Here is a 115,343-nt window from a genome sequence, read left to right as displayed (position 1 = left end):
AAGCTAGTTGGTTATACCGGCGGGTTGGATATCAAAGGATGGCTGCTGGAACACGAAAAAGGTAGAAAGGCGAAAAGTAAACAAAGCTGAAATAAGACGCTAATTTATTTGTGAAATCACTATTGGCGTATAAAATCAGTCAATGTAACTAAACGAAAAGTACGTTTTTTTGCATTTTGTATATATTTCGTGATCTATGTTACAGACAATAGACTATATTATTTGTTGTACTGTACGTGACGCTATGTTTGTGTCTTTTTTTATTAAAGGTAAGTTTGATGTCAAAAATTAAAGGTAACGTTAAGTGGTTTAATGAATCCAAAGGGTTCGGTTTTATCACTCCAGAAGATGGTAGCAAAGATGTTTTTGTACACTTTTCCGCCATTCAGTCTAACGGATTCAAAACTCTGACCGAAGGTCAACAAGTAGAGTTTGATATTACTGAGGGTGAAAAAGGTCCATCTGCTGCAAACGTTGTCGCAATCTAATTTCAACCCCCGTATTCTTAAAACCCGTTCTTAGCAACGGGTTTTTTATCTTTTGTCAGAGTTGAATTTTAGCAGGGCATTAAAGTTTGTTCATAACTGCAAAAGCAAGCCCTGTCATTAGTAACGAACCTATCACATTTGCCAGCACAGCAAGCAGTGCCCAGCTTATCTTTCCTGCCTGTAACAGATAAACCACTTCAACGGAGAAGGTAGAGAAGGTCGTCAGGCCGCCACAGAAGCCCGTGGTTAGCATTAATTTCCAAACAGGATCAAGGTGCGTCGCTTTATTGAAATAAGCCAATCCTAATCCAATGATAAATGCGCCGATGCAATTAGCCGTCAGCGTACCAACGGCAATTGGGGAAGAAGGAGTGTTTAGGCGGAGGCTGATGAGCCAGCGTAACACGCTACCCAAGCCACCACCGAGAAATACAGCAAATACAATATTTATCATTGGTGATGGCAATAGATTATTTGACTTCCATACCTTTGGCCTGCAAATCGGCATGGTAAGAAGAACGAACAAATGGGCCACAAGCTGCATGGGTAAAGCCCATTTCTAATGCGGCTTCTTTCATTTCTTCAAATTCAGCCGGACTTACATAACGCTGGACGGGTAGGTGATGGCGGCTTGGCTGTAAATATTGCCCCAAAGTCAGCATGGTGACACCATGACGACGCAAATCACGCATAACTTCTAAAATTTCTTCATTGGTTTCGCCCAATCCCACCATCAGACCTGATTTAGTCGGGATATCAGGGTGAGCTTCCTTGAATCTTTCCAGTAGCTTCAATGACCACTCATAGTTAGCGCCCGGACGAACCTGACGATAAACCCGTGGTACGTTTTCCAGATTATGGTTGAATACATCAGGTGGCGTTGCGGTCAGTATTTCCAGTGCACGATCCATGCGGCCACGGAAATCGGGTACCAAAGTTTCGATTTTAATCGAAGGATTTTTTTCGCGAATAGCCGCGATACAGTCAGCAAAATGTTGTGCACCGCCATCACGCAGATCATCACGATCAACAGAAGTGATAACCACATAACGTAATCCCATATCTTGAATGGTTTGCGCGAGTTTGATAGGTTCATCTGCATCAGGTGTATTCGGGCGACCATGTGCTACGTCACAGAATGGGCAACGACGGGTACAGATGGCACCAAGGATCATAAAGGTGGCGGTTCCGTGGTTAAAACACTCAGCAAGGTTAGGGCAGGAGGCTTCTTCACAGACGGAATGCAATCCATTTTTGCGCATTGCAGCTTTGATACCCTGAATGCGGCTGGAATCCGCAGGAAGTTTGATTTTCATCCACTCAGGTTTGCGCAAGAGTGCTTCACGTTCTGTGGCAACTGTCTTCACAGGGATCAAAGCCATCTTGTCTGCGTCGCGGTATTTGACACCGCGTTCCATCTGAATTGGTTTACTCATAATCGTGCCGGTTCCAGTTATATTCTTCAGATTTTGACTTACTGCCTGATGTGTATGACAAGACGATCGAGGCAATAAATCCATTCAAATTTTTTTGAAAAATGTTAAAAAATTATATCATCTTTCATCGACGAGTTGAAATCCCAAGATCTGACAGAATTTTTCCACCAGAACGGGTTGTACATCCTCAATGGTCACTCCTGTGACAAAATCATTGAGTTGGATCATTTGCATGCCAGCATAGCCGCACGGATTAATGCGGAAAAACGGCTGTAAGTCCATTGCAATATTCAGTGCCAGACCGTGGAAAGAGCATCCTTTACGGATACGCAGCCCAAGGGAACATATTTTGTTGCCTGAAACATAAACTCCGGGGGCATCCGGGCGGGCGTATGCTTCTACACCAAAATGCGCCAGAGTTTCGATCACTGTATTTTCAATTGAAGTTACCAATTGGCGAACTCCAATTTTTGAGCGTTTCAAATCAATTAAGACATACATAACCTGTTGACCTGGGCCATGATAGGTGACTTGACCACCTCTATCCGATTGGATAACAGGGATATCTCCTGGCGCAAGTACATGCTCAGCTTTACCGGCTTGGCCTTGTGTAAATACTTTCTCATGTTGGACAAGCCAAATTTCGTCAGGTGTTTCCGCAGTTCGCTGCTCAGTGAACTGGTGCATGGCATCAGAAACCGGCTCGTAAGGCTGAATACCTAACTGGCGTAAAATAACGGTGTTATGTTGCAATGGGACGTCATCATTCGTTAACAAAAAGTGCCCGCCAGTATAACGCCCTAAGATGATTCCCACCAGTTTGAGAATGCCTTAAAGCAATAATATTGTTAATTAGACGAATATATTTTTATTTTGTATTATCATGGTTATATATTTTGATGATTTTCCCTTTAATCTCTGTTTGAGCTAACAGATGGTCAAAAAAAACCAACTTTTAATTGTTGGGCATCTTTGTAGTTTCCTGGTGCTCCTTTACAGTCTCTCGATGCTACTGCCTATTTTCGTGGCTCTGTTTTATAAGGAAAAAAGTGTTTTTGCTTTTTTTGAAACATTTGTCATTGGATTAACTGTCGGGGGAGCTGGTTGGTATTTCACTCGTAAAACCAAAGCGCAACCTAGCACGCAAGATGGGTTTCTTATCATTGTGCTATTTTGGTTGCTGTTTTCGTTACTTAGCGCCTTGCCTTTTATGCTCGACAAGAGCCTGAATATTAACCTTGTGGACGCGATGTTTGAAGGTATATCAGGTATTACGACGACAGGGGCAACGGTGCTGAATGATGTGTCTGCACTGCCTAATTCGGTACTCTATTATCGCGCCCAGCTCAATTTTATCGGTGGACTGGGCGTTATTGTCCTTGCTGTTGCCATCTTGCCATTATTAGGAATTGGTGGCGCAAAACTCTATCAATCAGAAATGCCGGGTCCTTTCAAAGAAGAACGATTGACCCCGCGTCTTGCAGACAGTGCCAAAAGCTTATGGGTTGTTTACCTGTTGCTGGGGGGATTATGTTCGGTAAGTTTCTGGGCTGCGGGTATGGCATGGTTTGATGCTATTTGTCATGGTATCTCAACCGTTTCTTTGGGGGGATTTTCAACCCGCAACGAAAGCCTTGGTTATTATGACAGCGCAGCCATTGAAATGGTGGGGGGGATTTTCTCAGTATTGTCGGCAGTCAATTTTACGCTTTATTTTGTTGCCTTGACACGCAGGAGCCTGAGACCACTGTTAAAAAACGCTGAACTGCAATTCTTTTTGTTGGTACTGGCAGGCGTGGTTTGCATTATTTGGTTGGAGCTATATCGTTCAGGTATGTATGGTGTGAAAGATGCGTTCATTCATGGCTTTTTCATGACAAGCTCCATGATGACAGATAACGGTCTGGCAACCGCTGATTATGCCCAGTGGCCCCCTCATACCATACTGATGCTACTGGCGGTCAGTTTTTTTGGCGGCTGCGTAGGTTCAACCTGTGGCGGTATCAAAGCACTTCGCTTTATGATCTTGGCAAAACAGAGTGTTAGCGAAATTAACCAACTCATTCATCCAAATGCCATTTCAACCATCAAAATTGGTAAATCAGTAGTTCAGGAACGGGTGCTGCGTTCTGTTTGGGGCTTCTTCTTTCTTTATGTCTTTTTCAGTTGCTTTTTTATCTGGGCATTGAATCTGCTCGGTTATGATTTGGTGACTTCATTTGCCACTGTTGCGGCTTGTATCAATAACATGGGAATAGGATATGGTGCCACAGCACAAGGTTTTGGTGATCTTGATGCGGCAGCAAAATGGATGATGTGTGCTGCCATGTTGTTGGGAAGGCTGGAAATTTACCCAATACTGATTTTATGTTCGAAAGCGTTTTGGCGTTTTTGAATTAAGCGTTTTTTTAAATCGGGCGTAGATAGATAGCCGAATGATTTTTCCGTATTGGGCTAAGTCTCCGCGAGATAACCACGCCTGAATCAAGTAAGAACAAAACGCTATTAATTGCAGAAAAAACGCTGACCAAGAAATCAGCGTTTTTTAAAGATGCGATTACAGCACAACGCGCACTAATTCCAGATTACCCAATTCTTCATACAGTATTTCAACTTGCTCAATATGCGTAGCGTTGATAGTAATGGAAACTGAGTGGTAATTGCCTTTGCTGCTTGGTTTTACGACTGGAGAGTAATCACCCGGCGCATGGCGCTGAACTACTTCAACAACTTGATCCACCAGCTCAGGTTGAGCTAAGCCCATCACTTTATAGGTAAATGAGCAGGGGAACTCAAGCAGTTCATTTAATTTTGTTTTCATGGGCGTTCCTCATGTATTTGCCACGGCAAAAAGGATGATTTGCCGTGGTGTGATAATTTTCTGACAATATGTAACTAATATAGGGTTAAATACCCAACTTTCAATAGATTAACCAAACCAGTGGTGGAACATCAGTCGGATATAGTCAATCATACGGCTGAAAAAGCCGCCTTCTTGCACTTCATGCATCACAACCAATGGACGCTGCTCAATGGTTTTACCATCAAGCTGGAAGTTAATAGTGCCAACAACTTGATTTTGGGCGAGTGGTGCATGCAGTTCGGTATTATCCAATATATAGCTGGCTTTCAAATCTTTCAGGCGACCGCGAGGGATCGTCAGGTAAACATCTTTATCAACGCCCAGTTGTACTTTATCAGTGTCACCAAACCAAATTGGTTCTGATGCAAATTCTTTACCGACTTGCAGTGGTGAAACTGTTTCAAAGAAGCGGAAGCCCCAAGTCAGTAATTTTTTGCTGTCAGTTTCACGCCCTTTGAACGTCGGGCTACCCATGACGGCAGAAATCAGGCGCATATTTCCTTCGGTTGCAGAAGCAACGAGGTTATAACCCGCTCCGCTAGTATGGCCTGTTTTAATGCCGTCAACATTTAAACTTTTATCCCACAACAAGCCGTTACGGTTAGGCTGGCGAATATTGTTGTAAGTAAATTCTTTTTCTTTATAGATAGCATATTCATCCGGTACATCACGGATTAAAGCTTTCCCAATCAATGCCATATCATGAGCTGAACTATATTGACCATTAGCATCCAGACCATGAACAGTCTGGAAGTGCGTGTTTTGCAGCCCTAAGCTCTGTACGTATTTATTCATCAGGCTGACAAACGCATCCTGACTGCCAGCTACGTAGTCCGCCATTGCGACACAAGCATCATTGCCGGATTGCAGGTTGATACCACGGGATAGCATGGCAACAGAGACCTGGTCACCGGGCTTTAAAAACATTAAAGAGGAACCTTTAAATACCGGATTCCCTGTTGCCCAAGCATCTTTACCTACAGTAACGGTATCATTTGGTCCGATTTTTCCTGATTTGATGGCTTGACCGATGACGTAACTGGTCATCATTTTGGTCAGGCTGGCGGGATCGCGGCGAACATCTGCATTTTTTTCAGCTAATACCTTTCCTGAATTGTAATCAATCAGAATATAGGCTTCTGAATCTAGTTCGGGAACACCGGGGATCATTGTTCTGAAATTATCATCCGTGTTGGCGAACGCAGAAACACTGGTAGCCAAGGCGATGCCTAAAGTGGCATTTTTAATAAAACGGGAAGTAACTATGTATTTCATGATTGATTAGATAACATCCGTGAGAAAGGGATTGATAATAATTGACATAATAACAAATGAAAAAAAAGCTGACATTAAACAAAATTGGGTGAATTGAAGGTTTACACTTTTTTACCCGTATTTTATTCACCGCAATTTTATCTGCCTGCTGCTAGGAATCAGATAATCCAGCCAGCAGGCAATGATGCCATTTATTTCTGTTGATATACACCCATCGTCTTTCAAATTGCCACCTTATTGGCTAGGTTCATCCTTTAATGGGTATAGCAACATTGGTATAACGGATCAGGGCGCAACAATAAAAGAGGATTGATGGATTTGATCCATTAGTTTTTTTTGTAATTCCAGGGCTTGCTGGCGGCTGTTAAGCGGCCCCAATTGAACGCGATAGACATTGCCAAATTGGGTAGTACGGCCTTGCACGTTAAAACGCTGACTCAAAGATTGTTGCCATTCTTTAGCTTTTTGCTCAGCGCTGACAGCACCTACTTGTACCATATAACTACCTGCCGATACTGAACCAGACCGGGTTTTAGGACTATTAGGACTAGAGGATTCTTTCGAATCCGATGATGTTGTCGCTGGTGGAGTAACAGGCTGGCTTTCTGTGTCACCAGAAGGTTTTTGTTCAACAGCCGATGGTTCCACAGTATTCTGTGATGTGGAGTCGCTTATCATGGGCGCTTTGATAAATGACTGAGAACCAATATTGGGTCTTTCAGGTAAGGCATAGCTCTGTTTAACAATCGTTGCCCCCTCAGTGCCTAAACCAGAGAGTGAACCATCAGGTGCAACTTGAATGCCATCCAATTTTACTTTGCTTTGCGGCATCAAGTTTAATCGCTCTGCTGCTGCACGTGATAATTCAATGATTTTTCCCGGCTTATTGTAAGGTCCCCGATCATTAATCCTGACAATCATCATGCGCCCATTGCTTAAATTGGTGACACGCACATAGCTTGGAATAGGCAACGTCGGATGGGCAGCCGTTAAAGAATAAGGGCTGGCTCGTTCACCAATTGCGGTCATCTTTCCATTGGATTCTTCACCAAACCAACTGGCATAACCTGTTTGGCTGAAATTAGCCGGATCTTGCACGATGCGATACGTTTGCCCATCCTTCTGATAATCCTGATTGGCGCTTGGATGATAAGGCTCATATTGAGGCTCAGCACCCAAAACATCACGGGTTGGGACAGGGGGAAGGGAAGATGCCCGGTTAGTGTCTGTTGTTGTACAGCCTGATATCAGTACCGCTAGGATGCTAAGTATAAGCCATTGTTGACGCATGAAACTTCTTCCTCATAAACTTTTGGACAATAATTTACGATGTGTATGTATCGACATGATAATGCCGAATCCCGCCATTAAGACAATCAATGCTGAACCTCCGTAACTAATTAGAGGCAGAGGGACGCCGACCACAGGTAGGATGCCGCTTACCATGCCAATATTAACGAAGACATAAACAAATAAAATCAATATCAATCCCCCGGCCATCACACGGCCGAAAGTATTTTGTGCTTTGGCAGCAATAAATAAGCCGCGCATAATGACCATCAGGTAGAGTCCGAGCAAAACAAGAACGCCTACCAACCCCAATTCTTCCGACAAGACGGCAAAAATAAAGTCAGTGTGTCGTTCGGGAAGAAATTCAAGTTGTGACTGTGTACCTTGCAACCAACCTTTCCCGAATAAACCGCCTGAGCCGATGGCTATCTTGGATTGGATGATGTGGTAGCCTTTTCCCAGTGGATCACTTTCAGGATCCAGCAGCATCATAACGCGGTCGCGCTGATAATCGTGCATAAGGAAGAACCACAATATTGGAATGAAACAGGCAATCAGTAAAACCGCAATGCCAATTAATTTCCAATTCATTCCTGCCAGAAACAGAATAAATATGCCAGAGGCTGCAACCAGAATGGAAGTTCCCAGATCTGGTTGTGCTGCCACCAGAAGGGTGGGCAGAAAAGTCAGGAATAGTGCGATGCCCGTGTTTTTCAGGGAAGGTGGGCAAAGGTCACGGTTCATAAAACGAGCCACCATCAGAGGAACCGCGATTTTGGCAATTTCTGATGGCTGGAAGCGCACAATGCCCAAGTCTAACCAGCGTTGTGCTCCTTTACTAATCTGCCCAAAAACATCAACTAAAATCAGCAGGATGACGCATACAATGTAGAGGTAAGGGGCCCAATTTTCATATAAGCGTGGAGGCACTTGAGCCAAGACGATCATCACGATGAACCCCATAACAACTTGCCCGACTTTGCGTTCCATCATATCAATGTCTTGTCCACTGGCACTCCACATAATAAAAAGGCTGTAGGCCAGTAATGCCAGAATGCACAGTAGCAGTGGAATATCTATATGTATTCGGGTCCAGAAAGGAACCTTGTTTTGAGATTCTGTCATGGCTTTACTCAATTAGCTTGTGTTCTGGTAGCTTGTGTACTGGTCGCTTGTATTCTGGCAGGCTGAACTCCTGTCGTCGCTGAGGCTGCGTCAGGAGAGGCAGTGTTGTTATCCTTGAGCAAGATATGATCCAGAATTTGGCGGACGATAGCGCCGACGGATGGCCCTGAACCACCATTTTCCAGAATGATGGAAATGGCAACGGTTGGGTTGTCATAAGGTGCAAAGGCAATCATCAGCTTATGATCACGTAGATGTTCAGCAAGTTTGCTTGCATTATAAGTTTCATAACTGAAAACCTGGGCTGTACCTGATTTAGCTGCGGCTTTGTATGGTGTGCCAGCAAAGACTCTGCGGGCAGTACCATTTGGAGCATTGGCAACGCCATACATGCCATCTTTGGCAATTTCCCAGTATCCAGAATGAATATCCCCAATTTGCTCGCTGGCTGGAGGTTGATAAGGTTGCATTTCTCCATTTACGCGAGTGCTTATCAAGAAATGTGGGGTCTTAACTTTTCCATCATTGATCAATATCATTAGGGCTTTTACCATCTGCATTGGCGTTGCAGTCCAGTATCCCTGACCGATGCCAACAGAAATGGTATCGCCTTGATACCACGGTTTTTTGTAGCGTTTGAGTTTCCATTCACGGGTAGGCATATTGCCTGGGTTTTCTTCTTTCAAATCAATGCCCGTAAATTGGCCATAGCCAAATTTTGTCATCCATTCAGATAACCTATCAATGCCCATATCGTAAGCAACTTGATAGAAAAAAGTATCCGCTGATTCAACAATTGATTTATGAACATTCAATTTGCCATGTCCCCAACGTTTCCAGTCACGGTAACGCTGATCTGATCCCGGCAACTGCCACCAACCCGGATCGTTTATCGTGGTGTTTTTTGTAATGACATCACTGCTAAGGGCGGCGACAGCAATAAAAGGTTTTACCGTCGATGCAGGTGGATAAGCCCCTTGCGTTGCACGGTTAATTAACGGGCGATTGGGATTGTTAAGCAAGGTTTTATACTCTTTGCCCGATATGCCATCAACAAACATATTTGGATTGTAGCTTGGGTTGGATACCATAGCTAAAACTTCCCCAGTACGAGGATCGGTAACAACAACACCTGCACGGCTGGTTGTCAGTATCTTTTCGATGTAAGTTTGCAGCTCCAAATCGATTGACAGATAAATATCCTTGCCTGCCTGTGGGGGCTGTTCGTGCAGTTGGCGAATGACTCTGCCACGATTGTTAACTTCCACTTCTTCGTAGCCGGGTTTGCCATGCAAAATAGATTCATAATAACGCTCAATACCCAGCTTGCCGATATCATGACTGGCAGCGTAGTCAGGCAAAATCCCCTCTTTATCGAGCCGCTCTACATCTTTATCATTTATTTTAGCAACATAGCCGATTACATGAGTCAGGGCAGAGTCGTAAGGATAATAACGGCGCTGGTATCCCTTGATTTCTAACCCCGTAAAACGGTATTGGTTGACAGAAAACCGCGCCACCTGAACCTGATCCAGTGGTGTTTTCAGTGGAATTGAAGTAAAGCGACGTGCGCGTTGACGTTCTTTTTTGAAGGTTTCAATATCTTCATCAGTAAGGCCAACAACAGAACGTAATTCTTCTAATGTCTTGTCAAGGTCAGTGACTTTCTGCGGCACAATCTCTAACTGGTAAATGGTCCGGTTAGTTGCTAATGGTGTGCCGTTGCGGTCATAAATGATCCCACGACTTGGAGCGATGGGAACAAGCTTAATGCGGTTCCCATTTGAGCGGGTTTGGTAATCTTCGTGGCGTGTGATCTGGAGATTATAAAGATTAGCAATCAAAATGCCGGTTAAAATAATAATACCTATAAACGCCACAAGTGCGCGGCGTATGAATAGGGCTGATTCAGCCGAATGATCACGAAAAGGAGTTCGTTTCTTCTTCATCTCATTGCCAGAATTCACAGTGATAGATTACCCAATTTATTCCCGATGATAAGGGTGGTTAGTTGTGATGCTCCATGCCCGGTAAAGGCTCTCTGCAACCAGAACCCGCACGAGGGGGTGTGGCATAGTCAGGGGAGAAAGTGACCAACTTTGTTCCGCTGCTGCTTTACAGGCCGGAGCCAAACCTTCGGGGCCACCAATCAGTAAACTGACATTCCTGCCATCCAGTTTCCAGCGATCAAGCTGTTGCGCCAATTGAGGTGTGTCCCAACGAGAGCCAGGGATATCCAGAGTTACAATGCGATTGCCTTTACCAACAGCAGCCAACATCTGTTCGCCTTCCTTTTCCAGAATACGCTTGATGTCTGCGTTTTTGCCGCGTTTTCCTGCTGGAACTTCAATCAGTTCAAAAGGCATATCCTTGGGAAAACGATTCAAGTAATCCATGAAGCCGGTCTGTACCCAGTCCGGCATCTTTGTTCCTACAGCGATCAGTTGTAACTTCAAACTCAACTCCAGAGTTTTTCCAGTTCATACATGCGACGGCTGTCTTCCTGCATAACATGAACCATAATTTCGCCGAGATCCACGACTATCCAGTCGGAAATCCCTTGCCCTTCAACACCCAGAGGCATGATGCCGGCTTCGCGGCAGTCATCAACGAGATTATCTGCCACAGACATCAGATGACGGTTTGATGTTCCGGTGCAGATAACCATGCAATCAGTAATGCTGGATTTTCCACGAACGTCTATAGAAACAATATCCTGTGCTTTGGAATCTTCAAGTTTATCAATAACAAATTGTTGTAGTTCTGTGCCTTGCAAAAGGATCACCTTTATTTTATAAAATTGGTTGAGTAACGCAGAATAATAGCATGCCAATCTCTGTAAAAGTAAGCAACTTGGCGGCAATTCGCTGTATGATTTCGCTATTGCTTATCTATTGCTTATATAGTCCCCATGAATCGATATAATTTTGTATCGATGGGGGGAGCAGGTCATCACAACTTAGACCTTGTTGGTGGCGTTGGCGAATGTCTGTCGCCGAAATGTTTAATAGCGGAGTCGCGGCTAAGTAAATATAACCGTGTGGTTTTTGACGCAATGGAAATGGAGTATCAACTTGGTGGTTTTCTAGCCATTGCTGCATTTCAGGGCTTGATAATTGCTTCTGATAACCCGGACGGGAACAGACCAACAGATGGCAGATATCGAGCAATTCTTCCCATTTATACCATGTATGAATAGTTTGTAATGAGTCCTGCCCGATAATGAATGCCAACGGGCGTTCTTCCCCCGCTTCCTGACGAAAGGATTTCAATGTTTCCACTGTGTAAGATGGTGTTTGTCGCTCCAGCTCACGAGTATCCACAGTAAACAACGGATTATCCTGTACAGCCAGACGAACCATTTCCAGCCGTTGTTGAGCACTCGCCTCTGGCTGAGGACGATGTGGTGGAACGTGATTAGGCAATAAAATCACCTGATTGAGTCCCACTAGCTGTGCCAATGCTTCCACAGGGCGCAAATGACCATAATGGATAGGATCGAAAGTGCCGCCAAACAGTGCCTGAATAATCGGGGCATCTGTATCGATTTTTGAATCAATGGTATTTATTGGAGCAGTATTTATTGGATCAATAGAATCAAGCATTCAGCAAGCTCTCTGGTAATGGTTTTCCGCATAACAGCATGGAAAGCGTTTCCAGGTCAGCCCAAATGGATTGGCTATAATCCTGTTTGACACGCAGTTCCATCTGGGTCAATAAATGTATGGCGGATTGCAGGTCTTGTTTTGACAGACGCTGTAATGCGGTGGTTAACAATGGCCGGCGATTTTGCCACACTTTGTGCTGATCAAATAATGTCTTCAAAGGAACTGTTTTACTTTGACGTTTAAGTATCAACAGCAGCATTAGTTCCCGCTGTATAGTACGAAGCAGGATGACAGCTTCGGTATCTTCTTGCCGGAGTTGTTTCAGTACATGCCATGCCCGTTTTATTTTTCCTGCCAGTAAAGCATCAACCCAATGATAGGGAGAAAAATGAGCAGCATCGTTGACCGCTTCTTCAACGCGGAACAATGTCAGCCGATTATCGGGATGGAGCAGGGAAAGGCGTTCCAATGCCTGAGCCAGTGCTAACAAGTTCCCTTCATAGCAATAGCACAATAGCTGATTAGCTTCATCTTCCAGTGATAGCCCCATGTTTTTAGCACGTTGAGCCACCCATTGAGGCAGACGATTTTGCTCTGGAGTCAGGCAACTGACGTATACACCATTTTGCCCAATTGACTTGAACCACTGGCTATTTTCCTGCGCTTTAGTGAGCTTATGGCCACGCAGTATCAGCAGGATATCTGAATGCAGTAACTCTGACAGCTTGATGAGCCGTTCTGCCATTGAGGCATTCGGGCCATTTTCCGGTAGTAACAGGATGAGTGATTGACGGCTGGTAAACAGGCTCAGTGACTGACACAGGCTGAAGATTTCATCCCAATCGGTATGGTTATCCAACGCAAAGGTGAAATGCTCCATAAAGCCATGTTGTTCAGCCATTCTGCGGATACTGTCCTGACTTTCCTGTAATAGCAATGGCTCATTGCCCCATAGCAAATAGCAGCTTTGCAGCCCTTCATTGAGCTGCGAAAGAAGTTGTTCAGGATAAAGTCGGATCATTGTTTCTGTGTAGTCGCAGCGTTCTGTTTTTCTTCAGCTTTCAGAAGTTCTGCGCTATGAACAGTTAACAGTTGGCGTATAAGCTGATGGGCAGCCTGTTCGCGCATTTCCTGTTGAACCAATTCATTTTCTGCATCTTTTGCCAGTGCTTCCAGTGGGTTATCGAAGAAAGAGCGATCAACCCTTGCTTGCAATGGATAGATGCTGCCATCTGGCATCAGAACTTGAGCATCAACATACAGAATTAACTGGCGTTCGGCTGCTTTACCATCCTGAAAGACCGAAACAGTCTCTTTGTTTTCATTAGAACCCAAAAGTTTCAGGATAGGTACTGAAGCATCGCCATATTCAATAATTTTGACATCGTTCAGGCGAAGTTGCTGGCGCACCGAGCGTGCCAGAGGCCCGTAAGGGTCCCCTGAACTTAATTGTAATGTTTGAAGCTCTTTTGGTACTTGCGTTGTGCCGCGAAGGTGAAAACCGCAGCCAGCGGTGACCAACACCGCTAACCCGAGCAACAACGTGAAAATACGATGCCGCAGATTATCTCCTACCACATTTCTTTCCACTACATTTTTTCCCACAACAGTGGTCTCCTGTTATCAACCAACGACCAGGTTCAATAATTTACCTGGCACATAGATGACCTTGCGAATACTGACGCCTTCAAGATATTTCGTCACACTGTATTCTTGCGTCGCCATTTCTTGAACATACTCTTTTGTTGCATCTGCCGGTACAGTAATGCGGCCACGAACTTTACCATTAATCTGAATGATTACCAGTTTAGTATCGTCCACCATTGCTTGCTCATCGGCTTGCGGCCATTCAGCAACATCAATGTCATTTTCATTGCCAAGTTCTTTCCACATTACGAAACAAGCATGTGGGGTAATAGGCGAAAGCATACGTACAACTGTAGCCAGTGCTTCCTGCATAAGAGCGCGATCCTGCTCAGTTTCCTGTGGAGCACGTGTCAGTTTGTTCATCAGCTCCATAATTGCAGCAACGGCGGTATTGAATGCCTGACGACGGCCAATATCATCGGTGACTTTCGCAATGGTTTTATGGAGATCACGGCGCAGATCTTTTTGCTCCGCAGTCAAGCTACTGATATCCAGCGGCTGGGTTGCCCCTTTATTACTGTGTTCATAAACCAGACGCCAAACACGTTTAAGGAAGCGGTTAGCGCCTTCTACACCAGATTCCTGCCATTCCAGAGTCAGTTCTGGTGGTGCAGCGAACATCATGAACAGGCGGACAGTATCAGCACCGTATTTATCGACCATAGTTTGTGGATCGATACCGTTGTTCTTGGATTTCGACATTTTGCTCATGCCGGTATAAACCAGTTCATGGCCGTCTTTATCCGTTGCTTTAATAATGCGCCCTTTCTCATCGCGCTCAACAATAGCGTCAGCCGGAGATACCCAGACTTTTTCGCCACTGCCGCCGGTGTAATAGAAAGCATCGGCCAGAACCATGCCTTGGCACAGCAGGCGTTTGGCGGGCTCATCAGAATTAACCAGGCCAGCATCGCGCATCAACTTGTGGAAGAAGCGGAAGTACATCAGGTGCATGATAGCGTGTTCAATACCACCGATGTATTGATCCACTGGCAACCAGTAGTTGGCCGCAGCCGGGTCTAACATGCCTTTGTCATGATCCGGGCAGGTATAACGTGCGTAATACCATGAAGATTCCATGAAGGTATCAAAGGTATCCGTCTCAAGCAGAGCAGATTGACCGTTGATGGTCGTTTTTGCCCATTCTGGATCAGCCTTGAGTGGGCTGGTGATGCCATCCATCACAACATCTTCCGGCAGGATCACTGGCAACTGATCTTCAGGAACAGGAACAACGGTTCCATCTTCCAGTGTTGCCATTGGAATTGGAGCACCCCAGTAACGCTGGCGGGAAACACCCCAGTCGCGCAGGCGGTAATTGACCTTACGCTGGCCGGCGCCCATTGCAACCAGTTTGTCTGCAATGGCATTGAAACCTGCTTCATTATTCAGCCCGCTGAATTCACCGGAATTGACCAGTGCATTTTTGTCTGTAGCGGCTGCGTCCTGAATATTGGGTTCGTTGCCGTCGTTATCCAGAATAACGACTTTCATTGGCAGGTTGTACTTAGTAGCAAACTCCCAATCACGTTGATCATGAGCAGGAACTGCCATAACAGCGCCAGTGCCGTATTCCATCAGGACAAAGTTAGCGATCCAAATAGCTATTTTTTCATTGGTCAATGGATGAACAACGAACATGCCTGTTGGCATGCCTTTTTTCTCCATGGTTGCCATATCTGCTTCGGCAACTTTGGTATTACGGCATTCGTTGATGAATTCTGTCAGTGCCGGATTATTTTCCGCCGCTTGTTTTGCCAGAGGATGACCTGCTGCGACAGCAACATAGGTTGCACCCATGAAAGTATCTGGGCGAGTAGTATAAACGGTGAGTTTTTCTTGGCTATCAGCAACATTAAAAGTGATTTCGACACCTTCAGAACGACCAATCCAGTTACGCTGCATAGTCTTGACCTGTTCAGGCCAATCTTCCAATTTATCCAGATCGTTCAGCAACTCTTCCGCATAATCAGTGATCTTAATGAACCATTGTGGGATCTCTTTGCGTTCTACTTGGGTATCACAACGCCAGCAGCAGCCATCAATAACTTGCTCATTAGCCAGAACGGTCAGGTCATGTGGACACCAGTTAACAGCGGAGGTTTTTTTGTATACCAAACCTTTTTCGTACAACTTAGTAAAGAACCACTGTTCCCAGCGATAGTATTCTGGTACACAGGTTGTTACTTCACGATCCCAGTCATAACCAAAACCCAGTGTTTTCAACTGGCTTTTCATGTATTCGATGTTGGAATAAGTCCATGGAGCAGGGGAGGTGTTATTTTTAACCGCAGCCCCTTCAGCCGGCAGGCCGAAAGCATCCCAACCGATTGGTTGCAACACATTTTTACCTAGCATGCGTTGATAGCGGGAAATAACATCACCAATGGTGTAGTTACGGACATGGCCCATGTGTAGTCGACCAGAAGGGTAAGGTAGCATAGACAGGCAATAGTATTTTTCTTTGCTGTTGTCTTCTGTCACTTTGAACGTTTGCTTCTCTTGCCAATGAAGCTGGACTTGTTGTTCTATGTCTTCTGGACGATATTGTTCTTGCATGGCACCGATAATCCTATGGTGAGTAATAAAGCTACGCCGTTAGCGTGCTTGTTGTTATGAAACATAGTTGTTTATGAAATCTAAGACGCCATAGCATAGCTGATAAGGGATAGGCGCAACAACTCTTGTTAAAGGTGGAATGTGGAAAATTACTTATTTTTGATGGAATTTAAGGCCAGCGGATAGTGTTGCCATCCGCCGGCAAAGAAAAATCAGTGTAAAATTTTTGCCAGAAAATCGCGGGCACGCTCCGATTTCGGGTTGGCAAAGAAATCTTCTTTCTTACTGTCTTCGACAATTTTGCCCTCATCCATGAAAATAACGCGGTGCGCTACTTTTTTGGCAAATCCCATCTCATGGGTTACCACCATCATAGTCATGCCCTCTTTTGCCAATTCAACCATGACATCCAGCACCTCATTTATCATTTCGGGATCGAGTGCAGAAGTTGGCTCATCAAACAGCATCGCAATAGGGTCCATGCAGAGGGCACGGGCGATGGCAACCCGCTGTTGCTGACCACCAGAAAGTTGTGCGGGGAATTTATTAGCATGACTGGCTAATCCAACTCGTTCCAGTAATTTTAATGCTTTTTCAGTCGCCGCTTTCTTATCGCGTTTTAGTACCTTAACTTGGGCCAGTGTCAGGTTTTCAATGATAGAGAGATGTGGAAACAGCTCAAAATGTTGGAATACCATTCCCACTTTGGAACGTAACTGTGCCAGATTGGTGCTCTTATCATTGACTTTTGTTTCATTTACCAGAATTTCACCCTGCTGGACTGGTTCAAGGCCATTGACCGTTTTTATCAGCGTGGATTTACCGGAACCAGAAGGCCCACAGACCACGACTACTTCGCCTTTTTTGACTTCAGTCGAGCAGTCAGTAAGAACCTGAAATTGGCCATACCACTTGGATACATTTTTCAGGGAAATCATCAAACAGTCCTTTTCTTCAAATAGTTAACCAGCATAGAAGCGGCAAAACTAATCACAAAATAAACAAAGCCGGCAAACAGAACCATTTCAATCTGAGTGCCGTCGCGCTCACCAATATTCGCTGCTGTACGGAAAAAATCAGCCAGACTCAGAACATATACCAGAGACGTATCTTGGAATAATACAATGCCTTGCGTTAGCAATAGTGGAATCATTGCCCGGAATGCTTGCGGCAGGATGATCAGACGCATGCTTTGCATGTGGGTCATACCCAGTGCCAGCGCAGCAGAGGATTGCCCACGGGAAATACTCTGAATACCTGCCCGAATGATTTCGGAATAGTAAGCGGCCTCAAATAGCGAGAAAGCTACCATTGCGGAAATTAAACGGATATCGGTTTTTGGTGATATACCTAGAACATTTTGTAATAAGTTAGGCACAATCAGATAGAACCAGAGTAATACCATCACCAGCGGAACTGAGCGAAAGAGATTAACATAAAGAGTGGCAAACCAATTCAATATCTTAATGGATGAGAGACGCATCATTGCCAAAATGGTTCCCCAGACAATTCCAATGATAATGGCTACTACGGTGATTTTGGCCGTTATCATCAATCCATTCAGGAGAAAGGGCAGGCTAGGAATAATTGAACTCCAATCGAACTGATACATTTATTTACCTTCCTCCCATATTGCCTGGCAAACGTACTTTTTTCTCAAGTATGGTCATGGCAAGCATAATCACGAGATTGATAGCCACATAAGCCAAAGTGATCGCTGTAAATGATTCATAGGCGTGTGCTGAGTAATCCAGCAATTTCCCGGCTTGTGCAGCCATATCAACCAGCCCGATAGTAGAAGCAATGGCTGAGTTCTTCACCAGATTGAGCATTTCTGAAGTCATTGGAGGAATGATCACCCGATAGGCGTTTGGCAGCAGAACATAACGATAGGTTTGTGGCAGGGTTAATCCCATTGCCAACCCTGCGGCTTTTTGCCCTCTGGGGAGTGACTCAATTGCGGCACGAACCTGTTCACATACACGGGCGGCAGTGAATAATCCCAAGCAAATGACAGAAGAAATAAAAAATTGAATATTAGGATCCAGTTCCATTTTGAACCAATCGCTTACGCTTTTGGGCAGGAATTCTGGCACTACCAAATACCACGTAAAAAACTGGACAATAAGGGGTACATTGCGAAACAGTTCAACGTAACACGCGCCAAGCCCGGAAAGAAATTTATTCGGGACAGTTCGGAGAATACCAAACAAAGACCCGACAACAAGTGCAATAAGCCAAGCGCAGATGGAAAGTGCGATGGTGACTTGAAACCCGGAAATTAGCCACCCCAAATAGGTGGTATTACCAAAAGGGGCAGCTTGTAAAAAGATGCCCCAATTCCAATCAACAGACATAACCGTTCTCCCTGAAATGGGGTTGGCAGTAATACTTAAAAACGATCTAAAAAAATGAGGTAGGGAACGACTACCTCAGACCCGTCGTGCCAATAAAATCAGGATTTTTTAGTTCCTTAATTAGTTCAACACCTTATCGTTTGGTGACTTAAACAAAGCTCTCATTTCATCTGACATGGAGAAGTTCATGTTCAGGTTTTTGGGTGGAATTGGCTCTTTGAACCAGCGATCAAACATTTTTTCTGCCTCACCGGAGGTCTGTACTTTAACAATGACGTCATCAATCAATTTCTTGAATTGAGGATCATCTTTGCGCAGCATACAGCCATAGGCTTCTTCTGATTGCGCCTTGCCAACAATGATCCATTGATCCGGTTTCTTCGCTTTTGCACGTTCGCCCGCGAGCAAAGCATCGTCCATCATAAAAGCAACGGCACGGCCTGATTCCAGAGTGCGGAATGAATCGCCATGGTCTTTGGCACTGATGATGCGCATTTTCATTTGCTTCTCATCATTGAGTTTATTCAACAAAATTTCAGAGGTTGTGCCAGAAGTCACGACAACATTTTTTCCTGCCAGATCATCAAACCCTTTGATGCCAGAATCTTTTTTAGTCAACAGGCGAGTACCGACGGCAAAGATAGTGTTGGAGAATGCTGCTTGCTTCTGTCGCTCATAATTGTTAGTTGTAGACCCACATTCAAAATCGAATGTTCCGTTTTGTAACAGGGGAATGCGGTTCTGGGAGGTAATCGGGATCAGCTTGACCTGTAGGTTAGGCATATCCAGTTTTTTCTTAACAGCATCGACGATCAAATTGGAATAATCTTGAGAATAACCAACGACGTTTTGCTGATTATCGTAGTAAGAGAATGGGACAGAAGATTCTCTGTGTCCAACCACGATAATACCATTATCTTTGATTTTTTTCAGTGTACCAGTCAATTCCTCAGCATGAGCAGCCCCAACCGCGCTAAGTAACATCATAGTTAACATCAACTTACGCATATACAGCTCCTATATCTGGCTATTTTTCGTGAAATTACACTTTCTTACAGATGATTCTGTTTTTACCTAGATGAATAAAATTGTTTGTAGAAACGATTTTCCGAATTGTTTTGTTTATATGCTGTAAAAAAATAATTCATAATGTTACTTTTTTGAAACTACAATGTTTTCATTTCGCGACCTGCCTCGCACTATAAATAAACAATTTCATTTATGCGTGGTTAGAAAGTGAATAATATCGAATACTGTTCACACTTTGAACTATTTGGCGCAATATTCTGTTTATGTGTTATAAAGCTGGTTATATATGTTGTAAATTTGCGTTACATCGGTGATAAAAGCGAGGGTTAAGAGGGGTTACTGAAGTTGTCTGTGGAGTGAGATAAAAATTATAAAATCAGGGCATATTTTATGCCCTGATTCTTAATTAATAACATCTTATCATTTATGAGAAATTACGTTTTTTCATAAAAGCAAAAATGAAAAACAGTGCACTGATTCCCCATATCGGCCAATTTCCGAAGCGAAAATAAGGCGTTACTCCTGTTGCGGGTGTAACTTTGGCCTCTAATACCTGCCGGGTAAATTGTGGGATTTCAGCTTGAATTGAGCCATTTGGGCTGATCACTGCTGTAACACCATTATTTGTTCCTCTTAACAGAGGGCGAGCCAGTTCAAGGGCGCGCATCCGAGCCATCTGGAAGTGTTGCCACGGGCCAATGGAACGCCCAAACCAGGCATCATTAGAAACGGTGAGCAAAAATTCTGTGTCAGGCTTGAAGTTATCACGTACCTGTTCACCCAAAATAATTTCATAGCAGATAGCAGCAGTAATATTGTGCCCTGCAACGGAAAGCTGTGGCTGAGTGTAATCACCACGGCTAAAAGAAGACATTGGCAAATTGAAGAAGGGGGCCAATGGGCGCAATACTGATTCCAACGGGACAAATTCACCAAATGGTACAAGGTGATGTTTGTCGTAACGAGTAGGAGCTGGGTATTGGTAAGGTGTTTTATCACCCAATACGATAATGCTGTTGTAAAATTTATAACCTTCCAGCGTGGGTCGGGCATCAACAATACCGGTAATTAAGCTGGTATTGTGTTCCCTCAGTGAGGTATCCAGTTCGGTCAGAAAATCCCTTTGGTTGTACTCAGTATCTGGGATAGCAGATTCAGGCCAAATGATGATAGGCGCCTTGCCAATGAAAGGGCGGCTATTATCCAGATAAATATCCAACGTTTTCCCAAGAGCAGCAGGATCCCACTTTATAGCTTGGGGAATATTGCCTTGAACCAATGCGATATTAGTGGCTTTTTCAGGTTGCAGGGTATACCACTGATAATGTCTCATTGGCCATGGCAGTAGCAGCAAGATAATGGCAATGATGGCCGATGATAGCTTTTTATGAACAGTAGCAAAAACCAGTAACCCGCTAATCATCATAAGCAGGAAGGTAATGCCTTCCACACCCAGAATAGGCGCAACGGCTTTCATTGGGCCATCAATTTGACTGTAGCCGAATTGTAACCAAGGAAACCCGGTTAATACCCAGCCACGTAAGAATTCTGTTAATTGCCAAAGCGCAGGGCTGGCAATAACCAGCCTGATGCCACCGGAAGTTGGAAAAAACCGGTTCAGTAAGCCGGCAAATAATGCAGGATAAAGGGCAAGATAGGCTGATAGCAGGAGTACCAAAAAAATATTGATGGCGGTTGGCATGCCTCCAAAATCGGCAATACTGACATAAACCCAATTTGCACCGCTGCCAAATAAGCCAAATCCCCAACATAAACCAATAAAGAAAGCCTGACGGCTGGTTCTGTTTAAGGTGAGAATTTGCAGGCCGAAAAGAGAAATGAGAGCAGCAGGCCAGAAATCAAAAGGTGAAAAAGCCAGTGTTCCACTGGCTCCGAAAAGAAGTGCCAGCACAGCACGTAGCCGCTGGCAGTTCATTAATGAGGCTTTGTTCATCCAGATCCTATTATTGTTTATCAAGGCTAGGAACTTCAGCATCATCCGGTATTTTTACATGAACCTGAATGATCTTACGGCTATCAGACATTGCTACTTTGAAAAGATAGCCACTAATGACAATAGATTCTCCACGGGAAGGCAGATGCCCGAATGCCTGCATAACTAGCCCGCCAATGGTATCAACCTCTTCATCGCTGAAATTGGTACCGAAAACCTCGTTAAAATCTTCAATTTGAGTCAATGCCCGAACTGAATAGGAGTGTCGGCTTAACGCACGAATATCGTTATCTTCATCATCATCGTATTCGTCTTCTATTTCACCAACAATCAGTTCAAGAATATCTTCAATTGTGACCAGACCAGAAACACCGCCAAATTCATCGATCACAATCGCCATATGATAACGTTGAGAACGGAATTCTTTCAGCAGACGGTCAACACGTTTACTTTCCGGTACAACAACAGCTTGACGAAGCACTTTATCAATGCTGAAAGGCTCTGTATTCGAACGCATGAATGGCAGTAAATCTTTCGCCATTAATATGCCTTCAATGTGATCCTTGTCTTCACTGATGACAGGAAAGCGTGAATGGGCCGAATCGATAATAACATCCAGACATTCGTCCAGAGATTGATTGCGTTTTAAGGTAACGATCTGTGAGCGTGGGATCATAATATCCCGCACACGTTGGTCAGCAATATCCATTACCCCTTCGAGCATCTCTCGGGTATCGGGATCGATCAGGTCGTTCTGCTCTGAATCACGGATCAGTTCAACCAAATCATCACGGTTTTTCGGCTCACCGTGAAAAAGCTGATTAAGAAGCGCAAAGAAGCCTTTCTTAGGGCCAGGGCTATCGTTACTTGAAGGATGGTCGTCGCTCATGGCGTTTTAATGAAAATTCCCCATTAATAAATCGTAGAATGTAATGTTTAACATAAAAATGTCGGTCATGGTTATTCTTTTTCCATGAGATAGGGATCAGGATAACCCATTTTTTCCAGAATTTCTGTTTCCAGAGATTCCATTTCCTCTGCTTCATTGTCTTCGATATGGTCATATCCCAGAAGATGAAGGCTGCCGTGAACCACCATATGTGCCCAGTGTTCCTCGACAGTTTTTTGTTGCTCTTCTGCCTCTTTTTCAACAACTTGACGGCAGATGATTAAATCACCGAGCAAGGGTAACTCAACTTCAGGTGGTGCTTCAAATGGGAAGGATAGCACATTGGTTGGTTTATCTTTCCCGCGATAAGTGAGGTTTAAATCGTGGCTTTCTGCCTCATCGACCAAACGAATGGTCACTTCACTTTCCGTTTGAAATTGTGGCAGAACACCTTCCAACCAGCGTTGGAACAGGGCTTCATCAGGAAGCCCTTCTGGATTTTCACATGCAATTTGCAAATCTAATATGACTGAACTCATTGTGCTTCCTGTTTGCGTTTTTCATTAAGCGCTTTTTTACGCTCTTGCTCTCCGGCTTCCCATGCTTCATAGGCGATAACAACTTTTGCAACTACCGGATGGCGGACAACGTCTTCACTATGTAAGAAGTTAAAGCTCAGTTCATCAACATCAGATAAAACTTCTACCGCATGGCTCAGACCTGATTTCTGCCCTCTTGGCAGGTCAATCTGAGTCACGTCACCAGTAATAACCGCCTTGGAATTAAAACCAATACGGGTTAAAAACATTTTCATCTGTTCGATGGTCGTATTCTGGCTTTCGTCGAGAATAATAAAGGCGTCATTGAGGGTACGTCCACGCATATAAGCTAGTGGAGCCACTTCAATAACGTTTCTTTCGATCAGCTTCTCAACTTTTTCAAATCCCAGCATCTCAAACAGGGCATCATAAAGCGGGCGCAGATAAGGATCGACTTTCTGGCTCAGGTCACCGGGCAGGAAACCCAATTTTTCTCCGGCTTCAACCGCAGGACGGGTCAGCAGAATACGACGGATTTCCTGACGCTCCAGTGCATCAACAGCAGCAGCGACAGCCAAATAAGTTTTCCCTGTTCCCGCCGGTCCAATCCCGAACGTGATATCGTGGTCAAGGATATTGGCAATATATTGCGCCTGATTGGGAGTACGGGGCTTTACAACACCCCGTTTGGTTTTGATATTCACGGCCTTGCCGTATTCAGGCACACTTTCTGCTACCTGTTCCAGTATACGGCTTTCGGTGATAGCCAGATGAACCTGCTCAGGCTCAAGATCCGGTATCATGCCGCGTACAGGGGCGGTTTCGACATAAAGATGACGCAGGATACCCGCTGCGGCATTCACACACAGTGGCTTACCTACCAGTTTGAAACGATTATCGCGACGGTTGATTTCGATACCCAAACGGCGCTCAAGTTGTTTCAGATTGTCATCAAGTGGTCCACACAGGCTCATTAGACGTTGATTGTCTGCGGGTTCCAGAAAAATTTCTTGTGTTGCTACTTGTGGGTTGATTTGTGTCACTGATTATCTCTATGTTAGGGCCTGTTAAGGCTGATAAAAGCCAACGCCGAGTTCATCTTCCTTGCGTGTACGGGCAATGACTGATTCAGGTGACTCATGGATACGAAGATCCATCTCATCTTCCGTGCGGATAACTTTACCTCGCAGGGAATTGGCGTATACGTCAACAATCTCGACATCAACGAATTTGCCAATCATGTCAGGCGCACCTTCAAAGTTAACCACACGGTTATTCTCAGTACGGCCGGAAAGCTCCATGATATTTTTGCGGGATGGGCCTTCAACGAGAATACGCTGTGTACTGCCAAGCATTGCACGGCTGAAGCTCATGGCTTGTTGGTTAATACGTTGTTGGAGTAAGTACAGACGCTGTTTTTTCTCTTCTTCACTTACGTCATCAGGCAGATCGGCCGCAGGGGTTCCTGGGCGTGCTGAGTAGACAAAGCTGAAACTCATGTCGAAATTAACATCGGCGATCAGTTTCATGGTTTTTTCGAAATCATCCTGTGTTTCTCCTGGGAAACCGATGATAAAGTCAGAACTAATCAGAATATCAGGACGAGCCTTACGCAGACGGCGAATAATACCTTTGTATTCCAGCGCAGTATGGGCACGTTTCATCATCGTCAGGATGCGATCAGAACCACTCTGGACTGGCAGATGCAGGAAGCTGACCAACTCTGGCGTATCCTCGTAAACTGCAATGATATCATCAGTGAATTCAATTGGATGGCTGGTGGTAAAGCGGATACGGTCGATACCATCGATAGCCGCAACCAAACGCAACAGTTCTGCAAATGTGCAGATATCTCCATCAAACGTTGCACCACGATAGGCATTGACGTTTTGACCAAGCAGGTTAACTTCACGCACGCCCTGTGCAGCAAGTTGAGCAATTTCAAACAGAATATCGTCACAAGGACGGCTGACTTCTTCTCCACGGGTGTAAGGAACGACACAGAATGTGCAGTACTTGTTACAGCCTTCCATAATGGAAACAAAAGCGGTTGGGCCTTCTGCACGAGGCTCTGGCAGACGGTCGAATTTTTCTATCTCAGGAAAACTGATATCAACGACCGGACTGCGGGTGCCTTTGACATGGTTAATCATTTCAGGCAGACGATGCAGAGTCTGCGGCCCAAAGATAATATCGACACTAGGCGCACGCTGGCGAATAAAATCTCCTTCCTGAGAGGCTACGCATCCACCCACGCCAATAATGATCTCAGGGTTTTTGTCTTTTAAGCCTTTCCAGCGACCAAGTTGGTGAAAGACTTTTTCCTGAGCTTTTTCACGGATTGAACAAGTATTCAGGAGTAAGATATCTGCTTCTTCGGCGACATCGGTTAACTGATAACCGTGAGTGGTTTCCAGCAGGTCGGCCATCTTGGATGAATCGTATTCATTCATCTGACAGCCCCAGGTTTTGATGTACAGTTTTTTTATCGTCGACATTTTGTGTATCCGGTGTTTCCAGTGGAATGATGCTTCAACACTGAAAAGCGCAATGTATTGCACATAGTGTATTTAGCATAATATTGTTGGCTATTGTAGTCATTTGAGGCACGAGTGACCAGACTGTAATACCGGATATTCACAGCCGGAAAGGGAAAATTCCGGTACACTATTTTAATCAACAAGTTAATCACGTGATAAGTATGAATAATCCACAACAAAAATTCGATATCCTTGTCGTGGGTGCTGGCATGATTGGCGCCGCGACAGCATTGGGATTGGCACAGGAAGGCTGGCGCGTTGCGCTATTGGAACACCAGCCACCAGCGCCTTACGATGCAGGCAGTGAACCTGATATTCGCGTATCTGCGATTAGCTGTGCTTCCGTGGATTTATTGAAGCAATTGGGAGCGTGGAAAAATGTATTACAGATGCGCAGTGCCCCTTATCGCAAATTGGAAACGTGGGAACAGAATGATTCCAATGTAACTTTCGATGCCAACAGCCTTGGATTGCCGGAGTTGGGCTATATGGTGGAAAACCGTATCTTGCAATTGGCTCTGTGGCAGGAATTTGAACGTTATCCAAACCTAACACTGTTTTGTCCTACGGTTCTGAAATCGATGCAGCGTCAACGTGAGGATAAAACATGGCGGGTAATGTTGGCAGAGGGGACGGAAATTGATGCACATCTGATTATTGGTGCAGATGGCGCCCGCTCTCAAGTTCGTCAATTGGCAAATATTGGCAGCAAAGGATGGCAGTATCGGCAGTCGTGTATGTTGATAACGGTTAAGACTGAGCAACCCCAACAAGATATAACATGGCAGCAGTTTTTTCCTTCTGGTCCCAGAGCTTTCTTGCCGCTGTTTGATCAGTGGGCTTCATTGGTTTGGTATGATTCCCCTGCACGTATTCGTCAATTGCAATCAACGACGATGGTACAACTTGAGCGAGAAATTGCTAAGGCATTTCCTGCCCGTTTGGGTAAAGTCGCTCCGATTGCAGCAGGCTCATTTCCTTTGGTTCGCCATCATGCCAGCCATTATGTGCAAGATGGATTGGTGTTACTGGGTGATGCAGCTCATACCATTAACCCGCTGGCAGGGCAGGGAGTGAATTTGGGATATAGAGATGTTGATGTTTTGCTCAATGTACTGACTAATGCCAAAGAATTGCTGGAAGATTGGCATTCTCAGGCAATTTTGATGCGTTATCAGCGCCGTAGGATGCCGGATAATTTAGTGATGCAAGCAGGGATGGATCTTTTCCACACTGCATTCAGCAGTGATTTGCCGGGACTGAAAACGGTGCGCAATTTGGCACTGATGGCGGCACAACGTTCAGGTGTTATGAAAAATCTCGCACTGAAATATGCTTTGGGCTTGTGAGTGGTGTTTATTTTTACAAACCATAGCAATGGTTATTGTCTCTTCTAGTTAGAAGCCACGGATGGCTTCTGTTACATACTGTTTTGTATTCCTCTTTTACTTGTTGTATATACAAAAATTGTGATTTTTGTATATCTTCTCTTCAGTGTATTTAAGTGGCTTTTTAAGTTATCATTACGTGATTCAGTATTGTCTTCTACTGTGTGAAGTCATATTTTGTATATACAAATATCAGTTGACTATCCACCTGTTAAAAGAAGGCTATTATTGGACATGAAGCTTCTTATTTCGTCTAAGGTTAGACAGAAATTATCAAACAAGACACCCCCAGTGAATGAAGAAGATATACTGCAGTGTTTCTCTAATAGGGTTGGAAGATTTCTTGAGGATACAAGGGAAGATAACAGATCCGACCCACCAACAAAGTGGTTCATATCAGAGACCGATTATGGAATGAAACTGAAAATAGTATTTGTGTTTTATCCTGATAAAGGTATTGCAATCAGAACTGCATACGCTCCCGATTATGAAGAACTTAGAATTTACAATAAATATGGTTTATAAACAGGAACTGAAAAAATGAGCAAGCAAAGTGATAAGCAAAAAAGTGACCTTATAGCTTCAACTGATGAAGCTTGGGATAGTCGCGAGCTTGGTTGCAGCGAGGCTCACGTCAAGGTATCTGAAGATATAACAGAAGAACTAATTAACGAAGAACTTGAGTTACAACCTATATCTATAAGGCTGAATAAGTCTTTGATTGAAGATTTAAAACTTATTGCTGAACTCAACGGCCTTGGTTATCAGCCATTAATTCGGCAGGTTTTAAATCGTTTTGCTGACTGTGAAAAAAAACGGATCTTAAAAGAATTTCATCGCAAAATGGTTTCAAAAAACGAAAAGAGTAAGTTGACTAAGAAGGGTAAGAAAAAAGATAAAGCAGCTTAATATTAAGCAAACATATAAACCCGCCTATGAAAAATTTGGCGTTTTTTGTGATATCAAAAGATCTTATTGTTATTGAGCTACATCTTTTATCGGAGGAATGAGGTGGAGCGGGTTATTTCACAAACATATTAACAGATATGGCTGGGGTACCTGGATTCGAACCAGGGAATGCCAGGATCAAAACCTGGTGCCTTACCGCTTGGCGATACCCCAATTGGATTTGAAAATGAATGGTGGCTACGACGGGAATCGAACCTGTGACCCCAGCATTATGAGTGCTGTGCTCTAACCAGCTGAGCTACGTAGCCGTTTACAATAATCGTAAAATTTATGGTAATTTTCAGCAACATGGCTGGGGTACCAGGATTCGAACCTGGGAATGCCGGAATCAGAATCCGGTGCCTTACCGCTTGGCGATACCCCAATTGGATTTGAAAATGAATGGTGGCTACGACGGGAATCGAACCTGTGACCCCAGCATTATGAGTGCTGTGCTCTAACCAGCTGAGCTACGTAGCCATTTACGATAATCGTAAGATTTGTGATAACGTTCAGTGAAATGGCTGGGGTACCTGGATTCGAACCAGGGTATGCCAGGATCAAAACCTGGTGCCTTACCGCTTGGCGATACCCCATCTGAGTGTTACCACTGCGACCTTTATTGTTCTCAAGCTATTTTAATTCAACGCTGCATCGTTTTAGCCATCTGCTGTTTCAGCTGTATGGCTGGGGTACCTGGATTCGAACCAGGGGATGCCAGGATCAAAACCTGGTGCCTTACCGCTTGGCGATACCCCACCTGAAACAACACACTAAAACTTAAAATCGTCAATAAAAAAATTTTAAGTACAAACCGATAAAGAAAATGGTGCGGGAGGCGAGACTTGAACTCGCACACCTTGCGGCGCCAGAACCTAAATCTGGTGCGTCTACCAATTTCGCCACTCCCGCAAAGATGGTGGCTACGACGGGAATCGAACCTGTGACCCCAGCATTATGAGTGCTGTGCTCTAACCAGCTGAGCTACGTAGCCATCTTTCGCTTTGCCTTCATCGGCGGTGCGGGGCGAATTATGCGTATATCAGAGAGATGCGTCAACTGCTTTTTTAAAGAAATATGCACAAAGGCGTTCATTTGTTTGTCTTATAATCATTTTGCTGACTTTACCGACAAGAATAGCTGATGTTATCCCCCAAGAAGATGTTGTAACAGTACACCATTAAGCATAGCGCGTTTTGTTAGCGCAAATGCGCCAATAGCAGAGCAGTGATTTAGCTCGGAAACGACAACAGGAAGATCTTCACGAAATGCTTGTAATACTTGTGTATTGATACAACTCTGTATAGCTGGAAGCAAAACTTGCTCTGCTTCGGTTATTTCTCCTGCAATAACGACTTTCTGAGGATTAAATAAGTTAATCGCGATAGAAATGGCTTTGCCAAGATAATGTCCTACTTGCCTGATAACTTCTGTAGCCAACGGGTCACCTGTATTGGCCGCGAGGCAAATGGCGTGAATGTTGCAGTTATTCAGGGTGAGCTGGCTTGGAAAGCCTTGACGCAACTGATGCTGTACTCTGGCTTCTATTGCTGAGTTAGAAGCGATAGTTTCCAGACAGCCAAAATTACCGCAATGACAGCGTTCACCCAACGGCTCGATTTGAATATGCCCTATCTCGCCCATATTGCCACGTTTATTGAGCAGGATATTGTTGTTAACGATGACACCAGCACCCGTCCCTCGATGGATGCGTACTAGAATGGAGTCCTCACAATCACGAGTTGCCCCAAAGTAATTTTCAGCTAATGCGAGGCTGCGAATATCATGCCCAATAAAACAGAAGGTATTGAAATGATCCTTTATATTTTTCACCAGAGGCCAGTTATCTACCTTAATATGCGGCATATAACGGATAACACCTTCATCCGGGTCAACCAAGCCTGGAAGAATCACCGAGATTGCGATCAACTCACGCAGCCGACGCTGATTTTTATCGATGAAATTCTCGATGGTGGAAATAATCCGCTTCTCAACGTCCTGCTGAGTATTCTCTGGTACAGGATAGCGCTCTTCTGCCAGCGTTTTACCACTCATGTCAAACAGCGCCAAAGTTGCATCATGGCGCCCAAGTCGAATTCCAATCGTATGGAAATGGCGGCTTTCGGTGATAATGGAAATTGCACGCCTTCCTCCAGTGGAGGCTTGGTGTTCGACTTCTTTTATCAAGCCGCGTTCCAATAGCTGACGAGTAATTTTTGTTACGCTGGCGGGGGCAAGTTGGCTTTCTTCTGCAATTTGAATGCGTGATATTGGCCCATGCTGATCAATTAGCCGATAGACCACAGCTCCATTTAGCTGCTTGACTAGATCAATATTGCCGATTTGCTTTTGTACGCTTTCATTACTCATCAATCTTGATACTCACGATAGTTTGACTTCATTTCCGTTAATAATGGTTTTGCTGATTTTGAAATCGTGAGTAAATGCGGTCAGATTCGCTACCTTGCCGGGTTCAATCGTGCCGAGGTATTTATCAACACCGATTGCTCGAGCTGGGTAAAGCGTTACCATCCGCAACGTTTCATCCAAAGCAATACCAACATGTTCAACACTATTTTTGACGCTATCAATCATTGTGACTGATGAGCCGCTTAGTGTTCCATTTTCATCAACACATAAGCCATTTCGATAATATATTGTTTTATTGGCAAAGGTAAATTGCTTCATATCTTCGGTAGTTAACCCGGCAGGAACGATGGCATCTGTTACCAAAATGAGTTTTTCATTTTTCAATCGCTTGGAATTGCGGATATTTGGCCATGATACATGCATTCCATCACAGATAATGCCGGCATAGACTTCTGATGAATCATAAATGGCGCTGATTAACCCCGGCTGGCGACCAGAAATGGCGGGCATAGCATTATATAAGTGAGTAGAGAAGGTAATGCCATTTTGGAAACCATGACGCGCTTCTTCATAAGTCGCATTGGAATGACCGGCAGAAATAACAATACCTGCTTCGGCTAACTGCCGAATATATTTGCTCTCCACCATTTCGGGGGCGAGGGTAATCTTAGTGATGACATCCGCGTTAAGGCATAGGTAATTGACCATTTCCGGTGTTGGCTTACGGATATAGGCGCTATTATGAGTCCCTTTTTTGATTGGGTTCAGATAAGGCCCTTCCAGATGTAGCCCCAGTGCCTGATTGGGATTTTTTTTCAGGTAGGAGCGCATCACTTCAATGGCTTTTATCATCAACTCATCGGGGCTGGTGATGAGGGTAGGGAGGAAGCTGGTACAACCGTAAAGCTGATTAGTTTTCTGCATGGTATGCAGAGTATCTTCTGAAATATTGTCCAATTGATCATTAAATTGAACGCCACCACAACCATTGACTTGTAGGTCAATAAATCCGGGGGTAAGATTCGCGCCGTGTAAGTCGTGTTTCTCAATCTCTTCTGGCAATTCATTTACCGGACAAACCTGTTTAATCAAACCGTCCGCAATGATAACCGCGTGGTTATCAAGCCTGTCATATCCGGTATAAATGATGCCGTTGATTAATGCGTACATATTGGTTTCCTACACTTTGACTAAATAAGTTTAGCTGGCAAATTCATTGATAATGTCGGTTTCCAGTTGGCGAAAATACTTCACTGTTTTCACTTTCAGTTCCATCGTTGCAGGTTCATCACAAACGATAAGAGATTTTGGATGCGTCTGGAGGCAACTGACTGTCCACATATGATTGATATTCCCTTCTATGGCAGCTTGTAGAGCTTGTGCTTTATTCATTCCGGTTGCCAGGATCATGATTTCCTCGGCATCCATTAACGTGCCAACACCAACGGTTAATGCGTATTTGGGGACTTGCTCCACATCATTGTTGAAAAAACGGGAATTGGCTGTCCGGGTTTCAATGGTCAGTGTTTTGATGCGCGTGCGTGAAGAAAGAGAAGATGCGGGTTCATTAAAAGCGATGTGCCCATCATTACCGACTCCTCCCATGAATAAGTGGATTTTTCCATAAGATTTGATCTTATTTTCGTAACGCTGGCATTCAGCATCAATATCCGGTGCATTTCCGTTTAACAAATTGATATTTTCAGTTGGGATATCAATGTGATTGAAGAAGTTTTGGTGCATAAAAGCGTGGTAGCTTTGAGGATGATTTTCAGGCAGGCCGATATACTCATCCATATTAAATGTCACAACGTGCTTAAAGCTCACCTTTTCGGCTTGATACAGGGATATCAGCTCATTGTAAGTCGTTAGTGGTGTGCTGCCTGTAGGTAATCCAAGTACGAAAGGACGTTCAGTAGTTGGATTAAACTCATTGATTTTACTAATAATATAGTGAGCAGACCATCGACCAACGTCACTTGCTGTTGTTAGGGGGATCAGCCTCATGAGTACCTCTTAAAAATCATTCGTTAATTTAATTATGTAAGTCTATGCACGTCTATGTGATATCAGCAATATCAACGTGATGCGTGATAGCGGTAGGGTAAAATTGCACATCATACCTGTTCTGTACGGGCTTTGTTCCACTTAAAACAGAAAGATATTTTCAATTTTAAAATAAGATCGTCGTTATGGCTAGTTTTTTAGCTTTTTTAGCACATTTAATGACTTTTATATGGGTTTTTAAAGTATGTTTTTTTATTATTTTAAATAAGTTTCTGTGATTATTTATGTTTTAAAACAAATAGATGGTATATATCTGCGATGATAAAAAGGAACGTAGTCACGTTCCTTTTTATCTTTATAGAGAGAAATTACTCAGTTTTATCGGCGTAACTTGGTTTCAACTGAACTTTGATTTGTTCAGCGATGTTTTCAGCTTGTGGTCCGAGGACAACTTGGATACTCTGCTTACCTATTTTTAAGACGCCTTTAGCCCCTAATTTCTTCAATTGAGCCTCATCTAATCGGGTATTGTCTTCTACCGTTAAACGGAGTCGAGTGATACAAGCATCAACGGTGCGAATATTATTAGCTCCACCGAGAGCACTGATATAATGTGTGATTGCTTCTTTATCCTGAGAGGCAGAAGTTGCTTTATCAGAATCTTCTTCTTCTCTGCCTATCGTTTTCAGGTTGAACACACGAATCATGAAGGTAAAGACAACGAAGTAGATAACAAAGAATAGGATAATGAGAGGGATCAATATCCATGGTTTTGTTGCTAATCCCCAATTCAATCCAAGGTCAATAAGGCTAGCGGAGAAACCAAAGCCGTGCAAGACGCCTAAAGAGTTTGTAATTACCATGCTAACGCCCGTAAGAATTGCATGTAAGACATATAATACGGGTGCTAAGAACAGGAATGAAAACTCTATTGGTTCAGTGATACCGGTCAGGAATGATGTTAACGCGACGGAAAATAACATCCCACCAATTTGAGGACGACGCGCTTTTGGCGCAGCCAGATACATGGCTAAGGCAGCACCAGGCAATCCACCCATAAAGATTGGGTAGGCCCATGTCATATAGACTCCCGCATTGGGATCACCCGCAAAGAAACGATTGAGATCACCACGAGAGAGGTCAGTCGCTATTTGAGTGATATTTGAACCTTCTATTCCGGGTATAGCTGCTCCAAGAGTGAGTGAGCGTGCTACATCAGGAGCCAAACAGATATTATGCATCGAGTCTGCCAAGTCATAAGTAATTTTTATACAATCACCTAAGCTGAACCAGAAAACAGAATGTAGGATATAGTGCAGGCCAAACGGAATCAGGGAGCGATTAAGAACGCCATAAGTAAACCATCCTGCCACCCCACTTTTTGATACTAACAGGCTGAAATTATCAATACCATGTTGTACATATGGCCAGATATGACCGCAAACCCATGCAAGGAAGAGGCAAATAATTCCGGTTATAATGGGGACTAAACGCTTACCCGCGAAAAACGCCAAAAACTCGGGTAATTGGGTTTCAGAAAAACGGTTATAACAGTGGCCGGCAACAATCCCTGAAATAATACCGGCAAAGAAGGACATATTGATTTTAGGATCAATAACAGCGGTTGCTTTTGTCAGAATAAAAAAGCCAACGACACCCGCGAGAGCTGCTGCTCCATTGTTATCTTTCGCCAGACCGACAGAGATCCCCAGTGCAAATAATAGGGGCAGGTTGTCAAAAATGCCGCCTCCTGCACTGGCAATAAAAGCGATATTGAATACGTCTGGTTGACCGAGCCGCAGTAGTAACGCGGCGATTGGAAGCGAAGCGATCGGGAGCATGAGTGCTTTTCCCAAACGCTGTAAGTAACTAAATATACCCATGGTGCTCACCTATTTGTAGTAAATATTATTGGAGACTTTTCATTATTGACACGACTTATTTTTAATTGAAAAATAAGAAAAAGCCACCGATAAGTAAGTAATTGTGATCGTTGTAACGATATTGATAAGAATTAAAATGAGCACATTGCTGTGCTCATTAATGTGAAACTATTTATGCGTTTTATTAAAAACAGTATTTAAATAGCGGAAGGAAGTGGTGATATGCAACTTGTTGAAATTTCGTTATAAATTCTGTTAACACTTTCTTCGAAGATATCTTTTGACAGTAAGGATCTGAGGTTTTGTTGTTGTATATCAGATATAAATAATTTTTGATCATATGTGGAAATTATTTTTTTCGTTAGTGATATTATGTCATATTTGAACTTATCTTCCGATGAGAAATAAGTTGAAGTTTCCACAGAGCTTAAATCAGGAACAATGGTATAGATGCCATTTAGTGCTGCTTCTAAAGGAGTAATCCCCAACGTTTCGTAACGTGATGTACAGACAAAAATAGCTTTTTTCTTTATTACATTAAAAATACTGAATAGTTTCGTGTGAGGTATTTTATGTGAAATTAAAAAGTATTTTCTATGTTCCTGAGGAATCATGGAATAGAATATATCTCTTCTGGCATCATAATTTTCTTCATCACCTAAGATTAATGTTTTTGTTGGAATGCCTTTTTCTAATAAGTTAATAGAGGCACTAATTAATAACTCTATATTTTTAAAGTAATCTAACCTGGCAACCGCAGTGAATAACAAGACTTCATCTTTATTCGTTTTTAGAAAATGACTTATATCAGGATCTAATGATCCGCATTCGTGATTTTCGCAAGAAAACATAGGTGGATTAACCTGTTTTATTTTTTCTCGATGGACGCCTTTACTTATTAGATAATTACCTTGTAGTTTAGAGTGTTGTATAACAAAATACTCTTTATCAATCAGTGTATTAATACCTATGGATTGTTGTTTATAAAGGTGAACTGCTTTATCTTTATTTTCAAATGCTTGATAAGCTTCTTCTTGTGAGTAATTTCTCTGGAAGTCCTCAACAAAAGGGCCATGGTGTGTGACACCGCATGGGAAGTTTGACGGATGATAGGAGAGAAGTGTATCTGTTTGATAATAAGCAAAAATATTAGAATTATGGTTATTGTTTGTAGAAAGAATTGACAGGGCCTTATCTAAGGCTTCTTTAATATCTTCTGAATTCATCGAAAAATTAAAGAAAATTTTTATATACTTTATTTCATTTGTTTCTAATTGCTCAATTTTGGGAACCAATAGTGACTCATCTCGCTTATAGAGAATGAATCCGGCAAAAACCTGCTGTTTAATAAAGTAATCAGCCATTTTTAATGTAAATGATGTCGCTCCGACCTTAAACCCATCTGTAGAGTGATTTGATATATATTTTTCATTAATGACTATTGCTATAATCATCTTTTTATTGCTTGATGATAAACTTTTCATTTTCATTCTCTGTTGATATGTACGATATCTTCTGATATTGAGGCGGTAATAATAGCAAAGGCGAAATTTCCAGTTACGCGGATGTGCTGAAAGGTATAAAAAGCACTATTCATTATGTGCCAGAGAAGGCGATATCTTTAAGGTATACGCATGTAATCATTAAAATTAAATAATTTTATATATAAAAAGTATGTTAATTTTTATAATCAACAACTAACCCTCTATACAACCTGCTACACAGAAATAATTTCTAATTAGCTTACCGCTGGTAATGAATTATCAGGAGGTGGCTGTAGATCTTTCTGGATCTGCGTGTGATCAGATCTCTTTAATCGGCTAAGATGGGAGCTATTTTCCTGCTGTTACACGCTAACTTTACCCATTTCTCCATTTCCCACTAACAAAGTATTGTTTCTCGGTTCAGCTTAATAGATTATAGAGGGTTATGTTGAAGCGCTTTTTGCATTGAGGAAAAAAACGATGAGTGAGGCAGATGCCCGCCCGACAAACTTTATTTGTCAGATTATTGACGAAGATCTGGCAACGGGGAAACATACTTCCGTACATACCCGCTTTCCGCCTGAACCTAACGGTTATCTGCATATTGGTCATGCCAAGTCGATATGCCTGAATTTCGGCATCGCTCAAGACTATCAGGGACAGTGCAACCTACGTTTTGACGATACAAATCCAGTTAAGGAAGATATCGAGTACGTTGAGTCAATCAAAACTGACGTACAATGGTTGGGTTTCCAGTGGAGTGGCAATATTCGCTATTCTTCTGACTATTTCGATACGCTTTATCAATACGCCATTGAATTAATCAACAAAGGATTGGCGTATGTGGATGAATTGAGTGCAGAAGAAATCCGTGAATATCGCGGTACTCTGAAAGAACTGGGTAAAAACAGTCCCTACCGTGATCGCAGCGTAGAAGAAAACCTCGCTTTATTTGAAAAAATGCGTGCCGGTGAATTTGCTGAAGGTAAGGCGTGTCTGCGTGCCAAAATTGATATGGCATCTCCGTTTATCGTTATGCGTGATCCGGTTATCTACCGTATTAAGTTCGCAGAACATCATCAGTCAGGCAATAAATGGTGCATCTATCCGATGTACGATTTCACACACTGCATTTCCGATGCGCTGGAAGGGATCACCCATTCCATCTGTACACTGGAATTTCAGGATAACCGTCGTTTATATGACTGGGTATTGGATAACATTACGATCGATTGCCATCCACGTCAGTACGAATTTTCTCGTCTGAATCTGGAATATACGGTGATGTCAAAGCGTAAACTGAATCAGTTGGTGGCAGAAAACATCGTTGATGGTTGGGATGATCCACGTATGCCAACTATCTCTGGTTTACGTCGTCGTGGTTATACTGCTGCTGCTATTCGTGAATTCTGCCGCCGCATTGGTGTGACTAAACAGGATAACAACGTTGAAATGGCGGCGCTGGAATCTTGCATTCGTGATGATCTGAACGAAAATGCACCGCGCGCCATGGCGGTTCTTGATCCGGTAAAACTGGTGATTGAGAACATGCCGGAAGGCGAAGTCATTCTGACCATGCCTAATCATCCAAACAAGCCAGAAATGGGTAGCCGTGAAGTGCCGTTCAGCCGTGAACTGTACATTGATCGCGCAGATTTCCGTGAAGAAGCTAACCGTCAGTATAAGCGCTTGGTTCTGGGTAAAGAAGTACGTCTGCGTAATGCGTATGTGATTAAAGCTGAACATGTTGAAAAAGACGCGGAAGGCAATATCACGACAATTTATTGCCAATACGATGAACAAACCTTGAATAAAGATCCGGCTGATGGCCGCAAAGTTAAGGGTGTTATTCATTGGGTAAGCGCTGCACACGGTGTACCAGCGGAATTTTACCTGTATGACCGTCTGTTCAGTGTAGCAAATCCTGGGGCGGAAGATGACTTCCTGTCCACTATCAACCCGGAATCATTGGTGGTTCGAAAAGGGTTTGTAGAGCCTGGGTTGGCAACTGCACTGCCAGAAAAAACATATCAGTTTGAGCGTGAAGGTTATTTCTGTGCTGATAGCCGCCTCTCAAGTGCTGAAAGTCTGGTATTTAACCGCACAGTTGGTCTGCGTGATACTTGGGCAAAAATCTCACAGGAATAATGTGAGTCAGGTTGCCTAATCCACACCTTAAAAAAGCGTGATTCTTTTCACGCTTCATAGTCCATCTGGATTGTTGCTACAACGGGGCTTATGCAAGTTTTGGAAGGAAGTCCCTTTCATTCGTTAAAAATTGCACGCTGTGGAAAAAACGACTCGGCTATTGCCGGGTCGTTGAGAGTTTTATTGGCCTATATTGGGAAGATAATAGGCAAGGTATTTTGAGAGTAGCTCTTTTCCCATAGGGGTAAAATGCAGCGGAGTTGATGCCTTAGCCAAGGCTGAATTTGTATTCGTGGTATCATAGATCGGCATATTGTCATTAGCCTCCCATCGGGTCCACTGATGGTAGACACGCTCAGAAAGCATGGGTAGCAAGGGCAACAATGCGTTGTCGTTCAAATGAGGATCGGCGGTCAGTCTGGAGAGCCATTCGTTGTAAGGGAGTGACTGCAACGGATGTCCATAACATTCTTCTAAAAGGCGGAAGAAACCATCAATGTCAACGGACTGCTCTATCTGTGGTGGAACGAGGTGGTAAACCTGACCTAGATTCTGTATGTCAGTAGCGATAGTCAAAATCGCCGCGCTGACATAATCGACCGGAACGAACTCCTTTCGCTGGCGCGGTAGTTGCGGACAAACACCAATATCAATACATCCCCTGATCAGGCGTGCGACGAAATCATTTGGATTGCCGACGCCGTGAACGCTGTCACCCATAATGAACCCCGGCCGGTAGACGGACAACGGGATGCCAAGTTCCCGGGCCTGCCGGATAAGCTGCTCTACAACCCATTTGCTCTGTGCGTAGCCGGTATCATATTTCAGGCCCTCGATATAGGGGATGAGGCTATCATTCTCATAGATACGGGTTGTGGGATTCAGCAATCCCGCCGGACCGAATGCTGCAATCGTCGATGAGTAATGCACGGCCTTGGCTTTGCCTTGAGTGGCGAAACGAAGAATGTTCAGCGTGCTGTCGATGTTGAAGACGCGCTGCATTCGGTAGGGATGGATGTAGTTGACATTTGCTGCCAAATGAAAAACGACATCGCTCGTGTTGGCCAATTCATCATGGAGTTCGTCGCTGAGCCCTAATTTGGGTTGAGACAAGTCACCAGTAACGGCCCTAATGCGCCCGGCGAACGAAGCCTCCCACAATCCGTATTTGGAAAGGGTGTCCTCAATACGTTGGTACGCCGTGGCATCGTCTTTTGCCCGAACGAGACAAACTACGTTTTTTATATTCTCTTTTATATTCCCGAGAGTAAGGAGATCACGTAAGAAGAACGCGCCCAGAAAGCCGGTCGCACCTGTCAGAAAAATGGATGCGTTGGCAAGATGCGCCCAGTCCTGCGGTTTCTCCGCTAATGGCTTGATATCGTCCGGTAGTTTCGCGTCGCACAACCATTCCTCCATTTCATCCAGCGCCTGTGGGGAATTGCCTTGTGAAACGATTTTGGCTAGTTGTCGGAGGCTTGGTACCTCGTAAATGGTCTGTACCAAGAAGTGTTGTTTAAACTGATGAGCGAGTTCAATCACAAGACGAGCCGCTTGCAGGGAACTGCCTCCCATTTGAAAGAAGTTGTCGTCAAGCGAGATCTCGCTGTTGTTCAGGATCTTGCTCCAGATGCGATACACCTCATACTCGGTATCGTTGAAGCCAGCGGGCCGCTCTTCAGACGGCGCACGCTTTGTGAACAGTGCTATAAGCTTGCGCTGATCTATCTTTCCGTGCGGTGTCATAGGAATATCCTCGACGACGAAAAGACGAGGCTGCATGTATGCAGGCAGATACTCACTCAATTCCCGTGCGAGACGATCCCGGTCGAAAGTGTCCGGCGACAGAGGAACAACGAATGCGGCAAGAAAATCGTCTTCTCCCTCGTTCTTGACAGCGCAGGCCCTAGCCAGACTAACCTCCTTGCTTTTTAGAAGCCGAACTTCGATTTCTTCCAGTTCGATACGATGACCGCGGATCTTCACCTGATTGTCGATGCGCCCTGAATACATGAAGACACCATCGTCACGCTGCCAACTGAGATCGCCCGTCTTGTAAAGCCGCATTGGTAGGGAATGTCCGGGGATAGTGACATGTACGAAACGATCAGCATTCAACTCGTTACGGTTCCAGTACCCCCGTGAAAGTCCTTTACCACCGAGATAAAGTTGTCCCAGATTCCCCGGTGCCAGCGGCTCCAGATTATCATCCAAAATAAATGCGCTGGTACGGTCGATCGGTCGTCCGATAGGCACACTGCCACCAACCAGATCGTCCAGATTGATATCGTGTGAAAGCGCAAATATGGTACTTTCCGTTGGGCCATACCCATTAATAATATGTTGTGGGGGCGCGCCTGCTTCCAGAACCAGCTTCACCGTGTGGGCATTGAGCGCTTCGGCACCTATCACAAGATAGCGAATATCACGGAATGCCCGAGGGTATGTTTTCGCGATCAGATTGAAGAGCGTTGCCGCAACAAAGACGATAGAAATTTTGCGCCTCGCCAGTTCGGCTTGAAAATGCTCTATGTTCAGCACATCCTTTTTAGGGGGCACGAAAGCCGTCGCGCCATTGAGGAGTGCGCCCCAGATTTCGAACAGTGAGATGTCGAATGTTGGATTGCAGGTGCAGGCAATGCGATCTTCAGGCGTGAGATGTATATATGTCGTATCGACGACGACCCGCATGATGCTTTTTTCCTCGATCTGCACACCTTTCGGCTTACCGGTCGTGCCGGAGGTAAAGAGAACATGGGTTCGATGATGTGGAGCCAGGCAAGCAATCCCGCTATCGGTTTCGGTTAAGTCTTCCCCTTCAAGAAGATCGGGAAATGAAACGAGTGTGGTGTGTAATTGTGGGAAGCTGTCTGGCGAATCGGTAATGGTCCATCTCACATCCAGATCGTCTAACATGTCGTTTAGGCGCGCTGGAGGTACATTCGGGTCGAGAGGCACGCAACTTCCGCCAGCCATAAGAATGGCAAGCTGGCTCGTGATTTGTTCAATGCCTGATGGCAGCAGGATCGCAATAGGCTCTTCATGCCTAATTCCAAACGACCGCAGCGAACCGGCAACGGTCGCTGCTTGCATTTTAAGGGTATGATAATTAATCGATTTTTCAGGTGTGAGGACTGCGACTTTGTCGGGATAACTATGAACCTGCTTCAGGAAATGAGGCAACATTCAAACCTCCTATAGGACATAAGGATAAGACATAAAGAATAATTATATCCAATGGAATTATTTATTATGAAATAATAACCAAAGGTTATTATTAAATCATGGACGCAGTCAGTTCCGAATACAAGTCTCTTGTATGCTTTGTAATTTATTTTTTTGAGATGTATCTCAAAGACTTTTCTTTTTGATAGTTCAAACCAGAAAAAATATGTTGTTGCGTCTACTTCTACAGAGAAAAAAGATTTCGAGTTAAAACTTGAAAGTGATTATCGTGATATCCGCTGCTGTGGGGTTCGTTGGAAGTACAGATAAAAGCATTGTAATGAAAATTGATTCCTTCAAATTTGATTAAAAAATTGCCTTATAGTCCCATATTGTATAGGGTTATTGGCTAGCAAAATCTGTACGTTATTTACCCAGAGAAAAGAATAAGAAATTCGGACGAGGTCATTTATGAAAACCATAAAATTACGTACCTTGGCAGCATTCATCACGGCAGTTGGATTTATAGGTAACGCCCATGCGGAAATGACATCACAACAGATCGTAGATTCATTGAGCCAGCTAAAAGTCAATTTCAAAGTCATTGATAATCAGGCTGGTTCGCATGGTACAAACTGCGCCATTATAGGAGCAGATTCGGCTGCCTGTAATCGAGTTAATATCACCTTGAGCAATGGCAATCAGGTAATAGAATCATCTGATTGGGCGATCTATTTTCATAGTATTCGCCAGGTTCTGAAACTGGATAATGATCAATACAAAATCACCCATATAACGGGTGACTTGTATAAATTGGAGCCAAGCGAGAAATTTACAGGTATCAAGGCCAATGAAAAGATAGTATTGCCGATTATTGGGGAATACTGGCAGATCTACAGCACGGATTTTATGCCGCGTTGGTATGCAACCTCCGGCGATGCTACGCCTAAGGTATTGGTGAATACCGATACTGAAAACATCAGTGAGTTTTTATCTGATCTGGAAGGCGAACAATGGAAGCGCACCGTAACAGATAACAATATCCTGATGACACCGGAGAATCGCTTCACAAAAAATCAGCAGGTAGCAAAAATCAGTGAGGATAAACTGCGCGGGCAGATAATTCCGACACCGAAGGAGCTTTCCATTCATTCACAGGATGTTGATTTATCCCGTGGAGTGAAATTAGAGCTGGGAGGGTTGAGCGGCGAGTCTATTAAAGTCATCAGAGAGCGTTTTAAAGCACAGGACATTGACTTAACAGATAGCGGCTATCGGATAGCGACGCAAATCAATGCGAACCAATTTACAGGGCCATGGCGGGTAAAAGGTGCCTATTCGTTGGCAATTACGACCAAAGGAGCGCAGATTGTCGCGTTTGATCAATCGGGTGTATTTTATGGTCTGCAATCGCTATTTTCTTTACTTCCTGCCAACGGTACGCCGAAGATTGCTACATTGACGGCAAAAGATGCGCCGAGGTTTGAATACCGTGGCGTGTTCCTTGATGTTGGGCGTAATTTTCATAGCAAAGAAGCGGTGTTACGTCTGCTCGATCAAATGTCCAACTATAAGTTGAATAAGTTCCACTTCCATTTGAGTGACGATGAGGGCTGGCGTTTGGAAATTCCCGGTTTACCGGAGTTGACAGAGGTTGGCAGTCAGCGTTGCCATGACTTGAGTGAAACCCAGTGCCTGTTGCCGCAATTGGGGTCAGGGCCGAATAACAACAACATGGGTAGCGGCTATTTCAGCCGTCAGGATTATCTTGATATTCTGAATTATGCCAAAGCTCGCCAGATAGAAGTCATACCCGAAATTGATATTCCCGCTCATGCCCGTGCTGCTGTTGTATCGATGGAAGCACGTTATAAGAAACTCATGGCACAAGGCAAAGAGCAGGAGGCCAATGAATATCGCTTACTTGATCCGACCGATACCTCAAATACAACATCCGTACAGTTCTATGATCGCCGGAGTTACCTGAATCCATGTATGGATTCTTCCAAACGATTTATCGATAAAGTGATTAGCGAAATTGTCACCATGCACAAAGAAGCCGGGCAACCGTTGAATACATGGCATTTTGGCGGGGATGAGGCAAAAAATATTCGTTTGGGTGACGGATATCAGGATGAAGGCGGACCAATTGTGCCGGGCAAGGGGATTATCAACAAAAAAATCGAAGATAAGCCGTGGGCTAAGTCTCAGGTTTGTCAGAAGATGATCGCGCAGGGTGTAATCAAAGATGTTGATGAGCTTGCCAGTTATTTTGCTATTGAAGTAAGTAAAATCGTCAACTCTCACGGCATTGACACAATGCAGGCATGGCAGGATGGTCTGAAACACGCCAAGTCAGCAAAAGACTTTGCCACTAAACATGTTGCGGTCAATTTCTGGGATATCCTTTATTGGGGAGGTTATGACACCGTAAATGGTTGGGCGAATAAAGATTATCGAGTTATCGTTTCCAGCCCTGATTATGTCTACATTGATATGCCGTATGAAGTGCATCCGAAAGAGCGGGGCTACTATTGGGCGACCCGGTTTAATGACGAGGCGAAAATCTTCAGCTTTGCCCCAAATAACATGCCACAAAATGCGGAAACCTCGGTAGATCGCGATGGCAACCGTTTTAATACTGATAGCAATAAACGTTGGCCGGGCGCTTATGGTATGTCAGGGCTATCATGGAGTGAAACCGTGCGTACCGATGAACAGATGGAATATATGATTTACCCGCGCTTATTACCGCTGGCGGAACGAGCCTGGCATCAGGCGAATTGGGAACTGAATTATCAGCAGGGAAGAGAATATAAAGGTGGAATAACCCATTATGTTGAGACGGATGTGCTCAATCGTGATTGGGAACGTTTTGCCAACCTGATGGGGCAGCGTGAGCTGACTAAACTGGATAAACTCAATATTGCTTATCGCCTGCCGGTTCCGGGAGGAAAAATTGTTGCCGGGGTATTTGAAGCCAATATTGCGTTGCCGGGTGTTGTTATCCAATATTCACTGGATGATGGAAAAACATGGCAGATTTACGATGATAGACAGCGGCCTTACGTCAGCAGTAATGTGAAAATTCGTTCTGTCAGTAGTGATGGAAAACGTTTTAGCCGGATAGACGAAGTTAAATTTTAACGCTTAAATTTAACGTCTAAAGCAATCTGCCGATTAGCTCGCGCTAATCGGCAGTAGTTTATTCAGACTAAGTCAGACACAAGAAGCGAACGACATTCATCACTTCTTTATTGTGCTTGCTTATTATGCTCTTTCATCATGCAGTGAACCCTCTTTGCGGCAATCACCAACAGCACAGTGACCATATAAGTAGAGGCTATGGTTTGAAAGTTTAATGCCATAGCGTTCTGCAATGTCTTTCTGGCGTTCTTCAATCGATTCGTCACTGAATTCAATGACTTTACCACAATCGAGACAAATTAGATGGTCATGGTGGTGTTGCTGAGTGAGTTCAAAAACAGATTTACCGCCTTCAAAATTGTGGCGTGTGACAATGCCGGCATCATCGAACTGGTTCAACACGCGATAGACAGTGGCGAGGCCAATCTCTTCACCGATATCAATCAGTTTTTTGTAGAGATCCTCCGCACTGACATGATGGCATTCTGGGTCCTGTAGCACTTCCAGAATTTTCAAGCGCGGAAGTGTTACTTTAAGTCCAGCATTTTTCAATGCTTTATTGTTGTCGGTCATGCGGATTCAGTCCTGTAACTTGAGTTAAGTGAACTTATGATACTTAGGGGTATCGTGAGGGAATCATGATTCTGTTTCACGTTGTTGATTATAGGCATGGATATTCAAAATGAAAACCATGCCAGACCTGATATCATGACACATTATGCAAGTGTGTGAAAGGAAGCTAATGCCCTTATGCACCCAGAATTTCAGACAGGCTCATTTCAGCCTTAATTTTTTGTACCCAGTCTTCAACGCGCTCATCAGTTAATTCTGGTTGGCGGTCTTCATCAATAGCCAGACCAATGAAGTGGTTATCATCAGCCATACCTTTAGAAGCTTCAAAGTGATACCCTTCGGTTGGCCAGTGACCTACAATAATCGCGCCACGAGGTTCAATAATATCGCGGATGGTGCCCATAGCATCACAGAAATACTCTGCATAATCTTCCTGATCACCGCAACCGAATAGAGCGACCAGTTTCCCTTCGAAGTTAATCTCTTCCAAAGTCGGGAAAAAATCATCCCAGTCGCATTGAGCTTCGCCGTAATACCAGGTTGGGATGCCAAGCAGCAGAATATCGAAGGCTTCAATGTCTTCCTTGCTGCTTTTGGCAATATCGTGGACTTCAGCAACATCAGCACCACCCAATTTTTCTTGGATCATTTTGGCGATGTTCTCTGTGTTGCCTGTATCGCTGCCGAAGAATATACCTATTATTGCCATAAAATGGGTTAACCTCTTGTTTTATTGTGTATCTAAGCGATACACATCACGCTGAAATCAGCAGGAAAAATGTCAGTTTTAATAAAATGAAAAGCGTTATTTTGACCAAACATCCATGACAAGTCTGTCAGATTTGTGTGGTGATGCCGCTTTATTGCTGTTGAATAAAAGCCTTTAATCGGCAAGGTGATTTTTTTCTGTCAGTTGGGCTAACAGCATCTGTTCAATCAGTTCACTACGGCTGATATTACGCTGTTTTGCCAGATGATTTAGTGCATCGACTGCCTCTTCGTTGAGTTTTAATTCCACTCGACGCAGTCCCTTGACTTTATCTCGTCGCAACTGGTTGCGTTTATTAATCCTAAGCTGTTCATCTCTGGACAGTGGGTTTGTTTTAGGTCGCCCTGGCCTGCGTTCATCTGCGAACAAATCCAGTGTGGTGCGATCAGTTTGTTCTTTTGCCATAAATTCAATAGATAAAGGGCGTGTACCAATAATATAGCGGGCAATAATACCTTAGCTGAGCGCGTGTCGCTACTGGTTGATGGGGGAGATTGTCGGAATCAGCCTTTACGTCGTAAACGCCTTTCGTATCATTGCAGTAAAGAAGACGGCATTCGCCAGATGGCACAAGGTTCTGATTCCGTTTATATAAATGGATTACCTGCATCGCGGGTAGGAGACAAACCTACTCAGTGACGGATAAGTTGCACTTCACGTGGCACCCTTAGATGAATGGTAGAAAAACCATTTTTCAGGCGTTGAACGCGCAGGCTACGACCGCCCAAATCAACATCAGACAGTTTCAGGCTCAGCAACTCGGATATCCTGAAACAGCAGTATTTCAATCTCTGGTTGGGTCAAGGTACTCGCGTTTTAGAGAGTGCAAAAAATGCTCATCAATGATGATATTTTTGGCGGTACTCTTTTGGTGTTAATCCATTGCAACGTTTAAATAACTCTCTGAAATAACGGGTATCCTCATAACCCACTTCATGGCTGATTTCTTCGATAGTTTTCTGTGATTTTTCCAGCCAATATTTAGCCTGTGACAGACGGATCTGTTGAATATATTGAATCGGTGTTTTCCCTGTGGCGATTTTAAAACGGCGTTTCATTTGGCGTTCACAAAGATGAATTTTATTGGCTAAATCGGCAACGGATAAAATTTCAGAGGGAAAAGCATGCATCCAATCTTGTAGTTTGTGGATCAGCGAATCGGCATGTTGGCGATAAGCGGCAAAACTGGCGGAATCAGACAAATTTTTATTGTCATTTTCACCTAGCAGGAATTTCGCGCATCGTTCTCTGGCATATTGCCCGTAGATCAACTCAACAATATTCAGCATAGCGCTTCCGCACCCATAGGCGCTGGAAATGCAAAAACGGTGATTGTCACTGATGATCTTTTCGTCGGTATAAAAGGGGATATGGGGGAATATTTTTTTGAATTCAGTGGAAAAGTGAGGGTGGATTGTTGCACCTGTGTTTAATAATCCTGCTTTGGCAAGTATAAAAGTGCCAGAGCAGATTGAAACAATAGGAATGTGTTTTTCATCCATCGCCTTAAGCCACTCAATGATTTCCCTCGAACAATGCCGTGGTTCCCATTCAGGAAAGCCCAGTGAGCCGACCAGAATAATATCGGGTTTCTGGTCGTCTTGAAGAGTATTGTGGAAGGTATTGTGGAGAGTATCGTGGGCAGTAGGTGCAGAATCCCCAAACAGGCCATTTGTATTATTGACTCTTTGGTTAGTTATTCCCTGATCGATCATGCCTTGATGGGTTGGAGAAATAATATTGACATGAGGAATTGGGCCGCCAATGGTATTGGCGGCAATGGTGAGAATTTCAATCGGCATGGCAACCGAAGTGACTGATGTGTGAGAAAAAACCAAAGCTGTAATAGAGACTTGTTTCATAATTATATTCTCTTCCTTAAGAACATTTTGTGATGCTATGTTAATTTCGTTATGAAATTAATTCTAAGGCGAAATAAGCTTCATGTCTTCAATGAATTTTCATTTTTTGTCGTCGTAAAAAGCGTCATAAAAAATCACCAAATCACTTGGTTTGTTGATGCCAGAGTTGGGCATATAAGCTGTCTTGCTGCACGAGAGCATCATGTGAACCTGATTCAACGATTTTCCCTTGATCTAAAACGAAAATTTTATTGGCGTGGCGAATAGTATTCAGCCGATGGGCGATACTAATCACCGTTCGGTTGCGGCATATTTCATCCATATTGCTCATAATGGCCGCTTCAGATTCATAATCCAGTGCGGAAGTGGCTTCATCAAGGATCAGGATCCTGGGATCATTCAGCAACGCCCTCGCCAATGCGATACGCTGCCGTTGTCCGCCAGAAAGATTGCTCCCTTTTTCACCAACAGGATGAGCGAATTTTTGTGGGAACGCATTGATGAAATCAGTGGCACCCGCTAGGTTTGCTGCCTGATAAACTTCTTCATCACTGGCATTGGGTTTGCACAAGCGGATGTTATCTGCAATGCTGCCGGAAAACAGAATGCTCTCCTGCAAAACCACACTCATATTACGGCGCAGTGATACAGGGTCGGCGATAGCTAAATCCATGCCATCCACCAAAACCTGTCCGTGTTGTGGTACATACAGGCGCTGCAACAGTCGGGTCAGCGTGCTTTTGCCGGAGCCTGACGGCCCTGTAATGCCGATAAACTCTCCTGCCTTAATCCCCAGTGACAGATTTGCCAGCACTTCTGGTGTATCTGCATGATAGCGGAAGCGTATGTTCCTGAATTCAATCTGGCCTGCCAGCTCAGGTGCCGATGCCAGCCCCTGTTTACTGTTTTCCATGGGTTCATCCAGAATATCGCCAACCCGACGCAGGGCGATCAGGGTATGTTGAAAATCTTGCCAGACTTGGGCCAATCGTAATATCGGTTGGGTAACGTGGCCTGCCAGCATATTAAAAGCAATTAATTCACCGGGAGATAAATTGCCATCAAGCACAGCCCGGACTCCCCACCATAACAGTAAGGCGGCGACAACTTTCTGGATAAGGGCGATCCCTTGTCCCGCTGCCAGTCCGCTTTTCTGAGCCGTAAAGCGTTGGATCAACTGCTGGCTCAATGCCTTTTGCCACTGGTGCAAAAAACGTTTTTCGGTTGCGGTCGTTTTGATGGTTTCGATACCCGTGACAGCTTCTGTCAGGAAACTCGTGGCATTGGCATCGGCTTCATACTCTTTTTCTACTTTGCGCCGAATAATTGGCCCGACGGCGACCCAGAGCAGGAAATAGAGTACCAGCGAACTGATAACGATCCATGTCAGCAGGGTAGAGTAGTGAAACATGACGCCCAGAAACAGAATGATGAAAATCAGGTCGAGCAGCAACATCAGGGTAGAGCCGGTCAGAAACTGCCGGATATGCGCCATTTCCCTCACTCTGGCGATAATTTGCCCTGTTTGGCGTTGCTTGAAATAAGGCAGGGGCAATCCCACGAGATGGCGATAAAGCCTGCCGGAAAGTTCGGCGTTGATCTGGCTGGCCATATGCCCAAACACGGTATTACGCAGAAAACCATACAGTGGTTCAGCCAATGCCAGCGCGAGCATCGCCATACCGAGGACATGCAGGCTGGCAATACTTCGTCCAACCAGCACCTTGTCGATGACATTTTCAAACAACAAGGGCGCTGCCAGCGCAAAAAGCTGCAACACAATGGCAAACAGGAAAATATCCCGTAACTGATTTTTTTGCCTGAAAATGGAAGGATAAAACCAGCTCAGCCCAAATTTAACCTGTTGTTTAGTCAGTGTCTTATCTGCCACCAACAGCACTTTATATTGGTTAGCATATTGGTTAGCGCTGCACTTATCGGATTGCGCTTTCTCATTGTGCGCAGGCTGAACCCACGCACGCACTTCGCATTTCCCGCTGGTCGGATCGAACAGAGTAAACGCATCAGGGTGAATTTCTGACAGTACCCACCAACGCTGATCGATTTCAATTAATGCAGGCAAAGGTAATGTACTGACGCTATCCGGTGTCAGGCGATCAAATTTACTGTGCAATCCAATGGCATCAGCCGCTTCACGTAGTTGTGAATCTGTCAGCGTCAGGGAATCCAGCCCCAGTGCATGGTGCAGTTGTTCGACAGATGCGACCTTATGGAACTGTTTTCCCAAATAGACAATACAATTCAGAGCATAATCGTCAATCATGATTATTTTTCCCTCAGGGCTTCTGATTGATACTCTTGAATTGGGCTGAGCAGATAATCAATCACTCGTCGCTGATCTGTCTTGATTTCAGCAACAATAGACATGCCTGCCGTGATTTCGACGGGTTTTCCATCCACCATAATATTGTTTTGCTTAAGGCTGATTTGTGCCGGAAAAACCAGACCAAGACGTTCATCGGTTGTGGAATCCCGTGAAATACTCAGTAACTCGCCTTCGATAGTACCGTAGCGGGTATAAGGGAAAGCATCGACTTTGACCGTGACGTGCTGTCCCGGACGAACGAAACCCACATCTTTGTTCAGGATCTGAATTTCAGCAAGTTGTACATGCTCATCGGGCACAATCACCATCAAACTTTGTGCTGACTGTAGAACGGCGCCAAGAGTATGGACACTCAACTGCTGGACAGTTCCCGTCACAGGAGAGCGCACAATCTCAAGTTCTTCTCGTTCATACATTTTAGAGATTTCCTGTTTCAAGCCAGCTAATTGAATTTCAGCCTGTTTTCTTTTCTCAAACCATTCCCGCTCTTTTTGCACTTTGGTGCTTTTTAAACGTTCCTCCAGGCTCTTGTATTGCGTCTGGAGAATACTGAGTTCTGATTTTTGCTGAGCGATCAGCCTTTCTGTTTCCAGAAATTCCTTTTCTTGTTCCAGATATTCCACTTTGCTGATGACCTGTTTTTGGCTCAATGTCTTTCGAGCCTGCAAACGCTGGCTGATATTTTCGCGTAGATTGCTCAATGACCGTATATCGCTATTCCGCGCTTTTTGGGAAGTGAGGTTGACTTCCATTTCCGCGTAGATGTTGGTTACGATTGAATCGAACTCCTGCTGTTCGTGATGATAATGCGTCAGGATTTTCTCCTGTTTTCCTGCGGGCTGTTGTTGGAAAGCGGGCAGGGATTTGGGATTACACTTCGTCAACAAAGCCTGATAGCGGATTTCTTCTTCAATCAGGTAGTCGCGTTGTTCGAGCAAACGGGCAATATCTTGATTCACACCAAGTGTATTGAGCGTCAGCAGTGGCGTACCTTTCTCAACGTGTTGCCCATTGGTAATATGGATGGCAATCAGGCGGCTCTGTTCATAAGCCTGAATGACCTGTGACCGGCCTGAAGCAATCAGGCGGCCGGTTGCCGTTGCCTGCACATCCAGTTTCCCCAGATAAGCCCACAGTAAGGCGGCCAACACACCAACGCTCAGGGTAATCGCCGTATAACGTGCGAACGGAGAGGGAGGGCGTTGTGACAGTGCCAGATGTGTTGGCAAAAAGTCATAGTGGGGAGCGGGAGTACGGAACCGTTTGATCCCTTTGTGCAAGATAGCCTTAAACATGGGCAGGCTCCTCCTGTTTTAGTTCTTGTTGTAACTGCCAGAGTTTTCGATAGTGCTTACCCTGTTGCAGAAGTTGTTCATGACTACCTTGTTCAGTAATTTGGCCCTGGTGTAACACAATAATCCGGTCACATTGACGCACTGTGGAGAGTCGGTGTGCGATAGTAATGACAGTTCTGCCCTGAGCTATGGATGCCATGTTGGATTGAATGATGGCTTGTGATTCGTCATCTAACGCGCTGGTGGCTTCATCAAGGATCAGGATCTTGGGATCTGACAGCAGGGTTCTGGCAATGGCTAAGCGCTGCCGTTGTCCACCCGATAAGGATTGCCCTCCTTCTGCGATTACCGTGTCATACCCCATCGGCAGCTTGAGAATAAAATCGTGTGCCCCTGCTAACTTTGCTGCTTCAATAACGGTGGATAATGGCGCATCAGGGCATGATTGGGACAAATTTTCATACACTGTTTTGTTGAACAGGAAGTTTTCTTGCAGCACGATACCGACTTGTTGCCTGATTGATTCAATATTGAAGTTTTGCAAGGGAATGCCATCCAGCGTGATTATCCCGCTTTCCGGGGTATAAAGCCGCAGCAGCAAACGCGCAAGGGTGCTTTTCCCAGAGCCGGAAGTGCCGACGACGCCGACGGTTTCGCCCGCCCGGATATCCAGTGTGAAATGATTGATGGTTGGGGAGAGATCGGGTTGGTAGCGAAAAACAATATCGGAAAATGAGATCGCGCCCTGCAATGTAACGTGTTGGTTGCCTGATTGTTGCTCTGTTGGCAGATTCAGCATATCACCCAGTTTCTCAATGGCGATACGTGAACGGATAAATTGCCCCCAGAGTTGCACCAGCTTAGATAAAGGTTGTTGGGTATGGCTCACCATCATATTGAAAGCAATCAGTTGACCAATCGTCATGTGCAGTGAAAGCACTTCTGAAGCGCCAAGCCAGATAATAACCGCGCTGGTTACCTTCTGTAACAGCATCACCAGATGACTGGAACGATTGTCCCACTGTTGTACATCATAACTGGTGCTGACCATTTTTTCGGTCTGGCTGTCCCAACGGCGGATAAAGCGAGGCTCAGCAGCCAGACTTTTCAGTGTTTCGGCACCCGCGACTGTTTCAGTCAAGAAAGAGGTATTAATGGCGGCATGAGTAAACTGTTTTTCCACCGCTTGTTCAATTTTGGGGGTAACCCACCATGCAAGTAAGGCATAACAGGGAATGGTAAGCAGAAAAATGAGCGTCAGCATACCGGACAGCAGGCTCATGACATAAATAAATACGAACATGAACAAGACATCAATACACAGTGTGAACATGGAGCCGGTTAAAAACTCCCTCACCGTTTCCAGTTCCCGCACCCGCGTTACAATCGCGCCCACCTGACGGGATTTGAAAAACAGCAAGGGCAGGCCGAACAGGTGCTTAACCAGTTTCAGCCCGAGTTTGATGTCAATCCGGTTGGCAGTGTGGGCATATTGATATTCGCGCAGCCCCCGCAGGATGACTTCAATCAACCCGGCAGTCACCAGCCCGAAAATCAGCACATCCAGCGTGGAAAATGCCTGATGGACAAGAACCTTATCCATGACAACCTGCACGACCAGCGGTGAGATAAGTGCCAGAATTTGCAAAACGAAAGAGAATAGTAGTATCTCCGTCAGGTTTTTCTTTTGCCTGACAAACTCAGGAATAAACCAACGAATATTAAACCGACTACTTTTTTGTTTTATTTTTAACCACTTACCGCTCCATAGACTGATAAATTCTGCTTTATCTAAGATCTCAGATGCTTCCTGATGAGGTCTTTGGATCAATACCCGTTGTTCATCATATTTTGCCAAAACGAAAGGTTGTCCGTCGTTTTCGAATAAAACGGCGGGTAAAGGAATGGCTTCTAACTTCTTATTTATAGAATATTTATTCTTAACTTTAATATTACATTCTTTTTGTAGTTTACTTAAAGCAGAGCTGTAATCATCATTATCGCTTAAGTTTTTATTTGATGCGGCAGGATGATTTCTATTAGATATCATTATTATTAATTTAATTAATGATATTGTTTTTTTTTCTATTTCATTCATCAAAGTAGATCTATATTTTTAATAAAAAATTAAACCCTAAAACGAGGAGATAACCTGAAAAACAATGCGGTATTTATTGTTAAAATAATTTTAATAAATCCGATTAAAGATATTATCTGTTATCAAGGGGGATATGAGTGTTGGTAATTGGGACAAAATGTAGCGGCTAAACAGACATTTTGTCGTTTATATATTGATTTTAGCAAGAAAACGGATATATTTTTGTTCAAAATAGCCTGTGAATCACTTGGTTTATCATAGTGGACTTTACTGTCATTTTGTATTTAAATCGCGTTTGAGATTTTTATATACTCATTCTTTCCAATGTTGTATAAATTATTTTTGATTAATTTGCACTACTAAGGCAGTTCAAGCAGTTGTAGTGACGCTCTTAGTAAAGAGGTTTAATTATAAATGAAACCATAATAAATATGGAATTCATTCGTGATTTAATCATTTTGTTTTAATGATATTTTAACATTAAAGCAATATTTATTTAATGGATAATGATATGTCTGAGAAATTCGTTCAAACCATTTCAAGCGTTAATTATAACAAAGGTGTGTTCTCCCTTTATTTTGTTGGTCAAGATCCTAATCGAATGGCAAATGGCATATTGGCAGAAAGTGATCAGGAATTGCAATTAAAACAAACTATTCATATGCCTGCATCTGGTTTTATGTATATGGTTTCCATGGTAAAAAACATGCTTGAAGATCCCAGAATGGAAGCTGAAATCAATAAACTGATTGCCGCAGGTTTTTTACCTATGCCAGAAATAAATGAAACTGAGACACCGGCACAAACTGATGCAGTTGTTGCAGAATCCACTGATGTTGCAGAATCCATTGAGCCTAAAAAGCGCGTAACACGCAATTCAGAAACATCAAAATAATATCAGTACATTCCTAGTCAAGTGGTTGCTCACTTATGATGATCACACATCAATCAGCAACACTGAGTACGACTGAAATACAGGCAATGATTGGTGGGGTAATGTTGCTTTGTCAACATTCCCCTTTGCACCGACGCTATTTGGTTGCTGAGTGGCAACAACGAATCTTGCCATCATTCCAGCTTAATCAGTTTTGCTATTACGAAGATGAACATAAACGCCCAGTTGCTTTTTGTAATTGGGCTTTTTTGTCTGACAGCAGTCGGGAAGCGATTCTTGCGGGAGAGCGGGAAATATCGCTGAAAGACTGGCGTTCTGGTCAGCATATCTTTTTTCCAGAAATGATTGCGCCTTTCGGACATGCCCGTGGCATTGCCCACGATCTCCGTCGTCGGGTATTTGCTGCATGGAAAGGGCAAAAAGCCTGCACAGTCAGGGGAACTCTGGATATTCAAAATGACCGCTGTATCCGCAAGGTACAGTGGTTTTCGATTTAACTTTTACTCAGAAGATCTATATATGGGAAAACCATTTTGGAGAAGTGTTGAGTTCTTCGTTACGGGGAATTACTACGGTGATGATGATGATAATGTCATCGACGCCATTGGAATTGGTGGTCAAATATATGCTTACGGCGGCGATGATCATATTAAGGTAGGGGCACTTGGTGCTACGGTTTACACAGGCTCTGGGCACGATATCGTTGAGGCAGGAGCGGCTTATCTTAAGGTCAATGACACTACGGGAAACCTGACGGTAAAAGGGGGGGCCGGCTATGCAGAAATCAATAAAAGTGCCAACGGTAGTATCAACTTTGCCGGTGTAGCGGGTGGTGTGTCGATAACACACACCGGTAATTATGGCGATATAACATACGCAGGTGGATCAGTCTATAACAGCTTGAACCGTAAGGGATTGAAAGGAAATATCAGGTTTGATGGGGCTGGCGGATACAATACACTTTGGCATGAAACCAATCAGGGCAATCTGTCCTTTAATGGCGCAGGTGCTGGCAATGTGATCGATCGGACCTGGTTTGACAAATATCAGGGCTCTCAGGGAGATGTGACCTTTAAGGGAGTGGGTGCTGCAAACGTCATCAGCTCCAGAGTCGAAACAGGTAATATTGATTTTACGGGAGGTGGAGCATATAACCATCTCTCTCGTAAGGGTAAAGTTGGCAACATAACCCTGAAAGGTGCGGGTGCTTATAACCGTATTGAACGTACACGTCAGGCAGATGACGCCTACTCTGAAACCCGGGGAGATGTCCGGTTTGAAGGTGGTGGTGGGTACAATAGCCTCTACTCCGATGTTGCACACGGTAATATCTATTTTACGGGGGCAGGCGCCTATAACGAAATTACCCGCAAGGGGGCAGCCAATGACTTCGGCAGCGAAGGGATGGAATATGCCAAGGCTGAAGAGGTTGTGCTGACAAATGCCATTATGAATGGCTCATGGATTGGGAGCGATCATCAGATCACAGGTCTTAAATCGACTCAGGAACCAAACACTTACCTGTTTGCATTTGAGGATGGGACTCACACTAAAATCAACAAAGTTCAGCTCAGAAATGATCCTGAAACTGGCAAACTGAGATACTTTTCAACGGCTTGGTATAAAGAAGGCAAGCATCTCAAAGGGCTGGAAAAACAAGATATCTCTGGTCAGGGTGGCTTTAATTCAGTCGGTGCTGACGGTGCATACACGTTATCGAATCTGACCGTTGAACAACGGAAACAGGTAACGATTTATGCGGTTGAGAAAAAACTGACCGAAAATGAATGGGTGAATTACGGCAATGGTGTCCAGATTGACGCAGCAGATATTACTTTGTCAGACGCGAAAATGGGCGGTTATGCCATTTACCGCGATGGAACTACCGTTGATGTAAAAGCCGTAAAATCCAACCGGTCGCCGAACACCTATGTTTATGCTAAGCAACTTGGTGAATACACCAAGGTCGTGGTGGTTGAGCTGAGGAACGATCCAAAAACAGGAATGCTGCAATATATCGCTCGCCCCTGGTATAAGGAAGGTAACCATACAGCAAACCTGGCGAACGAAAATATATCCCTTGCCAACGGTTACCACTATATGGGAACCGGTAGCTATTCACTGAGTGATCTTCATTACCGCGTTAACGCTGTGCGCACAACATCCGGTCGTGTGCCTGATCTACATGAATACAGTGAGCTTGATCTGTTCAAATCGACAACGGGCAGCGGTGACAGTTCTGGTGATATTCATTATGCAGGTGCGGGTGGCGGCAATATCATCAAATCCAACGTGACCCGTGGCAATGTTTACTTTTATGGTGCTGGCGGTGCTAATGTTATTGAACATAGCTCTGAGTTTGGTAATACGGAGTTTCGTGGCGCTGGTGGTGCCAATATCCTGACGAGAAAGGGTAAAGGGAATGTACAGGCTGTCATAGGCGGTGGTGTCAATGTCCTGACCCATATTGGTGATGGCAAAACTGTCGGTATTATGCTAGGCGGCGCCAATATCCTGACGAAAAAGGGTAAAGGAAATGTACAGGCCATCATGGGCGGTGGTGCCAATGTTCTGACACATGTTGGTGATGGCAAAACTACCGGTATTATGCTTGGTGGCGCCAATATCCTAACCAAGGTCGGTCATGGTGATACCACGGGCATTATGTTGGGTTTGGGCAACGTCTTGACTCATGTTGGTGATGGGCAAACGCTGGGCATCATGGGCGCGGCAGGCAACCTCTTCACCAAAGTCGGTGATGGTACAACGATTGCGGCCATGGTCGGGGTTGGTAATATTTTCACCCATGTCGGAATGGGCAATGCCTGGGCGCTGATGGGTGGTGCAGGGAATATCTTCACTAAAGTCGGCAACGGCGATGCACTGGCATTGATGCTGGCATTTGGCAATATTTACACCCACATTGGTAACGGCACCAGCGTTGCGTTGATGATCGCCAAAGGCAACATTGCAACTAAAGTGGGTAACGGTGACGCGCTTTCTGCCATGATTGGTAAAGGCAATATCTTTACTCAGATTGGTCATGGTTCCACTTTTGCGGCCATGATTGGCGGTGCAAACGTGCTGACCAAAGTGGGTGATGACCTGACAGCGGCATTAATGGCGGGTAAAGCCAACATTTATACCCATGTCGGAAAAGGAACCAGTATTGGTTTGTTTGCTGGTACGGCCAACATCATGACGAAAGTGGGTGATGGCACAACGCTGTCTGCGATGTTTGGCAAAGCCAATATTATGACCCATGTCGGTAATGGTTTGACGGGGGTACTGGCGTTAGGTAAAGCCAATATTGTAACGAAAGTCGGCAATGACTTTATGGGCGTTGTAGCGGCGGCTGAAGCCAATGTGGCGACCCATGTCGGTGATGGCACCACGGCAGCCTTGTTGGCTGGCAAAGGCAATATTCTGACCAAAGTGGGTGAAGGAACCACCGTGGGCCTGCTGATTTCCAAAATCGGCAACATTATGACGCATGTTGGTGATGGCACGACGGTCGGGTTTGCGAAAGGTGAAGCTAACATTATCACCAAAGTGGGCGATGGATTGGGCATCAATGCTGTTTGGGGCAAAGCCAATATCATGACCCATGCTGGTGACGGTGCTCGCTATAACTTTGCCAAAGGTGATGCGAACATCATTACCAAAGTGGGTGATGGTCAGGAAGTTACCGTTGTTCAGGGGGAGGCTAACATATTAACCCATGTGGGTGATGGTGATGATTATACAGGTGCCTGGGGTAAAGCTAACGTTATCACCAAAGTGGGGGATGGCCGCAATGTTGTGCTTGCCAAAGGTGATGTCAATCTTGTAACCCAAATCGGTGATGGTGACAGCTTCAACGCGTTGTGGAGCCAAGGCAATGTGGTCACCAAAGTCGGTGATGGTATGCAGGTCACGGCAGCCAAAGGCAAGGGCAACATCACGACGACAGTGGGTGACGGGTTAAGCGTGACTGCTGTTCATGGCGACCTGAACGTTAATACCAAAGTCGGTGATGGCGTTTCCGTCAATGTGGCTTGGGGTAAACTCAACGTCAATACCCGCGTGGGTGACGGCCTGAATGTTTCGGTTATGAAAGGCAAGGGTAATACCAGCATCCGTGTGGGTGATGGCTTGAATATCAATGCGTCTTATGCCCGCAACAACGTGGCGATTCAGGTAGGTAACGGTGATTTCTATAGCCTTGCCGTGGCAGAAAGCAATACCCAAAGCAATAAACTGGATGCGCTGTTTGATAATGTTAAACAAACATTGTTAGGTCATGCGGGCAGTCAGGGGATCAGCTATCTGGTCAATGGCGATGAAGCCAATACATCGGGAACCCATCAAGGGCGCGGAGCCATTAATTTGCCGGAAGTTTCTTCTCTGAATGGCTTTAAGCTGACAGAAGTTGATGAAATCACTTCTGATTTGCAGGAAAGCCTGAAAGGTTCTGTAACGGGCGTTGATACCCCGGACATGGAAAGTATCCAGAATTCACTTGGCAATGATCGACGGATCACTTCTTCCCAGCCACGCAATCTGATCGTCAATGGTGACTTTGAACAAGGTGCGACGGGTTGGAAATCCACTAATGGCATTGAAGCCAGCCACTCTGCTCAGGCATACGGCCTCAGTGTTGAAGGGCATGGTAATACTGTCAGTGAGCTTGATGTCAGCGGTAACACACATATCTATCAGGATATTCAGGATCTGGCCGCGGATGAAGAAATTACCGTTCAGTTCGATTTTGCAAGACGTGCGGGTTGCTCTGATGATAACGGGCTGGAAGTGTGGTGGAATGGTGAGGTTGTTTTTGCAGCCGCCAATGGTGATGTCAAATGGCAAAATAAGGCATTGACCTTAAAGGCCAAAGCGGGCAGCAACCGACTGGAATTTTCTGGGATCGGTTTGAATGATGGTCTGGGCTATGTTCTGGATAATGTTTCTGCCACCTCATTGTCTGATAAATCAGATAAAGTCATTGCTGAGCATATGCAGCAGGACAAAGCTTCACAAAATGCCTTGCAGGATAAAGAAAGGGCGGAAGCGGATAAACAGCGCCTGGCACAGGAAAAAGACAAACAACTGGCGGCAATTGCTGGCACACAAGCACAACTGGAAACGACGGATCTGGATGCCCTGAATGCTAATGGACAGGCGCAACGCGATGCGATCAAGGACGAAGCCCAAGCGGTAACAGATGAGTTGATGGCGAAAGCCAGAGGTCTGGAAGCGCTGGACAGTCATAACACCTATCACGGGGAATCCGGTCAACAATGGCATGATCAGTTTGCCGATGGATTGTTGGAACGCGTGCAGACCGAATTGGACAAAGCCAGCGAAACTGCGCGAAACCAATTGGATCATTCTCAAAGAGCGGCCACAGCGCGTCTGGGTGATATCAAGGATGCGGTTGCCAAATCAGAAGTCGGTGTACTCAAGGCTGAACAAAACCGCCAACATGCCAAGCAGGATGTTGAAGAAGCCCGTATTCAAGCCAAAGACAGGGAAAACGAAGCCATCCGCTATCAGCAACAAGCTGAACAAGCGGAACGTGATGGCAAGGCAGCCGCGCAGAAAGCAGAACAGCGTGGTCAGAATTATGAATCCAACTACTCTGAAAATATTGAAAAAGTAGAAAAATCCAAGAGTCACATTAATCCTGAATCGACGGTTCAGGCTGATGGCGGATTCAGCGAAGAATTGCAATATCTGGGTGAAGATCTGAACGAACTGGGCAGTCTCAGAGAAGTCTTGGCTCACTTGCCGGTCAATGCAGGTGTGCGGACTAGAAAAGCCTCTGGCGGATCTACCCTGACATCTGTGTATACCGAAACACCTGTCAGTCAACCTGTTAGCCAATCCACTGATACCGTGACCGAGTGGGTCAGGAATACGCCGAAAATTTCGGGATTGGATCTGAGTGGCCTGAAAGCACTAGGTGAAGAACATGCGTTGCAAAAAGCGGTTGATATATCTGAAACCGTCTCTGCTACGCTGGTTAATCTGGATATCAAAACCAGTGCTATTGACAGCCTGCTGAACCAAGCACTGCCATTCTATGGGTTGCGTACAGAACGCAACTTGCTGGTGCGTGAGTCCGATGATAATGAAAGCTTTGAAGTCCGTCCGTGGCCGGACAGTAACAGTGACGACTTCAAGACGATCATGGTGGAAGATCCTGATGATTCAGCTCAAGTCAAAGCCGTTGAGCGTTTTATCCTTGCTAACTATGACAATTACGACCAACTGCCTGAGGAATTGTATCTGGCGGAAGATCGTATTATTTCCCACGATCAGGGACGTACCCGTATCGTGGCTGAAAAAGTGGACGGTAGCTGGAACTATAAACCGAAAACAGACTTAATGTCTGCGGCGGAATTGCAAGACGCTGCTTATGTTAAGGGCAAAATTCGCGGTGACAGCTATAAGAATGTGTTGGATGCCCTTAAAAGCTATGAAAATCTCCTGCAAACCCGGGAAGATTATGACTTGGAAGCGGTAGAAAAACTGACCAACTTGCGTCATCAGGTTGAAGGTTATTTGTTGGGGCACCCGGATTCAGAACGTACACAAGCGTTGAAAAACTTGTTGTCGCAGATCAATGTGCGCATGGAAGAATCATTGGTGCTGGTGGAGCCGACGCTGGAAAGTGCGGGCAAAGGCAGTTTCAGCGATCTCTACAGCAAATTGAGCAACGCCAACCTGAAAGATTCCAAGCATCTTTATATTGATGAACAAGGGAATTTTGTTACCCGTGGTAAATCCAATATTCAGATTGCGATGAAAGCAGCGAGCGCAGAAACAGCGGTTGAACAGATCAAAGCTGCCGTGAGCAGAGAATATGGTCAATCAGTGGCAGAAAATGTCTTTGCAACCTTGCAATCCCGTGACTTGTCGAAAGATGGTAAGGGTATTGATGTCTCAGGCTTGAGAAAGATCCATCAGGCAATTGAACAACAATTGTCTCCGGTCAGCGCAACCTTGTTTGTCTGGAAACCGAGTGATCATAGCCGATTGGGGCATGCCGCGCTGCAAATTGGGCAGGGGCGCATACAGCTCAATGCGGAAGATGCTGGTGAATTCAATGAGAAAAACTACGTCAGTTGGTGGCCGAAAGGTGGAAAATCATCCGACATTAATCATATTTTTGATGTCGCTACCGAAGACTATCCAGACTTAAGAATACGTTGGCGTGACCTGAGCCAACCGGCTACTCGGAATGAAACGTTGGAGCAGGATGTCGCTTCTGAAGAACAAGATAAATTTGGCTTGCATGATGATGCCCACAAGCGATTGATTGAAAAGCTTCAGATAGCCAAAGGCGTTGATGCCAAATTCGCGGATATCAGCGACGAGTTTGCCACGACGGTACTGGAAAATCCTCACCTACTGCAATCCGCTGGCATACCGGAAGCTTTTTCCCGGCCGTTCATAAAACGGTTGGAAGAGGGTGGTATTGATGTGTTTGAGATGGGCAAACGCTTTGCTGAAACTCTGCGCAGGGCTGCCAAGCAATCACCTGAGCTGACAGAAAAACGCATTGCTAATGTTATCCGTCAGTTTGCTGAACGAGAACTGAACAATACTCGGGACTTCAAAACCAGCGAAGGCGATGAAGGGCGCGTATTCCGTATCAATCTGGCAGGATTGGATGCGGCGGCGATGCAGGCGGAATGGAATAAAATCAGTCAGAACCCGGATGGCCGTTATCAACTGCTGACCGATAACTGTTCGAGCATTGTTGCCAAAGTGCTTAAGGCTGGCGGCGCAGATAAAGTTATTGGCCACACATGGCGACCCAAATTTGGTGTTTGGACGCCAACAGAGCTTTTCAATTTTGCACAGGCATTGCAGGAAGCACAGGCTGAGAAAATCGTCAAAAAAACAAATCGCATTGTAGATGAAGATTTGGCGGCGTTGGGGCACTCTGATAATAAAGAGAAGATGCTGGAAAAAGTTGCCATTGATAATGACGGCACACCTCCGCGTGACAGAGATCCACTCAATCCACTGGCACGTTTCCTGAATGATGAGCTTTACGGTGAAAAAGAAGATCGCCGTAAGGTGCATAGCAGCACCCAGATAATATTAGATGCGGCAGCCACCGACGGCACGGCGGATAAAGTCACATTGCAGGGTGACGCCGGGCGTTTGACGGGTTATTACCATAATGCTGCCCAAAAGAATCAGGATGAGCAGAACACAGCCAAAAAAGTGGTGCTTTTCATTCATGGTTCCGGTTCATCGGCGGAAGAACAAGCCAGTGCCATCCAGGATAACTACAAAAAACAGGGTGTTGATATGCTGGCGGTGAACATGCGGGGTTATGGCTCCAGCGATGGTCATCCAAGCGAAAAAGGGCTGTATCAGGATGCCCGCACTATGTTCCGTTATTTGGTCAATGATCGCGGCATCAAGCCAGAAAATATCATCATTCATGGTTACTCAATGGGGGGAGCGGTTGCGGCGGATCTTGCCCGTTATGCAGAACGTAATGGACAGTCGGTTTCTGGCTTGTTGCTTGACAGACCAATGCCAAGCATGACCAAAGCGATAACTGCGCATGAAGTGCCAAATCCGGCGGGGTTAACGGGCATTCTGGCGAAAGCGGTTAATGGTCAGTTCTCGGTTGAGAAAAACCTGCAAGGGATCTCGAAACAGACACCAATTATGTTGCTGACTGATAGCGAAGGGTTGGGCGAAGCAGGGGAGAGAATGCGCGCTAAACTTATCGTGGCAGGTTATCAGATATCCGGGGAGCATACCTTCTATGGACATGAGGCCAGTGGCCGATTGATGAATCAGTATGCTGAACAGATTGTTTCAACGCTTTCTGAACCTCAGCGTGAAAATGGCAGAGTAAAAGCAGGGTTAGTGGAAAACATGATTTATACCCTCTTTGATGCGAAATCAGGCAGAAAAGAGTTGGATCAATATTCATTCCATTTCACTCAGGGAAGCTCACTGCTCAATAACCTTGACAAGCTGGTGCCAGAAATAGGCAATGTACTCCTGACTAATGGAAATCACGCTGAATCGAAAGAATTTCTGGAAGGTGTTTGCTTCGCTTTGTCCGCCCGTTACCTGATAGAAGAGCGGGTGCATGGATTGGGTGGCGGTAAAGCGTATTTGTCGTGGTTGACAGATGCGGTCAAAGCCTACAATGACAACAGCGTGAACAAAAAGAATGATATCCATTCGGTTGAAGCTTCATTGCTTAGCCAATATCGCCGCCAAAATATCGGCCCGGCAATTCAAGACCTGCTGTCAATGCAGTATAGCCAGACTCAAGATATGTCCGGTTCATTATCCATGAGGCAGAAAGCCAACCAAGCCTATGGCGGGAAATTGAAAGCCAATGGGTTAACGGGAGACAGGATTGACCGATCGCTGAGTAACGATATTGCCGGCTATGAGTCTGTGATGGAGAAACTGCGTGACGTAGACAAAACGACGTATATGTCCTTTATGTCTGAAGACCATGCTATGGCAGTCGTTGTACATAAAGGGGAAAATCAAACCATTTGGTCATTCTATGATCCTAACTTTGGTATTAAGTCATTTGATAACTATAAAGACTTCGAACGCTTTATGGACTCTTTCCATAAGGGAATAATAACGGGCTATAAATCTAAGCTTGGTTATACATATGAAGCCAGCATGGAAGACAATCAAAGTTTCTATGTTAACTACAATACATTTGAGAAGGACACCATTACCCAATATGACGGAGTCTGGCAGCAGGCGCGGGCAGGTGAGCAACAGTACGTATTGCGCGCGCTGAAAGAACAGGGTAAGGCTTTTAAATTGTCTTCAAATGTGACAGGGCGTGTCGTTGATTACCGTGATAATGCCGTGACGCTGGAAGTGACGACAAAGAAAGGTGAAAAAGTTCTGGTTGAGGTTGAAAGTAACAATTTCAAACAGGCGGCTAACCTTGTGCAGTCGAATATCGATAAAGTCATTGCTAACTCGGTAAATGGCAAATTCACTCTCAACGTTTCGACAGCGATTGACACGTCTGACGGAATGAAAAAACCGTTGGGTGACGACTCGCTAAAAAGTCATGCTCAAGTGAATAACCAAGACGTCAATTCTTGGGAAAATATTGTAGTCAAACCACAGTCTGAAGGTAGCGATAGCCGCTTTAGTGGTCAGATCATTATCCAGACTGAAAATGATCCTGTTGCAGCAAAAGCAGCGGCAAGTCTGGCAAGCAAACATCCTGATTCCAGCGTGATTGTTCAGCTTGATGCCAATGGTCAATATCGTGTGGTGTATGGTGACGTTGGACAATTACCATCTGGCAAATTACGTTGGCAGATTGTTGGGCATGGACGTGATGAAAACGATATCACACAAAAAAATACGCGCATAAGTGGTTACAGCGCAGATGAACTGGCTTTGAAACTGAAAAAGTTCAGTGCTGATTTCAAACAAGCCGGTACACCTGACCATATCAGCCTTGTTGGTTGTTCCTTGATTGGCGACGACAAACGTGAAGGTTTTGCCCGTCGCTTTATTTCGGCACTGGATAATCAGGGTATCCGTACCACCGTCTCGGCGCGCAGCAGTGACGTTGCGGTAGACCGTGTTGGTCGCAAATACACGAAAGATGCGCAAGATCAGTGGGTTCATAAACTCACGGATAATAAGATTGTGTTGGGTTGGAATGATAAAGGTGAGATCGAAAGCCATTCTGAGCGAGTCCGCCGTGGTATCTCTGAAAATGACATCGTCTTGTCTCGTGTAGGGCAAACAGATGTTGGCGCAAAAGCGCAAGGTGCTATTGCGGACAATGCAGAGATATTCCACGCACCAAAACAACGTGATGCGGTGGATAACCATTCAGCGGCGGCATCATCAAACAACCAACTGAGCTATTCCGGCAATATTCAGTTACAAGTTGGTGACGGGGAATTCACAGCCGTTAACTGGGGAACCACCAATGTGGGCATCAAAGTAGGCACGGGAGGCTTTAAGTCTCTGGCTTTTGGTGACAATAACGTCATGGTTCATATTGGCAATGGTGACAGTAAACACAGTGTTGATATTGCTGGCTATCAGGCATTGGAAGGCGCACAACTGTTTGTGGGTAACCGCAACGTCAGTTTCAATGCAGGGCGCAGTAACGATCTGATCGTCATGCTGGAAAAATCCATTCCAACCCCGCCGTTGGTTAACCCATTTGATGGCGCTTCCCGTATTTCTGGTGTATTGCAGGACATTGCCGGATCGTTTAATTCACCGGATTGGCTGGCGAAGCAAGATCAACAATGGACACTGGAAAGTGCGAAGAAATATGTCAGTGATCTGTCTGGCCTCGATTTGACCAGTAGTGTGGATTATAGCACCCTGATTGATCTCGATTCTCAAAATGAACGTAGCAGCCGTGGCCTGAAAAGTGATCTCGAAAGTACACTGAACAAGAAATACAACCAGTGGTTGGGGGATAATGGCAATACTCCTGAAATGGGTAAAACTAATCGGGCGGAGAAATTCCGTCGGGTGAATGAAAAGCTGGTTTTCAACTTTGCTGTTGGCGGGCAGGGTGCTGATATTCAAGTCACGACGGGGAACTGGAACTTTATGTTTGGTGACAATATCCAGTCAATTCTGGATACCAATCTGGGTTCACTGTTTGGCCTGATGACGCAGGAATATACTTCCACGGGCATGGCAAAAACCACATTTACTTTTAGCCCAACGGATTTGCCACGCCAGATTAAGAACAAACTGTTAGGAAATCTGGTAGGTGTCAGCGCGGATACCACGCTGGCGGATATTTTTGGCGTGGATTACACCCCGAATGGCGGCATTATCTCCCGTTCAAACCAGCCTGTTGATGGCGTTGCCATTCTGCGCGAAATGCTGGAAATCATCGGTGAATTTAGTGGTGATCAGTTGAAGGCTTTCACTGATCGGGACAAGTTACTCAACAGCCTGAAAGCCGGGTTGAAAATGGGGGCTGACGGCGTGAAATCTTTTGCTGAAAGCCACGGGCTGAAAGCGAAAGCGCCTGATGAAAATCAAGAAGGGCGTGTCACCATTGATGAAGGCGATAAATCTGCTGCGGAAACTAAAGCACCACAGACAGATCGTGCCTTTGGATTGACTTCCCTGAACCTGCCAAACCTGTTTGCAACTCTCTTCAATCAGGATAAGCGGACGGAGATGGAATCTCTGGTAGCTAATCTGAAAGAGAACCTGACTGCTGATTTGTTGAATATGCAGGATAAAACCTTCGACTTCTTACGTAAGAGTGGTCATCTGCAAGGAGATGGCGATATCCACGTTTCACTGGGTAACTACAACTTTAACTGGGGAGGGGACGGTAAAGATCTCGGCGCTTATCTGGGAGATAACAATAACTTCTGGGGCGGTCGTGGTGATGATGTCTTCTATTCTGTGGGAACCTCCAATATCTTCGCGGGTGGTGCAGGTAATAACACTGGCGTCATGATGGGAAGTGAAAACATGATGTTTGGTGGTGCAGGCAATGACGTTGCTGTATTGGCCGGACGTATCAACTACGCTTACATGGGAGCGGGGGATGATCAAGTGTTTGTCTTTGGTGAAGGTGGTATGGTTGAAGGTGGCAAAGGACGCGATTATATCGTGGCTTCCGGCAACTTTAATCGTATTGATGCCGGAGAAGATCAAGATTACGTCGTCACTATTGGTAACAACAATCGGGTAGATTTGGGTGAAGGTAACGATTTTGCAACGGTATTTGGTAACTATAACCGAATTGACGGCAATGCGGGCAACAACGCTATCAAACTGATGGGTTATCACGCGATGATCAATGGGGGTACAGGCAATGATCACCTGATTGCTGATGCGGTATCTAAGTTCAGCCAGATTAATGGCGGTGCTGGCGATGACCTGCTGGTACTGGGCGGATATCAGAATCACTTCAAAGGTGGCATGGGTGTTAATCGCTTCATGGTCAGCGGTAGTGCGATTGATAATGTGGTTGAAGATATCAAACAAGGTGACAAGATTATTTTCAACAATATCAACTGGCAAAACCTGTGGTTCCAACGTAGTGGTTACGATTTGGTTCTGCTGACGCATCGCAATGTCAGAGATACGTCGGCACAAGGGCAGTTTGAAGCAATGGGGTCTGTGACCTTCAATAACTACTTCAATGGCAACCGTGCGGATATTGTTACCCAAATGGGGGATAAAGATGCACAGGGCGAACGTGAATATACCGCCCTCTCTGCTAATGCAGTGGATTCCTTGGTGCAGGCGATGAGTGGATTTGCCCCTAATATGGGAGACAGCGGATTTTTTGATTCGCTTGATAACCAAACGAAATCCACCATCATAACCGCTTGGTCGGATACGACAAACGGGAAATCAAAACTGGTCTGATGGCTGGATAGATTTGATCGTCAGATATATTTATTAATGAAAATGGCCCACGATTGTGGGCCATTTTATTTGCGTAAACACATTATACCAAAATAGTAAGATCTGTTTTTATTCAATATGTTATAGCGCATAGGGTGTTAATTGAGATAAATAATTTCATTTTGTGATAATTTTAATTTGAAAATATCTGGCTTTGTACTAGATTTTAAGGTGTCAATAAAATTTTTCATGACATTATATACCTAAGATATTTCAGGCTTCCAAATAGGGAGTGTAAAACAATTTTTAGCAGAAAAGATAATAGAATACGGAAATTATCTCTGGCATTAAAAATGTACTGGGAAAATTGGATGTTGATGATAGTTGAAAGTAATTTGGTTTACTGATTTTTATATTAAATTTATATATGGAGAGCAAGATGATTAATGTGACACTGCTAGCTTTTTCGGGTAGAAAAAATTATGAGTGGAATTATGATTTTGACGATGAAAATAATCATCAAAATAAAGTGTTATTGGAACTCTTTCAGTCAAACAAAGAGGGAATTAACGCTGACCTTGAGAAACATTTTAGGAAACTTGGGTTTTCTGGGTTTTATGTTGAATTTAGCGGCTCTATGGTTGATGAGGCAAAACAGCTTGGATTGCCTGAACATTTTTATATCTGTGATGGGCAAGCATCAGGTTTAGCAAAGAGCCAACTGATTGGTCGAGAACTACTTAAGGGTTTTAAAGATAATAATAAACTTAGGGAGTATATAGAACTTGAAATAGCGTCTATTGATCCCAAAAAGAGTATTATTTCTGTAAATTCAATTCAACTCGAAGAAGCATACGATGAAGAAAACCATATAGAAAAAAATGAATTATTTTTACGTGACGTAGTTAATCCTATAAGTAGTAGCGTATGGTTTTTTGACCCAAATACTGGAAAGGTTAATAAGGTGGATTGGAATCATATTAATAATGATAAATCATTCTGGAATGAATATGAAAATGGTTCCAGGCTAAAAAAAACTAATTGTTATTCTTATGCTTGTAATTATGTAATTGAAGATTTTCCTCAACCCGGAGGTTCTGAAAACTTTAAAGCGTATAAGGATAACGTTATAGAGGGAGCAATTGCAGATGGATTAATTAAAATAGAAGACTATAACCCAAAATACATGGAAAAATCCCCAAGTTATGTTGTGGCGCTTTATGCAACTGATGATGATGTGAGTTATTTTGATTATCATTGGTATAAATTTGTCCAAAAAGGCACCAGAGATAACCCTTGGGAGCGAATTTGGGCACATAAACCCGGTAATTCTAAAGTAAGAGAAACAGACAATAAAGGAAGAATTATATATGATCCTTGCCATTCTGACCGTGGAATATATAAAAATTTTTGCGGTTATTTTTTAGTTAACAGGGATGTGGTAATAAAATAATAACATTGAATAAGTTTAATATAATAAATCTAATACAATATTTATAATTAAAGATATGAAATAATATTAATGGTGTAGGTTAATATTACACAGCAATAAACAGTGGGGAATTTATTATGGAAGCCACAAATGCAGAGGGGATTAGATCTTTTGATAATCCTTTCTGGAACGAAATAGAAAAAGTCGTTTCGGGTATGGTTTCGTTACTTGGAGGACTATTTGATATATTGCGTGAGATGGGTTATCCACCTAAGGATGTGATAAATCTCATAAATGAGATCATGAATTCCCTTCATGAGGCTATTAAAGACGTTTTGAGTAAGCGGCAGTAGTGATGATAGCCTGCTCAGTAAATACTTCATTAACCACTCTGGGACATTATTCTGGAGTGGTTATCTGTTTTATATTTTTTATAATCTTCCCATGTTAAAGTATAGCTATTGAAAATGATACAAGGAGTTATAAACAGATGTTGAAGATAGCCCTTGAAGCAGTGACCGCAATAAGAAAAAAAACGCAGGATGCTTTTGACGGAGCGGGGAAATTTGATTATAAACCTGATCGTTCTGTTATCACCCAAACTGATTTAATGTTAGAAACAGAACTTCGTGACATATTCACCAGACGCAGCCCGGGCGTGCCTATTTTGGGAGAAGAGTTTGGTCTGGAAGGCGCAGAAAAATTTGAATCTGGTTGGGTCATTGATCCTATTGATGGTACAAGAGCGTTTTTATATGGCATTCCATTATTCAGTACATTGATTGCTTTTGTTGAACAAGGTGAGCCAGTGGTTGGTGTGATGAGCTTCCCGGCAATTTCGACAGTGGTTTATGCTGCAAAAGGTGAAGGTTGTTGGATGAGCGTTGAAGGCAAGCCACTGCGTCAACTTAAAATTGCAGAGAATTCACCGGAAAGGGTGGAACAGGCAGTAATGACGGCCTCAGGAATACACAGTACAAGTTACAATCTTGCCGATGGCACAATCGCTTATAATTTGGATTCATTGGTAAAATCAGCGCGTGATTTTACTTTTGTCAATGATTGTTACCAACATGCAATGGTCGCCGCTGGGCGTCTGCATTGTGCCATTGATACTTTGATGAAACCGTGGGATAGCGCTGCTATCTTGCCTTGCATTAAGGAAGCGGGTGGGGATTTCTGTTCGCTGGACGGCCGTCGGGAAAAAGTGATGTTTGGTGGTAGCTTGATATCGGCATGCACGCCAAAATTGCTTGATAGCGCAGTAGCAAGAATGAATTCTTTTATCCTTAATTAAAGTCAAGGTATTTTACTTGTCTATGGAATATATTATTTAGTATTGATGTAATAAATACTGAATGCTTTTTCTTATTAAGATTAGTGGGTTAGTAATGAGTTAGATATAACTATTTTTATATTGGATCTTTCTTTTGGATAGATGTGAGAAATAAAGATAGAATTATTTTTAAAAGGAATTTATAGATTGAATATGCTTTATTTTTTATCAACTCACTGAATGTGAGTTGATAATATCATTATTTTGTTCCCAGAAAGCGATGAATCGCTCTGAGTACTGCTTCTGGTTTTTCTGCATGCACCCAATGTCCACAACCTGCAACAACCCATGCTGTCGCTTGTGGATATTGGCTAATAATATCTTCCCGATATTCTTCGGTAATGTAATCAGAATTTCCACCACGAATAAATAATGCCGGCTGTGACCATACAGGAACACGTTCCCAACCGATGATTTTTTCGTACTCTTGTTGCAGGACAGGCAGGTTGAATTTCCATTCCCCCTGACGGAACGATTTCAGCAGGAACTGAATAACGCCATCTTCCCGGATATCCTGACGCATAATGTCTGTCGCTGCTTGCCGGGTTTGTACACCTGCTGCCGTGACTTTGTTCAGTGCCGCGAAAATACTGTCGTGGCGGCGGACAGGGTAAGCAACGGGAGCGATATCGATCACCACAATCTTTTCAATACGTTCTGGTGCAACTGCTGTCATGGTCATGGCGATTTTGCCGCCCATGGAATGCCCGATAATCGTGGCCTTTGGCACATTCAGTTCATCAAGGAGTGCCAGGACATCTTGTGCCATATCGCGGTAATCCATGTTTTCCATTCGTGGTGAAATACCGTGATTACGCACATCAATTTGAATCACCGGATAATGTTGCTGTAAATCACGTCCCAATACGCCAAGGTTGCTTAAATCACCAAAAAGTCCATGAATCAAGACAATGGGTGTGGATAATTGCGGATTTTCCGGTGTGTGGAAATGATAATTTAATTGACTATTTGACTTCATAATTTGCCTGAATTTAATGTCATTTATACAACGTTTAATATTGAGTTGTTTAATATCATGACACGCAAGCAGTGACAAACTCAATCGGGTGAAAGAGTTGTAACTGTTTGATTTATTTTAGAGGGAAGTCGCTTTTTTGAAGATTAGTGATTTTAAAAAGAATCACTTTAAGTTATTGAAAGTTTAATTGTTTTGTTTTGTGGCATTATATCTTATAATCTCAGGATAATTTTTTCATTAAGAACAGTACTGGATAGAAATGAAAACGATAGAAGTTGATGAAGACCTTTACCGCTTTATTGCAAGCCAAACTCTGCATATCGGTGAAAGTGCATCTGATATTTTACGGCGCATATTGAAATTGGACGCCGGGCAGCCAGTACAAATTACACCGCCTGCCAACGATCCTACATCTGTTGATAAAACTCCTGCTGCCCGTTCTCGTGATGCTGTTCGCGTTATTCGCGAATTATTGCTTTCCGATGAGTACGCTGAAAAGAAAAAATCTGTTGAGCGCTTTATGTTGATCCTGTCCACGCTGTATAGCTTGAACAGTGAAAGTTTTTCTAAAACAACGGAAGCGATGCACGGCCGTACCCGCACCTATTTCGCGGGCGATGAGCACACACTTTTGGCCAGCGGCAAGCAAACTAAGCCACGCCATATCCCCGGTACCCCTTTCTGGGTGATCACAAATACTAACACTGACCGTAAACGTAGCATGATCGAACATGTCATGCAGGATATGAAGTTTCCGGCAAATTTGATTGAAAAAGTGTGTGGCACTATTTAGTTAGTTTAGCCCTTTAGTTCAGCCCTGTTAGCTGCCCTAAAGCACTTAACTTATTTATACTGCACTGGAAGGTAAGCCAGTGCAGTCTCCCAGGAGAAAGAACGTGGCAATTCACCCAAGAGCGGGACAACCCGCCCAGCAACATGATTTAATTAATGTTGCCCAGCTCACATCACAGTATTACACCTTACAACCACACCCCGAAAATCCAGCACATAAAGTCAAGTTTGGCACTTCCGGTCATCGCGGCAGTTCTGGACGCAACAGTTTTAATGAAGCTCATATTCTGGCTATTTCTCAGGCGATCGCAGAAGTTCGTTCACAGCAGGGAATGACAGGGCCATGCTATGTGGGTAAAGATACTCATGCGCTTTCAGAAGCGGCGTTTATTTCCGTATTGGAAGTGTTAACGGCAAATGGCGTGGATGTGATTGTGCAGGAAAATAACGGTTTTACCCCGACGCCTGCGATTTCCCATGCCATTTTATGTTACAACCGTCAGGGAAAAAATCTGGCTGACGGTATTGTGATCACGCCATCTCATAATCCGCCGGAAGACGGTGGTATTAAATATAATCCCCCCAATGGTGGGCCAGCCGATACCGATTTGACTGCTATCATCGAACGGCGTGCCAACGAGTTACTGGCGAATGATCTTAATGGGATAAAACGGTTGCCTTATGAACAGGTATTAAAGAGTGAGTATCTTCATCCGCAGGATTTGGTTGACCCTTATGTTACAGCGTTGGGTGACGTTGTGGATATGGCCGCGATTCAGAAAGCCGGTCTGAAAATTGGTATTGATCCATTGGGCGGATCTGGCATTGCTTACTGGCAGCGCATCGGAGAATACTACAATCTCGATCTGACGTTGGTTAATGATAAGATCGATCAGACATTCCGCTTTATGACACTGGATCATGACGGGGTAGTCCGCATGGATTGCTCATCTCGTTGGGCAATGGCAGGGTTGTTGGAGCTGCGTGGTAAGTTTGATCTGGCTTTTGCTAATGATCCTGATTATGACCGTCACGGGATCATCACACCGGCTGGTTTGATGAATCCTAACCATTATCTGGCAACGGCAGTGGATTACTTATTCCGCCATCGTCCACAATGGCCTGAAAATGTCGCAGTGGGTAAGACACTGGTTTCCAGTGCCATGATTGATCGTGTTGTCGCTGATTTGGGGCGTGAATTAGTCGAAGTTCCTGTCGGCTTTAAATGGTTTGTCGATGGCTTGTATAAAGGTGAACTGGGCTTTGGTGGGGAAGAAAGTGCGGGAGCTTCTTTCCTGCGTTTTGACGGTACGCCATGGTCAACGGATAAAGATGGCATCATTCTGTGTTTGCTGGCTGCTGAAATGACCGCAGTGACCGGAGAAAACCCACAGCAGCGTTATGACAAACTGGCGGCACAATTCGGTACACCAAGTTACAGCCGTATTCAGGCCGCTGCTACTCATCAGCAAAAAGCGTTGTTATCCAAGTTGTCGCCGGAAATGGTTAAAGCCGATATGCTGGCTGGCGATCCGATCACTGCCCGCCTGACGACGGCATCGGGTAATGGTGCTTCCATTGGGGGATTGAAAGTGATGAGTGATAATGGTTGGTTTGCCGCCCGTCCTTCTGGCACAGAAGAAGCCTACAAAATCTATTGTGAAAGTTTCCTCGGTGCGGAACATCGCGAAAGAATTGAGCAAGAAGCACTGGAAATCGTTAATCAAGTATTTGCGGCGGGTTAAAGCCATTTTCTTTTTTGATCCGAATAATGAAAGCCGTGGCGTTTGCTGCGGCTTTTTCATTTTTTATGGCTGTTATGGTGCGTTATCCCAAAGCCACCATCAAAGCACCTATGGTAATCAAAGCAACGCCTGCGGCAGCGACCAGAGAAACTTTTTCACCGAATAGGATCACCGCCAAAATTACGGCAAATACCACACTCAGCTTATCGATCGGTGTTACTTGGGAAACGTTGCCATGCTTGATCGCCAGAAAATAGAATAACCAAGAGAGAGCACCAGCAATTCCACTTAATAAAATAAACAGCAATGCCTTACGATTGGTGAGAATTTCACTGATAAGATTTAATTTTCCTTGTACTACGACAACACCAACGAGAAACAATGCCATGATAACGGCGCGTATGGCAGTTGCTGTGTTGGCATCCAGATTTTGCAATCCGATTTTACCAAAAATAGCCACCAGTGCTGCTGTCAGCGCTGAGAGCAAGGCATAAATCAGCCATGTACTCATGTTCAATTAACCTAAGGTGTTGTATCAGAAGAATGAATCATAGATTATTTTTGTGGAGTTGAGTATACATAATATAATTTCACAAATAGAAAACTTATTCTTAACATATTCTTTTGGTTTTATACTGCTACTTGTACCGATAATAATAGAATTTTTTATTCTAATACGCATTTACATAGAAAGAGAATGTATATTTTTTATTAAAAAATCGCAATTATATTTCCTTTTAATCCCATAAAAATGATAATTTTTATTATCAAATTTTATTATAAGGCAAAAATTAATTTTCAATCTTGCATTAACGTAATGACAGATATCCTTGGGGTATTAATATTTTATATTATAGAAAAAGAAAACTATCGTTATTAATATGTGGCTTATTGCTACTTATCAAAGCTAAATATTCTTATTTTGTGTTTTTATTATACAATAAACGAAGTTACTTTGATCTGTTTGTAGGATCAGAAGCGTTTTGTATTGTTTTTTCGTCATATTGGTTGATTGAATATTACCCACCTAATGGTCATGAATAATACTTTCGATCACTTCTGAGTAATAAAATTTTAACATTATCCCTTCTAAATGTTGGTATAAGTTATCTCCGGGAAATGACATTCTCGTGCGGTAGCTATGCTAGTTTGCATGACCGTTACAGTAACGGGCCTGTCTTGAAAAAATACGGTAAGGAAGCAGATGTAATAACCGTACACTCAATAGGAATCTCATTTTCTATTTTCAGTATATTAAAATCTTAATTTTATTTATTTTGTATTTGTGTATTTTTATGCAGAGAAGATTACTTATGATAAAACAAGAATTGAAACAGTATTTAGAAGAACAATTTCTCTTTAATTTTGATGAAAATATTACCGAGGATAGCGATTTATTCAAAGCCGGTATTCTTGATTCATTTGGCTATATCCAGCTTATTCAGCATATAGAGCAACATTATGATATCAAATTCGATGAGAGCGAATTATTGGGTAATGTTATGGTCTCATTGTCAAACATGGTTGCTTCTATCGAGAAGAAACGTATTCAATTTGGACTTGTAGGTTAAAAATATGTGTGGAATCGCCGGTTTTTACCGTAGCAGCATAGATCCACAGGAATACCCTACATTGATCCGCAGTATGCTTGGGCAGATACAGCACCGTGGTCCTGATGAAGTCGGTTATTTTGTTGATGATTATTTAGCCATGGGCACGGTACGTCTGGGCATTATTGATTTGCAAGCGGGTTCTCAGCCTGTGGGCACCCCTGATGAACGTTATTGGTTATGTTACAACGGTGAACTTTATAATTATCGTGAGCTACGTGCTGAATTACGCGGGTTAGGGCATCATTTTCAAACTGAATCAGATACAGAAGTTGTATTGCATGCTTGGGCTGCATGGGGAAAAGATTGCCTGCCACGTTTTAACGGAGCTTTTGCTTTTGCGTTATACGATAGTTTTAGTGGTGCATTGCATCTGGTTCGTGATAGGTTTGGTAAACGTCCTCTCTTTCTTGCCCGACATCGTGGAGCCTGGTTGTTTGCTTCAGAGATGAAAGCGTTTTTGGCCTATCCTGATTTTAAGTTTTCTTTTGACAGAGAACAAATTCCCTCGATTTTTGCTACCTGGACACCTTTACCATCTCAGAGCAGTTATCAGGACATCGTGCAGTTGCCTATGGGTGAATATATCACCTTGACGGGAACACAGATGGAGCAGGGAAGATGGGCTGCCGATTTGATTGCTGGCGAAGCACCTGAAACGGAAGCTGAAGGGATTGATTTAATTCGGGCCACGTTGGATAAGTCGGTGGAACTTCGTTTGCGCAGCGATGTTGAAGTGGGGGTATATGCCAGTGGTGGCCTGGATTCCTCAATTATTGCCCATATCGCGGCTCAGAAGAGTCCGCGTCCGCTACGTACCTTCTCGATTCAGTTTGAGGATTCTCAGTTCGACGAATCAGCCGAACAAGCGGCGATATGCTCACACTTGAAAACGCAACACACTGCGATACGTATCACGGATAAAGATGTGGCTGAAACTTTCCCTGAGGCCGTACGTCATGCTGAAATTCCCGTGTTCCGCACAGCATTTGTACCAATGTATTTATTATCACAGCGCGTACGTAGCGAAGGCATTAAGGTGGTTCTTAGTGGAGAGGGGGCTGATGAGGCTTTTCTGGGTTATGGCATTTTCAAAGATACTCTGTTGTTATCAAATTGGCATCAGATGGATTCTGAGACGCGATTGCACAAACTGACTCAACTTTATCCTTACCTCGGCCATTTCAATGGGGAAGACGGGCCGCGTCGTATGCTAGGGCTTTATCAGCAATTTACCGAAGAACATCTGCCCGGCCTTTTTTCCCACCAAATGCGTTTTCAGAATGGTCGTTTTGCTGCCCGATTATTGCAAGGTGGCGGAGAACCATTTTCGGCGCTGATGCAATTGGTAGCTAAAGAGCCTGATTACCAACGTTTAAGCGCAGTACAGAAAGCCCAATGGCTGGAATTCCGTACTTTGCTCAGTGGGTATCTACTTTCCACACAAGGTGATCGCATGGTATTGGCGCACGGTGTAGAAAATCGCTGTCCTTTTCTGGATCCTGCGGTTGTCCAGTTGGCTGCAACACTTAACCTGCGTTTTGATGATGGTTTCGATGAGAAGTATATGCTCAAACGTGCGTATGCCAATGTTTTGCCAGAATGTATTGTCAGCAAAGGCAAATTCCCTTATCGGGCACCAGACAGCGCTGTATTCGTTCGCTCTCGTCCAGACTACCGTGACATGTTGTTGAATCGTAATACACTGGAAGAAATTGGAATACTCAATCCGAAATTTGTCGAATCCTTCGTCAACCGCATATTTAACAGTGCGCCCGAACAGATTGGCACGAAAGAAAATCAGGCATTTATTCTGCTGTCTTCTCTGGTTTGGCTGCATCACTGGTTTGTGCTTGGTAAAGGAATACAGAGCCAGTGGAAAGATGTTCCTCTTCATGTTGTTGACCGACGCAGTATCAGCTCTCTCTCAAGCTCCACTTTAAGGACATTCCCATGAATTCAACGAGTAATAATGCCGAATATTCTAAGGATATCGCTATCATTGGCGTTGGCCTGCGTCTGCCACAAACCAATACCTTGGCGCAGTTTTGGCACCATCTGACGGCAGGACGTTCGTTGATCAGCGAAGTGACGAATAACCGTTGGCATAAAGAAGAACACTTTGGTGATCCGCGTCGTGGCTTCAATAAAACAAATAGTATATGGGGGGGCTTTGTCTCGGATATAGATTGTTTTGATGCTGCATTTTTTCAGATTTCACCGCGCGAAGCGGAAGCCATGGACCCACAACAGCGCATGGCGCTGGAATTAAGTTGGCATGCACTGGAGGATGCGGGATATCGTGCTGATAAACTGGCTGGTTCGCGTACGGGTGTGTATATGGGAGTATGCCACTGGGATTATGCCGAACTGATTGAACAGCACGTCGATGAGATAGATGCTTATTATCCCACGGGCACGGCGTACTCTATTATTGCCAACCGGGTCTCTCATTACTTCGATTTTCAAGGCCCTAGTGTCGTTAATGATACCGCTTGTTCCAGCTCTCTGGTTGCTGTGCAACAGGCGGTGCAAGCGCTGCTCTTGGGAGATTGCGATTATGCCTTGGCGGGGGGCTTCAACCTGTGTTGGTCTCCTCGCCATTTCATTGCCTTCAGCAAGGCGGGTATGCTCTCACGCGATGGTCAGTGCCGTGCTTTTGATGCTGGTGCAAATGGTTATGTACGCGGTGAAGGCGGTGGTGTGATCATGCTAAAACGGGCCACAGATGCGCGTCGCGATGGTGATCCGATTTATGCCCTGATTAAAGGCGTCGGAAGTAATCATGGCGGGCGCACAAGTTCACTTACCGTCACTAACCCAAATGCGCAGGCAGAGCTGATTGTTGATGTTTTCCAACGTTCCGGCATTGCACCGGATACCCTTGGCTATGTTGAAGCTCATGGGCCAGGCACGCCAGTGGGGGATCCTATCGAAATTCTTGGACTGAAAAAGGCATTCTCTAAGCTCAGCAAAACAACAGGGATATCGCTGCCAACGCAAAGCTGTGGGGTAGGTTCGGTAAAAAGCAATATTGGTCACTTGGAAGGTGCGGCGGGAATTGCCGGTATATTCAAAGTGATTATGGCGATGCGTCATCGTCAATTGCCTGCCACTATCAATTTTAAAAAACTTAATCCGTTGATTTCATTGGATGAAACACCTTTCTACATTGTTGATAAATTACGTCCATGGACACAATCACAACCGGGTGCTCCGTTGCGCGCCAGTGTCAGTTCATTCGGTTTTGGCGGAACAAATGCTTATATGTTGTTGGAAGAGGAGTTGACCACACCAGAAAAAGACAACAGAACAACGGAAGAAACGGGTAGTGAGTGGTTACCGCTTTCAGCACAGGATGAGCCGCGATTGCTGGCATATTGTGCGGAGCTTGCAAATTGGGTACGCGAACGGTTAGCGGAACAATCACCGCCAGCGTTGGCAGATATTGCACATACTCTGCGGGCAGGCCGGGTGCCAATGCGCGAGCGTGTGGTGTTTGAAGCAACCAGCCTCCAGTCGTGGGCAGAACAGTTAGAACAGTTAGCTCAGGGGCAGTTACCATCTGGCTGCTGGCGCGGTCGGGTTAAGGACAGCGAAAGCAACGAACACGACGCAGAAAACTATGGCAAATTGGATAATGAAGATATCCAGAATCTGGCTACAAATTGGTTGGAAAAGGGGAATTTTACCAAATTCGCTATTGCCTGGGCACATGGTGGAGAGCTGGATTGGAGTCAATGGCCGATACAAGGTCAACGTTTACATCTACCTGGTTATACCTTTGCCCGTATACCTTATTGGTTCCGTCCTACAGAAAAATACGTTGAGGCCCATCTCCCGGCTCATCCTTTACTGGGCGTAGCTAAAAAAGGGCAAGAGGGGGATCAATGGCAATTTTCTCTGCGTTTTGACCAAACACTCTGTTTTCTGCGTGACCATCTGGTTAACCAGAAATTAATTGTACCGGGGGTCATGGTATTAGAGCTGGTTAGCGCAGCGGCTAAAAATAAAGAAGTATCAGGGGAACAGTATGGAAAAATGATCTCCATTCACAATGTGGTATGGATACGGCCATTGGTGCTGTTAGCATCAGAACTCTCTGTTCAGTTATCACTGAAACGTTGTGATGGCGGCTATGATTATAAGATTACTGATGACGGTGGCACGGTTTATAGTCAAGGACGGCTGCAATATGTCCAAGCGGCTCAGGTTACTCAAAATCTGGATAACCTGCTGGCAAGTCATACCCGTTCTCTTGATGTTTCACAAGGTTATGCTGCACTGCGAGCCAGTGGTATAGAGCATGGCTCATCACTGCAAGGGCTGGTTGAACTTCATGTCGGTAATGGTAGTGTCATAGCAAAGCTGCAAATGCCACAGGAACGCCCACACGCATTGGCCTTGCAGCCAGCCATGCTGGACAGCGCTCTTCAAGCGGCTTTGGCGTTGGGGACGAAAACTGGCGACGATTGGGGCAAGATGATTGCGCCGTCTGTACCGTTTGCGCTTGATATTTTGGAAATTCATAGAAATACAAGTGAAATCATGTGGGCATGGTTGCGGCCTACAGAGGGGAACCATCCACATTTGTCGCGGCTGGATATCGATTTATTCGACGAATCTGGATATTTGTGTCAGCGATTGATTGGCTATACGGCACGCCCGATGACAGTTCAGACATCTGTTTCAGATTCAACGGCCTTAGAAAAGACCATTGTAGAAGAAAACATACTACTTGAGGTTACTCGGACATGGTATGAAGCTCCCTCATTAAAACGGGGAGAACTGGATACCTCCGTGTTAGTGATTAATGCTGCGCTGGATGCTGGATTGGCTCAGGATTGCGTCACTCGCCTGAATGTTGAATTGTTACAGCTTCCTGCCATTGTGGATAGCGGCCAGTGGAAAATAGAGACACTGAAAACCGCATTTAATACGTGCTATAAGCAATTACAGCATCTAATGCAGGAACGTGGCAGTAAGATCCGCCATATTCTGCTGGTAGCCTCCGGTCAGGCAGACTCTCCGGCTTATGCACCACTGGCTTCTCTGTTGAAAACCATGCAACAGGAAAAGCCATCGTTGAGTGGTAAGCTGGTGTTGATAGATGAATTCAACCCACAGGATGTTGAACGTTTCGAGCATATAGTGCGTGAAGAGTCAGTTGCGGATCATGTGGTGGAAGTCAGCTATGACAAGCAAAATCGCCGTTGGCTATGTCGTAACGCGTTATTATCGCAACAGTGGACCGACTCTGGTTTGCTGCGTGATGCCGGCATTTACTGGATCACTGGTGGCACAGGTGCGTTGGGGTTACTGGTCGGGGAATATTTATGTCGGAATTATAATGCCTGTGTGATATTCAGTGGACGTTCCGCACAGAGTGAAGCGGTTGCACAATTACAGGGCAGGTTAGATAAAGGACAGGTTCATTATCAGCAGGCAGATGTCACGCGGCTGGAAGATATCCAGTCCGTGTTCAAGACAATCCTTACCCGATTCGGCAGACTCAATGGCATATTTCACGCCGCAGGTGTGTTGGATGATGGCTATCTTATCAATAAACCTTTAGCGAGTTGTGCTGCTGTATTGGCGCCAAAGCTGGATGGTACTGTGAATCTGGATAGGGTTACCCGCAATTGCGAACTTGACTTTATGTTGTTGTTTGGTTCGGTCGCTGGTGTTTTCGGCAATGCGGCACAAGCTGATTATGGCGTAGCAAATGCCTTTCTGGACAGTTTTGCGCTTCAACGCCAGCAGTTAAGTGCTATAGGGGAACGTCATGGTGTAACGCGCGTGATAGATTGGCCGTTATGGCGTAATGGTGGTATGCAAGTCGATAATGCCAGCCTGGCATATATGTTCAAACGCAATGGTACTGTCCCCTTGCCTGATGAGCAGGGATTAATGGCGTTGGAACGGGCATTGTGGGTAAATACGTCAGAGCAGAGGGTGGTTTTGTTTGGTCAGGCTGATAAGTTACGCGAATATGCGGGCTTAAACGAGCAAACCTTACAGCAAACTGAACCTGTAATTGCTTCTGAAAACATATCCTCTGCTAACACTGAAGTTGATGATAAGCGTCTGTTGCAGCTAACCAACGACTATTTACGCCAGCTATTTGCCCGTGTTACCCGTCAGGATCCGCAACATATTCACGCAACAGAAAAATTGGAACGTTATGGTATCGACTCTTTTACCATTGTTGATATGACCAGCAAGCTGGAAGATAGTTTGGGTTCATTGCCTAAGACGCTGTTCTTCGAATATATCAACTTGCAGGGCGTCGCTTCTTATTTAATAGAAGAGCATCGAGAAAGCCTGTTGGGCTTATTTGCCAAAGATCTTAAGCCCCAACATCTTACTGTTGAGCAGGCCATTGTTGAACAGGTTCAGGAATCGGTCATTTCTCATTCTGTATCCGATTCAATACTCAAGCCAGAGAGCTCATCATTACCCCTTCCTTCACACCCACCACTTTCTGTTTCCGAGGCATCAAACCACGATATTGCCGTTATCGGCATGGCGGGACGTTATCCTGGGGCCGATACGCTGGAAGAATTCTGGCAGTTATTGAGTGAAGGCCGCCACAGTTTCCAGCCATGGCCGGAATCACGTTGGCCTCGTAAAGATATTTATTTCGGTGAACGTGATGTGTTGGGGAAAACCGTGGTGAAATCGGGGACTTTCCTGAATGACATTGCGAATTTTGATCCGCGTTATTTCAATATTTCGCAGCGTGATGCTGAGTTACTTTCCCCGGAAGTGCGTCTCTTTTTGCAGGCGGGTGTCACGGCATTTGAAGATGCAGGTTATTCACGCGAAACGTTACGCCGTCGCTATGATAGTGATATTGGTGTCATGGTCGGTTCAATGAATAATAGTTATTCATTGTATGGTTTCCAGAATATGCTGATGCGTGGCGCTGTTACCAGCGGCAGTGAGATAGGCGTATTTGCCAACATGTTGTCGTACTACTACGGGTTTACAGGCCCATCAATTTTTATTGATACCATGTGTTCATCATCATCCGCTTGTGTACACCAAGCTATACGGATGCTGCGTAATCGTGAATGTCGAATGATGCTGGTAGGTGGTATCAATTTGATGGTTCATCCCTTTGATTTTATCGCTACTTCACAAGCACATTTCACCAGTAAAGAGGCTGATGTACTGCGCAGTTATGGCCTGGGCGCTGACGGGACAATTCTGGGGGAAGGTGTAGGCGCTTTGGTGCTCAAGCCCCTAACAGAAGCGGAAGCGGATGGCGACCCTATTTATGGTGTAATCAAAGGCAGTGGCATGACCAATGCGGGCATTCGTAACGGCTTTAGTGTTCCTAGCCCGCAGATGCAGGCACGGGCAATAGAGCGGGCGTTGGACGATGCGGGATTGGATGCGCGGACTATCAGCTATTTTGAAGGGCATGGCTCAGCAACTTCTCTGGGTGATCCCATTGAGATCAAAGGTGCTAGTCTGGCATTTTCCCGCCAGACGCAGGATAAACAGTTTTGTGCGATAGGTTCGGTGAAATCCAATATTGGCCATCTGCTTTCTGGCTCTGGACTGGTCGGTTTGACCAAGGTGTTGTTGCAGATGAAAAACCGTACTCTTGTTCCTTCCCTGCATTCAGAAGAGTTAAACCCCTCCATTGAATTTACCAAAACGCCATTCGTAGTGCAGCGTAATCTGGCACCTTGGCAGCGCCCTCGTATTTCTGGCCCAGATGGGGTGGCCGAAGTGCCTCTGCGTGCCGGCGTTACATCAATTGGTGCGGGTGGCGTTAATGTTCACATTGTTGTTGAAGAGCATGTTGTTAAAGAGCATGGCAAAGTATTACCTGCTACTGTTGATAGCGGGCAACCTCAGGTGATTGTTTTTTCTGCAATGACGCCGAAGGCATTGGCTGCGGTACTGAATGATCTGCGTCATTATGTGAACGATACCGCCCCATCTCTGGATAGTCTGGCTTACACTTTGCAGACAGGTAAAAACGAGTTGCCATGTCGTTTGGCGCTGGTGGCACATAACATCGCTGATGTTTCTGATTGGCTGGAGAGATTGTGCGCCATTGATTGGACAGCTAAAGAGCCTGTTATTCCGGCCGGAGTACATTATACCGCCAATATTCTGCAACAGCGCCATCACTACGATACAGATGTGATTGAAGATGCTTTGCATCGGCGCCAATTGGATAACCTGACACAATTCTGGTGTGGTGGTGCTGAGTTGGACTGGGATCTTCTGTGGCCGCAAAATAGTCGCCCATTGAAATTATCGTTGCCCGCTTATCCATTTGAGAAGGTGTATTGCTGGTATCCGGAATACAGTGATGCACCGAGTGTATTGCAGCCATTGGCTTTTACCCGTCGGGCTCACCCATGGGTAGGTGTGAACTGCTCCGATGTGAAGGGTATCTGTTATGAGCTGACACTGCGCAGTGACGAATTGCTAGATTATGTCTATACCACAGATCGCCAACGTCGTTATGTAACACTGGCATTGCTGGATGGTGCTCTGGCATTTACTCACTTGGCCGGATTGGGCAGTGATATCCAGCTCAGACAAGCACAGTGGGGAGAGTTGCCGAAATCGGGAACAACAGAAACACGGTTACAGTGGCGATTACTCAATGCCGGAAATGGCAGTAAGCATGTGGAATTGGTGCATCTCAACGGGCTGACATCCACCGTCATTTTTACTGTTTATTTAACGGCGCAACAGCCATTCAACAGACCATCACAACCAGAGTTACTGAGTTTGCCTTTGGAGCAAGATCAAGAGGCCTTTTATGCTCAATTGGCTGAACACAAGATTGACGCTAAACCTTATCAACAGTGTGTAGACGGCATTGTTCAACTGGCATCTCAGCGTTTACTGGTTTATGTAAGCGAGCCAGAAATATGTCAGGATCCGCACAAACAGCAGGTGCGTCTCACTCCGTGGGTAGCAGGTGCTATTTTGCAGGGTTTACTCTATTTAAGCGTTGCAAGACATGGAGGGACAAACAATTTAACAGCTTCGCAATTGGGCAGCCTTCAGGGAGAACAATTTGAGCGAACCAGAGCAATTATGCTGGATTGGGCTTTCCATGGAAACCAATGGCAGGCAGATGTTACGTTGCTGGATGAGCAAGGACATGTGTTGGGGTTGCTTGCTGGATTAATTTGCTCCAGCCATCCTTTGCCGCAGATAGGGAAAAATGAAGGAATAGCCATTTCACCAACACTGGCGGCTGATAGAGTACTGGCACTGGAATTACCGGAACCTGAATCCAATGCAGTGGAATCAGCCAAAAATATCCCCCAACCTGTGGCAGCACCTTCTGCAACGGTGAATCAGTATGCCATTTTGGTTGAAATCTTACGTACTATAGTGGCTGATCTCCTGAAATTCGATCTCAATGAGATTGATGCTGATACGTACTTTTATTCTTATGGTTTTGAATCAATTGCCCTTGCCAAATTATCGGTTGAATTAAATACCAGATTGGGCAGTTCGTTAACTCCGGCTATTTTCTTTGAATGCCCAAATATCCGCAGCCTGAGTGAACATATCGTTAGTCATTATGCCGATGAATTAAAATTAGCGATTGAACCAGCCAAGTCGTCATTGCAGGTTGAGCCTATAACGCAGGCAGCAGCATCAACATCTCCTGTTCAGGAAAAGGAGCAAAGCCAAAATGGCGCGGTAGCGATTGTGGGGATGGCAGGGCGCTTCCCTGACGCTGACGATTTGGACACCTTTTGGCAAAAACTATGCGAAGGGGCCGATATGGTGACGGCTTATCCTGGTGATCGTTTTGATAAACGCTACGAAGGGATTATCAGAAAGTCAGATTTTCCTAAATGGGCTGGACAAATAAAAGGGGCAGAGCAATTCGATGCTGATTTCTTTTATCTCTCCCGTCTTGAAGCGGAGTTGATGGATCCACAGCACCGATTGGCGCTGGAAACAGTTTGGTCAGCACTGGAAGATGGCGGCTATGCGCCAGCACGTTTGCCGGAAAATACAGGCGTATACTTTGGTGTTTCCGGATACGATTATCACCAATTACTTAATGCCAGTGGTGTCGCGCTGGATGCCTTCACGGCTACCGGCAATGCCCATTCCATGCTTGCCAATCGTATTTCCTATCTGCTTGATATCCATGGGCCGAGTGAACCCGTTGATACAGCATGTTCAAGCTCATTAGTGGCATTGCATCGGGCGGTAGAAAGTATCCGCAGCGGGCGTTGTGACATGGCAATTGCAGGTGGTGTTAATTTGCTGCTCAGTGTTGATACTTTTGTTGCTACACAGATGGCTGGCATGCTTAGTCCGGACGGGCGTTGTAAGACCTTCTCAGCAGGGGCTGATGGTTATGTCCGTTCAGAAGGTGTTGTTGCACTGTTGCTTAAACCTTTGGCCGCTGCACAGCGTGATGGTGACTCAATTTGGGGTATTGTTATCGGTAGCGCCGAAAACCACGGTGGGCGCGCCAGCTCGCTGACCGCTCCTAATAGTAAAGCGCAGACTGTGGTGATCGAAAAGGCAATGCAGGGTATCGATCCAGATAGTATTAGTTACATTGAAACACATGGTACAGGCACCAGTTTAGGCGATTTGGTGGAAGTGACCGCGCTTGGCAATGCTTACCGCAACTTGCGTACAGCTTTTGGCAGCAAGGATAAATCAATTCAGCCACTTTGTACGTTGGGTTCAGTTAAAACCAATATTGGTCATGCCGAAGCAGCAGCAGGATTGGCTGGCGTGTTGAAAGTGCTGCTGGCAATGCGGCATGGTGAATTGCCTCCGACCTTACATTGCACACAGCTCAATCAAGATTTGCCACTGGCGGAGTCTGGTTTTGAGGTTGTTCGTGAACGACGTAGCTGGATACCGCACAACTATTCAGCACAAGGTACATCAGCAGAGGGCACATGTCCGTTGCGTGCCGCGGTCAGCAGTTTCGGGTTCGGTGGTGCTAATGCGCATGTTGTTCTGGAATCACCACCACAGCCAAATCATTATCACGAGGATATTCCACAGGAGCCTCAAGTCATCCTGCTCTCGGCTCGTGATGGAGTCAGGCTACGCCAATCAGCAGCAAATCTGTGCCATTTCCTTGAGCAGCAGCAATCTCATGGTTGCGCACCATTAATTGCCGATCTGGCCTATACGCTCCAAATAGGACGTGAGCCTATGGAGCAGAGGCTGGGTTTTGCCGCCAGAAGTATTAATGAACTCTGTGCAAATTTACGTCAATTTCTCTCAGGCACAGGCATCGGAACACAGAAAAAAGATTTGTATACAGGCAGTTTACGCCGTTCCCGTGGCACCGGTGTTATGCGTGATCTGAAACTCACGGAGGATGTTGCCAACGCTATGCAGCGACGAGATTTAAATAAATTACTTGCAGCCTGGTGCGTTGGTGAAGCCGTTGATTGGCAGAAGATGCACTTGACAGGCAAAAGGCACATTGTGCAATTGCCCGGATATCCGTTTGCCCGCGATCGCTACTGGGCACCAGACCATTCCACAAACGCTGTTATTCAAAATGAGCAGACAACATTGCTCAATGAAAAGCCGTTCAACCCTGAACAATATCTCGAAACGTTAGAGGCGATCTTAGAGAACCGAGTAACAGTGACATCTCCGGAGAATTTGAGTGTTTAATGTCATGAAAAGTGGCGTGAAAACAATGCGTAATAAAAGCGATTCGTAACAAATTCCAGAAAGATGTATACCCGATAGATTCCAGGTTGCAGCCCATTAAATTGCAATGAATAGGGCAGCAACTTGGAAGATGAGGGGAATAACGCCCATATTAAGGATAGAAGAACTAATGAGTCACGATATGACTAAGCATCTACTCTTTGCCAGTAGCTGGAAAAAATTTCCCTTTTCAACGAATTCTAGTGCTGTTGTGAATGAGCGCAGGTTGATATTGCTGTGTGATTTCAGCGAAAACTTTCGAGATAGTTTGAAGTCACGGTTAGGTGATACTGATTACATACATTGTACTTTGGTCAATAGTCAGGAGAGTAATGCCTGGCAGGGGTTTGAGCGTGTGGTGACTCGTTTGTTAGGTGAGTTGCAGCGTTTTTTAGGAGGCAGTAATAATGGACGCTGTATGGTTCAAGTGGTTTGCCCATCTGGTCAGCCATTTGGGTATCGGGGGGTATTGGGAATGCTGCGTAGTGCAGCGCAGGAAGATCCCCGGCTCAGCATTCAATTGATCGAAGTGGAAGGAACACCACAGGCAGCACAGTTGGCACAACTGCTGCAAGCAGGAACCAAACATCGCAGAGAGCATTTGCGTTTTTCCAATGACTATGTGGAAGTCCCTCATTGGGAAGAGGTTGTTAATAAAAAGGGGGTTAACTCTGTGAGTGTACCCTGGAAAGATAATGGTGTGTATCTGATTAGCGGGGGGGCTGGCGGTCTGGGAAAACTTTTGGCCGCAGATATCCCTCATCATGCTCTGGGGGTACGGCTTATTTGCTGTGGACGTTCAGCGGAAGCAGATCGCGAATTCATGGCATTAAATGGCCGGAATGGAGCATTGAAACTGGATTACCGTCAATTGGATGTCATAGATACTCAGTCAGTTACCGAACTGATTGCTAATCTGGTACGTGAGTACGGTAAACTGGATGGCATTATCCATGCCGCTGGTGTATTGCATGATAATTATCTGATCCGTAAAACCCACCATGAGTTACAGCAGGTGTTAGCCCCTAAAATTATCGGGCTTGTCAACCTTGATGAAGCCAGCCGTAACCTGCCGTTGGACTTTCTTCTGGCATTTTCATCCTGTGCGGGGGCTTTGGGCAATGTGGGGCAGGCGGATTATGCCGCAGCTAACGGCTTTATGGATGAATATCTGGAATATCGCCGTGGTTTGGTTGCCATGGGGCAACGTAGCGGTAACAGTGTCTCTATCGGCTGGCCGTTATGGTTTGAAGGCGGAATGAGCGTTGATGAAAGCTATTTGCCGGAAATTACCTCGCGTTTCGGTCAGCCACTCACCAAAAAGACCGGATTACATTTGCTGTATCAAGCGATGGCATCAGGTAAATCCCATTTATTAGCCATCGATCCGCAAGGTTCGGCAGCAGCATACTTATTTGAGGATATTGCCGATAATCTTGTGCCGAAGTTGAATGTCAGCTTGTCACCAGCCAAATCGCCAGATGGATTACACCAGCGCGTATTGTTGAAACTCAAACAGCTATTGGCTGATACACTAAAAATCAATATTGCACAATTGGATGCAGAGGCGTTGCTCGACAGTTTTGGGATTGATTCTTTGGCAGTGACGCGGCTGAATCAGCGTCTGTCCCAATGGTTTGGTGCTCTGCCTAAAACACTTTTTTATCAGTATCCAACCCTGAATGCACTCACTGATTGCTTAGCTAGTCAATATTTGGAAGGTTGTCAGGGCTGGTTGTCTGGATCTTCATCCAAAGCAGTAAAATCCAAAGCAGCAGACACAATAAAAACAGCGTCCAAAATAACCAAGAACCCTGCTTGCGAAAAACGCGAATATAAATCGACTGTTGAGCCAATTGCCATTATTGGTCTTAGCGGAAGATATCCCTCAGCTCCGGATTTGGAAACTTTCTGGCGTAATTTAAGTCGTGGAGAGGATTGTATTCGTGAAATTCCGAGTGAGCGCTGGTCGCTTGACGGTTTTTTTGAAGCTGATGCCCAACTGGCAGTAGAAAAAAGTAAGAGCTACAGCAAATGGGGGGCATTTCTTGACAATTTTGCGCTTTTTGATGCGGCATTCTTTGGAATTTCTCCACGTGAAGCGGCAGGGATGGATCCGCAGGAAAGATTATTTATAGAAACCGCTTGGTCAGTGCTGGAAAGTGCAGGTTATACGCGTCAGCGATTGAGAGAACAGCATGACTCCCGTGTTGGTGTGTTTGCGGGGGTCACCAAAACAGGTTTTGACAAACATCAATCTGTAGCGGCAGGGGGCTCTGTTCCCCGCACTTCATTTGGTTCATTGGCGAACCGTGTTTCTTATCTGCTGGATTTGCACGGCCCTAGCATGCCGATAGATACCATGTGTTCTGCTTCTTTAACGGCAATACACGAAGCATGTGAACATTTGCGTTCCGGTGCTTGCGAATTAGCTATTGCCGGAGGGGTTAACCTTTACCTTCACCCTTCTAATTATGTTGATCTATGCCGTTTCCGTATGCTGTCCAGCGATGGTTATTGTCGTAGCTTTGGTGAGGGTGGCGATGGTTTTGTACCGGGAGAAGGTGTCGGCTGTGTATTATTGAAACCACTGGCGCAAGCTCAGGCAGATGGTGACGCTATTCATGCCGTGATCTTAGGTTCGAGTATCAATCATGGTGGTCGCAGTAATGGCTATACTGTCCCTAATCTACAGGCTCAGGCTAATGTTGTGTGTGAAGCATTAGAACGCAGTGGGATATCGGCGGCGGATATCAGTTATATTGAGGCGCATGGAACCGGTACACGGTTGGGCGATCCGGTAGAAATTGACGGGTTAACACAGGCATTTTCATCTCATACTCAGGATCGTCAATTTTGTGCTATAGGTTCCGTTAAATCCAATATTGGTCATTTGGAAGCCGCGGCGGGTATTGCCGGTCTGACCAAAATTGTCCTCCAGTTACAAAACAAGCAGCTTGTTCCCAGCCTGCATGCAACAAGACTTAATCCTAATATTGACTTCTCTGTTACGCCATTCAGAGTACAAACACAATTAGCACCCTGGACTCAGCCAGATACTATTGGACAGAACAACGATTATAAGCCGCGTGTTGCTGGCATTTCATCGTTTGGTGCCGGTGGGGCTAATGCTCATGTGATAGTGGCAGAATATCAAGCTACAGCACCAGAAGTTTCCAGGCGAGACGTTGGTAAACCAGTATTACTACCGTTGTCAGCACGTAACAGTGAAGCGCTGTTGGCGCGGGTTCAGCAACTGAACGATTGGTTGGATAAACAGCAGACTGAGCCAGATCTTAATGCAGTCGCCGCAACATTGCAGATGGGGCGTGAGATGATGGACGAACGCGCTTGTTTTATTGCTCGTACCGCATCGGAATGGCGTGAGCAGTTAAACACTTTTATTGCTTCTCCTGAAACAAATGAGCGATGGTGGCGAGGTTCAGTCAGGGTTAACCGTGAAGTGACGGCACAGTTACAGGGCGATGCGGATTTACAGCGGCTACAAGCACATTGGATTGAGCAGCAAGCATGGAGCCAGCTTGCCGCATACTGGGTTAAAGGTATGCCGATCAATTGGCGGCGGTTATATGATGAGACTGTACCCGCGTTAGTGCATTTACCGACTTACCCATTCTCAGGCCAGCGTTTTTGGTTCGAGCCGCAAAGCCAAGTGTTATCTACAAAGCCAGAGCCAATTCAGGCTCCCGTATTGCCTAAAATTGAAAATCATCTCAATGCCAGCGACATTGAGAGCATATTGGTAGGGATGCTGTCTGATGTATTACAAATGCCAGAAAATGAGATCAATTGCAGCCGTTCGTTCGCTGATTACGGTTTGGATTCTATTCTCGGTGTTAATTTGGTTCACAATCTGAATGAGAATTTTGATATCCGGCTAGAAACATCGATTTTATTCGATCACAGTTCAGTAGAACGTCTGGCGAAATTTATCGTGCAAGAGTACGGAAATACATTCATGTTAGCCGCGCCAAATGTTACAACAAAACAGATAGCGCCTGTTTCAAATTCAGATTCAGATAAAGAAACCATAGCTGTTATCGGTATGGCGGCACGTTATGCAGGTACCCAGAATACCAATGAATTATGGCAGCATCTATTAGCCGGACACAATTTGGTGGAACCCGTTACACGTTGGGAGCTGGCTAAACAGGCGCCGGCATCCAAGTGCCATGCTGGCAGTTTTGTTGATGGCATTGAACAATTTGATCCGGTGTTTTTTGAAATATCAGGCCTGGAAGCGAGCCATATGGATCCACAACAGCGCATCTTTCTTGAAGAGTGCTGGAATGCGTTGGAAGATGCCGGTTATGTGGGTGAACGATTGCAAAACCGGGAATGCGGTGTTTATGTGGGTTGCTATTCAGGGGATTATTATGAATTGGTTGGTGAGCAGGCACCTGCACAAACATTATGGGGAAATATGGGATCAGTTGTGGCATCCCGTATCGCTTATTATCTGGATCTGAAAGGGCCTGCAATCAGTGTGGATACCTCTTGCTCCAGTTCTCTGGTGTCGCTGCATCTGGCTTGTCAGGATCTGCGTTCTGGCACCACGGATATGGCACTGGCGGGGGGCGTATTTATCCAAAATACACCGCGGTTATATCAGTTGGCGGGTCGTGCAGGTATGCTCTCATCAACAGGGGCTTGTCACAGTTTCGATAAAGAAGCCGATGGTTTTGTTCCCGGTGAAGGTGCTGGCGTGATAGTGCTCAAGCGTTTGTCTGATGCGCAACGTGACGGCGACCATATTTATGGTGTGATTCGGGGAACGGGTTTGAATCAGGATGGCACAACTAATGGCATTACTGCCCCCAGTGCGATTTCACAAGAGCAATTGCTGAAAAAGGTTTACGATGATTGTGGTGTCAAACCACGTGACATTCAGTTGGTAGAAACACATGGTACTGGAACGCCGCTCGGTGATCCCATTGAGTTCCGTGCCTTGAACCGCACTTTTGCCGGTGTACCGAAAGCGAGCTGTGCACTCGGTTCAGTCAAAACCAATCTTGGTCATACCCAGTTTGCTGCGGGGATGACAAGTGTACTCAAGGTGTTGTTATCTTTACAGCATCGTCAAATTCCACCCATGCTACATTTCAAGTCAGTTAACCGTGATATTGCGCTTGATGGCAGCCCGTTCTATATCAATACCCATGCCTGCGCCTGGGCAACGCCTGTTAATGGTGTGAGACGTGCAGCAGTCAGCTCTTTCGGTGCCAGTGGTACTAATGCTCATGTTGTGATTGAAGAGAGTCCGTTGCGGTCATTCGAGGCGGATAGGACTCAGCCACTGCCTTATTTGTTGTCGGCGCGAACACCCACGGCTTTACGACAGTCGGTTCAGCGTCTTTTAAATCATCTCCAGCGAGAAGAAGGCATTGTTGCAGATCATGTGGCGTATACTTTGGCTACAGGACGTAAACATTTTACCCATCGATTGGCTGTGGTTGCGGCAGGTTTACCACAATTGATAAAAAGTTTGCAAAACTGGCTGAATGGCAAGGCTGATACACTTTTATATCAGGGGGAAGTGACTGTGCAGGCTCATGCTGATGGTATAGCAAAACCGATGGTCGCAGAGGCCATTGCTCATGCTTATATTACCGGGCGCTGCAATGAATTCAGCTCAGCTTTTACCGCCAACCAACGCTTCTGTGTACCATTGCCTACTTATCCATTTGAACGAGCACGTTATTGGACAAGCCCGAACCAGCCAAGTGTGGCTACATTGAACAGTGACAGTCTGAGAAATAACAGCAAAATTCTCAGTGGTAACGAATTCTTCCTTGCTGATCACCATGTTAATGGAAAGGCCGTATTGCCAGGGGTAATGTCTTTGGAACTGGCGCATAGTATTGCTGCTAATCATGTTGCAACGACAGGAAACTTTACATCACTTTCTTTGCATGATGTGGTTTGGTTGGAAACGTTTGTGGTTGAGACAGCGGGCGCTAAGTTGCAAGTTGAACTGGATCGCACCACTCATGAATTCAGCGTACAGCGCGTTGATATCGCCAGTGGAGAATGCCGTATCCATTGCAAAGGAAAATTTAGTGCGTTGACAATCGATAAGCCAACCGCAATATCACTGCAATCCCTACATGCACAGTGTCAGCAATCTCTATTGACCCGTGAACAATGCTACAGGGCACTACAATCAGTGGGTATCCACCACGGTGAGCGGTTGCAGGCAATCGAATGTTTGTTTGTGGGTGAAGGTGAAGTATTGGCGCAATTGCAATTACCTGTTTCAGCCAGTGATGACCATTATGTTTTGCATCCATCTATGTTGGACAGTGCTGTACAGGCTGTGCTTGGGCTATATGCTGACGCCAACGGTAGATTGAACAGCAACCCGGATCAAACAATGGTGCCATTTGCTGTGGATAGTGTTCATATTTTTGCCACCACAACTCAGACTATGTGGGCGCATGTACGGCGTGTCGGCAATTTTGCATCAACAAACTCACAGCAAACCGAAAAAGTTGATATAGATTTATATGATAACAAAGGGCATTTGTGTGTACGACTGAATGGTTATACTTCGCGTCGTATTACTGTGGCTTCTACCGCTACCGCTTCCAAAGCATGTCTGCTAGTTCCATTGTGGAATGCACGATCTGTAATTGAAAAAAACAAAATCGAAAAATCGGGTTGGCAGGATGCTTATTCATCAATGTATACAAAACCAGTTCATACAAAACAAGCCGTGCTGGTGGGTGGTTCAGCGGCTGAACAAGTGGAATTGCGACAATATTTCCCCAATCTCAATACGTTGGTTGTGCATGATCAGGAAACCATTGAACAACTCGCAGCACGCTTACCAAACACCGCTGAACATTATATCTGGTTAGCACCCAATAAGTGGGATGGTGACTTACTTGCGATGCAGCAGCAAGGCACCTTATCTGCTTTCCGTTTGATCAAAGCATTATTGTGTTCAGGGGCGGATGTTCGGGAAATAAACTTTACTGTTGTCACGCGACAGGCTCGATTACTGCCCGGAGATACTTCTGTTGATCCGACCCATGCAGGAATACATGGATTATTCGGCACATTGGCAAAAGAATATCCTCATTGGCGAATCCGTGTTGTAGATATCGAAACTTCGGTAGCAGTGCCCTGGGATGATGTATTGTCACTACCACCGGATCCCCGTGCCGAAGTGCAAGCCTGGAGAAGGGGTGAGTGGTATTGCCAAAGTCTGCTTGAGCTACATGGCACCGAAGTTGAGGCCGATTTACTATTGAAACCCGGCAATGTCGTTGTTGCCATCGGTGGTGCCGGAGGAATCGGTGAGGTTTGGACCCGCCACATGATGCGTCGTTATGGTGTACGTGTCGTCTGGATTGGCCGCAGTCCACTGAATCCTGACATTGAGGCGCGTCGTCATGCACTGGCGGCTGATGGTCTCTTACCTGATTACATACAGGCAGATGCCACTGATCTTACTGCATTGCGACAGGCTTGCGATCATATCGTATCCCGTTATGGCCCTGTGTATGGTGTATTGCATACCGCTATTGTTCTGGGGGATCAGAGTCTGGCGCGCATGGATGAAACTCGCTTTAGATCCACTTACGATACTAAGGTTGCTTTATCAGTCAATCTGGCTGAGGTTTTTGCTTCTCAGCCGTTGCAATTCTTTACTTTCTTTTCTTCAATGCAATCCTTCTTCAAAGCGCCGGGGCAGGCTAACTATGCGGCAGGATGTGTCTTCGCTGACGCCTTTGCTGAACAGTTGCGACTGCGATTAAGTTGCCCTGTCAGAGTGATGAATTGGGGATATTGGGGAAGCGTGGGGATTGTCAGCAGTGAAGACTATCGTAAACGCATGGCGCAATCAGGGTTGGCATCCATTGAGCCCGAAGAAGGCATGGCGGCGTTCGATACTCTGATGTCGGGGCAGTATCCTCAACTGGCATTGTTGAAGGCCAACAATACCCGAAGTATTGACGGATTATATGATGGCGATGCGATCAAGATTCTGACACATCCAGCCCCCTCATTGATCGAAAAACTACATACCCGCCAACCCGATAGAAGCTATGAAATTGATCAATTACGTGTACGAGTCAATGGACACGCGAAATCAATGGATCATTCACTGTTACAGATATTATGGGCTCAGTTGCAGGCGTTAGGGCTATTCCAGGATACACAGGCAGCCAATGTTACCCAATGGCGGGAGCGGGGGGGCATTCTGGAGATATACCAGCGTTGGATGGAGCATAGCCTGCATGTATTGGCTGAGGCGGGTTACCTGCATCAACAAGAGGATGGGTTTTATGCTGCTGTAGTGGTTCGGCGAATTGATCCGGAGACCGCTTGGCAGGCATGGGATACCGCATGCAGCAATTGGCTGTGTGATGATGCGAAACGTGATCAGGCAGTGTTGGTTGATACTACCATACGTTCGCTTGGGGATATTCTCACGGGGCGTTGTCTGGCGACCGATGTTATGTTTCCGCGAAGCTCATTAAAGTTGGTGCAAAATGTGTATAAGAACAACCTGATAGCTGATTACTTCAATCAGGCATTGGCAGATATATTAATTGATTACCTGCGTCTGCGTATTGAAGAAGATCCGTCAGTGAAACTGCGCATTCTTGAGATTGGTGCAGGAACCGGAGGCACCAGCTCAGTTATCTTCCGGCGCTTAAGCGAATGGAAGGATCATATCGAAACTTATTGTTATACCGATATCTCACGGGCTTTCTTGTTACACGCCCGTAAAGAATATAGCGATATTGCCCCTTATCTTAACGGTCAAATTTTCAATGTAGAGCAACCATTGGCAGGGCAGTCTGTGGAACCCGGCAGTTATGATGTCGTGGTCGCAACCAATGTCTTGCATGCAACCCGTAATATCCGTAATTCACTGCAAAATGCTAAGGCTTTAGCGCGTAAGGGGGCTCTGTTGTTGCTGAATGAATTGAGCGATAACATTGTCTTTAATCATCTCACTTTTGGTTTATTAGAAGGATGGTGGCTCTATAACGATCCTGCGGTTCGCATCATGGGTTCGCCATGTTTAACGCCGACAAGCTGGCAACACATTTTGGGTGAGCTTGGATGGACGCAGTCATTTGTTGCAGCCAAAGGTGCAGATGATCTCTGTCAGCAAGTGATTGTGGCAGAAAGTGATGGAGCTGTCCGTCAACCGCGCATTGAAGGCAATTCGGCTTTTTGTGGTCAAATTGCCGATGAAGTACCGATCCCAAAAATTGAATCAGGTTTATTACATCATGCCCAACATGATGAACAACATGAATCACAGCAAGCAGGGAAAATTGCCGTTCGAGGGGAAGTGCATGATGAACAGATACGGGAGCGCGCCAGAAACTTTTTCCGTCAATTAGTGGCTGATACTTTGTGCCTGTCGGCAGAACAGATTGAGGCTGATGTTCCACTTGAACGCTATGGCATTGATTCTATTCTGGTAGTGCAATTGACTGACGCGGTGCGTAAGGTACTGAATAATGTAGGAAGTACGTTATTTTTTGAGGTGAAAACTATTGATGGATTGGTTGAGCATTTCTTATGTACTCAACCGGGAGCGTTGGCTAAGCTGGTAATTCCTGGGCTGATTATGCCAGAACATACCAACATCCAGCCACCATCAATAACCCGTTTTCCTGAATTGTGCCATATGAACAATATTAAAACTGGGCGCCCTGTGTTTTGGATTCATAGCGGCAATGGCGGGATCGGGAGTTATCAACCATTGGCCCAACGTAGTCAACGACCATTTTATGCCATTCAGCCGAAAGGCTATATAGAAGGGGATATCCTGGTAGGTCAGGAAGCAAAGGGGATTTATTATGCTGCCATTATCCGTTCGGTTCAACCTAAAGGGCCTTACGATCTCGGTGGTTATTCTCTGGGCGGAGTGTTGGCTTATGAAGTTGCTCGTCAATTGCAACTGCAAGGCGAAGAGGTTGCGACACTCGTGATGATCGATAGCCTTGATGGGACAACCAGTAATCATGCCAGTGCATTATCACATTGCGGGCGCAATAAGGACGAAATCGCCAAAGTCGGCTTGTTCCGTGCAGTCAATACGATACTGATGTTCAGTGATGTTCCCCTGCATGGCAGAGATACCTCGGCAATGATACACCGCGATGAAATTGATACTTCACTGCCTTATCCTGAATTATTTGATGTTCTGCTTGCTACAACATATGAACGTAGCAGCAATAAAAACAAAGCACAGCTTCGTGAACGAGTGATTCAGTTGGCGCGCTATTTTGAGGCGGTGCATGATGAACATTACGAAGTATTACCATTACCCCGCAAAGACGCATTGCGCTGTTATTACCTGAATAATTTCAGCGGTATTTTCTTCGGTCCTTACGAGCCATTTATGGTGTTATATCCCAGACATGATGTATCAACGGTAGACGGAACGTACTATTGGAAAGAGTGGAGTGAAAATATTGATGATTTTTACATGATTGATATTGATCTGGCGATACACAACGACTTGCTTACAGAACCTCGGTCACTGAAAAAAGTTCTGCGTTTGTGCGATACGCTCTATTCGGCTTAGCCTGTAACCGGACAACCCCTCGCCTGTCAGGCGAGGGCAATAAATCGATTAATTTACACATTGATATTGGGGTAAGAAATGGAATGCATACTGTTTCCGGGACAAGGCATACAAACCAAAGGCATGGGGGAAGCATTATTTGAGAAGTACCCGGATATGACTGCCTTGGCTTGTGATATTTTGGGCTATGACCTTAAGCGGATATGTTTGGAAAATCCGGATGGATTGCTGAACTGCACTCAATATACTCAGCCCTGCATTTATCTGGTTAATGCACTTTATTATCAGGCGCATTTGCAAAATGGTGGGCAGCGTGGCGACATTTTACTTGGGCATAGTTTGGGGGAGTACAATGCACTGTTGGCAGCCGGAGCGTTTGATTTTGAAACAGGCTTAAAACTGGTTGCCAAGCGTGGTGAATTGATGGGAGCTGTTCAGGGGGGAGCTATGTTGGCAGTGGTTGGTATTGAAGAGCCTGAACTACGTGAGTGTTTGATGAAGCATCATCTGGATGAACTTGATATCGCTAACTATAACACCCCAACACAGTACGTATTATCTGGCCCAAGTGAGAAAATTGAGAGGGCAGGTAAAATCTTAGAGCAGAGAGTCAGGCAGGCGGTTAAACTGAATGTTTCAGCGGCATATCACTCGCGCTATATGGAACCAGCACGTAAAGAATTCGCTGCTTTTCTAAAAGGGTTTCATTTCAATCCATTATCCATTCCTGTTATCGCTAATATTTCTGCTCTTCCTTATGAAAATAAAGTTATTGCCCATACATTGAGTGAGCAAATTACAGGATCAGTTCGTTGGGTAGAAAGTATTCGCCATGTGATAGAGAAAGGGGAATCATGTGCTTACCGAGAAATGGGCAATAGCCAAATATTATCCAGGATGGTGAACCAGATAGAGAAAATTAATTCTCCTGTTTCCTCCCTGAATAGACACTCTTCTCAACATCCTCAATCCATTGGTTCGCAGAATTCAACAGATAAAATGCCACTTTTTTGCTTACCCTATGCGGGGGCCGATGAGCGTGCATACACTGGTCTCGCTGAACATTGTCGTTTTTTAGATGTCATTACACTGGAGCGTCCGGGGCGTGGCAAGCGTCATGATGAGCCATTGTTAAGTGATGCAGATTCTATCGTTGATGACATATTGAAACAGCTTGCTGGTCGTCTGGATCGTCCTTTTGCCCTGTATGGACATAGTCTAGGAGCGTTGTTGGCATATTCGCTCTGTTGCCGTTTGCGCAAAGAAGGCCTTCCTTTACCGGTTCAAATGTTTGTTTCTGGTTCAGGGGCTCCTTCAGTACCCAGCCGTGAACATAATACCTGGCAATTGCCATCCGATGCTTTCTGGCAACATTTGCGCGAAATGGGCGGTGTTCCAGATGAATTATTGGAATTTAAGCCGATAATGGGCTTCTTTGAGCCGATCTTGCGTGCTGATTTTTCTGCATTGGGCAATTATGTTCATTGTGAAAGTGAGCCATTACCTGTTCCTATCACTACGCTGAATGGAGATAAAGAATGGTTTAGCGCAGCAGATATTCAGGCTTGGCAACGTGAAACGATGTATCCTTTGAACTTGCATCAATTTTCGGGAGACCACTTTTTTATTCGCTCACACTGGCAAACGATAGGACAACTGTTTGAATCCATTCTTTTATTGCCACCGCGTGCTAATCAGTCCAATATTGATAGCACATTCAGAAGTGTGCCAATAGCGGCAGCCTAAATCGTTATGTGGAACCATATGAAGGTATATACCGTTTCTGATCTCCATTTAGATTATCCGGCTAATCGTGAGTGGTTACATGAGTTGGATCGTTCCGCCTATGTAAATGATGTGCTGATTTTGGCAGGTGATATATCTGATTCACTTACCTTAATTGATGAATGTTTTTGTCAGTTAATGCAGCGTTTTGCTGCGGTATTTTATGTCCCAGGCAACCATGATTTATGGGTTAATCGTAGACAGAGCCAGATAAATACATCTATAGAAAAATTCGATGCAATATGCAGTTTGGCGGCCTTTTATGGTGTACAGATGCAGCCTTGCCAGTATGATGGAGTATCCATAATACCGTTGCTTAGTTGGTATGATGGGTCGTTTGGTAACATTTCACCTGCATTGCGTGAAATATGGATGGATTATTACGCTTGTATTTGGCCGGAACGCTTTGATGAAAAACATATTACTGAGTATTTTCTTGCTCTCAATCCATCATTAGAAGATGTAAGGCATCAAAATGCCACAATAACGATCAGTTTTTCACATTTTGTACCGAGACTGGACGTTATGCCAGATTATATTCCAATTAAGCACCGTCAGGTTTATCCGGTATTAGGTAGTGTATTATTAGATAAGCAATTACGGGAGTTAGGGGCGGATATACATATTTATGGGCACAGTCATGTCAACCGTGCGGTGTCAATTAATGGCGTTAAGTATCTTAATAATTCATTAGGTTATCCAAATGAATCCCAATTTACCAGAAGGCAATTACTCTGTGTTTACCCATAATATATTGCATTTTTTTAAGAATCATAAAATACAGTAGTAATAAACCACAAACGTTTTTATTGAGTTATTTTATTATATGAAAACTTTATTTTTGGAGTGCTAATAATGAAGGAAAATTATGATTTATTGAATTCTGTGTCGGAAACTTTATTTATCCCTTTGGCTTACAAAGCTGAGGAGACAAAGCGGAATAATCCTATAATTACAGATAAAAAAGCATGTGAAATAATCAAGAAGGTTGATTTTGATTTTCCAAAACTTAAAAATAAAAGAGCCAGCAGAGTAGGAATAGCACTCAGAGCAAATTATTTTGATCAGCAGGTCATTGATTTCATAAAAAATCATGAAAACCCAGTTGTTATTTCACTTGGATGTGGCCTGGATACTCGATATGACAGAATAGGCCATTACGCTGAAAAAGCGAAATTTTATCATGTTGATTTAGAAAGTGTCATAAATATTAGGCAGACTCTTATTCCACCAAAGAGAAATGATAATTATATATCAAGCTCAATGTTTGATGATAAATGGATAAGGCAAATCAAAGAAGAAACCAATCATAGTAACTATAATTTTATTATTGTTATTGAAGGGGTAATTATGTATTTCCCGGAAAATGAAAATAAATCTCTTTTCAATAGATTAGCGAAGGAATTCAAGGGAGCATATATAGCATTTGATTTGTTAAATAAATGGATGAGTTTAAGTTCCAAAAAGCACGAATCAGTTAAATGTTTTGATGCCACTTTTAAATCAGGTTTGGATGATGAAAGAGAAATTGAGAAATGGGCTGACGGTTTGACTTATATGGAAACGAAATTACTTAAAGATTGTCCAAGATTTGAAGATATGGGATTATTATGGGCATCTAAAATGCGCTTTATCCCCAAATATAGAACACAATTAAGAATGGTTATGTATAAAACGGATATGTAGTGTTTGTTTTGTGAATTAATTAACTCAAAAAATAGCACGGCGTTCTTTTAGGATATTTCATTCTGTTGCAAGTTTATTTATAAAAAATAGTTGTTACATTTTTTTATGATAAACCTCACAGAGGTAACTCATCCTTCATCCTCCTCCTTATATTTATTAATAAAGGAGGAGGCAAGGCTATCTAATACAATGTTTAATCATTATGTTAATTTTTATGGTTAATATGATTTTTTTATGAAGAAGGGTTGACTGTGAAATCTGACTTTTGGAAAAAGGTTTATCTTATTGTATTTCATAGCCTATTAATTTTATTACTTACAAGCTGTTCACAAAACAGTTTTATACAGAATAGTTTTTTAAAAAATAGTTTCATACAAAATAAGTGTTATTTGTTTAAAACTCAGGAGAAATCGATGTCTCATAATTTGAAGCAAATATCAGGCAGTGAACAAATTTATCGTTGTCATACTAACGCCTCTCATTCTGAGTCAGAAATTTCTCAAGCTTCTGCACACTGGGTTGATAGGCAGACGTTATTATGGTTAGGTGGGGAAGGGGAAGCCATTGTTCGCTTATATTACAACCAACGTAATAAGGTCGAGGCTAATGACCAAGGCTATTTTACTGATAACTATCTGACACTCACGCCAACAATTTTAAGTCAGGAAACAGCAAAAAAGTTTCCCCATCTGGCAAAGTGGGCGGCATTCCGTTTGCCTGAGCATACAGATGTTGATCAACTACTGACTGGTGATTTGGTGGCCGTGGCTGCTAGTGAGCAGGGTAAGTTGATATCGGCAACTCAGGTACAAACTGCTGGTGTACTGGATGACCGTTTCGCCGATTTTGCTGATAAATTGGAATATGGTGCGAGGATAAACGATGAGGGCGTGATTTTCAGGTTGTGGGCACCGACCGCACAAGAGGTTGGTTTGGTTATCTATGATAAAAATAAACAAATTATTGCCAAACATGCCATGCGACGTGACGCAGAGAGTGGTTCTTGGTCATGGCAGGGGAGTCAGTGTTTAATCGGGGCTTACTACCGCTATGCTTTAAAGGTGTTCCATCCATATTCTCGCAATATTGAACGTTATGAAGTGACCGATCCCTATTCTCACAGTCTATCCACCAATTCGGAATATAGTCAGGTCGTCAATCTGAGTGACGAATCCTTAAAACCACAAAACTGGGATAACTTGTTGGCCCCGCATCCGCAAAATACCCCAACGGATATTGCGCGCATGGCTATCCATGAAGCTCATATCCGTGATCTTTCTGTTGCAGATAGGACAATACCAGAAGGTTGGCGTGGTAAGTATTTGGCACTGGCTGACAATAACAGTGATATGTTCAAACATCTTAAGGCGCTAAGTCGGGCAGGAATGACACATATAGAGTTGTTGCCTGTGTTTGATATCGCTTCTGTGAATGAATTTAGCCATCAGGTCGCCGATCTTGATCAGCCTTTTAGCCGCCTGTGCCAAATCAACCCAGAGGTGAAAAATAGCCGTTTTGCTGCTTATTGCCATGATTCACTGATCGGCTCATTGACTGTGCGGGAAGTTTTGCAGCAATTGCGACGTAATGACAGTATCAATAGTCCGCAAGTGCAGGAATTAAATACTATGGTGGCAAAAACGGATTCTTACAACTGGGGTTATGATCCGTTTCATTACACAGTACCTGAAGGCTCTTATGCGACTAACCCTGAAGGCTCAGATCGTATAAAAGAATTTCGTACTATGATACAAGCCATCAAACAGCAATTGGGCATGAACGTGATTATGGATGTCGTTTACAACCATACCGATGGTGCTGGCCCGGCATCCCGAACGTCGGTATTGGATAAGATTGTGCCTTGGTATTACCACCGATTGGATGAAATAACCGGCCACATTGAAAATAATACGTGTTGTTACGATACGGCACCGGAACGCCGTATGTTTGCCAAGCTTATTGAAGATTCGCTAGTGACTTGGGTTAAAGAATATAAGATAGATGCGTTTCGATTTGATTTAATGGGTTATCACCCTAAAACACAGATTTTATCAGCACTGGCAAAAGTTCGCGCTATTAATCCGTCGGTCTACTTTTTCGGGGAGGGATGGAATTCCGGGCAGGATGATCGGTTTGAAACCGCTTCACAGATTAATCTGAAGGGGACTGGCATTGGTACTTTCTCTGACAGGCTAAGGGATGCTGTGCGTGGCGGCGGGCCGTTTGATTTTGCCGACACTATCCGCATGAATCAGGGAGTCGGCAATGGTGTTGGAACATTACCCAATGAAATTGCGCGATTAGACGCAAATGAAATTCGCCATTTGTGGGATTTGGTGCGTCTTGGCATGGCTGGCAATTTGGCTGACTTTGTTATGATTGATAAAGATGGTGCGGTGAAAGCCGGCCGGGAAATTGATTATAAAGGTGTCGCTGCGGGTTATGCCTCAGATCCTATTGAAGTGCTGAATTATGTCTCTAAGCACGATAATCAAACGTTGTGGGACATCATTAGTTATAAAGCTGCACCGCAGGCAGATCTCATGACAAGGGTTCGTATGCAGGCAGTTTCTCTTGCCACAATATTTCTTGGGCAAGGCCTGGCTTTTGATCAGCAAGGATCTGAGTTATTGCGTTCAAAATCGTTTACCCGTGATTCTTATAATGCAGGTGATTGGTTTAATCGGGTGAGCTATGACTACAAGGATAATAACTATGATGTGGGAATGCCGGAACGTAGCAATGATGGTAACAATTACCCACTGATTGATCGCGTTAAAAATCGGGCAAAAAAACCAGGCCAACGTGAATTATTACAGATGAACGCTTTTTATCAGGAGTTATTGCGATTACGTCAGTTTTCACCTTTGATGACGCTAGGTGATGGTGCTGCCGTTAAGCAACGAGTTGATTTTGTAAATGTTGGCCCACGTCAGCAAATAGGATTATTGGTAATGACCATTGATGATGGCAACACGACATCTCATGATTGTGATTGGCGATTTGATGGTTTGGTGGTGGTGATTAATGCTGCTCCGTGGTCTACCACTGTTAAGGATCTGAGCGTTGGCGGATTGAAATTAAATGATATTCAACGTGAGTTGGGCAAGGATTCTCTGGCTGCGGGAATACAAATAACGGAAAAGGGTGAAGTCACCATGCCGGCTTGGTCAGCAGCAGTGCTGGTTTTACCTCAGGAAGGAATGCGTGGTACAGGGCTGCCTGTCCGCCGGAAGTAGTGTGCCGCTATTTTTGGTTTTATGGATTTATGAATTTCATGCCCTTAGATTTTGTCTTGGGGCATGATTTTTACGGTATATGGTTTTATATGAATAGCCCAAGCCGGGCAGTTAAAGGTAGGTTGCTTAAGTAGCTTGTTTGGGTAGGTTTTTGAAACAGATTGTTTAAGGCATAAACCGATAACCTATCCCTGTTTCTGTCAGCAAGTGCTTAGGGCGGGCGGGATCTGCTTCTAATTTTTGTCGCAGGTGCCCCATGTAAATTCTCAGATAATGATTGTGTTCAACGAAATTTGGCCCCCAAACATGATTAAGTAAATGGCGTTGAGTCAGCACCTTGCCGCTGTTAGTGAGCAATTCGGTCAGTAAGCGATACTCAATAGGGGTCAGGTGAAGCTCATTCTGTCCTTTTAAAACCCGACGATTTACCAAGTCCACCTGGATATCTGAAAAGTGAATCACAGGATCGAGTTGATTGGCTTTAGATGAGCGGCGCAGGGCAACGCGAACTCTGGCGATCAATTCGTTGATGCCAAAAGGCTTACTGAGATAATCGTCAGCACCACAATCCAGAGCCGTGACTTTATCTTGTTCGCTGTCACGGGCAGAAAGCACAATAATTGGAATATCGCTCCACTGGCGTATATCTTCGATTAAGTCAATACCATTGCCGTCAGGCAACCCCAAATCAAGGATCAATAAATCGGGTTTGCGGGTGGCGGTTTCAATTAAACCTCGTTTCAATGTATCGCATTCAAAAACCTGCCAGTTTTCTCCTTCCAGTGCTAATCGGACAAAACGCCGGATCTCTTTTTCATCTTCGACGATTAGGATGGTACTGTTTTTAATAGTACGAACATGTGTTGTACTGACAGTAGCTGAATTCAGATTAGTTGTACTCACATTTCCTCAAAGGCGTCTTCAATTTTAGGTGGATCTTCTAACGGTAGAATAAAGTGAAAACTGGCTCCACCTTTTTTATTGTTATTTGCCCATATCTTTCCTCCATGAATATCAATAATAGATTGGCAGATGGCTAAACCCAATCCGACACCCGGTATGGCAGATTCTTTGCTGGCGCGTGAGAATTTATCAAAAATAAGCTGTTCCTGTCCGGGGGGAATTCCTGTCCCTGCATCCCAGATTTCGATATGCACCTGTCTTTTTTCAGTTTTTTGTTCAATGGTGGCCTTTATACCAAGAGGGGTGTGTTCATGGGTATATTTCATGGCATTTTCCAGCAGGTTGATAAAAACACGTTCCAACAAAGCGGCATCACAATGCAGAAGTAAATTGGCAGGTAGAGAAAGTTCTACGGTATAACGATTAAGGGTATATTCCAATGAGCGCAAAGCGCTGCCGACAATTTCTTCCAGCGAATACCATTCGAGATTGAGCTGAATCCCGCCTGATTGAATGCGCGCCATATCCAGCAGATTATTAACCAGTCGTGAAGTGCTGAGAATTTGCTGGCGGATTTGATTAACTTGTTGGGTGTGTACTGAGTTCTCAGCGGATAAATCCAACATGAGGATTTCTGTTTGTCCAAATAACACAGTTAATGGAGTACGTAAATCGTGAGACAAGGCGGCTAACAAAGAGTTGCGGAGTTGTTCCCGCTCGGTTTCCAATTTGGCAGATTCAGCGCTGCGGGTAAGGTGTAAGCGTTCCAGTGCATTGGCGATAATTCCCGTGAAGGTTTGTAATAACCGTTGTTGTTCCGGGACGAGTAGCTGGCGCAGGTTAGAGGATTCAATGGCAAGAATGGCAAATACCTGTGAAGGTGTGGCAATAGGCAATAATTGGTAAGGTACTCCCGGTAATGTATCAGTACCCGCCCCGGCAGGTTGTTTTTTATCGAAGCACCATTTGGCAACTGCTTCGTCAATTTGCATCTGACCACCGTCATTGGATTTTACCTGATATAAATGATGGTTGCTGTCTGGCAGCAACAACCCTGTTTTTGCCTGAAAGCTATTGGATAAAAAGTGATAGCTGATACGGGCAATATCTTCTTCATTCATGGCCTTGCTCAGCTCACGGGTAATTTCATATAGATGCCGTGTGCGTTGCTCACGATAACGGGCAATTCTGGCCTGATAGCGTATACCCGCAGTCAGGTTTCCTACGACAGCACCGACAATCAGCATGACAGTAAATGTGAGCAGGTATTGCATGTCCGTAACCGCCAGTGACCAGTGCGGTTGGACAAAAAAAATGTCGAAACTAATGACGTTGACAAAAGCAGCAAAAACCGACGGCCAACGACCATAAAAAAGGGCGATGATGACAACACCGAGCAGGTAGAGTGTCACCAGATTGGCTTTATCAAGGGTGAATAAGAAAGTGCGGGAAAATAGAGTAATGAGGGCGCAGAGTACAATAGCCATCATGAAACCCTGAATCGGGATCCGCCATTTTTCATTGAATGGTCGGTTATCTTTTTGTTCTTTATCCCAGCGTTTTTTGTCTTCCAAAGCAACAATAATCAAATCAAGGTCTGGGCCTAGTTTTCCCAGTCTTTCCGAAAAATCAGGACGCCATTTATAGCCAAAAAGTATCGGGTCAAAGAGTGTCGGATGTGAGTCGTAATAGCGACCAATAAGGATTTTGCCCAGATTATGTTCTCTTGCATAGCGCAGGATCGCTTTTTCTTCATGAGAATCGGAAAGTGTTGCGGTTTCAGCTCCCAGATCTTGTGCTAGTTTCAGGGCCTTCAAGATGGTACGTCGTTTGCTTTCTGGCAGCCGGTGTAATCTGGGGGTTTCAACGTAAACAGCGTGCCAGACACAATCTAACTTTGCTGCCAAACGGGCCGCTTTTCGAACTAATTTTTCATTGCCGGCGTTGTAACCAATGCACAACAGCAAATTATCCCGCGTGTGCCATACAGGCTCTTTTCCCCGGGTATCACGGATAGCACGCATTTGATCATCAACGCGATCTGCTGTGCGACGTAGTGCCAATTCACGCAGAGCAATCAGGTTCTCTTTACGAAAGAAATGTTCAATGGCTCGTTCGGCCTGATCTGAAAGATAAACTTTACCGTCTTTGAGCCGTTGGCGCAGATCATCAGGGGGAAGATCAACCAGAACAACATCATCGGCCTGATCAAAGATATGATCGGGAATGGTTTCCCGAACACGAATACCAGTAATACCACCGACAATATCGTTCAGGCTTTCCAGATGTTGCACGTTGATGGTGGTCAGAACATCAATGCCTGCTTCCAGTAATTCTTCAACATCTTGCCAGCGTTTGGGATGCCGGCAACCCTGTGGGTTACTGAATGCCAATTCATCCATCAGAATAATGGCCGGATGGCGGGCGAGCGCGGCATCAATATCAAATGCGGCAACCCTTCGCTCGTGATGGCGGAAGTACTTTGATGATAACCGGGGCAATCCTTTCAGCAGGGCGGCGGTTTCTTGCCGCTCATGGGTTTCAACAACGCCGATAATAACATCCAGACCTTGAGCCAGCAGGCGTTGGGCTTCTTGTAGCATGGCATAGGTTTTGCCGACACCGGCACAAGCCCCGAAAAATATTTTGAGCTTGCCGCGTGGTTTTTCATTTGCCAATACCAGTAAATCATCCGGATCAGGACGTTGAGGTTCATTTTGAGCCATCGCTTATTTATCTCCTGTTTTTAGGTCGCCTGTTTTCAGGTCGCTTGTATTCAGGTTATCCAGTGCCAGATTCAGTTCCAGTACATTGACTACGGGTTCACCCATATATCCTAACAGGGGATGTTTAATATTTTTCTGAATTAATTCATCAATCACCTGTAGCGGTAAATGACGGGCTGTTGCCACACGTTGTGCCTGAAACTCGGCTGCCGCAGGAGAGATATGGGGATCAAGCCCACTGCCGGAAGCTGTCACTAAATCGACAGGAATCGGAAGGTTTTCAGGGTAATTAAATAGGCGTGCTTTAATAGTGTTTTCGTGAATTTTACTGATTAACGCCGGATTAGTTACAGCGAGGTTACTGCCTCCGGATGATAGTGTGTTATACGGTTTTTCTGCCGTCATGGAAGGACGTCCATGAAAATAGACGGATTTCGTAAAATTCTGACCGATTAATTCAGAACCAACTAATAGGCCATTTTGCTTAATCAACGAACCTTGAGCCTGATGGGGAAATAGGATATCTGATATCCCTGTCACCAGAAGTGGGTAGGCAATTCCGGTAATTAGGGTAAGAAATGTCAGTAAAACAATCGAAGAGCGTAACCAAATCATTTTCATCACCTTATTTAAAAACTAATGCAGTGAGTAACATGTCAATGATCTTGATGCCGACAAAGGGGACAAGCAAACCGCCAAGGCCATAAATCCATAGGTTTCGGCGTAAGAGTGACAGTGCGTTCATTGGCCGGTAATTGACGCCTTTTAAGGCTAATGGAAGCAAAAATATAATGATTATCGCATTGAAAATGACAGCAGACAGCACCGCAGATTCTGGCGAGTGAAGGTGCATGATATTCAGGGCATTAAGCTGTGGATAGGTGACGGCAAAGGCAGCAGGAATGATAGCGAAATATTTGGCGATATCATTGGCAATGCTGAACGTTGTCAGGGAACCGCGAGTCATCAGCATCTGTTTGCCAATATGCACAACTTCAATCAGCTTGGTGGGATTGGAATCCAAATCCACCATATTGCCTGCCTCTTTTGCTGCTTGTGTTCCCGAATTCATCGCAACCGCAACATCCGCTTGTGCCAGTGCTGGTGCATCATTTGTACCATCACCTGTCATGGCGACCAGGCGTCCTTCAGACTGATATTGGCGAATTAAGGCCAATTTCGCTTCGGGAGTGGCCTCTGCCAGAAAATCATCAACGCCTGCTTCGGCTGCAATGGCTGCGGCAGTCAGATGGTTATCCCCCGTAATCATCACGGTCTTGATCCCCATTTTGCGCATTTCACTGAAACGCTCTTTGATCCCGCCTTTAACAATATCTTTTAAGGCAACTACACCCAAGACTTGTTGATTCTCAGCAACAACTAGTGGTGTTTCTCCTTTGTGGGCAACTTGTTGTACCAACTGATCAATCGCATGAGGAAAATGGCTGTGGTTGGCTTCGATGTAGCGACGAATAGCATCGACTGCGCCTTTGCGTATCATGCGATCTCCAATGTTGACGCCGCTCATGCGTGTCATGGCAGAGAACGGAACAAATGTGGCATTTAACGTCCGAAGATCGCGCTCACGCATATTGAAACGTTGCTTTGCCAGAATCACGATGCTACGTCCTTCCGGTGTCTCATCCGCAAGGGAAGAAAGTTGGGCGGCATCGGCCAATTGCTGTTCCGTTACGCCGGGCGCGGGTAAAAATTGAGATGCCTGACGATTACCTAATGTAATCGTGCCTGTTTTATCCAATAGCAGAACATCTACATCACCCGCCGCTTCAATGGCACGCCCACTTGTGGCAATGACATTGGCTTCTAACATACGGCTCATTCCGGCAACACCAATGGCTGAAAGTAATCCGCCAATGGTGGTGGGGATCAGGCAGACCAGAAGGGCAATCAGTACAGTGAGCGTAATAGGAGCACCAGATTGATTGATATGCACGCTGAATAAAGAAAAGGGCAGAAGACTAATACAAACCAGTAGAAAAATAATAGTTAATGCAGTGAGTAAAATAGTGAGGGCAATTTCATTGGGTGTTTTGCGTCGCTTGGCTCCTTCAACCATTGAGATCATTCTGTCCAGAAAAGTTTCTCCCGGATTGACGGTACATTCAATGATTAACCAATCTGATAAAACCCGTGTTCCCCCTGTGACAGAAGAGAAATCTCCTCCTGATTCGCGAATGACCGGAGCTGATTCTCCTGTAATGGCACTTTCATCAACAGAGGCGCCTCCTTCAAGGACTTCGCCATCACAGGGAATAATTTCTCCCGCCTCTACCAGTACGATATCTCCCTTACGCAACGCGTCAGAAGTCACTTTCTCCTTTGTGGCTTCACGAGTGTCTGACGCTAGTCTCGTCGTCCAACTGGTTTTTTTCACGCCTTTTAAGCTGGATGCCTGAGCTTTGCTACGCCCTTCAGCCAGTGCTTCTGCAAAGTTGGCAAATAGCACGGTAAACCATAACCAGAGTGTAATTGCACCAGTGAACAGTAAGTTATTAGTGAATAATAAGTTGCTGTTGAATGACACGTTATCCGTTAAACGCCCGATCAATATGCTGAACCACAAAGCCGTAGTCAGGCAGCTTCCCAGATAGACAACGAACATAACGGGGTTATGCCATTGATGGGCTGGATGGCACTTTTTGAACGAATCAATGAGAGCATGGCGAATTAAAGTAGGTTCAAATAAGACTTGTTGTTTGTTTTTCATGAGTTACCTCACGCTTTATTGCCAAAGTTGTAAATGTTCTGCGACAGGGCCAAGAGCCAGAGCAGGAATAAACGTGAGTGTGCCGATCAGCAGAATGACCAGAATTAATAACCCGATGAAGAGAGAGCCGTGGGTTGGCAGAGTACCGCTGCTGATAGGTTGGCGTTTTTTGCGGATCATGGAGCCTGCGATAGCCAAAACAGGAAGAATGACACCAAAACGTCCCAGAAACATGACTGTTCCCAACAGCAGGTTATAAAAGATGTTGTTAGCATGCAGGCCGGCAAAGGCACTACCATTATTATTAGCTGCGGATGAGAGAGCATAAAGTATTTCAGTAAAGCCGTGAGCGCCGGGGTTTGCAATTCCGCTGCGTCCAGCGTCGGTTGAAATTGCCAGAGTCGTTCCCAATAAAACAAGGGAAGGGGTGACTAAAATCGCTAATGCGACCATTTTCATATCGTAAACATCGATTTTTTTGCCTAAGTATTCTGGTGCGCGGCCAATCATCAAGCCCGCGATAAATACCGCGAGCAGAACGAACAGCAACATGCCATAAAGGCCGGAGCCTACGCCGCCGAATATCACTTCGCCGATTTGCATCAACCAAAGTGGAACCATTCCGCCGAGCGCGGTGAAGGAATCGTGCATTGAATTCACGGCACCACAGGAAGCCGCCGTGGTAACAACGCTGTAAAGGGCAGAAGCCAGAATACCAAAACGGGTTTCTTTTCCTTCCATATTAAAGTGGCTACTGATGTTGGGCTGTATAAGGTGGGGATTTCCCGCCGTTTCGGTATACATTACAACGCTCACGGCAACAATGAAGATAATGCCCATTGCCCAGAGTAAGGCGTATCCTTGACGGTTATCGCCAACGACCAGACCAAATGCGAAACACAGGGCACAGGGGATCAAAAAAATAGCCATAATTTGTACAAAATTACTCAGTGCGGTTGGGTTTTCAAATGGATGGGCTGAGTTCGCACCAAAAAAACCGCCACCATTCGTTCCCAGAAGTTTTATCGCTTCTTGAGATGCGACAGGCCCCATAGGGAGTAATTGTTGTTGTCCTTCAAGGGGATGGATAAGCACATAAGAGGAAAAATTTTGGAGAACTCCCTGACTGACAAAGAATAAGGCAATGATAATAGCGAGCGGAAGCAAGAGGTATAAAGTGATGCGTGTTATATCGATCCAGGCATTTCCCAATGTGTGAATACCTTGACGGGAAAATGCCCGTATTAAGGTGAAAGCTATGGAAATGCCTGTCGCTGCCGAGAGGAAGTTTTGCACAGTTAAGCCAGCCATTTGGCTCAGATAGCTGAGAGTATTTTCTCCACTATAAGCCTGCCAATTGGTATTAGTGATAAAACTGATCGCTGTATTAAGTGCCAGATCCCATTTCAGGCCAGCAAAGTGTTGTGGATTTAGTGGCAGATATTCCTGATTTATCAGTAGGACAAATAATAAAAGTAATCCGGCGATATTGAATATGAGAATGGTGAGGGCGTATTGCCACCAGTTCATTTCTTTAATGTCGCTGCCGGGTTTTTGCAGGCCACAGCAGCGCCACAGGCCCATTTCTGTTTTCGTGAGCCAGCGGGGTAGTGTTCCTTCAACTAGACTGGCAATGAAATTGCCAAGCGGTTTGCTCAATAAAAATAGAGTGGGCAAAAAACTGGCAATCAATAGAAAAGCGGATGCTGCCATTTAGAAATCCTCCGCATTTAACAACGCATAAATCAGGTAGCTCAATAATAGAATTACCAGAAAAATTCCAATAATGAGGAATATATTCATGGTATATCTCCTTATCTATTTCTTTAATAATTAGCCAGTTACAGCATATAAATGACCATATAAAGAAGTTGTTAAAAGAGATCCTGAAAGTATAAAAAAAGTATAAATGACAAACGGGATAAGTTGATAAGACGTTATTAAAGCAAGTGTAGCAAACCTTGGTTGGTTAATTTTTTGTTTTCAATTTGTTTGTTTTGTTTCTGTTTAGGTATGAATTTTGTAATTAAATTACGCTATCAGAGAAAAAGAGTGACTTGCAGCACTAAAAAAGTGGTCAGATGAGTAGTAAGTTTTCATTTTATCAGGTAAAATTTTATACATCTTACAGGTTCAGCCCATGAGGAAAGTTCCCATGTCTATTTATCGTGAATACTCTTGTTATCGTGAATATTCTTGGCATCAGGTTCTCTTGCGGCGTATTGGCGCTGTATCATTGGGCGTCATTGCGCTTCCTGTCATGCTGTTTCGCCGTGATCGTGCCCGTTTTTATAGCTATTTGCATAAAGTATGGATAAAAACCAGCGATAAGCCAGTATGGTTGGAATGTTCGGAAATGGCCGCAGGTAACCGAAATCGCTAAGATGGCATTATGACGAAGCTTAAGCACATTTTTCCGTCTCTCAGATTTCCATTTTTAGTGTTTTTGCCTTTGAATATAATATCTTAAATATGTATTTTGACACCTTGCCAGTTTATTCTGGTGAGGTGTTTTGTTTTTATACTCTATTAAGACGAGCATCTAATATATACCGAATTGCCGTTTGAAAAGTAAAAGTGGCAGGCAATTTGGCGAGTGAATTGACTTAATTCATGGGAGGTATGTATTTTATGGTGAAAAGACTGAATAAAAGGGGGAATGTGATGAACAATGTTGAATTGGAATATGTGCTCAATACGGAATTAAACATCCGTGAATTTCAAGACTATGCCCCCAATGGATTACAGGTGGAAGGACGACCTCATGTTCGGCGGGTGGTTACAGGCGTGACAGCCTGCCAGGCATTGTTGGACGAAGCTGTTCGTTTAGAAGCAGATGCTGTCATCGTTCATCATGGATATTTTTGGAAGAATGAGTCTCCCGTTATCCGTGGTATGAAACGTCGCCGTTTGCAAACATTGCTCTGCAATGACATCAACCTGTATGGCTATCATCTCCCGCTTGATGCTCACCCTGCATTGGGTAATAACGTTCAGTTGGCACGTAAAATGGGAGTGAAAATCATCGGTAATATCGATTCATTACTTCCTCATGGCGCTTTTGATCAACCCATTACACCCGCAGAATTGACTGAACGTCTTGAGAAAGGGTTGGAGCGCGAGGTATTGCATTGTGGAGATAATGCGCCAGCAGAAATCCGCACATTGGCATGGTGCACTGGCGGCGGTCAGGGCTTTATTGAACAGGCAGCTGAGTTTGGTATTGATGCTTTTGTAACAGGTGAAGTATCAGAAAAAACAATCCATGTTGCCCGTGAGATGGGGCTGCATTTCTTTGCTGCCGGACACCATGCAACAGAGCGTTATGGTATCAAAGCACTCGGTGAATGGTTGGCAAACCATCATGGATTGGAGGTGACTTTTATTGATATTCCGAATCCGGCTTGATGTTTTGCTATATTAGCATGGCCTCCAATCCTCTTTCAGGGGTTGGGGGCTTTTTTAAACGGCTACGTTATCGGGAAGAACACGTTAAAAGAATTGTCGTTATCCCACAACAAATCAGTGTACACCCCAATGTTTGGCTCCAACCTGCCACGGCTAAACCAAGACCAAGCAGAAAGTAATAAAACAGCCCCAGTAAAGCACCAGCCGTACCCAACCGATCGGTGTAGTTGTTTAATGCAGAAGCCAGAATATTCGGGATAGCAAGCCCATAAGCGATAACTATTCCCAACATAGGCAAAATAAATAACCCGCTATTTTCGAGCAGGTATACGCCAATTCCACTTAATAAAGTAATCCATGAAGCAAGGGTAATTAATTTGGCAAATTTCCACTGCTTTTTTAAGAGAAAATTATTTAATAGCGAACCGAACCCGACACCAAAAGCCAGTAACAGACCAGTGTAACCAAATATTTCTTGTGATAATCCAAATTGTTCGAAGCGGAATGGCGCTAATTGGTAATAGCTGAACAGGCAAATATTGAAAAATGCGATCAGAAACGCATTTCGCCAAATCGCAATATCTTTAAGCATAATGATTGCAGTACCGGATAAAGCGACTTTTGTCACTTTGGCGGGAAGCGTTTCTGGCAATTGAAGAAATGCCCAACAGGTTAAAATAGCGGCCAGAATAGCGAGTCCGGCAAATACCGCTTTATAACCAGCAAAATAGTTCAATACTGAGCCGCTAACCATGCCAATAGCGGGACTGGCTGCTAAGGCAATTCCCATGATGGAAAAAACACGGGCCAGTTCTTCACCACGGTAAGTATCCCGCATGATGGTTTGTGTACCAACAGAACCAACCGCGGCGCCGAAAGCGGATAACATTCTGGCAACGAGTAATAGCCAAAATTGTTGAGTCAGCAGCGCTAACAGGGACGCGAATCCATAAAGTGATAAGCCGGCAATAATAGTCGGGCGTCTGCCAATCACATCACACATACGTCCCCATACCACTACGCCGAGCGCAAAAGCAAAAAAATAGAGTGATAGAGTCTGGGCTGCCTGTTCTGAACTGACAGAAAACCCATTGGCAATATTGGGTAATGCAGGGCTATAGATGGTTTCTATGATCTGTGGAAACATCATCAATGCGATGGCGAGCCAAAGTGATGGTTTGGTTTGCATAATTGTTTCTTCTAATTAAGTGAGTAATGACCTGAAAGGTTATCATTCCGATAAATGTCTATTTATGATAATAAAGACAGTTTCTTTATATAATCGGACTTTGGATCTGTAGGAGTTAGCATGGCTTGGCTGCGACAAAGTGATTATTTTGATCCGG

Annotated in this window: 74 protein-coding genes and 8 tRNA genes (2 of these 82 cut by a window edge); 28 read left to right on the top strand and 54 right to left on the bottom strand. The window is 44.6% G+C overall.

What is annotated here, in order from left to right; translation table 11 throughout:
- On the top strand, positions 1 to 90 hold the 3' portion of the coding sequence (locus tag Xenpb_RS03205; RefSeq protein ID WP_187653053.1) for a methylated-DNA--[protein]-cysteine S-methyltransferase. The gene continues 396 nt to the left of window position 1, outside the view; 90 of the gene's 486 nt are visible here — the last part of the coding sequence; the start codon falls outside the window, past its left edge; the stop codon is at positions 88 to 90.
- Between the two features lie 188 nt (positions 91 to 278).
- The gene (gene cspE / locus Xenpb_RS03200) at positions 279 to 488 is read left to right on the top strand and encodes a transcription antiterminator/RNA stability regulator CspE (protein ID WP_047962204.1); all 210 of its coding nucleotides are present in this window, start codon (positions 279 to 281) and stop codon (positions 486 to 488) included.
- 79 nt (positions 489 to 567) lie between these two features.
- Here cspE and crcB read toward each other — a convergent pair whose 3' ends face one another.
- From crcB to lipB, 3 genes are all read right to left on the bottom strand, one after another.
- Positions 568 to 942: a fluoride efflux transporter CrcB gene (gene crcB / locus Xenpb_RS03195; RefSeq protein WP_187653052.1), complete on the bottom strand. Its 375-nt coding sequence runs from the start codon at positions 940 to 942 to the stop codon at positions 568 to 570.
- Positions 943 to 958: 16 nt separating this feature from the next.
- Entirely contained in the window at positions 959 to 1,924 is a 966-nt protein-coding gene (gene lipA, locus Xenpb_RS03190) for a lipoyl synthase (protein ID WP_099114681.1), read from the bottom strand.
- A gap of 117 nt (positions 1,925 to 2,041) precedes the next feature.
- On the bottom strand, positions 2,042 to 2,677 hold the full coding sequence (lipB, locus tag Xenpb_RS03185; protein ID WP_187653086.1) for a lipoyl(octanoyl) transferase LipB: 636 nt from the start codon (positions 2,675 to 2,677) through the stop codon (positions 2,042 to 2,044).
- A 181-nt stretch (positions 2,678 to 2,858) separates the two neighbouring features.
- Between lipB and Xenpb_RS03180 the strand changes: the two genes are divergently transcribed.
- On the top strand, positions 2,859 to 4,319 hold the full coding sequence (locus Xenpb_RS03180; protein WP_187653051.1) for a TrkH family potassium uptake protein: 1,461 nt from the start codon (positions 2,859 to 2,861) through the stop codon (positions 4,317 to 4,319).
- A 162-nt stretch (positions 4,320 to 4,481) separates the two neighbouring features.
- On the opposite strand, the gene ybeD is transcribed toward Xenpb_RS03180, so the two are convergent.
- The 20 genes from ybeD to miaB form a co-directional block, all read right to left on the bottom strand.
- The gene (ybeD, locus tag Xenpb_RS03175; RefSeq protein ID WP_047962199.1) at positions 4,482 to 4,745 is read right to left on the bottom strand and encodes a DUF493 family protein YbeD; all 264 of its coding nucleotides are present in this window, start codon (positions 4,743 to 4,745) and stop codon (positions 4,482 to 4,484) included.
- Between the two features lie 108 nt (positions 4,746 to 4,853).
- Entirely contained in the window at positions 4,854 to 6,062 is a 1,209-nt protein-coding gene (gene dacA / locus Xenpb_RS03170) for a D-alanyl-D-alanine carboxypeptidase DacA (RefSeq protein WP_187653050.1), read from the bottom strand.
- A 285-nt stretch (positions 6,063 to 6,347) separates the two neighbouring features.
- On the bottom strand, positions 6,348 to 7,352 hold the full coding sequence (gene rlpA / locus Xenpb_RS03165; RefSeq protein ID WP_187653049.1) for an endolytic peptidoglycan transglycosylase RlpA: 1,005 nt from the start codon (positions 7,350 to 7,352) through the stop codon (positions 6,348 to 6,350).
- 12 nt (positions 7,353 to 7,364) lie between these two features.
- Positions 7,365 to 8,477, bottom strand: a complete 1,113-nt coding sequence (gene mrdB / locus Xenpb_RS03160; RefSeq protein ID WP_187653048.1) for a peptidoglycan glycosyltransferase MrdB — start codon at positions 8,475 to 8,477, stop codon at positions 7,365 to 7,367.
- An 8-nt stretch (positions 8,478 to 8,485) separates the two neighbouring features.
- A complete protein-coding gene (gene mrdA / locus Xenpb_RS03155) occupies positions 8,486 to 10,426 on the bottom strand; it encodes a peptidoglycan DD-transpeptidase MrdA (RefSeq protein ID WP_255523005.1) in 1,941 nt (646 codons plus the stop codon).
- A 36-nt stretch (positions 10,427 to 10,462) separates the two neighbouring features.
- Entirely contained in the window at positions 10,463 to 10,933 is a 471-nt protein-coding gene (gene rlmH, locus Xenpb_RS03150) for a 23S rRNA (pseudouridine(1915)-N(3))-methyltransferase RlmH (protein WP_187653047.1), read from the bottom strand.
- Positions 10,934 to 10,935: 2 nt separating this feature from the next.
- Positions 10,936 to 11,262: a ribosome silencing factor gene (gene rsfS, locus Xenpb_RS03145; protein WP_099114749.1), complete on the bottom strand. Its 327-nt coding sequence runs from the start codon at positions 11,260 to 11,262 to the stop codon at positions 10,936 to 10,938.
- A gap of 106 nt (positions 11,263 to 11,368) precedes the next feature.
- The gene (nadD, locus tag Xenpb_RS03140) at positions 11,369 to 12,082 is read right to left on the bottom strand and encodes a nicotinate-nucleotide adenylyltransferase (RefSeq protein WP_187653046.1); all 714 of its coding nucleotides are present in this window, start codon (positions 12,080 to 12,082) and stop codon (positions 11,369 to 11,371) included.
- The gene (holA, locus tag Xenpb_RS03135; RefSeq protein WP_187653045.1) at positions 12,075 to 13,106 is read right to left on the bottom strand and encodes a DNA polymerase III subunit delta; all 1,032 of its coding nucleotides are present in this window, start codon (positions 13,104 to 13,106) and stop codon (positions 12,075 to 12,077) included. Before holA ends, nadD begins: the two co-directional genes overlap by 8 nt.
- The gene (lptE, locus tag Xenpb_RS03130) at positions 13,103 to 13,648 is read right to left on the bottom strand and encodes an LPS assembly lipoprotein LptE (protein ID WP_187653085.1); all 546 of its coding nucleotides are present in this window, start codon (positions 13,646 to 13,648) and stop codon (positions 13,103 to 13,105) included. The genes holA and lptE overlap by 4 nt, the downstream gene beginning before the upstream one ends.
- Before the next feature lie 60 nt (positions 13,649 to 13,708).
- Complete coding sequence (gene leuS, locus Xenpb_RS03125; protein ID WP_187653044.1) at positions 13,709 to 16,291, bottom strand: leucine--tRNA ligase; 2,583 nt, start codon at positions 16,289 to 16,291, stop codon at positions 13,709 to 13,711.
- A gap of 212 nt (positions 16,292 to 16,503) precedes the next feature.
- Positions 16,504 to 17,229, bottom strand: coding sequence for an amino acid ABC transporter ATP-binding protein (locus tag Xenpb_RS03120; protein ID WP_187653043.1), 726 nt, complete (start codon positions 17,227 to 17,229; stop codon positions 16,504 to 16,506).
- Positions 17,229 to 17,903, bottom strand: coding sequence for a glutamate/aspartate ABC transporter permease GltK (gene gltK / locus Xenpb_RS03115; RefSeq protein WP_187653042.1), 675 nt, complete (start codon positions 17,901 to 17,903; stop codon positions 17,229 to 17,231). The genes Xenpb_RS03120 and gltK overlap by 1 nt, the downstream gene beginning before the upstream one ends.
- Before the next feature lie 4 nt (positions 17,904 to 17,907).
- Complete coding sequence (locus tag Xenpb_RS03110) at positions 17,908 to 18,648, bottom strand: amino acid ABC transporter permease (RefSeq protein WP_099114661.1); 741 nt, start codon at positions 18,646 to 18,648, stop codon at positions 17,908 to 17,910.
- 120 nt (positions 18,649 to 18,768) lie between these two features.
- A complete protein-coding gene (locus tag Xenpb_RS03105; protein ID WP_255523009.1) occupies positions 18,769 to 19,662 on the bottom strand; it encodes an amino acid ABC transporter substrate-binding protein in 894 nt (297 codons plus the stop codon).
- 439 nt (positions 19,663 to 20,101) lie between these two features.
- Positions 20,102 to 21,631 carry an apolipoprotein N-acyltransferase gene (gene lnt / locus Xenpb_RS03100; protein ID WP_187653040.1) on the bottom strand — a complete coding sequence of 510 codons (1,530 nt, stop codon included), beginning with the start codon at positions 21,629 to 21,631 and terminating at the stop codon, positions 20,102 to 20,104.
- 10 nt (positions 21,632 to 21,641) lie between these two features.
- Positions 21,642 to 22,520: a CNNM family magnesium/cobalt transport protein CorC gene (gene corC / locus Xenpb_RS03095; RefSeq protein ID WP_099114658.1), complete on the bottom strand. Its 879-nt coding sequence runs from the start codon at positions 22,518 to 22,520 to the stop codon at positions 21,642 to 21,644.
- A 71-nt stretch (positions 22,521 to 22,591) separates the two neighbouring features.
- Positions 22,592 to 23,059, bottom strand: coding sequence for an rRNA maturation RNase YbeY (ybeY, locus tag Xenpb_RS03090; protein ID WP_187653039.1), 468 nt, complete (start codon positions 23,057 to 23,059; stop codon positions 22,592 to 22,594).
- Positions 23,056 to 24,102, bottom strand: coding sequence for a PhoH family protein (locus tag Xenpb_RS03085; RefSeq protein WP_187653038.1), 1,047 nt, complete (start codon positions 24,100 to 24,102; stop codon positions 23,056 to 23,058). The genes ybeY and Xenpb_RS03085 overlap by 4 nt, the downstream gene beginning before the upstream one ends.
- A 24-nt stretch (positions 24,103 to 24,126) precedes the next feature.
- Positions 24,127 to 25,557, bottom strand: coding sequence for a tRNA (N6-isopentenyl adenosine(37)-C2)-methylthiotransferase MiaB (gene miaB / locus Xenpb_RS03080; RefSeq protein ID WP_187653037.1), 1,431 nt, complete (start codon positions 25,555 to 25,557; stop codon positions 24,127 to 24,129).
- Between the two features lie 203 nt (positions 25,558 to 25,760).
- Here miaB and ubiF point away from each other — a divergent pair, with 203 nt between their 5' ends.
- The 3 genes from ubiF to Xenpb_RS03065 all read left to right on the top strand — a co-directional run bounded on the left by ubiF (position 25,761) and on the right by Xenpb_RS03065 (position 27,896).
- Positions 25,761 to 26,948 (top strand): 3-demethoxyubiquinol 3-hydroxylase, encoded by a 1,188-nt coding sequence (gene ubiF, locus Xenpb_RS03075; protein ID WP_187653036.1) that lies wholly within the window; start codon positions 25,761 to 25,763, stop codon positions 26,946 to 26,948.
- 273 nt (positions 26,949 to 27,221) lie between these two features.
- Positions 27,222 to 27,512, top strand: coding sequence for a hypothetical protein (locus tag Xenpb_RS03070; RefSeq protein WP_187653084.1), 291 nt, complete (start codon positions 27,222 to 27,224; stop codon positions 27,510 to 27,512).
- A 15-nt stretch (positions 27,513 to 27,527) separates the two neighbouring features.
- On the top strand, positions 27,528 to 27,896 hold the full coding sequence (locus Xenpb_RS03065; RefSeq protein WP_187653035.1) for a hypothetical protein: 369 nt from the start codon (positions 27,528 to 27,530) through the stop codon (positions 27,894 to 27,896).
- 138 nt (positions 27,897 to 28,034) lie between these two features.
- Here the strand turns inward: Xenpb_RS03065 and Xenpb_RS03060 are convergent.
- The 13 genes from Xenpb_RS03060 to Xenpb_RS03000 form a co-directional block, all read right to left on the bottom strand.
- Positions 28,035 to 28,109: transfer RNA gene (locus Xenpb_RS03060), tRNA-Gln, on the bottom strand.
- Between the two features lie 18 nt (positions 28,110 to 28,127).
- Positions 28,128 to 28,204, bottom strand: a tRNA-Met gene (locus Xenpb_RS03055).
- Positions 28,205 to 28,245: 41 nt separating this feature from the next.
- Positions 28,246 to 28,320: transfer RNA gene (locus tag Xenpb_RS03050), tRNA-Gln, on the bottom strand.
- An 18-nt stretch (positions 28,321 to 28,338) separates the two neighbouring features.
- A tRNA-Met gene (locus Xenpb_RS03045) sits at positions 28,339 to 28,415 on the bottom strand.
- Positions 28,416 to 28,456: 41 nt separating this feature from the next.
- Positions 28,457 to 28,531 (bottom strand) — tRNA-Gln (locus Xenpb_RS03040).
- 88 nt (positions 28,532 to 28,619) lie between these two features.
- Positions 28,620 to 28,694, bottom strand: a tRNA-Gln gene (locus tag Xenpb_RS03035).
- 68 nt (positions 28,695 to 28,762) lie between these two features.
- A tRNA-Leu gene (locus Xenpb_RS03030) sits at positions 28,763 to 28,847 on the bottom strand.
- 5 nt (positions 28,848 to 28,852) lie between these two features.
- Positions 28,853 to 28,929, bottom strand: a tRNA-Met gene (locus tag Xenpb_RS03025).
- Positions 28,930 to 29,081: 152 nt separating this feature from the next.
- The gene (locus Xenpb_RS03020; RefSeq protein WP_187653034.1) at positions 29,082 to 30,305 is read right to left on the bottom strand and encodes an N-acetylglucosamine repressor; all 1,224 of its coding nucleotides are present in this window, start codon (positions 30,303 to 30,305) and stop codon (positions 29,082 to 29,084) included.
- A gap of 12 nt (positions 30,306 to 30,317) precedes the next feature.
- On the bottom strand, positions 30,318 to 31,475 hold the full coding sequence (nagA, locus tag Xenpb_RS03015; protein ID WP_187653033.1) for an N-acetylglucosamine-6-phosphate deacetylase: 1,158 nt from the start codon (positions 31,473 to 31,475) through the stop codon (positions 30,318 to 30,320).
- A 30-nt stretch (positions 31,476 to 31,505) separates the two neighbouring features.
- The gene (gene nagB, locus Xenpb_RS03010; RefSeq protein ID WP_187653032.1) at positions 31,506 to 32,312 is read right to left on the bottom strand and encodes a glucosamine-6-phosphate deaminase; all 807 of its coding nucleotides are present in this window, start codon (positions 32,310 to 32,312) and stop codon (positions 31,506 to 31,508) included.
- Positions 32,313 to 32,680: 368 nt separating this feature from the next.
- Entirely contained in the window at positions 32,681 to 34,195 is a 1,515-nt protein-coding gene (nagE, locus tag Xenpb_RS03005) for an N-acetylglucosamine-specific PTS transporter subunit IIBC (protein WP_187653031.1), read from the bottom strand.
- A gap of 197 nt (positions 34,196 to 34,392) precedes the next feature.
- Complete coding sequence (locus Xenpb_RS03000; RefSeq protein ID WP_187653030.1) at positions 34,393 to 35,679, bottom strand: glycosyltransferase; 1,287 nt, start codon at positions 35,677 to 35,679, stop codon at positions 34,393 to 34,395.
- Between the two features lie 480 nt (positions 35,680 to 36,159).
- Between Xenpb_RS03000 and glnS the strand changes: the two genes are divergently transcribed.
- Positions 36,160 to 37,827 carry a glutamine--tRNA ligase gene (gene glnS, locus Xenpb_RS02995; protein ID WP_187653029.1) on the top strand — a complete coding sequence of 556 codons (1,668 nt, stop codon included), beginning with the start codon at positions 36,160 to 36,162 and terminating at the stop codon, positions 37,825 to 37,827.
- A 180-nt stretch (positions 37,828 to 38,007) separates the two neighbouring features.
- Here the strand turns inward: glnS and Xenpb_RS02990 are convergent, their stop codons facing one another.
- Positions 38,008 to 41,013, bottom strand: a complete 3,006-nt coding sequence (locus Xenpb_RS02990; protein ID WP_187653028.1) for a non-ribosomal peptide synthetase — start codon at positions 41,011 to 41,013, stop codon at positions 38,008 to 38,010.
- A gap of 450 nt (positions 41,014 to 41,463) precedes the next feature.
- Between Xenpb_RS02990 and Xenpb_RS02985 the strand changes: the two genes are divergently transcribed.
- Positions 41,464 to 44,139, top strand: a complete 2,676-nt coding sequence (locus tag Xenpb_RS02985; RefSeq protein WP_187653027.1) for a beta-N-acetylhexosaminidase — start codon at positions 41,464 to 41,466, stop codon at positions 44,137 to 44,139.
- Between the two features lie 123 nt (positions 44,140 to 44,262).
- Here Xenpb_RS02985 and fur read toward each other — a convergent pair whose 3' ends face one another.
- From fur to ybfE, 3 genes are all read right to left on the bottom strand, one after another.
- Complete coding sequence (gene fur / locus Xenpb_RS02980; protein ID WP_187653026.1) at positions 44,263 to 44,712, bottom strand: ferric iron uptake transcriptional regulator; 450 nt, start codon at positions 44,710 to 44,712, stop codon at positions 44,263 to 44,265.
- Positions 44,713 to 44,887: 175 nt separating this feature from the next.
- Entirely contained in the window at positions 44,888 to 45,421 is a 534-nt protein-coding gene (fldA, locus tag Xenpb_RS02975) for a flavodoxin FldA (RefSeq protein ID WP_187653025.1), read from the bottom strand.
- A 174-nt stretch (positions 45,422 to 45,595) separates the two neighbouring features.
- Positions 45,596 to 45,886, bottom strand: coding sequence for a LexA regulated protein (ybfE, locus tag Xenpb_RS02970; RefSeq protein WP_099114637.1), 291 nt, complete (start codon positions 45,884 to 45,886; stop codon positions 45,596 to 45,598).
- A 63-nt stretch (positions 45,887 to 45,949) separates the two neighbouring features.
- On the opposite strand from ybfE, the gene Xenpb_RS02965 reads away from it, so the two are divergent.
- Positions 45,950 to 46,120 carry a PAAR domain-containing protein gene (locus tag Xenpb_RS02965; RefSeq protein WP_187653024.1) on the top strand — a complete coding sequence of 57 codons (171 nt, stop codon included), beginning with the start codon at positions 45,950 to 45,952 and terminating at the stop codon, positions 46,118 to 46,120.
- Here Xenpb_RS02965 and Xenpb_RS02960 read toward each other — a convergent pair.
- From Xenpb_RS02960 to Xenpb_RS02940, 5 genes are all read right to left on the bottom strand, one after another.
- On the bottom strand, positions 46,114 to 46,239 hold the full coding sequence (locus tag Xenpb_RS02960) for a hypothetical protein (RefSeq protein ID WP_304952535.1): 126 nt from the start codon (positions 46,237 to 46,239) through the stop codon (positions 46,114 to 46,116). The genes Xenpb_RS02965 and Xenpb_RS02960 overlap by 7 nt on opposite strands.
- 81 nt (positions 46,240 to 46,320) lie before the next feature.
- On the bottom strand, positions 46,321 to 47,343 hold the full coding sequence (locus tag Xenpb_RS02955) for a GlxA family transcriptional regulator (RefSeq protein ID WP_187653023.1): 1,023 nt from the start codon (positions 47,341 to 47,343) through the stop codon (positions 46,321 to 46,323).
- 142 nt (positions 47,344 to 47,485) lie between these two features.
- Positions 47,486 to 49,627, bottom strand: coding sequence for a type I secretion system permease/ATPase (locus tag Xenpb_RS02950; RefSeq protein ID WP_187653022.1), 2,142 nt, complete (start codon positions 49,625 to 49,627; stop codon positions 47,486 to 47,488).
- A gap of 2 nt (positions 49,628 to 49,629) precedes the next feature.
- The gene (locus Xenpb_RS02945; RefSeq protein ID WP_187653021.1) at positions 49,630 to 50,985 is read right to left on the bottom strand and encodes an HlyD family type I secretion periplasmic adaptor subunit; all 1,356 of its coding nucleotides are present in this window, start codon (positions 50,983 to 50,985) and stop codon (positions 49,630 to 49,632) included.
- Positions 50,978 to 53,083, bottom strand: coding sequence for a peptidase domain-containing ABC transporter (locus Xenpb_RS02940; protein ID WP_187653020.1), 2,106 nt, complete (start codon positions 53,081 to 53,083; stop codon positions 50,978 to 50,980). The genes Xenpb_RS02945 and Xenpb_RS02940 overlap by 8 nt, the downstream gene beginning before the upstream one ends.
- A 511-nt stretch (positions 53,084 to 53,594) precedes the next feature.
- Between Xenpb_RS02940 and Xenpb_RS02935 the strand changes: the two genes are divergently transcribed.
- The 6 genes from Xenpb_RS02935 to Xenpb_RS02910 all read left to right on the top strand — a co-directional run bounded on the left by Xenpb_RS02935 (position 53,595) and on the right by Xenpb_RS02910 (position 70,075).
- The gene (locus Xenpb_RS02935) at positions 53,595 to 53,978 is read left to right on the top strand and encodes a peptide chain release factor 1 (RefSeq protein WP_187653019.1); all 384 of its coding nucleotides are present in this window, start codon (positions 53,595 to 53,597) and stop codon (positions 53,976 to 53,978) included.
- A gap of 35 nt (positions 53,979 to 54,013) precedes the next feature.
- Positions 54,014 to 54,475: an RTX toxin-activating lysine-acyltransferase RtxC gene (gene rtxC, locus Xenpb_RS02930; RefSeq protein ID WP_187653018.1), complete on the top strand. Its 462-nt coding sequence runs from the start codon at positions 54,014 to 54,016 to the stop codon at positions 54,473 to 54,475.
- A gap of 22 nt (positions 54,476 to 54,497) precedes the next feature.
- Positions 54,498 to 67,367, top strand: coding sequence for an MARTX multifunctional-autoprocessing repeats-in-toxin holotoxin RtxA (gene rtxA / locus Xenpb_RS19845; protein WP_187653017.1), 12,870 nt, complete (start codon positions 54,498 to 54,500; stop codon positions 67,365 to 67,367).
- Between the two features lie 418 nt (positions 67,368 to 67,785).
- A complete protein-coding gene (locus Xenpb_RS02920; protein ID WP_187653016.1) occupies positions 67,786 to 68,799 on the top strand; it encodes a hypothetical protein in 1,014 nt (337 codons plus the stop codon).
- 116 nt (positions 68,800 to 68,915) lie between these two features.
- Entirely contained in the window at positions 68,916 to 69,131 is a 216-nt protein-coding gene (locus Xenpb_RS02915) for a hypothetical protein (protein ID WP_187653015.1), read from the top strand.
- Between the two features lie 137 nt (positions 69,132 to 69,268).
- Entirely contained in the window at positions 69,269 to 70,075 is an 807-nt protein-coding gene (locus Xenpb_RS02910) for an inositol monophosphatase family protein (protein ID WP_187653014.1), read from the top strand.
- Between the two features lie 238 nt (positions 70,076 to 70,313).
- On the opposite strand, the gene ybfF is transcribed toward Xenpb_RS02910, so the two are convergent.
- Positions 70,314 to 71,093 (bottom strand): esterase, encoded by a 780-nt coding sequence (ybfF, locus tag Xenpb_RS02905; RefSeq protein WP_187653013.1) that lies wholly within the window; start codon positions 71,091 to 71,093, stop codon positions 70,314 to 70,316.
- Positions 71,094 to 71,352: 259 nt separating this feature from the next.
- On the opposite strand from ybfF, the gene seqA reads away from it, so the two are divergent.
- Positions 71,353 to 71,886: a replication initiation negative regulator SeqA gene (gene seqA / locus Xenpb_RS02900; RefSeq protein WP_187653012.1), complete on the top strand. Its 534-nt coding sequence runs from the start codon at positions 71,353 to 71,355 to the stop codon at positions 71,884 to 71,886.
- 103 nt (positions 71,887 to 71,989) lie between these two features.
- Positions 71,990 to 73,630 (top strand): phosphoglucomutase (alpha-D-glucose-1,6-bisphosphate-dependent), encoded by a 1,641-nt coding sequence (pgm, locus tag Xenpb_RS02895; protein ID WP_187653011.1) that lies wholly within the window; start codon positions 71,990 to 71,992, stop codon positions 73,628 to 73,630.
- An 82-nt stretch (positions 73,631 to 73,712) separates the two neighbouring features.
- Here the strand turns inward: pgm and Xenpb_RS02890 are convergent, their stop codons facing one another.
- A complete protein-coding gene (locus tag Xenpb_RS02890; RefSeq protein ID WP_187653010.1) occupies positions 73,713 to 74,141 on the bottom strand; it encodes an EamA family transporter in 429 nt (142 codons plus the stop codon).
- 802 nt (positions 74,142 to 74,943) lie between these two features.
- On the opposite strand from Xenpb_RS02890, the gene Xenpb_RS02885 reads away from it, so the two are divergent.
- The 8 genes from Xenpb_RS02885 to pulA all read left to right on the top strand — a co-directional run bounded on the left by Xenpb_RS02885 (position 74,944) and on the right by pulA (position 104,232).
- The gene (locus tag Xenpb_RS02885) at positions 74,944 to 75,201 is read left to right on the top strand and encodes an acyl carrier protein (RefSeq protein WP_222942851.1); all 258 of its coding nucleotides are present in this window, start codon (positions 74,944 to 74,946) and stop codon (positions 75,199 to 75,201) included.
- Positions 75,202 to 75,205: 4 nt separating this feature from the next.
- Positions 75,206 to 77,197, top strand: coding sequence for an asparagine synthase (glutamine-hydrolyzing) (gene asnB / locus Xenpb_RS02880; RefSeq protein WP_187653009.1), 1,992 nt, complete (start codon positions 75,206 to 75,208; stop codon positions 77,195 to 77,197).
- A complete protein-coding gene (locus tag Xenpb_RS02875; RefSeq protein ID WP_187653008.1) occupies positions 77,194 to 86,901 on the top strand; it encodes an SDR family NAD(P)-dependent oxidoreductase in 9,708 nt (3,235 codons plus the stop codon). The genes asnB and Xenpb_RS02875 overlap by 4 nt, the downstream gene beginning before the upstream one ends.
- 181 nt (positions 86,902 to 87,082) lie before the next feature.
- Positions 87,083 to 97,522 carry an SDR family NAD(P)-dependent oxidoreductase gene (locus Xenpb_RS02870; protein ID WP_187653007.1) on the top strand — a complete coding sequence of 3,480 codons (10,440 nt, stop codon included), beginning with the start codon at positions 87,083 to 87,085 and terminating at the stop codon, positions 97,520 to 97,522.
- Between the two features lie 78 nt (positions 97,523 to 97,600).
- A complete protein-coding gene (gene fabD, locus Xenpb_RS02865; RefSeq protein WP_187653006.1) occupies positions 97,601 to 99,268 on the top strand; it encodes an ACP S-malonyltransferase in 1,668 nt (555 codons plus the stop codon).
- Between the two features lie 18 nt (positions 99,269 to 99,286).
- On the top strand, positions 99,287 to 100,057 hold the full coding sequence (locus Xenpb_RS02860; RefSeq protein ID WP_222942850.1) for a metallophosphoesterase: 771 nt from the start codon (positions 99,287 to 99,289) through the stop codon (positions 100,055 to 100,057).
- Between the two features lie 105 nt (positions 100,058 to 100,162).
- Positions 100,163 to 100,993, top strand: coding sequence for a class I SAM-dependent methyltransferase (locus tag Xenpb_RS02855; RefSeq protein ID WP_187653004.1), 831 nt, complete (start codon positions 100,163 to 100,165; stop codon positions 100,991 to 100,993).
- A 413-nt stretch (positions 100,994 to 101,406) separates the two neighbouring features.
- Positions 101,407 to 104,232 carry a pullulanase-type alpha-1,6-glucosidase gene (pulA, locus tag Xenpb_RS02850; protein WP_187653003.1) on the top strand — a complete coding sequence of 942 codons (2,826 nt, stop codon included), beginning with the start codon at positions 101,407 to 101,409 and terminating at the stop codon, positions 104,230 to 104,232.
- Between the two features lie 165 nt (positions 104,233 to 104,397).
- Here the strand turns inward: pulA and kdpE are convergent, their stop codons facing one another.
- From kdpE to kdpF, 6 genes are read right to left on the bottom strand one after another with little or no spacing between them, the layout of a single operon-like run.
- Positions 104,398 to 105,081, bottom strand: coding sequence for a two-component system response regulator KdpE (gene kdpE, locus Xenpb_RS02845; protein WP_187653082.1), 684 nt, complete (start codon positions 105,079 to 105,081; stop codon positions 104,398 to 104,400).
- A 50-nt stretch (positions 105,082 to 105,131) separates the two neighbouring features.
- Positions 105,132 to 107,861 (bottom strand): two-component system sensor histidine kinase KdpD, encoded by a 2,730-nt coding sequence (kdpD, locus tag Xenpb_RS02840; protein WP_187653002.1) that lies wholly within the window; start codon positions 107,859 to 107,861, stop codon positions 105,132 to 105,134.
- Positions 107,862 to 107,864: 3 nt separating this feature from the next.
- Entirely contained in the window at positions 107,865 to 108,476 is a 612-nt protein-coding gene (kdpC, locus tag Xenpb_RS02835; protein WP_187653001.1) for a potassium-transporting ATPase subunit KdpC, read from the bottom strand.
- Positions 108,477 to 108,486: 10 nt separating this feature from the next.
- Positions 108,487 to 110,589, bottom strand: coding sequence for a potassium-transporting ATPase subunit KdpB (gene kdpB, locus Xenpb_RS02830; protein WP_187653000.1), 2,103 nt, complete (start codon positions 110,587 to 110,589; stop codon positions 108,487 to 108,489).
- Positions 110,590 to 110,604: 15 nt separating this feature from the next.
- Positions 110,605 to 112,302: a potassium-transporting ATPase subunit KdpA gene (gene kdpA / locus Xenpb_RS02825; RefSeq protein ID WP_187652999.1), complete on the bottom strand. Its 1,698-nt coding sequence runs from the start codon at positions 112,300 to 112,302 to the stop codon at positions 110,605 to 110,607.
- Positions 112,303 to 112,392 (bottom strand): K(+)-transporting ATPase subunit F, encoded by a 90-nt coding sequence (kdpF, locus tag Xenpb_RS20400; RefSeq protein ID WP_099114598.1) that lies wholly within the window; start codon positions 112,390 to 112,392, stop codon positions 112,303 to 112,305.
- 352 nt (positions 112,393 to 112,744) lie between these two features.
- Between kdpF and Xenpb_RS02815 the strand changes: the two genes are divergently transcribed.
- Positions 112,745 to 112,972, top strand: a complete 228-nt coding sequence (locus Xenpb_RS02815; RefSeq protein WP_187652998.1) for a YbfA family protein — start codon at positions 112,745 to 112,747, stop codon at positions 112,970 to 112,972.
- 281 nt (positions 112,973 to 113,253) lie between these two features.
- Entirely contained in the window at positions 113,254 to 113,997 is a 744-nt protein-coding gene (locus tag Xenpb_RS02810; protein ID WP_187652997.1) for a type 2 GTP cyclohydrolase I, read from the top strand.
- A 67-nt stretch (positions 113,998 to 114,064) separates the two neighbouring features.
- Here the strand turns inward: Xenpb_RS02810 and Xenpb_RS02805 are convergent, their stop codons facing one another.
- Positions 114,065 to 115,186 carry a multidrug effflux MFS transporter gene (locus Xenpb_RS02805; protein WP_187652996.1) on the bottom strand — a complete coding sequence of 374 codons (1,122 nt, stop codon included), beginning with the start codon at positions 115,184 to 115,186 and terminating at the stop codon, positions 114,065 to 114,067.
- A gap of 120 nt (positions 115,187 to 115,306) precedes the next feature.
- On the opposite strand from Xenpb_RS02805, the gene Xenpb_RS02800 reads away from it, so the two are divergent.
- Positions 115,307 to 115,343, top strand: the 5' end (the start) of a protein-coding gene (locus Xenpb_RS02800; protein WP_187652995.1) for a helix-turn-helix transcriptional regulator. It continues 746 nt past the right edge of the window; 37 of the gene's 783 nt are visible here — the first part of the coding sequence; the start codon lies at positions 115,307 to 115,309; its stop codon lies beyond the right edge, outside the window.

It is taken from the genome of Xenorhabdus sp. PB62.4, assembly GCF_014467285.1.
Classification (GTDB): Bacteria; Pseudomonadota; Gammaproteobacteria; order Enterobacterales; family Enterobacteriaceae; genus Xenorhabdus.
The sequence above is the reverse complement of the archived record's forward strand: the minus strand, read 5'-3'. Positions and strand labels throughout refer to the sequence as shown.

Coding starts and splice junctions, on each gene's coding strand:
- nagE (WP_187653031.1), bottom strand. CDS start 34,195: ATGGGTATATTTAGTTACTTACAGCGTTTGGGAAAAGCACTCATGCTC.
- Xenpb_RS03070 (WP_187653084.1), top strand. CDS start 27,222: ATGAAGCTTCTTATTTCGTCTAAGGTTAGACAGAAATTATCAAACAAG.
- Xenpb_RS02935 (WP_187653019.1), top strand. CDS start 53,595: ATGTCTGAGAAATTCGTTCAAACCATTTCAAGCGTTAATTATAACAAA.
- Xenpb_RS02810 (WP_187652997.1), top strand. CDS start 113,254: ATGAACAATGTTGAATTGGAATATGTGCTCAATACGGAATTAAACATC.
- seqA (WP_187653012.1), top strand. CDS start 71,353: ATGAAAACGATAGAAGTTGATGAAGACCTTTACCGCTTTATTGCAAGC.
- ybeY (WP_187653039.1), bottom strand. CDS start 23,059: ATGAGTTCAGTCATATTAGATTTGCAAATTGCATGTGAAAATCCAGAA.
- glnS (WP_187653029.1), top strand. CDS start 36,160: ATGAGTGAGGCAGATGCCCGCCCGACAAACTTTATTTGTCAGATTATT.
- miaB (WP_187653037.1), bottom strand. CDS start 25,557: ATGTCGACGATAAAAAAACTGTACATCAAAACCTGGGGCTGTCAGATG.
- fabD (WP_187653006.1), top strand. CDS start 97,601: ATGGAATGCATACTGTTTCCGGGACAAGGCATACAAACCAAAGGCATG.
- holA (WP_187653045.1), bottom strand. CDS start 13,106: ATGATCCGACTTTATCCTGAACAACTTCTTTCGCAGCTCAATGAAGGG.
- nagA (WP_187653033.1), bottom strand. CDS start 31,475: ATGTACGCATTAATCAACGGCATCATTTATACCGGATATGACAGGCTT.
- lipA (WP_099114681.1), bottom strand. CDS start 1,924: ATGAGTAAACCAATTCAGATGGAACGCGGTGTCAAATACCGCGACGCA.
- Xenpb_RS02920 (WP_187653016.1), top strand. CDS start 67,786: ATGATTAATGTGACACTGCTAGCTTTTTCGGGTAGAAAAAATTATGAG.
- rtxA (WP_187653017.1), top strand. CDS start 54,498: ATGGGAAAACCATTTTGGAGAAGTGTTGAGTTCTTCGTTACGGGGAAT.
- Xenpb_RS03110 (WP_099114661.1), bottom strand. CDS start 18,648: ATGTCTGTTGATTGGAATTGGGGCATCTTTTTACAAGCTGCCCCTTTT.
- cspE (WP_047962204.1), top strand. CDS start 279: ATGTCAAAAATTAAAGGTAACGTTAAGTGGTTTAATGAATCCAAAGGG.
- Xenpb_RS02890 (WP_187653010.1), bottom strand. CDS start 74,141: ATGAGTACATGGCTGATTTATGCCTTGCTCTCAGCGCTGACAGCAGCA.
- kdpD (WP_187653002.1), bottom strand. CDS start 107,861: ATGGCTCAAAATGAACCTCAACGTCCTGATCCGGATGATTTACTGGTA.
- Xenpb_RS02990 (WP_187653028.1), bottom strand. CDS start 41,013: ATGTTGCCTCATTTCCTGAAGCAGGTTCATAGTTATCCCGACAAAGTC.
- ybfE (WP_099114637.1), bottom strand. CDS start 45,886: ATGGCAAAAGAACAAACTGATCGCACCACACTGGATTTGTTCGCAGAT.
- ubiF (WP_187653036.1), top strand. CDS start 25,761: ATGAATAATCCACAACAAAAATTCGATATCCTTGTCGTGGGTGCTGGC.
- kdpA (WP_187652999.1), bottom strand. CDS start 112,302: ATGGCAGCATCCGCTTTTCTATTGATTGCCAGTTTTTTGCCCACTCTA.
- nagB (WP_187653032.1), bottom strand. CDS start 32,312: ATGAGGCTGATCCCCCTAACAACAGCAAGTGACGTTGGTCGATGGTCT.
- Xenpb_RS02985 (WP_187653027.1), top strand. CDS start 41,464: ATGAAAACCATAAAATTACGTACCTTGGCAGCATTCATCACGGCAGTT.
- ybeD (WP_047962199.1), bottom strand. CDS start 4,745: ATGAAAACAAAATTAAATGAACTGCTTGAGTTCCCCTGCTCATTTACC.
- mrdB (WP_187653048.1), bottom strand. CDS start 8,477: ATGACAGAATCTCAAAACAAGGTTCCTTTCTGGACCCGAATACATATA.
- gltK (WP_187653042.1), bottom strand. CDS start 17,903: ATGTATCAGTTCGATTGGAGTTCAATTATTCCTAGCCTGCCCTTTCTC.
- rlpA (WP_187653049.1), bottom strand. CDS start 7,352: ATGCGTCAACAATGGCTTATACTTAGCATCCTAGCGGTACTGATATCA.
- Xenpb_RS02855 (WP_187653004.1), top strand. CDS start 100,163: ATGAAGGAAAATTATGATTTATTGAATTCTGTGTCGGAAACTTTATTT.
- Xenpb_RS02950 (WP_187653022.1), bottom strand. CDS start 49,627: ATGATTGACGATTATGCTCTGAATTGTATTGTCTATTTGGGAAAACAG.
- Xenpb_RS02870 (WP_187653007.1), top strand. CDS start 87,083: ATGACTAAGCATCTACTCTTTGCCAGTAGCTGGAAAAAATTTCCCTTT.
- Xenpb_RS03020 (WP_187653034.1), bottom strand. CDS start 30,305: ATGAGTAATGAAAGCGTACAAAAGCAAATCGGCAATATTGATCTAGTC.
- asnB (WP_187653009.1), top strand. CDS start 75,206: ATGTGTGGAATCGCCGGTTTTTACCGTAGCAGCATAGATCCACAGGAA.
- pulA (WP_187653003.1), top strand. CDS start 101,407: ATGTCTCATAATTTGAAGCAAATATCAGGCAGTGAACAAATTTATCGT.
- dacA (WP_187653050.1), bottom strand. CDS start 6,062: ATGAAATACATAGTTACTTCCCGTTTTATTAAAAATGCCACTTTAGGC.
- Xenpb_RS02885 (WP_222942851.1), top strand. CDS start 74,944: ATGATAAAACAAGAATTGAAACAGTATTTAGAAGAACAATTTCTCTTT.
- Xenpb_RS02940 (WP_187653020.1), bottom strand. CDS start 53,083: ATGAATGAAATAGAAAAAAAAACAATATCATTAATTAAATTAATAATA.
- lnt (WP_187653040.1), bottom strand. CDS start 21,631: ATGAACAAAGCCTCATTAATGAACTGCCAGCGGCTACGTGCTGTGCTG.
- kdpB (WP_187653000.1), bottom strand. CDS start 110,589: ATGAAAAACAAACAACAAGTCTTATTTGAACCTACTTTAATTCGCCAT.
- crcB (WP_187653052.1), bottom strand. CDS start 942: ATGATAAATATTGTATTTGCTGTATTTCTCGGTGGTGGCTTGGGTAGC.
- Xenpb_RS03000 (WP_187653030.1), bottom strand. CDS start 35,679: ATGAAAAGTTTATCATCAAGCAATAAAAAGATGATTATAGCAATAGTC.
- corC (WP_099114658.1), bottom strand. CDS start 22,520: ATGAGCGACGACCATCCTTCAAGTAACGATAGCCCTGGCCCTAAGAAA.
- leuS (WP_187653044.1), bottom strand. CDS start 16,291: ATGCAAGAACAATATCGTCCAGAAGACATAGAACAACAAGTCCAGCTT.
- Xenpb_RS03180 (WP_187653051.1), top strand. CDS start 2,859: ATGGTCAAAAAAAACCAACTTTTAATTGTTGGGCATCTTTGTAGTTTC.
- Xenpb_RS02915 (WP_187653015.1), top strand. CDS start 68,916: ATGGAAGCCACAAATGCAGAGGGGATTAGATCTTTTGATAATCCTTTC.
- fur (WP_187653026.1), bottom strand. CDS start 44,712: ATGACCGACAACAATAAAGCATTGAAAAATGCTGGACTTAAAGTAACA.
- ybfF (WP_187653013.1), bottom strand. CDS start 71,093: ATGAAGTCAAATAGTCAATTAAATTATCATTTCCACACACCGGAAAAT.
- Xenpb_RS03065 (WP_187653035.1), top strand. CDS start 27,528: ATGAGCAAGCAAAGTGATAAGCAAAAAAGTGACCTTATAGCTTCAACT.
- Xenpb_RS02815 (WP_187652998.1), top strand. CDS start 112,745: ATGTCTATTTATCGTGAATACTCTTGTTATCGTGAATATTCTTGGCAT.
- Xenpb_RS02805 (WP_187652996.1), bottom strand. CDS start 115,186: ATGCAAACCAAACCATCACTTTGGCTCGCCATCGCATTGATGATGTTT.
- mrdA (WP_255523005.1), bottom strand. CDS start 10,426: ATGAAGAAGAAACGAACTCCTTTTCGTGATCATTCGGCTGAATCAGCC.
- kdpF (WP_099114598.1), bottom strand. CDS start 112,392: ATGAATATATTCCTCATTATTGGAATTTTTCTGGTAATTCTATTATTG.
- Xenpb_RS02955 (WP_187653023.1), bottom strand. CDS start 47,343: ATGAAACAAGTCTCTATTACAGCTTTGGTTTTTTCTCACACATCAGTC.
- Xenpb_RS02875 (WP_187653008.1), top strand. CDS start 77,194: ATGAATTCAACGAGTAATAATGCCGAATATTCTAAGGATATCGCTATC.
- Xenpb_RS02860 (WP_222942850.1), top strand. CDS start 99,287: ATGAAGGTATATACCGTTTCTGATCTCCATTTAGATTATCCGGCTAAT.
- rtxC (WP_187653018.1), top strand. CDS start 54,014: ATGATGATCACACATCAATCAGCAACACTGAGTACGACTGAAATACAG.
- nadD (WP_187653046.1), bottom strand. CDS start 12,082: ATGCTTGATTCTATTGATCCAATAAATACTGCTCCAATAAATACCATT.
- kdpC (WP_187653001.1), bottom strand. CDS start 108,476: ATGATTTGGTTACGCTCTTCGATTGTTTTACTGACATTTCTTACCCTA.
- Xenpb_RS02945 (WP_187653021.1), bottom strand. CDS start 50,985: ATGTTTAAGGCTATCTTGCACAAAGGGATCAAACGGTTCCGTACTCCC.
- fldA (WP_187653025.1), bottom strand. CDS start 45,421: ATGGCAATAATAGGTATATTCTTCGGCAGCGATACAGGCAACACAGAG.
- Xenpb_RS03120 (WP_187653043.1), bottom strand. CDS start 17,229: ATGATTTCCCTGAAAAATGTATCCAAGTGGTATGGCCAATTTCAGGTT.
- Xenpb_RS02910 (WP_187653014.1), top strand. CDS start 69,269: ATGTTGAAGATAGCCCTTGAAGCAGTGACCGCAATAAGAAAAAAAACG.